This window comes from Oceaniferula flava (assembly GCF_016811075.1).
In the GTDB taxonomy this organism is placed as follows: Bacteria; Verrucomicrobiota; Verrucomicrobiia; order Verrucomicrobiales; family Akkermansiaceae; genus Oceaniferula; species Oceaniferula flava.
On the sequence record NZ_JAFBGL010000003.1, the window covers coordinates 57672 to 173014 of the forward strand.

Annotated in this window: 114 protein-coding genes (2 of these 114 cut by a window edge); 49 read left to right on the top strand and 65 right to left on the bottom strand. The window is 54.7% G+C overall.

Going from position 1 to position 115343, the window contains the following annotated elements; all coding sequences use genetic code 11:
* On the bottom strand, positions 1–547 hold the 5' portion of the coding sequence (locus JO972_RS05475; RefSeq protein ID WP_309489002.1) for a S1C family serine protease. The gene continues 968 nt to the left of window position 1, outside the view; 547 of the gene's 1515 nt are visible here — the first part of the coding sequence; the start codon lies at positions 545–547; its stop codon lies beyond the left edge, outside the window.
* 292 nt (positions 548–839) lie between these two features.
* On the opposite strand from JO972_RS05475, the gene JO972_RS05480 reads away from it, so the two are divergent.
* Positions 840–1751: a glycosyltransferase family 9 protein gene (locus JO972_RS05480; protein ID WP_309489003.1), complete on the top strand. Its 912-nt coding sequence runs from the start codon at positions 840–842 to the stop codon at positions 1749–1751.
* 54 nt (positions 1752–1805) lie between these two features.
* On the opposite strand, the gene metG is transcribed toward JO972_RS05480, so the two are convergent.
* Positions 1806–3389 carry a methionine--tRNA ligase gene (gene metG, locus JO972_RS05485; RefSeq protein ID WP_309489004.1) on the bottom strand — a complete coding sequence of 528 codons (1584 nt, stop codon included), beginning with the start codon at positions 3387–3389 and terminating at the stop codon, positions 1806–1808.
* A gap of 77 nt (positions 3390–3466) precedes the next feature.
* Entirely contained in the window at positions 3467–5176 is a 1710-nt protein-coding gene (locus JO972_RS05490; RefSeq protein ID WP_309489005.1) for a SurA N-terminal domain-containing protein, read from the bottom strand.
* An 899-nt stretch (positions 5177–6075) separates the two neighbouring features.
* Here JO972_RS05490 and purD point away from each other — a divergent pair.
* The gene (purD, locus tag JO972_RS05495; RefSeq protein WP_309489006.1) at positions 6076–7326 is read left to right on the top strand and encodes a phosphoribosylamine--glycine ligase; all 1251 of its coding nucleotides are present in this window, start codon (positions 6076–6078) and stop codon (positions 7324–7326) included.
* A 101-nt stretch (positions 7327–7427) separates the two neighbouring features.
* Here purD and JO972_RS05500 read toward each other — a convergent pair whose 3' ends face one another.
* From JO972_RS05500 to JO972_RS05535, 8 genes are all read right to left on the bottom strand, one after another.
* On the bottom strand, positions 7428–7898 hold the full coding sequence (locus JO972_RS05500) for a superoxide dismutase [Ni] (protein WP_309489007.1): 471 nt from the start codon (positions 7896–7898) through the stop codon (positions 7428–7430).
* Positions 7899–8024: 126 nt separating this feature from the next.
* Positions 8025–9389: an argininosuccinate lyase gene (gene argH / locus JO972_RS05505; RefSeq protein ID WP_309489008.1), complete on the bottom strand. Its 1365-nt coding sequence runs from the start codon at positions 9387–9389 to the stop codon at positions 8025–8027.
* A 64-nt stretch (positions 9390–9453) separates the two neighbouring features.
* The gene (locus JO972_RS05510) at positions 9454–9912 is read right to left on the bottom strand and encodes a hypothetical protein (protein ID WP_309489009.1); all 459 of its coding nucleotides are present in this window, start codon (positions 9910–9912) and stop codon (positions 9454–9456) included.
* 30 nt (positions 9913–9942) lie between these two features.
* Positions 9943–10176: a hypothetical protein gene (locus tag JO972_RS05515; protein WP_309489010.1), complete on the bottom strand. Its 234-nt coding sequence runs from the start codon at positions 10174–10176 to the stop codon at positions 9943–9945.
* 142 nt (positions 10177–10318) lie between these two features.
* Positions 10319–10576 (bottom strand): 30S ribosomal protein S20, encoded by a 258-nt coding sequence (rpsT, locus tag JO972_RS05520; RefSeq protein ID WP_309489011.1) that lies wholly within the window; start codon positions 10574–10576, stop codon positions 10319–10321.
* A 208-nt stretch (positions 10577–10784) separates the two neighbouring features.
* Positions 10785–11468 carry a L,D-transpeptidase family protein gene (locus JO972_RS05525; protein ID WP_309489012.1) on the bottom strand — a complete coding sequence of 228 codons (684 nt, stop codon included), beginning with the start codon at positions 11466–11468 and terminating at the stop codon, positions 10785–10787.
* A gap of 39 nt (positions 11469–11507) precedes the next feature.
* Positions 11508–13019 (bottom strand): cellulose synthase family protein, encoded by a 1512-nt coding sequence (locus tag JO972_RS05530; RefSeq protein ID WP_309489013.1) that lies wholly within the window; start codon positions 13017–13019, stop codon positions 11508–11510.
* Positions 13020–13280: 261 nt separating this feature from the next.
* Entirely contained in the window at positions 13281–13670 is a 390-nt protein-coding gene (locus tag JO972_RS05535) for a hypothetical protein (RefSeq protein ID WP_309489014.1), read from the bottom strand.
* An 82-nt stretch (positions 13671–13752) separates the two neighbouring features.
* Here JO972_RS05535 and JO972_RS05540 point away from each other — a divergent pair, with 82 nt between their 5' ends.
* Together JO972_RS05540 and yaaA are read left to right on the top strand one after the other, a co-directional pair.
* Positions 13753–14256 carry a peptidylprolyl isomerase gene (locus JO972_RS05540; protein ID WP_309489015.1) on the top strand — a complete coding sequence of 168 codons (504 nt, stop codon included), beginning with the start codon at positions 13753–13755 and terminating at the stop codon, positions 14254–14256.
* A gap of 24 nt (positions 14257–14280) precedes the next feature.
* Positions 14281–15051 carry a peroxide stress protein YaaA gene (gene yaaA, locus JO972_RS05545; protein WP_309489016.1) on the top strand — a complete coding sequence of 257 codons (771 nt, stop codon included), beginning with the start codon at positions 14281–14283 and terminating at the stop codon, positions 15049–15051.
* 67 nt (positions 15052–15118) lie between these two features.
* Here the strand turns inward: yaaA and JO972_RS05550 are convergent, their stop codons facing one another.
* Complete coding sequence (locus JO972_RS05550) at positions 15119–15751, bottom strand: PEP-CTERM sorting domain-containing protein (RefSeq protein WP_309489017.1); 633 nt, start codon at positions 15749–15751, stop codon at positions 15119–15121.
* A gap of 371 nt (positions 15752–16122) precedes the next feature.
* On the bottom strand, positions 16123–17454 hold the full coding sequence (locus JO972_RS05555; RefSeq protein WP_309489018.1) for a dipeptidase: 1332 nt from the start codon (positions 17452–17454) through the stop codon (positions 16123–16125).
* A gap of 120 nt (positions 17455–17574) precedes the next feature.
* On the opposite strand from JO972_RS05555, the gene JO972_RS05560 reads away from it, so the two are divergent.
* Together JO972_RS05560 and JO972_RS05565 are read left to right on the top strand one after the other, a co-directional pair.
* Positions 17575–18507: a diacylglycerol/lipid kinase family protein gene (locus tag JO972_RS05560; RefSeq protein WP_309489019.1), complete on the top strand. Its 933-nt coding sequence runs from the start codon at positions 17575–17577 to the stop codon at positions 18505–18507.
* 23 nt (positions 18508–18530) lie between these two features.
* Complete coding sequence (locus JO972_RS05565; protein WP_309489020.1) at positions 18531–19244, top strand: SanA/YdcF family protein; 714 nt, start codon at positions 18531–18533, stop codon at positions 19242–19244.
* A 34-nt stretch (positions 19245–19278) separates the two neighbouring features.
* Here JO972_RS05565 and thiS read toward each other — a convergent pair whose 3' ends face one another.
* Both thiS and thiH read right to left on the bottom strand, forming a co-directional pair.
* On the bottom strand, positions 19279–19479 hold the full coding sequence (gene thiS / locus JO972_RS05570) for a sulfur carrier protein ThiS (protein ID WP_309489021.1): 201 nt from the start codon (positions 19477–19479) through the stop codon (positions 19279–19281).
* 21 nt (positions 19480–19500) lie between these two features.
* Positions 19501–20658, bottom strand: a complete 1158-nt coding sequence (gene thiH, locus JO972_RS05575) for a 2-iminoacetate synthase ThiH (protein WP_309489022.1) — start codon at positions 20656–20658, stop codon at positions 19501–19503.
* A 118-nt stretch (positions 20659–20776) separates the two neighbouring features.
* Between thiH and can the strand changes: the two genes are divergently transcribed.
* From can to JO972_RS05615, 8 genes are all read left to right on the top strand, one after another.
* Positions 20777–21391: a carbonate dehydratase gene (can, locus tag JO972_RS05580; RefSeq protein ID WP_309489023.1), complete on the top strand. Its 615-nt coding sequence runs from the start codon at positions 20777–20779 to the stop codon at positions 21389–21391.
* Positions 21392–21501: 110 nt separating this feature from the next.
* Entirely contained in the window at positions 21502–22551 is a 1050-nt protein-coding gene (locus JO972_RS05585) for a DUF21 domain-containing protein (protein WP_309489024.1), read from the top strand.
* A gap of 66 nt (positions 22552–22617) precedes the next feature.
* A complete protein-coding gene (gene ppnP, locus JO972_RS05590) occupies positions 22618–22932 on the top strand; it encodes a pyrimidine/purine nucleoside phosphorylase (protein ID WP_309489025.1) in 315 nt (104 codons plus the stop codon).
* 82 nt (positions 22933–23014) lie between these two features.
* Positions 23015–23722: a MotA/TolQ/ExbB proton channel family protein gene (locus JO972_RS05595; protein ID WP_309489026.1), complete on the top strand. Its 708-nt coding sequence runs from the start codon at positions 23015–23017 to the stop codon at positions 23720–23722.
* Entirely contained in the window at positions 23719–24141 is a 423-nt protein-coding gene (locus JO972_RS05600; RefSeq protein WP_309489027.1) for a biopolymer transporter ExbD, read from the top strand. The genes JO972_RS05595 and JO972_RS05600 overlap by 4 nt, the downstream gene beginning before the upstream one ends.
* Before the next feature lie 12 nt (positions 24142–24153).
* Positions 24154–24972: a hypothetical protein gene (locus JO972_RS05605; protein ID WP_309489028.1), complete on the top strand. Its 819-nt coding sequence runs from the start codon at positions 24154–24156 to the stop codon at positions 24970–24972.
* Between the two features lie 380 nt (positions 24973–25352).
* Entirely contained in the window at positions 25353–26600 is a 1248-nt protein-coding gene (fabF, locus tag JO972_RS05610) for a beta-ketoacyl-ACP synthase II (protein WP_309489029.1), read from the top strand.
* A 17-nt stretch (positions 26601–26617) separates the two neighbouring features.
* On the top strand, positions 26618–26995 hold the full coding sequence (locus JO972_RS05615; RefSeq protein ID WP_309489030.1) for an acyl-CoA thioesterase: 378 nt from the start codon (positions 26618–26620) through the stop codon (positions 26993–26995).
* A gap of 30 nt (positions 26996–27025) precedes the next feature.
* Here JO972_RS05615 and JO972_RS05620 read toward each other — a convergent pair whose 3' ends face one another.
* The 16 genes from JO972_RS05620 to trpA form a co-directional block, all read right to left on the bottom strand.
* The gene (locus JO972_RS05620) at positions 27026–27487 is read right to left on the bottom strand and encodes a dihydrofolate reductase (protein ID WP_309489031.1); all 462 of its coding nucleotides are present in this window, start codon (positions 27485–27487) and stop codon (positions 27026–27028) included.
* Between the two features lie 101 nt (positions 27488–27588).
* Positions 27589–27969, bottom strand: coding sequence for a GtrA family protein (locus tag JO972_RS05625; protein WP_309489032.1), 381 nt, complete (start codon positions 27967–27969; stop codon positions 27589–27591).
* Positions 27966–29003, bottom strand: coding sequence for a glycosyltransferase family 2 protein (locus JO972_RS05630; RefSeq protein ID WP_309489033.1), 1038 nt, complete (start codon positions 29001–29003; stop codon positions 27966–27968). Before JO972_RS05630 ends, JO972_RS05625 begins: the two co-directional genes overlap by 4 nt.
* Positions 29000–30556, bottom strand: a complete 1557-nt coding sequence (locus JO972_RS05635; protein WP_309489034.1) for an ArnT family glycosyltransferase — start codon at positions 30554–30556, stop codon at positions 29000–29002. The genes JO972_RS05630 and JO972_RS05635 overlap by 4 nt, the downstream gene beginning before the upstream one ends.
* Before the next feature lie 59 nt (positions 30557–30615).
* Entirely contained in the window at positions 30616–32094 is a 1479-nt protein-coding gene (locus JO972_RS05640) for a sensor histidine kinase (RefSeq protein WP_309489035.1), read from the bottom strand.
* Entirely contained in the window at positions 32091–32768 is a 678-nt protein-coding gene (locus JO972_RS05645; protein ID WP_309489036.1) for a response regulator transcription factor, read from the bottom strand. The genes JO972_RS05640 and JO972_RS05645 overlap by 4 nt, the downstream gene beginning before the upstream one ends.
* A 110-nt stretch (positions 32769–32878) precedes the next feature.
* Positions 32879–33688 carry a thymidylate synthase gene (locus JO972_RS05650; protein ID WP_309489037.1) on the bottom strand — a complete coding sequence of 270 codons (810 nt, stop codon included), beginning with the start codon at positions 33686–33688 and terminating at the stop codon, positions 32879–32881.
* A gap of 47 nt (positions 33689–33735) precedes the next feature.
* The gene (locus tag JO972_RS05655; protein ID WP_309489038.1) at positions 33736–34140 is read right to left on the bottom strand and encodes a peptide chain release factor family protein; all 405 of its coding nucleotides are present in this window, start codon (positions 34138–34140) and stop codon (positions 33736–33738) included.
* A gap of 76 nt (positions 34141–34216) precedes the next feature.
* Complete coding sequence (locus JO972_RS05660) at positions 34217–34342, bottom strand: hypothetical protein (protein WP_309489039.1); 126 nt, start codon at positions 34340–34342, stop codon at positions 34217–34219.
* Positions 34343–34381: 39 nt separating this feature from the next.
* Complete coding sequence (locus tag JO972_RS05665) at positions 34382–34918, bottom strand: class I SAM-dependent methyltransferase (RefSeq protein ID WP_309489040.1); 537 nt, start codon at positions 34916–34918, stop codon at positions 34382–34384.
* Positions 34919–34973: 55 nt separating this feature from the next.
* On the bottom strand, positions 34974–35744 hold the full coding sequence (gene panB / locus JO972_RS05670; RefSeq protein WP_309489041.1) for a 3-methyl-2-oxobutanoate hydroxymethyltransferase: 771 nt from the start codon (positions 35742–35744) through the stop codon (positions 34974–34976).
* A 20-nt stretch (positions 35745–35764) separates the two neighbouring features.
* Positions 35765–36274, bottom strand: a complete 510-nt coding sequence (folK, locus tag JO972_RS05675; protein WP_309489042.1) for a 2-amino-4-hydroxy-6-hydroxymethyldihydropteridine diphosphokinase — start codon at positions 36272–36274, stop codon at positions 35765–35767.
* Between the two features lie 25 nt (positions 36275–36299).
* Positions 36300–37037: a 4-hydroxy-tetrahydrodipicolinate reductase gene (gene dapB / locus JO972_RS05680; RefSeq protein WP_309489043.1), complete on the bottom strand. Its 738-nt coding sequence runs from the start codon at positions 37035–37037 to the stop codon at positions 36300–36302.
* A 12-nt stretch (positions 37038–37049) separates the two neighbouring features.
* The gene (gene dapA, locus JO972_RS05685) at positions 37050–37928 is read right to left on the bottom strand and encodes a 4-hydroxy-tetrahydrodipicolinate synthase (protein ID WP_309489044.1); all 879 of its coding nucleotides are present in this window, start codon (positions 37926–37928) and stop codon (positions 37050–37052) included.
* Positions 37929–38002: 74 nt separating this feature from the next.
* The gene (dapF, locus tag JO972_RS05690; protein ID WP_309489045.1) at positions 38003–38815 is read right to left on the bottom strand and encodes a diaminopimelate epimerase; all 813 of its coding nucleotides are present in this window, start codon (positions 38813–38815) and stop codon (positions 38003–38005) included.
* A 5-nt stretch (positions 38816–38820) separates the two neighbouring features.
* The gene (gene trpA, locus JO972_RS05695) at positions 38821–39624 is read right to left on the bottom strand and encodes a tryptophan synthase subunit alpha (protein WP_309489046.1); all 804 of its coding nucleotides are present in this window, start codon (positions 39622–39624) and stop codon (positions 38821–38823) included.
* A 449-nt stretch (positions 39625–40073) separates the two neighbouring features.
* Here trpA and JO972_RS05700 point away from each other — a divergent pair, with 449 nt between their 5' ends.
* From JO972_RS05700 to JO972_RS05785, 18 genes are all read left to right on the top strand, one after another.
* The gene (locus tag JO972_RS05700) at positions 40074–40736 is read left to right on the top strand and encodes an ATP-binding cassette domain-containing protein (RefSeq protein WP_309489047.1); all 663 of its coding nucleotides are present in this window, start codon (positions 40074–40076) and stop codon (positions 40734–40736) included.
* A 2-nt stretch (positions 40737–40738) separates the two neighbouring features.
* Positions 40739–41506 (top strand): hypothetical protein, encoded by a 768-nt coding sequence (locus JO972_RS05705; protein ID WP_309489048.1) that lies wholly within the window; start codon positions 40739–40741, stop codon positions 41504–41506.
* Positions 41507–41538: 32 nt separating this feature from the next.
* Positions 41539–42570 carry a hypothetical protein gene (locus JO972_RS05710; protein ID WP_309489049.1) on the top strand — a complete coding sequence of 344 codons (1032 nt, stop codon included), beginning with the start codon at positions 41539–41541 and terminating at the stop codon, positions 42568–42570.
* Positions 42571–42788: 218 nt separating this feature from the next.
* Positions 42789–44042 (top strand): type IV pilus twitching motility protein PilT, encoded by a 1254-nt coding sequence (locus JO972_RS05715; protein WP_309489050.1) that lies wholly within the window; start codon positions 42789–42791, stop codon positions 44040–44042.
* Positions 44043–44070: 28 nt separating this feature from the next.
* Positions 44071–44577: a type II secretion system protein gene (locus JO972_RS05720; RefSeq protein WP_309489051.1), complete on the top strand. Its 507-nt coding sequence runs from the start codon at positions 44071–44073 to the stop codon at positions 44575–44577.
* Positions 44578–44782: 205 nt separating this feature from the next.
* Positions 44783–46564 carry a hypothetical protein gene (locus JO972_RS05725; RefSeq protein ID WP_309489052.1) on the top strand — a complete coding sequence of 594 codons (1782 nt, stop codon included), beginning with the start codon at positions 44783–44785 and terminating at the stop codon, positions 46562–46564.
* A complete protein-coding gene (locus JO972_RS05730) occupies positions 46564–47103 on the top strand; it encodes a hypothetical protein (protein ID WP_309489053.1) in 540 nt (179 codons plus the stop codon). Before JO972_RS05725 ends, JO972_RS05730 begins: the two co-directional genes overlap by 1 nt.
* Positions 47088–47672, top strand: a complete 585-nt coding sequence (locus JO972_RS05735; RefSeq protein WP_309489054.1) for a hypothetical protein — start codon at positions 47088–47090, stop codon at positions 47670–47672. The genes JO972_RS05730 and JO972_RS05735 overlap by 16 nt, the downstream gene beginning before the upstream one ends.
* A gap of 39 nt (positions 47673–47711) precedes the next feature.
* On the top strand, positions 47712–49517 hold the full coding sequence (locus JO972_RS05740; protein ID WP_309489055.1) for a type II secretion system protein GspD: 1806 nt from the start codon (positions 47712–47714) through the stop codon (positions 49515–49517).
* 20 nt (positions 49518–49537) lie between these two features.
* Complete coding sequence (locus JO972_RS05745; protein ID WP_309489056.1) at positions 49538–50158, top strand: hypothetical protein; 621 nt, start codon at positions 49538–49540, stop codon at positions 50156–50158.
* A 9-nt stretch (positions 50159–50167) separates the two neighbouring features.
* On the top strand, positions 50168–51859 hold the full coding sequence (locus JO972_RS05750; RefSeq protein WP_309489057.1) for a GspE/PulE family protein: 1692 nt from the start codon (positions 50168–50170) through the stop codon (positions 51857–51859).
* Complete coding sequence (locus JO972_RS05755) at positions 51852–53003, top strand: type II secretion system F family protein (RefSeq protein WP_309489058.1); 1152 nt, start codon at positions 51852–51854, stop codon at positions 53001–53003. Before JO972_RS05750 ends, JO972_RS05755 begins: the two co-directional genes overlap by 8 nt.
* Positions 53004–53055: 52 nt before the next feature.
* On the top strand, positions 53056–53478 hold the full coding sequence (locus tag JO972_RS05760; protein ID WP_309489059.1) for a hypothetical protein: 423 nt from the start codon (positions 53056–53058) through the stop codon (positions 53476–53478).
* Between the two features lie 144 nt (positions 53479–53622).
* Positions 53623–53964 carry a hypothetical protein gene (locus JO972_RS05765; RefSeq protein ID WP_309489060.1) on the top strand — a complete coding sequence of 114 codons (342 nt, stop codon included), beginning with the start codon at positions 53623–53625 and terminating at the stop codon, positions 53962–53964.
* Positions 53965–53983: 19 nt separating this feature from the next.
* On the top strand, positions 53984–54481 hold the full coding sequence (locus JO972_RS05770) for a hypothetical protein (RefSeq protein WP_309489061.1): 498 nt from the start codon (positions 53984–53986) through the stop codon (positions 54479–54481).
* Between the two features lie 10 nt (positions 54482–54491).
* Positions 54492–55325: a hypothetical protein gene (locus JO972_RS05775; RefSeq protein ID WP_309489062.1), complete on the top strand. Its 834-nt coding sequence runs from the start codon at positions 54492–54494 to the stop codon at positions 55323–55325.
* A gap of 144 nt (positions 55326–55469) precedes the next feature.
* On the top strand, positions 55470–56006 hold the full coding sequence (locus JO972_RS05780; protein WP_309489063.1) for a hypothetical protein: 537 nt from the start codon (positions 55470–55472) through the stop codon (positions 56004–56006).
* Positions 56003–56518 (top strand): hypothetical protein, encoded by a 516-nt coding sequence (locus JO972_RS05785; protein WP_309489064.1) that lies wholly within the window; start codon positions 56003–56005, stop codon positions 56516–56518. Before JO972_RS05780 ends, JO972_RS05785 begins: the two co-directional genes overlap by 4 nt.
* Positions 56519–56683: 165 nt before the next feature.
* Here JO972_RS05785 and JO972_RS05790 read toward each other — a convergent pair whose 3' ends face one another.
* From JO972_RS05790 to JO972_RS05815, 6 genes are all read right to left on the bottom strand, one after another.
* On the bottom strand, positions 56684–57946 hold the full coding sequence (locus JO972_RS05790) for a hypothetical protein (protein WP_309489065.1): 1263 nt from the start codon (positions 57944–57946) through the stop codon (positions 56684–56686).
* A 73-nt stretch (positions 57947–58019) separates the two neighbouring features.
* Positions 58020–58715, bottom strand: a complete 696-nt coding sequence (locus tag JO972_RS05795; RefSeq protein ID WP_309489066.1) for a hypothetical protein — start codon at positions 58713–58715, stop codon at positions 58020–58022.
* Positions 58716–59471: 756 nt separating this feature from the next.
* Positions 59472–60050, bottom strand: a complete 579-nt coding sequence (locus JO972_RS05800) for a hypothetical protein (protein ID WP_309489067.1) — start codon at positions 60048–60050, stop codon at positions 59472–59474.
* 42 nt (positions 60051–60092) lie between these two features.
* Positions 60093–62132 carry a hypothetical protein gene (locus tag JO972_RS05805; protein ID WP_309489068.1) on the bottom strand — a complete coding sequence of 680 codons (2040 nt, stop codon included), beginning with the start codon at positions 62130–62132 and terminating at the stop codon, positions 60093–60095.
* The gene (locus JO972_RS05810; RefSeq protein ID WP_309489069.1) at positions 62129–62674 is read right to left on the bottom strand and encodes a PulJ/GspJ family protein; all 546 of its coding nucleotides are present in this window, start codon (positions 62672–62674) and stop codon (positions 62129–62131) included. The genes JO972_RS05805 and JO972_RS05810 overlap by 4 nt, the downstream gene beginning before the upstream one ends.
* A gap of 4 nt (positions 62675–62678) precedes the next feature.
* Positions 62679–63119: a hypothetical protein gene (locus JO972_RS05815; RefSeq protein WP_309489070.1), complete on the bottom strand. Its 441-nt coding sequence runs from the start codon at positions 63117–63119 to the stop codon at positions 62679–62681.
* 87 nt (positions 63120–63206) lie between these two features.
* On the opposite strand from JO972_RS05815, the gene JO972_RS05820 reads away from it, so the two are divergent.
* Positions 63207–63815, top strand: a complete 609-nt coding sequence (locus tag JO972_RS05820; protein ID WP_309489071.1) for a hypothetical protein — start codon at positions 63207–63209, stop codon at positions 63813–63815.
* Between the two features lie 15 nt (positions 63816–63830).
* On the opposite strand, the gene JO972_RS05825 is transcribed toward JO972_RS05820, so the two are convergent.
* The 3 genes from JO972_RS05825 to ychF form a co-directional block, all read right to left on the bottom strand.
* Complete coding sequence (locus tag JO972_RS05825; protein ID WP_309489072.1) at positions 63831–64697, bottom strand: hypothetical protein; 867 nt, start codon at positions 64695–64697, stop codon at positions 63831–63833.
* 345 nt (positions 64698–65042) lie between these two features.
* Positions 65043–65336: a hypothetical protein gene (locus JO972_RS05830; protein ID WP_309489073.1), complete on the bottom strand. Its 294-nt coding sequence runs from the start codon at positions 65334–65336 to the stop codon at positions 65043–65045.
* A gap of 444 nt (positions 65337–65780) precedes the next feature.
* A complete protein-coding gene (gene ychF / locus JO972_RS05835) occupies positions 65781–66896 on the bottom strand; it encodes a redox-regulated ATPase YchF (protein ID WP_309489074.1) in 1116 nt (371 codons plus the stop codon).
* 44 nt (positions 66897–66940) lie between these two features.
* Between ychF and JO972_RS05840 the strand changes: the two genes are divergently transcribed.
* From JO972_RS05840 to folD, 6 genes are all read left to right on the top strand, one after another.
* Positions 66941–67330 (top strand): aspartate 1-decarboxylase, encoded by a 390-nt coding sequence (locus tag JO972_RS05840; RefSeq protein WP_309489075.1) that lies wholly within the window; start codon positions 66941–66943, stop codon positions 67328–67330.
* 109 nt (positions 67331–67439) lie between these two features.
* Positions 67440–67931, top strand: a complete 492-nt coding sequence (gene secG / locus JO972_RS05845; protein ID WP_309489076.1) for a preprotein translocase subunit SecG — start codon at positions 67440–67442, stop codon at positions 67929–67931.
* A gap of 6 nt (positions 67932–67937) precedes the next feature.
* Positions 67938–69182: a rhomboid family intramembrane serine protease gene (locus JO972_RS05850; RefSeq protein ID WP_309489077.1), complete on the top strand. Its 1245-nt coding sequence runs from the start codon at positions 67938–67940 to the stop codon at positions 69180–69182.
* Positions 69183–69300: 118 nt separating this feature from the next.
* Entirely contained in the window at positions 69301–70800 is a 1500-nt protein-coding gene (xylB, locus tag JO972_RS05855; protein WP_309489078.1) for a xylulokinase, read from the top strand.
* A gap of 21 nt (positions 70801–70821) precedes the next feature.
* Entirely contained in the window at positions 70822–71493 is a 672-nt protein-coding gene (locus JO972_RS05860) for a lysophospholipid acyltransferase family protein (RefSeq protein WP_309489079.1), read from the top strand.
* 84 nt (positions 71494–71577) lie between these two features.
* Positions 71578–72456: a bifunctional methylenetetrahydrofolate dehydrogenase/methenyltetrahydrofolate cyclohydrolase FolD gene (folD, locus tag JO972_RS05865; protein WP_309489080.1), complete on the top strand. Its 879-nt coding sequence runs from the start codon at positions 71578–71580 to the stop codon at positions 72454–72456.
* Positions 72457–72591: 135 nt separating this feature from the next.
* Here the strand turns inward: folD and JO972_RS05870 are convergent, their stop codons facing one another.
* On the bottom strand, positions 72592–73848 hold the full coding sequence (locus tag JO972_RS05870) for an OmpA family protein (protein WP_309489081.1): 1257 nt from the start codon (positions 73846–73848) through the stop codon (positions 72592–72594).
* 96 nt (positions 73849–73944) lie between these two features.
* Positions 73945–74973, bottom strand: coding sequence for a tRNA (adenosine(37)-N6)-threonylcarbamoyltransferase complex transferase subunit TsaD (gene tsaD, locus JO972_RS05875; protein ID WP_309489082.1), 1029 nt, complete (start codon positions 74971–74973; stop codon positions 73945–73947).
* Between the two features lie 112 nt (positions 74974–75085).
* On the opposite strand from tsaD, the gene JO972_RS05880 reads away from it, so the two are divergent.
* Both JO972_RS05880 and JO972_RS05885 read left to right on the top strand, forming a co-directional pair.
* Positions 75086–77749, top strand: coding sequence for a valine--tRNA ligase (locus tag JO972_RS05880; protein ID WP_309489083.1), 2664 nt, complete (start codon positions 75086–75088; stop codon positions 77747–77749).
* Positions 77750–77829: 80 nt separating this feature from the next.
* Positions 77830–78927: a hypothetical protein gene (locus tag JO972_RS05885; protein WP_309489084.1), complete on the top strand. Its 1098-nt coding sequence runs from the start codon at positions 77830–77832 to the stop codon at positions 78925–78927.
* Positions 78928–78931: 4 nt separating this feature from the next.
* Here JO972_RS05885 and dtd read toward each other — a convergent pair whose 3' ends face one another.
* The 10 genes from dtd to JO972_RS05935 all read right to left on the bottom strand — a co-directional run bounded on the left by dtd (position 78932) and on the right by JO972_RS05935 (position 88071).
* A complete protein-coding gene (dtd, locus tag JO972_RS05890) occupies positions 78932–79384 on the bottom strand; it encodes a D-aminoacyl-tRNA deacylase (protein ID WP_309489085.1) in 453 nt (150 codons plus the stop codon).
* Complete coding sequence (gene tilS, locus JO972_RS05895; protein WP_309489086.1) at positions 79375–80349, bottom strand: tRNA lysidine(34) synthetase TilS; 975 nt, start codon at positions 80347–80349, stop codon at positions 79375–79377. Before tilS ends, dtd begins: the two co-directional genes overlap by 10 nt.
* Before the next feature lie 46 nt (positions 80350–80395).
* Positions 80396–81292 (bottom strand): oxygen-dependent tRNA uridine(34) hydroxylase TrhO, encoded by an 897-nt coding sequence (gene trhO / locus JO972_RS05900; RefSeq protein WP_309489087.1) that lies wholly within the window; start codon positions 81290–81292, stop codon positions 80396–80398.
* A 133-nt stretch (positions 81293–81425) separates the two neighbouring features.
* Positions 81426–81983, bottom strand: a complete 558-nt coding sequence (locus tag JO972_RS05905) for a hypothetical protein (RefSeq protein ID WP_309489324.1) — start codon at positions 81981–81983, stop codon at positions 81426–81428.
* A gap of 259 nt (positions 81984–82242) precedes the next feature.
* The gene (locus tag JO972_RS05910) at positions 82243–83205 is read right to left on the bottom strand and encodes a TlpA family protein disulfide reductase (protein WP_309489088.1); all 963 of its coding nucleotides are present in this window, start codon (positions 83203–83205) and stop codon (positions 82243–82245) included.
* Between the two features lie 103 nt (positions 83206–83308).
* Positions 83309–83764 carry a LysM peptidoglycan-binding domain-containing protein gene (locus tag JO972_RS05915; RefSeq protein ID WP_309489089.1) on the bottom strand — a complete coding sequence of 152 codons (456 nt, stop codon included), beginning with the start codon at positions 83762–83764 and terminating at the stop codon, positions 83309–83311.
* Positions 83765–83914: 150 nt separating this feature from the next.
* Complete coding sequence (locus JO972_RS05920) at positions 83915–84721, bottom strand: TatD family hydrolase (protein WP_309489090.1); 807 nt, start codon at positions 84719–84721, stop codon at positions 83915–83917.
* Positions 84722–84727: 6 nt separating this feature from the next.
* The gene (locus JO972_RS05925) at positions 84728–86509 is read right to left on the bottom strand and encodes a POT family MFS transporter (protein WP_309489091.1); all 1782 of its coding nucleotides are present in this window, start codon (positions 86507–86509) and stop codon (positions 84728–84730) included.
* A gap of 13 nt (positions 86510–86522) precedes the next feature.
* Positions 86523–87215 carry an HAD family hydrolase gene (locus tag JO972_RS05930; protein ID WP_309489092.1) on the bottom strand — a complete coding sequence of 231 codons (693 nt, stop codon included), beginning with the start codon at positions 87213–87215 and terminating at the stop codon, positions 86523–86525.
* Between the two features lie 31 nt (positions 87216–87246).
* Positions 87247–88071: a mechanosensitive ion channel family protein gene (locus tag JO972_RS05935; protein WP_309489093.1), complete on the bottom strand. Its 825-nt coding sequence runs from the start codon at positions 88069–88071 to the stop codon at positions 87247–87249.
* A gap of 107 nt (positions 88072–88178) precedes the next feature.
* Here JO972_RS05935 and JO972_RS05940 point away from each other — a divergent pair, with 107 nt between their 5' ends.
* From JO972_RS05940 to rnhC, 3 genes are read left to right on the top strand one after another with little or no spacing between them, the layout of a single operon-like run.
* Positions 88179–89498, top strand: coding sequence for an aspartate aminotransferase family protein (locus JO972_RS05940; RefSeq protein WP_309489094.1), 1320 nt, complete (start codon positions 88179–88181; stop codon positions 89496–89498).
* A gap of 4 nt (positions 89499–89502) precedes the next feature.
* Positions 89503–90351, top strand: coding sequence for an aminotransferase class IV (locus JO972_RS05945; RefSeq protein WP_309489095.1), 849 nt, complete (start codon positions 89503–89505; stop codon positions 90349–90351).
* Positions 90348–91253: a ribonuclease HIII gene (rnhC, locus tag JO972_RS05950; protein WP_309489096.1), complete on the top strand. Its 906-nt coding sequence runs from the start codon at positions 90348–90350 to the stop codon at positions 91251–91253. Before JO972_RS05945 ends, rnhC begins: the two co-directional genes overlap by 4 nt.
* A gap of 86 nt (positions 91254–91339) precedes the next feature.
* Here the strand turns inward: rnhC and JO972_RS05955 are convergent, their stop codons facing one another.
* Both JO972_RS05955 and JO972_RS05960 read right to left on the bottom strand, forming a co-directional pair.
* Positions 91340–92497 (bottom strand): 3-dehydroquinate synthase, encoded by a 1158-nt coding sequence (locus JO972_RS05955; RefSeq protein ID WP_309489097.1) that lies wholly within the window; start codon positions 92495–92497, stop codon positions 91340–91342.
* 146 nt (positions 92498–92643) lie between these two features.
* Positions 92644–92886 (bottom strand): YMGG-like glycine zipper-containing protein, encoded by a 243-nt coding sequence (locus tag JO972_RS05960; protein WP_309489098.1) that lies wholly within the window; start codon positions 92884–92886, stop codon positions 92644–92646.
* A 207-nt stretch (positions 92887–93093) separates the two neighbouring features.
* Between JO972_RS05960 and JO972_RS05965 the strand changes: the two genes are divergently transcribed.
* Positions 93094–93420 carry a putative quorum-sensing-regulated virulence factor gene (locus tag JO972_RS05965; RefSeq protein WP_309489099.1) on the top strand — a complete coding sequence of 109 codons (327 nt, stop codon included), beginning with the start codon at positions 93094–93096 and terminating at the stop codon, positions 93418–93420.
* Between the two features lie 57 nt (positions 93421–93477).
* On the opposite strand, the gene JO972_RS05970 is transcribed toward JO972_RS05965, so the two are convergent.
* Positions 93478–94653: a redoxin domain-containing protein gene (locus JO972_RS05970; protein WP_309489100.1), complete on the bottom strand. Its 1176-nt coding sequence runs from the start codon at positions 94651–94653 to the stop codon at positions 93478–93480.
* Positions 94654–94738: 85 nt separating this feature from the next.
* On the opposite strand from JO972_RS05970, the gene JO972_RS05975 reads away from it, so the two are divergent.
* The gene (locus JO972_RS05975) at positions 94739–97216 is read left to right on the top strand and encodes a c-type cytochrome (RefSeq protein WP_309489101.1); all 2478 of its coding nucleotides are present in this window, start codon (positions 94739–94741) and stop codon (positions 97214–97216) included.
* A 431-nt stretch (positions 97217–97647) separates the two neighbouring features.
* Here the strand turns inward: JO972_RS05975 and JO972_RS05980 are convergent, their stop codons facing one another.
* The 3 genes from JO972_RS05980 to purB form a co-directional block, all read right to left on the bottom strand.
* Positions 97648–98541 (bottom strand): TIM barrel protein, encoded by an 894-nt coding sequence (locus JO972_RS05980; RefSeq protein ID WP_309489102.1) that lies wholly within the window; start codon positions 98539–98541, stop codon positions 97648–97650.
* A gap of 20 nt (positions 98542–98561) precedes the next feature.
* The gene (locus tag JO972_RS05985; protein ID WP_309489103.1) at positions 98562–99779 is read right to left on the bottom strand and encodes an ATP-dependent Clp protease proteolytic subunit; all 1218 of its coding nucleotides are present in this window, start codon (positions 99777–99779) and stop codon (positions 98562–98564) included.
* Positions 99780–100278: 499 nt separating this feature from the next.
* Positions 100279–101697 carry an adenylosuccinate lyase gene (purB, locus tag JO972_RS05990; protein WP_309489104.1) on the bottom strand — a complete coding sequence of 473 codons (1419 nt, stop codon included), beginning with the start codon at positions 101695–101697 and terminating at the stop codon, positions 100279–100281.
* 157 nt (positions 101698–101854) lie between these two features.
* Here purB and JO972_RS05995 point away from each other — a divergent pair, with 157 nt between their 5' ends.
* Positions 101855–102448, top strand: coding sequence for a hypothetical protein (locus JO972_RS05995; protein WP_309489105.1), 594 nt, complete (start codon positions 101855–101857; stop codon positions 102446–102448).
* Entirely contained in the window at positions 102405–103295 is an 891-nt protein-coding gene (locus JO972_RS06000; protein ID WP_309489106.1) for a nitrilase-related carbon-nitrogen hydrolase, read from the top strand. Before JO972_RS05995 ends, JO972_RS06000 begins: the two co-directional genes overlap by 44 nt.
* Here JO972_RS06000 and JO972_RS06005 read toward each other — a convergent pair.
* The 3 genes from JO972_RS06005 to JO972_RS06015 form a co-directional block, all read right to left on the bottom strand.
* Positions 103228–103947 carry a hypothetical protein gene (locus tag JO972_RS06005; protein WP_309489107.1) on the bottom strand — a complete coding sequence of 240 codons (720 nt, stop codon included), beginning with the start codon at positions 103945–103947 and terminating at the stop codon, positions 103228–103230. The two genes, JO972_RS06000 and JO972_RS06005, sit on opposite strands and share 68 nt — an antisense overlap.
* Positions 103948–103972: 25 nt before the next feature.
* Positions 103973–107650: a hypothetical protein gene (locus tag JO972_RS06010; protein ID WP_309489108.1), complete on the bottom strand. Its 3678-nt coding sequence runs from the start codon at positions 107648–107650 to the stop codon at positions 103973–103975.
* A 146-nt stretch (positions 107651–107796) separates the two neighbouring features.
* Positions 107797–108864, bottom strand: a complete 1068-nt coding sequence (locus tag JO972_RS06015) for a substrate-binding domain-containing protein (protein ID WP_309489109.1) — start codon at positions 108862–108864, stop codon at positions 107797–107799.
* A gap of 150 nt (positions 108865–109014) precedes the next feature.
* Here JO972_RS06015 and JO972_RS06020 point away from each other — a divergent pair, with 150 nt between their 5' ends.
* Positions 109015–109788 carry a PEP-CTERM sorting domain-containing protein gene (locus JO972_RS06020; RefSeq protein WP_309489110.1) on the top strand — a complete coding sequence of 258 codons (774 nt, stop codon included), beginning with the start codon at positions 109015–109017 and terminating at the stop codon, positions 109786–109788.
* A 93-nt stretch (positions 109789–109881) separates the two neighbouring features.
* On the opposite strand, the gene JO972_RS06025 is transcribed toward JO972_RS06020, so the two are convergent.
* The 4 genes from JO972_RS06025 to mutS form a co-directional block, all read right to left on the bottom strand.
* The gene (locus tag JO972_RS06025) at positions 109882–110661 is read right to left on the bottom strand and encodes an NYN domain-containing protein (protein WP_309489111.1); all 780 of its coding nucleotides are present in this window, start codon (positions 110659–110661) and stop codon (positions 109882–109884) included.
* Positions 110662–110862: 201 nt separating this feature from the next.
* Positions 110863–112347: a sulfatase gene (locus tag JO972_RS06030; RefSeq protein WP_309489112.1), complete on the bottom strand. Its 1485-nt coding sequence runs from the start codon at positions 112345–112347 to the stop codon at positions 110863–110865.
* Between the two features lie 30 nt (positions 112348–112377).
* Complete coding sequence (gene murI / locus JO972_RS06035) at positions 112378–113169, bottom strand: glutamate racemase (protein ID WP_309489113.1); 792 nt, start codon at positions 113167–113169, stop codon at positions 112378–112380.
* A gap of 23 nt (positions 113170–113192) precedes the next feature.
* A protein-coding gene (gene mutS / locus JO972_RS06040) for a DNA mismatch repair protein MutS (RefSeq protein WP_309489114.1) crosses the window boundary here: on the bottom strand, positions 113193–115343 show its 3' portion. 363 nt of this gene lie beyond the right edge of the window; 2151 of the gene's 2514 nt are visible here — the last part of the coding sequence; its start codon lies beyond the right edge, outside the window; it ends in the stop codon at positions 113193–113195.

The following is a 115343-nucleotide window of genomic DNA, read 5'->3' on the forward strand; positions in this document are numbered from 1 at the left end:
GGGTGTGACTGTAGGAGCTGAAGTCGATGCGGGAAACCACACCGCGGGTGACCGAAATGCGGTTGCCGCCCACCGGGTAGCCGATCACTCGCACCTGGCTTTCCAGCTTTGGCACCAGACCAATTTCCAAGAACTCCATGCCCTTGAATGGGGTGAAGTCTTCGACCTCTAACAATGCCAGGTCACAATCGTGAGCGATGTGGACGATGCGTGCCGGGTGCTTCTGGGGTGACCCGTGCACGGTGATGAGCAGGCGGCGGGCATTGGAGACCACGTGGGCGTTGGTAAGGAATTTGTTAGGACCGATCAAGAAGCCGGTGCCGATGCCACCACTGAAATTCCCCGCTTTCCACGGTTCGCGGTAGTTCGGCACCTGGGTGGCAGCTTCGATGCGGACGATGGAGCTATAGATGCCGTTCACCGGAGGAGCGACCTTGTCTGGCAGCGGGGCCAGTGGCGCGAGGGGGTGGCTTTGCTGTGCCGATGCGGTGCCAAAACTGAACGCCGAGGCGATGGCCAGTCCGATGGCAAGTGACTTGTTTCTCATGACTGGAAACTAAGGCGAAATCGCCGTATGAAAAGCGGTAAAACAAGGAGGCGGGAGAAAATTATCGTCGCTGGGGCGATCGATCTTGCAACTATGGAGTGGCCATTTGAAATCGCTCTCGTTAGGCTGGGTTATGTCCTCAAGCTTGCCGGATGCCGCGCCGATCCCAGACCAACCACCATTGCATCTCAAAGGTGGCTATTTGTGTATCGCTTCCCCTGTGGAGCTGAGAGAAGCGTGTTTTGCTGTGCCGGCGGTGCGGTCGTTGCGTCATTTCAGACCGCAGTCCACCATGGCTGTGCTTTGCCCGGAATCGCAGGCGCCGCTGTGGCAATCGATGGAGGAGTTAGACCGGGTGATCATCTACCCGGATAAAAGTTCAGCGCGTCAGATTGCCAAACTACTGCAGGCACAGGACTTGGAGTTTGAGTCGTCGATCAGCTGGGAGGCCAACGAGGCTGCCAAGGCATTCCAGCGGGTATCCATTTTACAACGACTCGGCTATCCGGCGAAAGGCTTGGAAAAAACGCTGACCGATCCGGTGTCGGTGGTGGTGGAGCCGGGGCCGATCGAACACCGGGTGCGTCACTACCTGCTACTGGTGGAAGAGCTGGGCGGGAATCCCTTTGTGAAAGCGACGTTCCAGACACCCGAGCTACCCGCTGCACCGAAGAAGTCGAAAATTGCGCTCGCGCCGGCGTCCGATTTTGGAGCCAGTCATCAATGGCCGGTCGAGCGCTTCAAGGAGCTGGTCGAGAGCTTCGAGGCTGAGCACGGGAAGGATGGCATCGAGTGGTTGATCCTCGGTTCAAGCCAGTCGGGCGATATCGGAACCACGGAAAGCGATCTCGCAACGCTGCTCGACGGTCGGGCCAAAAATCATGCGGCTGAGTGGGGTATGGAAGAAAACCTCACGGCATTGGCGAGCTGCACGGCGCTACTCAGCAGCGATAACAGTCTGGCACACTTGGCCGCGCATCTCGGCTTGCCGGCGGTGGTGGTCTTTGGTCCAAACGAACCCAGCTGGAAGCGCCCACTGGGAAAACAGAGCCAAGCGCTACGTGAGCATGTGGCTTGTAGTCCTTGTTTTCTACCTAAGTGTCCTCTCGACATGCGCTGCCAAGATGCGGTGAGCGTGGAAATGGTGAGCGAGGCCCTGCTCGACGCCATGAATGATCGAGCCGGTGAGTCACAGACCAACTAAATCAGCCCCCACGTGTTGCAGGGGAGATTGCTTAGCGAGCCTTTTTGGGCGATCCTACTCTTCGAGCTGGATTCTGGGGAAGACAGGCTTGGGTTTGGCCACTTCCTGGCCGATGTCCAAGATGCCCCATTTCAAATCCTCAAGCGAAAGCTCAGCGAGGTGATCGGCCTTGAGCTGGGTTTGAATCCGCTCACAGGCGTTGGGAATGATGGGTTTCAGCAGCACACTGGCCAGCGCGACGGCTTCAACCATGTGGGCGAGCACAGCATTGAGCTCATCGACTTTGGACTCGTCCTTGGCAATTTCCCATGGTTTGTGTTGCTCGGCAAAGACATTGGTTCCGGTGATGAACTCCACCACGGCTTCAAGCGCGTAGGAGATCTCGTATTGATCCATGTGTTTGCGGTATTTTTCCAATACCACGTCGAGCGATGCGCGCAGCTTGGCGCAGGAGTCGTCGTCAAACTCGGAGGCCACGGTGACTCCGCCGCTGTAGCGCTTGGTCATGTTGAGCGCTCGGTTGCAGAGGTTGCCGAGGTTGTTGGCGAGCTCGGTGTTGAAGAGCATTACCAGGCGCTCGATGTCGTAGTCGGAATCGCGGCCGGTGTGGATATCGCGCACCAGATAGTAGCGCACGGCATCTTGACCGAAGGTTTCGACCAGAGCCACGGGGTCGACCACGTTGCCGAGCGACTTGGACATTTTCTCCGAGCCTTCAGCACCGTCGTCGGCCTTCTTCTTAATGTTCCACCATCCGTGAACTAACAGGGAGGGGATTTGCTCGTCGGTAAATCCGATGGCGTGCAGCATGCAGGTCCAGTAAATCGAGTGGGACGGCACGAGGATGTCCTTGCCGATGATGTGGAGCTGTGCGGGCCAAAGCTTGTCGAAGTCCGGAAGATCAGAGCCTTCCGGCTTGTTGTATCCTGCGAAGGAGATGTAGTTGATCAGGGCGTCGAACCAAACGAAGGTGACAAAATCGGTGTCGAATGGCAGCTCAATGCCCCAGCGGAGGCGCTCCTTGGGGCGGGAGATGCAGAGATCGGTTCCCTCGGTGCGTTCGATGGCGTTGAGCACATCGGCCTTGCGGAATTGGGGGATGACAAAGTCCTCGTGGGTTTCCACGAACTGACGCAGCCAAGCCACCTGGTCGCTGAGTTTGAAGTAGTAGTTTTCCTCGTCGCGCTCTTCCACCTGTCCCCACTCTTCGCCAAACTCGCCGTTTTCGTCGCGTTCTTTGTCGGTGAGGAATTGCTCTTGGCGGATCGAGTAGAAGCCGGTGTAGCGCTTCTTGTAAATCAGCCCTTCGTCAGACAGACGCTGCAGGATGCCTTGCACACATTCCTTGTGCAGGGGATTGGTGGTTTCTGCCCAGCCGTCGTATTGCAGCCCGAGTTTGTCCCAGGCATGGGTGAAGCCCTTGGTCACTCGCTTGACGTAAGTGGCGGGGTTGACGCCATCTTTTTCAGCGGTCTGCTGAACTTTCTGGCCGTGCTGATCGACTCCGGTCAGGTAGTAGACGTCGTCGCCACGGAGGCGACGGTAGCGGGCGATGACATCGGCGAGAACTTTTTCGTAAGCGTGGCCGATGTGCGGTGCGCCATTGGTGTAATCAATCGCGGTGGTGAGATAAAACATAGCAGTAGCGTGATCAGTGGGAGGTGATCAGTAAGAGTTCAAACGGGCAGGCCTTGCCGCCGCGGGGAGGGGGCTGGTTAGACAGCGGGTGCCTTGACCTCGGCTTTCTGATACTGGTGGTTGATCCAGTTCAGGAAGGTGCGGATCATCAGGTCCATTTCTGCACCTTGCACGGCATTGTCCACGCGCAGTTTGTTTTCCTCGGTGTCTTCAAGTTCACGTTTTTCGACGAGGAAGAAGAGCGAGCGGTCGGCTTCGTTGATGACTTCGGAAACCTCGCCGGGGTTGAGGCCGGCGGCGATGCCGTGAAGCTGCTGAGCGCTGGGCTCGTCTTGCGGCGGAGTGCTGCTGGCGAACGGGCCAACCTGCACAGGTGTCAGGCCTTTTTCACGCACAGCGGTGTCGAAGTCCTTGCCGGCCTTCATCAGCTCGAGCACTGCACTGCGGGCTTCTTCGGCGGCGAGTTTCACCTTCTCAGTGGCATTCTCTCCGATGAGTTGTGCACGAGCTTTGGCGCGGGCCGCATCGTAGTCGAGCAGTTCAGGTTCGACGACTTCCTCGAGCACAAACACAACCCAGCCGTGCTCACCAACGGGGAGGGGCGCGGAGACGTTGTTGTAGGCGTTGTCGGATTTCTTCATTTTGAAGATGTCCTCGGAAAGTGGGCGGTTCTGATTGCTGGAGCCACGGAGGGTCAGGCCTTGCAGCTCAGCGGGGAGCTTGGCACGGGTGAAGAGCTCGCTCTCGGTGACTTGGTGGTCGTGTTTTTCAACGATGGCTTTGAAATCGAGCGGGAGCTTTTCGTTTTCGCTCTCGATGATGCTGTCGTAAAGTTCCTGAATCTGGCGTGTCAGGGCCTTGGCGGCGGTGGCACGAAGTTCACGTTTCTGAGTTTCCTCAGCGGCTTTGGCCTGTGCTTTGGCCTTGGCTTCCTCTTCATTCTTCGGCTCGGCCTCTGCTTTGTCGTCCTCCGTGGCGGCTTCATCAGCGTCTTCCGGGAGGGTCAGGAGGAGGTAGGAAATGCGGCGTTGCTCATCGGTCTTGTAAGCATCTTGGTGGGCTTCCCAGTAGGCTTTGACTTCCTCTTCGCTGGGGTTTTCTCTTTCCACGAAATCATCGCGCTGGAAGGTGACTTTGGCCAAGGTGACCGTCTGCATCTGGGCTTCGAGCATGTCTTGCGTGGCGCTGCGTGATGGAGCGAGTCCGCCACCGACGATGTTAACCAGCTTGTTCAGGCAGAGGTTTTCACGGACGAGGTCGCGCAGGTGACGCTCGGTCATGCCCATCCGGCCGAGGCGTTTCTCGGCGAAGAGGGTGTAGGCAGCCTCGCTGTATTTGCCACCGCTGGAGAAGGTGGGGAGAGATTTGATGGCTTCGGTCACCTCGTCCTCGCTGGCGTAGAGGCCCATCTCGGTGATGGCGCGCTTGAGAATGATGCGGTTGGCAACAAAGCGGTTGAGCTCCACTGCGGTCAAGTTGTTGCGCATCATGGTGAAGTAGTTGTAGCCGAAACGACCAAGCTGCAGCGCCTGCTGCATCTGCTGAGCGTCAGGGGCCATGAGGAAGTTGATGTAGTTGTGCAAACCGGCCTCGGAACAAAGCTGAAGTGTCTGCTCGCCCATGCGGCTGTAGGACTGCTGGTCGATCGATTGACCGTGAACTTCCAGCACGGTGGGACCGCTGCCTCCACTGACGCCGGATCCGGTGCCGATGTCGTTCATGGTGAATAGGAAGCCTGCGCCAAGCAGGACGAAAACGACGACCATCAGGCCGGTGTATTTGCGCATGTTTTCAATCATTGCAGAAAAGGATGTATTTACTGGGTGTCCGGACTGCCGGACAGGCGCGGGAACTTAGGGGCAGAACAGGGGTGTAGCAATACTAAACAGCAGCAAAGCCGCTGAAATCCTGCCATTTACGGCGTCGGCGCGGAAACTTGGTGCCGGCAGCTAAAAAATAGGCCCCGAGGGTGACAGGATTCCCTCGGAGCCTATGGAGAACCATCGAGTCGCCAGAGCATGAAATCCGGCCTTTCTCGAGGGGGTTTCTCGTGCAGCGGCTATGAACCCGCCGCACATGAACTATGAAAATGCATGTGAATACCTCCGAGCGACAGAATACCGCCTTAGCCCAAGAGAGAACTCACGCTTTCTATGACTGCATTCGAATGAGAACGTTCAAATTTGAGAGGAAAAAAGATCATTTTTCAGTATCGACTCTCGGGGGGGGGATTTTGGGGCAGCAAAGAGCCGCAGGAGTTGGAGGCTCCTGCGGCTTGAATGATTCAACTTTCCGTATTTGGGGTGGTGACACTGACATATCACGGCCGGAGAGCTGACAACTGCTGTTGGTTCACCCGAAAGCGCCACACAACTGGCGTCTTTCATTAAGATAGACATCCAAGGTTTCCTTATGTTCAAAATTAGGGGCTTTTTTTCTCAATAAAGTGCGAAGGCCTTGTGGTAGAAGCGTTGGGAGCCGCGAAATACGCTGATTACGCGAAAGTTGACAGATCCTGTGAAGCATAGCTGGTCCCTCTTGTTGTCAGGCATTGAGAGCTACCCTTGGATAGTTATCTCGAGTAAAATCAGTTGGATTCGTCTGATTCGCGGTGAAAGCGAGAAAATTAGAGTCATTTGCAGGGAAACTCTTGCTTCGAACCGTCTCCTTCGCTTGAGTCCCTGCGATGAAAATTCTTGTTGTAGGCAAAGGAGGACGTGAACACGCCCTGATCACCGCATTGGTAGAATCTCCGACTGAGACGGAGCTCTATTGTTTCCCCGGCAGCGATGCCATTGAGCCACTGGCAAAAAGTGTCAAGGTGGACGGTCTGCACGAGCTGATCCGCTGGATGAGTGAGAATCAGATCGATCTCTGCATCGCTGGTGAGGAAAGTTATCTGGTCAAGGATGAGGGCCTGGCGAACCTTTGTGAGGAGGCGGGTATCCCATGTTGGGGGCCACACAAGCAGTCGGCCCAGCTCGAAGCCAGCAAGGAGTTTGCCAAGGAGTTCATGCTGCGGCACAACATCCCCACTGGCGCGGCCACCGGCTGCGCTGACATCGATGAAGCCCGCGCGGCGATCAATGGTCAGTATCCCACCGTCTTGAAGTTCGATGGTCTGGCTGCCGGTAAGGGCGTGGCCGTCTGTCCCGATGAAGCGAGTGCCGAGGAGTTTTTGAATGAGGTCATGGTCGAAAGGAAATTCGGTCCCGGCCGGTTGTTGGTCGAGGAATGTTTGGTGGGACCGGAAGTTTCCATCTTCGCCGCCGTCTGCGATGATCAGTATTTGATCTTCACCCCGGCTCGCGATTACAAACGTGCGCTTGATGGCGACGAGGGTCCGAACACCGGTGGCATGGGGGCGGTGGCCAGTCGACAACTGATCGACAAAGACATGCTCGACGAGATTGAACAAAAAATCGTCCGTCCGACCGTTGACGGTCTGGTGAAAGATGGTCTGCCATACCGTGGTTATCTCTATTTCGGCCTGATGCTGACTCCCGATGGTCCCAAGATCATCGAATACAACTGCCGCTTCGGCGATCCGGAATGCCAGGCGGTCATGCCGCTGGTGCAGGGCGACATTGCCAGCTTCTGCCACTCGGCAGCCCAGGGAGAGATGAAGCCTGAGCTGCTTAGCTTTGACGAAGGTTGGAGTGTCTGTCTGATTCTGGCCAGCGCCGGTTATCCGGTGACTTCGCGCAGTGGCGATGTGATTTCAGGCCTCATGGATATGGAATATGCCCGTGTGTATCACGCTGGGACCAAGCTCAATGAGGACATGCAGTGGGAGACCAATGGCGGCCGTGTGCTGGCTGTGGTGGCTGGTGGCGAAGACCGACTGACAGCCGTCGATGCCGCCTATGCCGAGCTGGAAAAAATCAGCTTCGATGGTGCCCAGAAGCGCACCGACATCGGACGCTGTAATTTTTAAGCAAGAGGACGAATCCTTTTAAAAACAAAACCCCTTGGCTGGATATCCGGCCAAGGGGTTTTTAAATGTTAGGTGGCTTGCCTCACTATGCCCAGTGGGAATTAATGACTGTGACCGCTTTTTCCTGTGTAGGCTGCGGTGAAGTCATCGATCGCCTTGTGCAGAGCGGTGGCGTTGGCCACGTCGGTGCTCTGCTTGCACTTCATCGCCAGCACGATGATCTGGTGGCTAAGTGTGAGTTTTTTCAGATAGGATTCTTTGTCCGATTCCATTTCGTCGAGCTTCAGGCGCTGGGCGAGGAAGTATTCGGAAATGGTGGTCTGGATCTTGGTGGCGTGTTCCTCCTTGTTCATGATCCAGCGCGTCAGTTGGTTGGCATTTTTACCGGGGTCTTTGGACAGGGTGTTGATTTCCTCCATCGCCTTTTGAATGGTCGATTGGTGGGTGTGGAGATCTTTTAGCACGGTGTCGTCCGTGTAAATGCCGCAAGGAACTTGGCAGTGAGCGGAAATGTTGGGGACGGCGGAAAATGAGAGGACTGCTGCGGTAGCGATGGTTAGATATGTTTTCATAACGGAAGTAGGCTAAGCACGGATATGGAGTGCTGCACGTAATTTTTTAGAGTGAATCGCGAGGGAGGTCTGGAAGTTAGGACTCAAACTGCCAACCTCTGCCAAGGTGTGCGAGCGATGAGGTGTTTACTTGCAGCTATCGAGGGATGTTTGCCAGCGAGCGACTTCGGATTTCACGTTCTCGATGCTGGGTGCGCCTGGATTGGTGCGGGCGGCGAGAGCGGTTTGAAGGTCGAAGACGTCCTTCGCATCGGCGCCGTAGTGTTCCGAGAGGCTGGTGAGGTCCAGCTGATCGAGAGGGTTTTGTGTTTTCACCGATTCAGCAACGGCCAGGCCTACCAGTTCGTGGGCTTGGCGGAAGGGGACGCCGTTCTTGACCAGGTAGTCGGCCAAGTCGGTAGCGAGCAGCAGGGGGTCGGACGCTGCGGCTTCGCAGACATCGACGTTGATTTCCATATCGGCAATCATCTCGGTGTTCACGGCGAGCGCGATTTTGAGGGTGTCGATGGAGTCGAAAAGTGGTTCCTTGTCCTCCTGGAGGTCACGGTTGTAGGTCAGTGGCAAGCCTTTGGCGGCGGTGAGAAGTGCCACCAAGTTGCCGTAAAGTCGACCGGTCTTGCCGCGGGTGATTTCACAGACGTCCGGGTTCTTCTTCTGAGGCATCAGGGAGGATCCGGTGGTGTGGGCATCGCTCAGGGTGGCGAAGCCAAACTCGGAACTGCACCAGAGGATGAGGTCTTCGGAAAGGCGAGAGAGGTGGGTGCCTACCAGAGCCATGGCAAAAAGAAACTCGGCGATGTAATCGCGATCCGAGATGGCGTCCATGGAGTTGGTGGTGACCCGATCGAAACCTAACTCATCGGCGATCTGTTGGCGGTCGAGATTGATGGTGGAGCCGGCGAGGGCGCCGGAGCCGAGTGGCGAGACGTTGACGCGCTTGCGGCAGTCGGCGAGACGTGCTTTGTCGCGATCCAACATTTCCACATAAGCTAACAGGTGATGGCCGATGGTGACCGGCTGACCGCGTTGAAGGTGGGTGTAGCCTGGTAGCACGGAGGCGGCGTGTTTTGCGGATTGGGCAAGCAGGGCCGACTGCAATTCGCTGAGCTGACCGGTCAGGGCGTCGATTTCCTCGCGGCAATACAAGCGGGTATCGGTGGCGACTTGGTCGTTGCGCGAGCGTGCGGTGTGCAGCTTCGCTCCGGCGGCACCGATCTTCTTGGTCAGCGCGCTTTCGATGTTCATGTGGATGTCCTCGAGTTCGATGGAGAACGCAAAGTTGCCGCCCTCGATCTCGGCTTCGACTTCGCGCAGGCCTTTTTCGATACTGGAAAACTCCTCCTCGGTGAGTAGTCCGGCTTTCACCTGCGCGCGGGCGTGGGCGATGGAGCCATTGACGTCATGTTTGTACAGTCGCCAGTCATAGGAGATGGACTCTCCGTATTGTTGTACGAGATCGGCGGTAGCTTTGGCGAATCTTCCTTTCCACATGCGCGCTGTCTTAACCGCAGATGGCGACTTTGCAAACCATGGAATACAACGAAAATGCGGAAAATCAGCTGATCTCCAGAATCATCATGCCGGAGTCGTCCAAGATGTCTCCGGTGGAGCGCTCAAGCAGGTTCTGATAGAGGGGAGCTTCGGGCGACAGGGTGGTCAGTTCGCCGAGTTCGTAATCGATGCTGATGCCGCCGGCGCAGGGGGTGAGCAGGTAGTAGCTGATTTCGCCATCGAGCTCGGTTTCCACCAAGGCGCCCGGTCCGATGGGGTCTCCGGGCGAAAAGTCATCGAGCTCCAAGTTCTCGAATACGTGTAAGGAGTGGGCGAGCGCCTTACTTTGTTCGGCCTGGGCGCCAGCCAAGTAGCTGGCCTCGAGCGCGCGGGTATCGTATTTCCCCTCGGCCTTGCCTTCATCGCCAGTGGACGCCTCGGTGGACGCCTTCGCGGCCTCGTTCATGGTGTGAAGCTGCTGCTTCAGGCGTGCGGTAATCTGCCGAACGAGCTTCTGTTTCATGAAGCGTGGAATCAATGGGTATTCCGGCGATCAGTGGAGATCTTCGGAGGTGACGGATGTCTGCTCGCGGCAACCGAGCCAGACTGCCTGATCGACAACACGGGAAGCTCCCGCATCATAGCGGTAGCCGTGGCAGTTGGGGCAAATGATGGTGTTTGAGCCTACGATGGAATCGCAGCCTTCGCAGACCTTGTATTGGCTAGGATTGTTGGCAATTTCCTTGGCCTTGTCCAATCGAGTTTGCTGTTGTGATGCAGAGGTCATCTCAAGGGGAATGTTGTATTGGGATGTGGGCTTGTCTAGAAAAAAGCGCACACGGGCGTTTGTCTGGAAATTTCGAGACCAATAAAAAAGCGGCACCGGATACCGGAGCCGCTTTGGAAAAGTAATTAACCGAATCGGCTCATTAGCCAACAAGGTGCTTCTGAGTTTTGCTCTTCAGGTTAGCTGCCTTGTTTTTGTGGATGATGTTGTTCTTAGCGCACTTATCAACGGCGGAAGCGAACTCGGAGAATGTTTTCTGAGCGGCGTCTTTGTCGCCAGCTTCGGCTGATGCAAGAGTCTTCTTACGAAGAGTCTTCATGCGAGTAGAGAGGGACTTGTTGCGGGCGGCGCGGGTCTCGTTCTGACGGACGCGCTTGAGTGCTGATGCTGAGTTGGCCATGATGGGACTTGTTGAGAATTAAGAAATTGCTTGGTTGATCGCGTGGTGGATCTTGCTTCGGGGGGCAGAAACTAGCGGGATATCACGGGCTGTCAAGCTTGATGGAGAGGAAAATGCGATGTTTTTCCAATCCGGCGGTGCTGTGGGTGATCGATCCCTTGCAGGAGCGTGGATCCATCTAGTTTCTGTGGAGGCGGGAGTTGCTTGCTTAGCTGCCTGCGGCAGGGAGGTATTTGGTCTGGCTGGCGAAGTAGTCCTTGCCGGCGTGGGTGTTGACCAGTGGTCCCTTGATGACATGGACTTCCGATCCTACGCCGAGTTTTTTGTAGAGGTCGATGACATCGTTTGATTTCATCCGGATGCAGCCGTAGCTGCGCGGCTGACCGATGGTGTATTCCTCGGGGGTGCCGTGGATGTAGATGTATCGACTGAAGGCATTGCGGGTGCTGTCCTGCTTGCCGCGCAGCCAGAGGATACGGCTGACAATGGGGTCGCGGCCCGGGGCGTTCGGAGGAAGGATTTCGCCAGTGCGCTGTCTGCTTTTGAAGACGGCACCGGATGGAGCACCGTTGCCAATTTTCTTGGCCACCTCCATGCGCCCGATTGGGGTGCAGTTACTGCCTCGGCGATCACCTAGGCCGAATTTCGAGGTGGAGACCGGGTAGCTTTTCACCGGGCGGCCTTCCTTGATGAGCAGCATGCGCTGATCTTTGACGCTGATGACCACTCCGTTGTCCGGATTGGCATCGCTGCAGCTATTGAGAGCGAAGCCCATGCACGCTGCCGCCAAAACGGGCAAAGCCGCCTTCATGGAGAGGGCGGCTGAGGCAAGTCGCCGGCAGTAGTTTGCTCCGGCGAGGGCTGTTTGAGTAAGATCGGGTGAACCAAACATGAGGCGGATTTTAACAAACTCCGCTAAGTATTCAAGGGACTATTTTTTACTCACCTTTTCCGTGGCACGGGAAGCAAACACGCTGGGGAGCTGCTGAGCCAGGGAACTGATGGATGTGTAGAAGAATCCGGCAGGGAAAGGCAGTAGAAGAACGGCTGCAACATAGTTGGCGTTCAAGACATTATCCACCACTACGACGGTAAAGAATATGCCGAAAGCGAGTTCCACGAAGGGCGTGAGGGATTTGATCGCCTTGTAACGGCTTTTCTTGAAAGCGGCTTTTTCTTGTTTCTCGCTGCCGTTGATCCCGTGTTTGGGAGTGCGCACGAAGCTGGTCTCATGATTGAAGAGGGCTTCCATGACGGCCTTGGCGTTGTTCACGGACATGCCGATGCCGAGGGCGAGCAGCAGGGGGAGATAGAGGATGTCTTTCAGCCAGGTGCCGGGGCGGAGTGCCTTTTGGCTCATGATGTAGAACATGGCGACCGATACGGAACCGAAGAAGAAGATCGGGAAGTTGAGCAGGTGCTCGGAAATGCCGTTCTCTGCGAGCCAGCCGATTTCAGAGTGTTGTTTCGGGTAGATCAGGAAGCAAAGCAGGAAAAGCAGCAGGTAGGCGAAGTTGGAAGTAAGGTGCGCGGTGGCTTCCATTTTGCAGAAAATGGGAGCTTTGCTTTTCCAGATATCGAGAAGGATCTTTTTGCAGACCTGGATGGAGCCTTTGGTCCAGCGGTGTTGCTGGCTCTTGAAGCCTTCCATATCGACCGGTAATTCGGCCGGGGTGGTGACGTTGTTGAGGAAGATGAACTTCCAGCCTTTCAGCTGGGCGCGGTAGCTGAGGTCCATGTCCTCGGTGAGGGTGTCGTGTTCCCAGCCACCTGCATCGGCGATGCAGGACTTGCGCCAGATACCGGCGGTGCCGTTGAAGGTGAAGAAGCGGCCGCTGCGGTTACGGGCGGTTTGTTCCAGCTCGAGGTGACCGTCGAGGAACATGGCCTGAACGCGGGTCAGGGCGTTGAACGTGCGGTTGATGTGCTCCCAGCGAGTCTGGATCATGCCGATTTTTTCATCGGTGAAGTAGTGGATGGTCTTTTTCAGAACATCAGCGTTAGGAACGAAATCGGCGTCGAGAATGAAGAGATACTCGCCCTTGGCGGACTCGGTGCCGTTTTCGAGGGCTCCGGCTTTGTAGCCTGTGCGATCGGTGCGGTGCACGTGCATGGCGTCAAAACCGCGGTCGATGAGTTTGGCCACTTCGGCTTTGCAAATGGCGGTGGTCTCATCGGTGGAGTCGTCCAGCACCTGGATCTGAAGTTTGTCCTTCGGGTAATCCATCGCCGAGACGGAGTCGAGCAGGCGCTCCATCACGTGCATCTCGTTGAAGCACGGAAGCTGCACGGTAACGAGGGGAAGCTCGTCAAATTTACGAAGTGGCTCCGGCTGGTTGCGGGAGTGCTTCAAGTACAAGGTCAGGATCATCAGCCGGTGAAAGCCGTAACCTGAAAGTCCGATGAGTACGAGGAAATAAGAAGTATACCAGAGCCAGTCCATGATGTTAGTGGGGGTCGTTAAGTGATGGGGGAGAAAGCGGAATCTGCGGTGGCTAGTCGGTAAGGTCTGTCCTCGGCAGCGGCGCGGAGTTATCGGAAATGGTGGACGGTGTCAAGAAGTGATCACGCCATGGTGGGTGTTCTGATCTTGGTTAGAGGTCGCTATGGATGTCTTCTAAGTAGCAGGAAATGAGCCATGTAACTCTTAAGTTGGAGTGTTTCTCGGTGGCTGGGTTCAGCCGTGGGTGGTGCCATTCCAAGCTTAGCGTAGGTAAATACGTCCTTGTTTCTGTGAGCTGATTTCAAGATAGACACCACGGGAGTCTTCTTTTGTTTTCTCTAAAAACCATCCGTATGCCGGGTGATACTGCATCAGGTAATGTTTGATCACCCTCGAAGGGTGGCTGGCGCTATTTGGGGCGAAGACACTGACACGGAGGACGTTTTCTTGAATGAAACCGTCTTTCCCCATGTGCTTCCCGGGAGTCATTCTAATGACCTGATAGAAACTGGCTTTGATTTCCTCGTGGGTGGCAATGATCGAAGTGGCTTCTTGTTCGCTTGGGAAATCGTCATTTGCTTGAGCTTGGAAGCAGGTCAATAAAAGGACGCTAGCTAGCCAGGCGAGTGATCGGGCGTTAAGGATAGTCATATAAGTGAAACGCCTTCGGAGGGATAATTATTCATTAAAAAATCCGTGCAATCATCATAATCCGTGGTTTTCTACCCGCGACATGAGCGAAATTACCGACATCAACATTACTATGAAAACCAGCAAGGGTCCCATCAACATCCGCATGTTTGCGGGGGATGCCCAGGTGACCTGCGCCAGCTTTCTCAACCTCGCCAGCCGCGGATTCTATGACGGACTGGTATTCCACCGCGTGATCCCCAACTTCATGATCCAAGGTGGCGATCCAACCGGTAGCGGCATGGGTGGCCCTGGCTACAAGTTCGAATGCGAGTGCAAACCTCACCTCAAGCACGACAAAGCCGGTATCCTGTCCATGGCCAATGCCGGACCCAACACCAACGGATCCCAGTTTTTCATCACCCACGGCCCAACGCCTCACCTCAATGGCAAGCACACTGTCTTTGGTGAAGTGACCGAGGGGCAGGATGTGGTCGATTCCATCGCTCAAGGCGACAAAATCGAGTCGATCGAAATCAAAGACAGCACCGATGCTCTCTTCGCGGCACAAGCTGATCGCATCAAGGATTGGAACAGCGCTGCCTAAACCTTTTTTCCCAGACAACTGATCATGATTTACCTGCTCTCTCCTGCGAAAACTCTCGATTATGAGTCCGAGGTGCCATCACTGCGCGCCACGAAACCTCGCTTTTTAGACGACTCGGCAGAGCTGGCAGCGATCATGAAAAAAATGAAGCCAGCGGATCTGGAAAAGCTCATGGGCATTTCCAGCAAGCTGGCGGATTTGACTGCGCAGCGTTTTGACGACTGGCGCACGGACTTCAGTAAACCTGAGGCTCGCGAGGCGATTTTGGCCTTCAAAGGTGACGTCTACCAAGGCCTTGCGGTGGAGGACTGGGGCAAGGAGGACTTTGCCCGGGCGCAGAAGTCCATCCGTATTCTCTCCGGTCTTTATGGTATCCTGCGGCCGCTCGATCTGATGCTGCCGTATCGTTTGGAGATGGGGAAAAAAGTCACCACCGATCGTGGCACCAATCTCTATCACTTCTGGGGTAGTCAGCTCACCGAGAGTCTCAACAAGGAGCTCAAGGGCGATCAGGACGCGGTGATCAATCTCGCCTCCAACGAATATTTTTCAGCGATCAAACCGAAAGAGCTCAAGGCTCCGGTGATCACTCCCGTTTTCAAGGATTGGAAAAACGACAAGTACAAGGTGATTTCCTTCTACGCGAAAAAGGCACGCGGCGAGATGGCAGCCTGGGCGGTGAGAAATGAAATCGAAAAACCCGCCGCCTTGAAGAAGTTCAAGGGCAGCGGGTATGCTTACGATCCATCGCTGAGCGATGATTCAAATTGGGTGTTTACCCGAAAAGAAGCTTGAGGCTTGCGGTCAGGTGCACGTTCGCCTTCGGTCAATCAAAGGCGAACCTGAACCGTCATCAAGCGGACTACTTTCTGTTTCTGCGAAGCAGCAACAGGCCAGCGCCCAAGGTGATGCAGAGCGTGGATGATGGCTCTGGCACGGTGGTGATGTTGAGCACGGAATTGCCGTAAGTGACAACTTGCTGAATCGCCGGGCTTTCATCCACCAGTTTGAATCTGAACCCGATGGCGGTGTCTCCGTTAGCGATGGCGGCATTGTAAATGTCGGTGACGTCAAAGCTGATTCCTGTGTCTCCGCGTTCGTAATCCGTTGAGGAAAAAGTGGCGACCGTTCCGGTGGATGGGCTCGAGTAGTCTGCAATCACATCAATGGCTCCGTTGGCTTGGTAGGCCTCGATAATGATATCGAACGATCCACCAAGCAAAATGCCAGTTTGGTCAAATTCCAAGGATGCTGAAGTAGTCGTGGGTTGACCGGTGATGATGAATTCAGTCACACCACGTTGATCGGTGGCGCCGTCTCCGTCTTCGTCGCCGATTCTCATGCTGCCGATGCCGGCTCGAGCTCCCACGCCGGTGTTATTACCGGTCGAGAAAAGTTCACGCTCAAACGAGTTCGCTATGGTGACAGCTTCTGCAGAAGAAGCCATGGCGACGAGGCTGAGGAGGGCGGTCGATTTGATAATGTGTGGTATCATAGTGTTCATTTGGTTCTCTGGTTAAGAGGATCAGCCAGTAAGTTGGGGAGCAAAATAGGTTCCTCCCCGCTGGCGCGCGGGAAGATGTCGATGCGGCCATGCAGTGTCGAGCTCAATACCGAGTTTTATGTCGTGGTATGATTCATCGAAATGATGAGTCGTCTTCGCGCCTTGGTTGGCTGGCCGATGACGGTGCCATTTTCCAGAGGATCGCGGAATGAGGCGATCCTTTTCAGTTCGCTTCGTGCCGTGAAGACTGCGGAAAAAAGGGCAGAACTATGATGTCGACCTGCACGATGAGGCCCCCGACCACCATGCATCGGCCCTCGCAAAATGAGGGCATGCACGGTGGGCGTCATGAGGAGGGGCGCTTACTTCGCCAGCTCTTTCAGCAGGGCCTTGTTCAGGCGGATTCCGCCTTCGAAGTTTTCCACGTAGAAGTTTTCGTTCGGGGCGTGGATTTGGCAGTTAGGCAGTGCCAGTCCGAGCATCAGGCTCTCGACGCCGAGGATTTCCTTCATGTCCTGAATGATGGGAATTGAGCCGCCTTCGCGGATGAGCACAGGGGCTTTGCCGAAGGCTTGCTCGAGTGCTACCTGGCCGGCTTTGCCATTTTCTGAGTGTGGATCGCAGATGTAGGGTTTGCCATCGTGGCCGGCGTGCACTTCCACGGTGACTCCGGCGGGGGCGTGCTTTTCAAGGTGGGTTTTCACCTTGGCGGCGATGTCTTGCGGGTCTTGATCAGGCACCAAGCGGAAGGAGAACTTGGCCATGGCCTCGGCCGGGAGCACGGTCTTGGACCCTTCTCCCTGATAGCCGCCGCCGATGCCATTGACCTCGGCGGTAGGGCGTGCCCAGAGGCGCTCGGCGGAACTGTAATCCGGCTCGCCGAAGATGGCGGGGGATCCGGTGATGTTCAAAATGTCCGCTTCTGTCATGCCGGGAACCTTCGCCCACATTTCGCGCTCCCAAACTTCGAGCGGACGGACGTCATCATAGAATCCTTCGATGGCGATTTTACCATTGTCATCGTGCAGCGAGGCCACCAGCTTCGCCACCGCAGTAGCGGGGTTGGCGACGCAACCACCGTAAACTCCCGAGTGCAGATCGCCCTTGGGGCCTTTCACCGTGATCTCGCAGCAGGTGATGCCGCGCAGGCCGTAGCCCATGGTGGGCACACCCTCCGCCACCATACCGGTGTCGGACACAGCAATGACATCGCATTTCAGCGCTTCCTTATGTTTTTCCAAAAATGGCACCAGGTTCGGGCTGCCGATTTCCTCCTCGCCTTCGAACAGGAAGATCAAATTCACAGGGAGCTCGCCCTCTTCCTTGAGCATTTCTTCCACGCCTAACACGTGAGCCATCATTTGCCCTTTGTTATCGGTGGAGCCACGACCCCAGATCCGACCGTCGCGGATTTCAGGTTCGAACGGTGGGGAGTCCCAGAGCTCGACGGGATCGACCGGTTGCACATCGTAGTGCCCGTAGATCAGGCAGGTTTTCTTGCCTGCGTGGTGTTCGTTCCGGGCGATAACGATCGGGTGTTTCGGCGTCTCGTGGAGCTCGGTGTTCAGCCCCATGCTGTTGAGTTTTTCAATCAACCAGTTGGCGCAGGCGCGGACGTCGCCGGCGTGGTTGGAGTCGGTGGAGATGCTGGGAAAACGGAGGAAGGCAAAAAGATCTTCTAGCTGCTTGGTCATGCAGTTGTTCTGGCGACGAGTTTCCGACGGCGCAAGCCTCAAATCTTGAGGGTGAAAAATTACACTGATATTGCGTTTCGTAGTTTGAAATTGGTGGCAGACAGTACAAGATACCATCAGATGGCAAACCGATACCCTCTCATTTTTAATCCAAGTGCACGCAGTCAGCGCGGGCGAAGAACCTTGCGATTCTTGATGACGCACGCCCAGCGCTTTGCTCTCTACGCCAGTCAGAGCGCCGAGGATGCGGTAGATTTGGCCCGTTCGTTTGCGGAGCGTGGGGAACCCATTGTGGTGGCTGCTGGAGGCGATGGCACGCTCAATGCGGTGGTGCAAGGATTGGCCGGAAGTTCCACGGCCTTGGGGGTATTGCCCGCTGGCACGATGAATGTTTTTGCCCGTGAGCTAGGGCTGCCACACGCTAGCTTGCGTCGCTCGCTGGATGTGCTGGACGCCGGATATGTCAAAGAGGTCGACCTTTACGAAGCCAATGGCCACGCCTTTGTCCAGATGGCTGGGGTCGGGCTGGATGCTCAAGTGATCGAGGAGACTGACTCGGAGGCAAAAAAAATGTTTGGTCCCATGGCCTACCTCACCGCCGCGGTGCGGGTGCTGGGGGAACGTCCTCCCAAAATGCGCGTGATCTGCGATGATGGTCGGGTGGAGGAAGGGGTCTGTGTCTTGGCCGGTAATGGCTCGCTTTATGGCGGTCAGCTGAAACTTTTCCGCAAGGCCGATAACATGGACGAGATGCTGGATGCTCTGGTGTTTACCGAAGCGGGTTACAAGCTGGTGTTGGACTCAGTCCGTGGCCTGGCCACCGGCGCCATTGATGCCGGCAATTCCTCGGTCAACTACCTGCAGGCACGCAGTTTTAAAATCGAATGTGAAAGCTCCGTGCCGATGGAGGTGGATGGTGAGTTTCTCGGCAGGGTTTCTGAGGTCAGAATTGACCCGGCAGAACGCAAGTTGAGAGTGATTGCCCCGGAAAATCCGAAGGAGGGAATCTTTGCTTCGGTGTTGCAAACTTTGATCAATTTACCTCGTAAATAGCACCAGATATGGGGGCACGGGCGATGGCTGCGAATACCAACAGTGTGGAGCTGAAGAGGTCCGCGACGAAGCAGGTGAAGGCGCACTGGTTGGTGCGTTGGTTCAAGCGTAGTCTGGTGGCTCTGTTTTTGCTCTTTGCCGGGTTTTTCTTTTTCATCTGGTATGCCAACCACGCTGCTACCCGCGCAGGAAAGGGGATTCTCTACGACGACGTGGCGGATGTGCCACATCGCCAGGCAGGCTTGGTGTTTGGCTGTTCCGAGAAATTGGGCAGTCGCGATAACTTATATTTCAAATACCGCATCGAAGCCGCTGCCGAGCTCTGGCACGCAGGAAAGGTGGACTTCCTGATCGTCTCCGGTGACAACCGTGAGAAATACTACAACGAACCGGTGGCCATGCGCAAAGCCTTGGTCGAGGCCGGTGTGCCATTCAAAAAGATCGTTTGCGACTACGCCGGATTGCGGACCCTCGATTCCGTGGTGCGGGCGAAGAAAGTTTTCGGGCTGAACGAGGTGATCTTTGTCAGTCAGAAATTTCAGAATGAGCGGGCGGCCTACATCGCCAAGGCCAATGGGATGGATGTGTTAGGCTACAATGCTCAGGACGTGGAAGGCTACGCTGCGCGAAAAACGGAAGACCGTGAAGTGCTCGCCAGGGTGAAGATGTGGCTCGATGTCAATATCACCGATGAGCAGCCACGCCATCTCGGCGACCCGGAACCAGTGCCGGAATAACGAAGTCAGGTCAAGTTCTGGCAGCCCGTTTAAACTAGCCTCCAGCAGCGATGGTGATGACCTCTAACTGATCGCCGTTTTCTAAGATCGTGGTTGCGAATTCGCGGGGGAAAAGTGCTTCTCTGTTCCGCTCCACCACCACGGGTTTATCACCAAGTCCGATAGCGTCTAACAGTCCAGTGACACTGGTGTTTTCCTCCAGAGAATGCTCCGTGCCGTTGAGTTGAATCGTCATAGGTTGATGCTGGGGTGGAAATTAGCAAGGGCTGCCCGAGTGGTCGAGGATGGCGGCGTCCCAGTCTTTCCAGACAGGATCGTAACCCTGGCTGCGAAGTAGATCCGCGATCTCTGCCGGGGAGCGTTTGTCATCGATGGTGAATTGCTCGGTGGCGCGGCTGCAGGAATTTTGCGGTTGGTCCTCGCCCAGTTCCACGCGCTTTCCTTTGACCGTGAGGTGGAGGTCGTCGGTGCCGGCGCCAGTGTAGCCACCGGGGTCGGTCTGCGAGCCGGCAGACATGTGGGTGATGCCCAGTGGCACCAAGGAGTCACGCAGCTTGGCTGGTTCGCGCGTGCTGAGCACGATGCCGACCTGTGGGAAACAGATGCGGAACGCGCAGGCGAGTTGGACGAACTGACGGTCGTTGAGGAAGAGGTTCGGGTCGGGCGTGTATTGATAATTCCCAGCGTAGGGGCGCATTCTGGGGAAGGCGATGTTGAAGCTGGCTTTCCAACAATGTTTGTAAAGGTATTCCAAGTGCGCGGCCAGGGCGATGGCTTCCTTGCGCCAGTCGGCCAGGCCAAAGAGGGCACCGATGCCGATCCGGCGAAAGCCTCCGGCGTAGGCACGCTCCGGGCAGTCGAGCCGCCAGTCAAAATTCTTTTTCGGCCCTGCTGTGTGGAGTTTTTCGTAGGTCTCACGCTGATAGCTTTCCTGATAGACGATCAAACCTTCCGCACCGTGGCTGACCAGCTCGCCATACTGGTGGTCTTTCATCGGGCCGACTTCGATGGCAATGGTCGGGATGAAGCCCTTGATGGCATCGATGCATTCTTGCAAATAGCCCTCGGAGACAAATTTAGGGTGCTCGCCGGCGACCAGCAGGATGTTCCGGAACCCCAGGCTGTGCAGGTGTTGGGCTTCGGCGACCACTTGAGGGATGGTCAGCGTGGTGCGCAGGATGGCATTATCACGCGAGAAGCCGCAGTAAGAGCAGTTATTGACGCATTCATTGGAAACATACAAGGGCGCGAACAGACGCATCGTTTTTCCGAAGTGATGTCGTGTGAGCTGCTGGCTCTTGAGGGCCATCGATTCCAACGTCGCAGCATCGGCAGGTTCAATCAGGGAGGTGAACTTCCGAAGCTGGGGGGACGGATGATCGATGAGGGATTGAAATTGTTCTGAAAAACTCACTGCCGCAGTGGTCTAGTTTGTAGAGGCATTTGTCAAAGGGAATTCGCGATGGAAAAGTGAACGATTCTTCGAGCTGCACTTGCACATTGTACGATATGCTGGTTAAACTACCCCGGAAATGAAGAGTCTATCTGACCTGTTTGACAACAATCGCCGCTGGGCTGCCGGCAAAGTAGCGCGAGATCCTGAGTTTTTCGAGCGGCTGGCGAACCAGCAGTCGCCGAAGTATCTTTGGATTGGCTGCGCCGATAGTCGTGTGCCCGCCAACCAAATCACCGGCCTGGATCCAGGAGAGGTATTTGTGCACCGGAATGTTGCCAATGTGGTGGTGCAGACTGATTTCAACATGCTCTCAGTGGTGCAATATGCGGTGGAGGTTCTGAAAGTGGAACATGTCATCGTCTGCGGCCACTACAGCTGTGGCGGTGTCGCTGCCGCTCTCGGGAAACAGCGCAACGGGCTGATCGACAACTGGCTGCGGCATATCCAAACGGTGGCTCGCGAGCACACGGATGAGCTGCGCTCCCTAGAGCAGCCGGCGCAGATCGATCGCCTCTGCGAACTCAACGTGGAAGCCCAAGCCAAGAACATCAGCCACACCACCATCCTGCAAGATGCCTGGGACCGTGGACAGAAGGTGGATGTGCATAGCTGGATCTACCGCTTGAACACAGGCCATCTCAGTAGTCTCAAAGATCCGATCACATTGGATAATTTTTCGTCGGATTCTTAATAATTGGGATATTTTCAACTATTAAGCAGACATGCTGCGATAGGCATGCTACATGCTCGCCGTATCTGAGTGAACTCCGGATTTGGAGATGCCTTTGCGCACATAATTAAATGGATACGTACATATGGATAGCCATCGTCCTCTGCCTTAGTCAGTCGGCGATGTTCTCTGGCGCCAATTTGGCGTATTTCTCGCTGGGCCGTATGAGGCTCGAGGCCGAGGTTGAGAAAGGCAACAAGCCAGCCGGCAAAATCTTGGCGCTGAGGAAAGACTCGAACCTGCTTCTCTGCACTATCTTGTGGGGAAATGTCAGTGTGAACGTATTACTGGCCTTGCTCAGTGACTCGGTGTTCCTCGGATTCGGCGCCTTTATTTTCTCTACCGTAGGTATCACCTTCTTCGGTGAGATTCTGCCGCAGGCTTATTTTTCGCGGAATGCCATGAAAATTGGCGCCTTGCTTTCGCCGGTGATCCGCTTTTATCAGATCCTCCTCTACATCGTAGCCAAACCCTGCGCCATCATTCTTGACGGCTGGATTGGCCCGGAGGGTCCCACGTTCTACCGCGAGCGCGATATTGAGATCATTCTGGAAAAGCACATCCGCGAGATCGATTCCGAGATCAGCGCCAATGAGGGGCGGGGAGCCCTGAACTTCCTCGCCTTGGACGATAGGCATATCGCCCAGGAGGGTAGTGCTCTGGCACCCGAGACGATTTACACGTTCCCGGTAAATCTCGACCTTCCTACCATTCCAGCGATGGATACCGAGGAGGGGAAGCAGTGGATTCAGTCGTTGAAAAAGCATCCACGCAAGTGGGCGGTGATCGTTGGTGAGCACGGCGTGCCCCAGCTGGTGTTGAAAACCACCGAGTTCCTCAGTGCGTTGTATGCCAAAGGGGCGGCGGCGAGTGTTTACGATTACTGCCACCGACCGATCGTTGTCGATGATGCCCAGAGCACCCTTGATGACGTCTTGGGCGAGTTCGTCGTGGAAGCGGATGGCGTCGATGACCACGTGGTCGATCGCGATGTGGTGCTCTACTGGACCGACGCCCGCAAGCGCATCATCACGGGGGCTGATATCTTTGGTCGATTGCTCCTGGGGATCGCCCGGCGTGAGACCACGCCGCCTGCGAAGATTGCTGAATCCGTCGCCTGATCCGGTGCGGTTCAGAAAGTCACTATTGTCGGTTGCTGCCTAGTCGGATGCGTGAAAGGCTGCGGCATGGATTATAAAAACGTTACCGCACACGCCAAAGCCAACGTCTATTTTGATGGGAAAGTGGTCTCCCACGGAATCACCATGGAGGATGGCGAGAAGAAGAGCTTCGGAGTGATTTTTCCCGGTTCTTACCACTTTGGAACCGAGGCCGCCGAGCGCATGGATGTGATCGATGGCAGCTGCACTGTGGTCCTTGACGGCAGCGATGAAAAAGCATCGTATCGTGCCGGCGAGCACTTCAATATTGCGGCCAATTCCGGATTCACCATCGAGGTGGCCGAGGGCATCTGCCAGTATGTTTGCAATTACATCGACTAATCGGTGCCGTCACTGATAGGGCGGGTGTTTTTGATCATTTGGAAATTGGAATTTATTCGGCTTTCGTGTAGTTTTCGGCGAGATGTTACAATTGGTAGAACAAGGAGGGCCGTTTGTCTGGGTGCTGGGAGCACTGGCCTTTGTCAGCATGCTGCTCATCTTGGAGCGGATTTTCTTTTTCCAAAAAGTCAGAATCAACGTTGGGGACCTGCTTTTAGGTCTGGCCAATCATGTGCGCAAAGGGGCATTTGCCGAAGCGATGCATGAGGCGGCCCGGGCGCCGGGACCTACCGCACGCGTGGCTCACGCAGTGCTGATGCGGAAGAATTTGCCACGCCGCGATCTTCGTGATGTGGCTCAGGAGGCCGGTCAGCTCGAGGTGCCTCGCATGGAGCGCAACCTGCGCGCGCTTTACGGCATTGCTCTGATTGCTCCTCTGGTGGGCATGTTGGGGACAGTGAATGGTCTGGTGGCCACCTTCATGGCGATGAGTCAAGATCGTGCCTTTTCCTCCCCAGCGGCGATGTCCGGCGGTGTCTATGAAAGTTTAATCACCACAGGTTTGGGACTTGCCGTCGCCATTCCGGTGTATCTTTTCTACCTGTTCTTTTATGGTCGGGTGAAACGCATGGTGCATCGCATCGAGCGCACCGGCATCGAGATGGTGAACATCGTTTGCGATGCCCGCGATCAGGCCGATATCGTCTCCCTCCGGGATGAGATCGATGAAAGAGCCGGCCACAAAAGCGATCTTGCTGTCTCTCCGAAGGCGCAGAAGAGTAAAAAATGAAGCTGCAGCTGACATTGCCCTCCAAGCCGGGTTTTCTCCATACCCTCGCGGGGCTGGATATCATCGCGCTGATCCTTGTATTTCCTTTGCTCGGGCCCTCTTTTGTCCAGCAAACCGGGATCGAGGTCACCGTGCATGAGTCGCCTTGGCGGCTTGCTCAGATGGATAACCCGATCGTGATCACCCTAGGTGCCGGACGGAAGACACCGGTGTGGGTGAATAAAAAGCTTATCCCTATCGAGCAGCTGGAGGAAGAAATTCGCCGTCTGCGCAACGAGGAGGGAGGGGAGTCCATAACCTCTGCGGTGATCCGCTCTGATGTGGATGTTTCCAGCGGCAAGGAGAAGGAAATCATCAACCGAGTGCTGAAGGAGGGGCTCAACTGTGGGTTGGTCGGGAGGCCGATCGGGCGCGACTAACATTCACACGTCATGTTTTTCCTGAGCAAAAGAAGGCAGCGGCGCGACCGGGAAGCTGGTCTGATCTTCCGCTGGCGAGGTGCTAAAAAACATCACGCAGGAAAACTGGTCGCTCTGATGATCACGGTCGGTTTTTTTGCCTTCTCGATGTATGCCATCCGAGTGAGTGGCGTCGAAGCACCGCTGGCCTCCAAGCGCACAGCAAGTGTCTTCATGATCAATGAGGACGACCCCAATTGCCTCAATCTTTTGGCCCAAGTGGAGGAGCGGTCTCCATTTCCCCGACGCTGGGATCCGGCATTTGATGAGGAAACGATGTCGCGTATTCAGCAGGGGACGCAGCAGCTGGCTGGCCGTGCCTGGAGCTATGAGCCAGAGCTTGCACCCTTGCCCACGATAGAGAGTGACGATCGTTTACCTTCCATTGTCGAACCCAATGCCAGCTTGCTGGGCAATCTTGTCCAGAGCTGGGAAGTCGCACCGCGTGAGGGCGCTCATGCTGAACAAGGGGAACTCTTTGTGCGTGCCAAGATCACGGCGGATGCATCGATCCAAAAACGTCTGCCGACCACCAGTCCGGCGCTGCCCCAAGAGCTGGTGGCTGAGGAGTGGTTTGGCCAGTCGTTCCGCTTTTTAATGGGCATCGATGCCGATGGAGTAGTTCGCGGATGTGTCGCGCTTTCGGCGGAGACGTTGGAAGCTGTGAAGCCCTCAGATAAGCAAAAACTACTCGCCGCCTGGCTTCGTGTGCAACGATTTCTGCCAGACGACTCGAAATCCCCGGCCACAATCGGAGTTCTGGAACTTGAAATAGAAGCCCTGCAAGAATGATCGAGCTGACACTGGAAGATTTCATCCTCTGGGCGATTGGCGTCCCATTGGTGGGGATTGCCGTCTACACGGTGTTTGTTGGTCTCAGTCGGAGATCGCATATCCGCGCAGCTAAGAATCAAGTGATCACGTGCCGTGTCTGTGGACACATTTATCAAGATCGGAGTCGGGAAAAATCGCCTCCTTGTCCTCAGTGTGGGCGGGCCAACGACCGTGGCCGCTCGCGTCGGCTGGGTTAAAAACGGATTGATTTGGCAGGTGTGGCAGCCTGTGTTTGGCGGGGCAAACGGGTGTCGAGAATGCACCTTGGTTGGTGCTTGCACTTGCTGGGTTCAGGTGAATAATGCCGAGAGCCGAACGGCGGATACATTTCTTAATTTATGAACGATCGCAGAGTTGTCATTACTGGTATTGGGGCCATCAGCCCTCTTGGAAACGATTTACAGAGCACCTGGGACGGGCTCAAAGCAGGTAAAAGCGGCATTGGTCCGGTGACCCTGACTGATCCGGATCCTTATCCGTGCAAAATTGCCGGTGAGGTGAAAGGCTTTGATGCCGCCCCTTGGTTCAACAACCCCAAAGACGCCCGCCGCTGCGATCGCTACGCCCAGTTCGCTGTGGCTGCCTCGAAGATGGCGATCAATGACGCCAACCTCGACTCTGAGGGCATCAACCGCGAACGCGTGGGTGTCATGGTGGGCTCTGGAATCGGTGGTCTCGGCACGCTGGAAAATGAGCACGAAAAGCTGCTCAAGCGCGGCGCCTCACGGGTTTCTCCCTTCGTGATCCCGATGATGATTTCCAACATCGGTAGCGGCATCCTTTCCATGGAATACGGCTTTGGCGGACCCAACATGGTCATCGTCACCGCCTGTGCCACATCGAACCACAACATTGGTGAAGCCTGGCGCATGATCAAGTTTGGCGATGCCGATGCCTTTGTCTGCGGTGGTGCCGAAGCCACGATCTTGCCGATGGGGCTTTCCGGTTTCTCCAACATGAAGGCCCTCAGCACCCGCAACGATGAACCTGAGCGTGCCTCGCGTCCCTTCGACACCGGCCGTGACGGCTTTGTCATGGGTGAAGGTGCAGGCGTGGTGGTGATCGAGGAATATGAGCACGCCAAAAAGCGTGGTGCTCAAATCTACGCAGAACTCGTTGGCTACGGTGTCAGCGGTGATGCCTACCACATGACTTCGCCGCATCCGGAAGGTCACGGTGCCGCCCGCTGCATGGACATGGCCCTGAAGCACGCCAAAATGAACCCGGAGGAGGTGACCTACGTGAATGCTCACGGCACGTCCACTCCGCTCGGTGATATTTGCGAAACCAAGGCGATCAAGAAAACCTTCGGCAACCACGCCAAGGATAATCTCATCGTGAGTTCCACCAAGTCCATGACCGGTCACCTGCTGGGTGCCGCGGGTGGCGTGGAACTGGCCGCCTGTTTGATGTCGATCAAAGACAACATCATTGCGCCGACCATCAACCTTGAAGACCAAGACCCCGAGTGTGATCTGGACTACACCCCCAACGTCGCCCGCGAGGTGGAAGTGAAGAGTGCCTTGAGCAACTCCTTCGGCTTCGGCGGTCACAACGCCTCGGTGCTGGTTCGCGAGATCGACTAGTCCGGCAATACTTTAGCATGGAATTTCATCACCAACGCCGCGTTGCATTCGCCGATACGGATGCAGCCGGCGTGGTGCATTTTTCCCGAATTCTCTGCTATGTCGAAGAGGCGGAACACGCCTGTCTGGCTGAGCTGGGTATTCCTTTGTTAGGCGACGGTGGCTGGCCTCGGGTGCAGCTTGACTGCAACTACACCGCACCGCTGCGTCCGGAAGACACTGCAGACATTGTCATTTCTCCACTGAAAATTGGAGGCAGTTCGATTGTCTGGAAATTTGAAGTCCACTGCGGTGAGACTCTCTGCGCCAGGGGTAGCATGAAAACTGTTAGGGTGAATGCCGAAGGTAAACCGGTGCCACTGGAGGACAGTTGGCGGGCCCAGCTAATCGCTTAAGGAGCCTTGCGCGCGACCGACTCGTGTCGCTTATTTGGAATAGCGACGGAGTTCGAAGGTATCGTATTTTTCCTCGACGGTGACCACGGGGAAATACGGCTCGAATTCGGGCAGTTTGGTGTCGCCCGGGTGTTTCTCATAGACGTAAGAAAGGAGGATCTCATCTAACTGGTCCATGAAGAGTTCATAGACCTGAGCTCCACCAATGATGTAAACCTCGGGGTCCATGAGCTCGAGATTCGCTAGGTCGGCGGGGGTGTGAATGACTTCGGCGCCTTCGGCCGACCACTCGCTGTCGCGCGTGAGCACGATGCTTTGACGCTTCGGCAGCGGGAAGCCAATCGAGTCCCAAGTTTTGCGCCCCATCACAATCGGGTGGCCGGTGGTGTATTTCTTAAAGACCTTGAGATCCTCCGGTAGGTGCCAGGGAAGCCCCCCGTCTTTGCCAATGATCCGTTCGGATGTCATGGCTACGATTGCAGTCAGTTTCATAGTAGTATAAGCTTCCAGCTTGTAATAGTCGTGCACGCCTCTGGCTTGCACTGCGGCAAGCTAGAAGCTAGCCGACACAATCACAAGCTTGGAAGCGTGTGCTACACCTGGAAGGCCCAGAATTTACTCAGTAAAAAGGTGATGCCAGCGACAAAACCGAGGACTAAAACCAGTGCCAGCTGATAGGGCAGGGTGGTCCACTGCAGCAGGCCGGCGAAGAGCAGCTCGTTGAGTAGGAAGCTACCGACAGCGACCGCAAAAAAACGCAGCATCGATTTTCCGCGTGAACCGCAGATGTCCGCAAAACTCCAGCTGGAGTGCCCCCAGAAACTCACCTGAAAAGCCGCAAGAAAGGCAAACACATTAGCCACCAACGGCTGCACCTCAAGATTGACAAATACGATCACAAGCAGGAAATGCACCGCCATGGCGCAAAGACCCACCACGAGAAACCTGGAGGCATGTCGCAGTAACAAAATCATGGCTGCGTTGTGTGAGGTGAGTCGAGGTAGCTAAATTCCTCGGCGACAATATGGCTGGGCCTGGATTTTACTTCGGAAAAAATACGCGCAAGGTATTCGCCTAACACACCGATCGACAGGATCTGGACACCTCCGAGGAAAAAGACAGCCACCGTGATGGTGGTCCAGCCGGGCACATCCGACCCCCAGATCATGGTGCGTGCAGTGATCCAGCTAGCATACAGAATGGAAGCGAAGGAAATACAGCAGCCGATGCCTACCCACACCCGCAGAGGAAAGTCCGAGAACGAAGTCAAGCCGGTGAATGCCAGCGCGAGCAAACGTCGGTAGTTGAACTTGGATGCGCCGCCGTGGCGTTTTTCGATCACCACCGAGACTTCCTTGGTCTTGAACCCGACCCAGCTGAACAAGCCCTTCATGAATCGATTGCGCTCCGGCAGAGCACGCAGGGCATCCACCACCTTGCGGTCCATCAGGCGGAAATCACGTGCGTGCGGAGGGATCGGCACAGTGGTCATTTGATTGAGCAGCCAGTAGAACGCATTGGAACCCCATGTCTTAAGCCACGATTCATCATCACGGTGCGCTCTAACGGCATAGACCATCTGGAAACCTTGGTCCCAGTGTTCGAGGAATATTTTCAGGTAGGAAATAGGTTCTTGCATGTCGGCATCAATGACGATCACGGCATCACCGAGCGCTTTGGCCAGACCAGCGGTGATGGCGCTTTCTTTGCCGAAGTTACGCGAGAGGCAAAGGACTCTAACCGGGTGTTGCAGGGCATAGGCCTTGGCTACTTCCACCGTGTTGTCTGAGCTGCCATCGTCCACTACGATCAGTTCGAAGCTGCGTCCTAGCGAGCGCATCTCTTTGCTAATGGTCTTGATGGCTACTCCGATGTTCTCGCCCTCGTTATAGGCAGGCACCACGAGTGACACCTCGGGGGTGTTAGAACAAGCTGGGACATCTGGATCATGGACACTGATCGGCTTGGACTCCTTCATAAGCGTGGAGTATATAGGTTGTAAGATCATGGTTGCTGGGTGATGGATTTGAGGATCGGGCGTTCTTGCAGAAGAGTCATTTTTCCAATGGTTCCACGATTCTTGAACCGACCTAGGCAGTCGGCAGGTAAACTCTCGAGCGATGAGCTTCGCACCGCGAGGAAGTCCTGTTCGCCGTTGTTCAGGATGGCGTGTAGTTCGGCATCGGTTTCTAACTTCTTCGCCCGGCCTTGGGTGTAAAACTCAGCCGAATAGAAACGTTTCCTCCAGTAGTAGAGGTTGCCTGGAGGTTCGGTCGATTGCTCCCTGAGCTGTTGGGTTTTGGCCACCAGCGAGACCTGCGACCGTTTGGCGATCAAATCCGGATTCACCGTGAAGATGGCAAAGGCGGTGGCGCAGATGGCAAAAAAGGCCACGGTGCTGGTCGCGAAGAAGCGTTTGGAATAGGCTGATGGTCGAGCATGAGCTGTATCCGTCATGCACCATAATTCGACGCTTAGGAATGCCATGGCGGGGATGCCGGTGATGACATAGGTCGGCAGGATGTTGCTGGCCATCGTGAAGAAGACCATGGGGGAGGCGGCCCAGCAGAGAAGATAGCTCGACCACTCGCGGTCGTCGTTTCGAAAAGCTGCGATGATTTTTTTGAAGCGAAGCAAGGGCACCAGCAGGAACGGAGTCCAAGGGAGAAAGGTCACCAAGGCGTAGATCCAGATCGTGCCACGGGGGTGAGCATGGCCGTTGCCATAGAGATCGCCCTTCCAGCCGCTGTCGAGGAAGCGGTGCCAGTGTTCGCCCAGGATGAAGTATTCCAGAAATCCGGGAGTTTTTCGCTCGGCGAACACATACCAAGGGAGGGTGAGGGCCAGCATTAGCAGTGTGCCGGAAATCCATGGCAGATTTTTCCACGTCTCCAGCCACTTGTTTTTCCATAGCACCCAGCCACCGATTGGGATGGCAGCGAGTACAAAGGCCGCCGGCCCCTTGGCTAACAGACCGATGGCTAAGCCGATAAAAAACAGGTAGCCGCTGCGGTGTTTGTTCGCCGGATGATGCACGCTATCCCAGAACGCGATCATGCAGAGGCTTGTTCCGGAGAGCATGATGAAATCGGTCATCACAGTAGCGGCAGCGAGGAAATAGAGACCACTGGATACCATGATCAGGGTGCCTGTTAGCGCGTAGGCCTGGCCTTTTTCCCGCTTTAGCCAGCGATAGAGGCTGAGGCTGAGCGTGATGGCTGCTAGCAGGATGAAGGCTCGCGCTCCAAACTGATTGGCACCAAAAAGCTTGATGCCTGCCGCGGAGATCCAGGTGTGCAGTGGCGGTTTACCCCAGAAGGGCACGCCGTAGTCAAACTGGGGCGTAATCCAATCGCCCGTCTCGACCATCTTCCGTGCGATCTCCGCGTAGCGGGACTCGGTGGTATCGGTGAATGGCACCGCGATGGCGATCCAGATTCGAAGAGCCAGCATCACGCCAAGCAGGACAACAATGCATCTCTTCTGGCCCGGCGTGATACTGAAATTTACGGCGTCAGGCTTGTCCTGATCTCTCGCCGCGGTGGTTGGTGTGTGTGACAAAGGGTTCGGCATAACAGCAGTAATTCTGCGCGTAGCCTAACCAGTGAATGATGATAGAATTATGAGATCGCATGTTTTTCTGAATCAACCAGTGCGGTGAAGCAAACGGTGATGGTGAAGGTGTTATTTTCTTCATCGAGATCGGCCGTGATGCTTGCCCGCATCGCGCGGGTAATCTCCTGACAGAGTGCCAGTCCGATACCGCTGTGGTGTTCATTGACATCACGCGCTTCGTCCTTGCGATAGAAGGGTTCGAATAGGCGGCGCATGTTTTCTTTGTTGAGTCCCTTGGATTGGTTGGAAATGGATAGAGCTAGTCCACTGCTCTGCGCGGTGGTCTGGATAGTGATGGAGCTGTTAGGTTCAGCGTAGGCGACCGCATTGTTCATCAGGTTGCTGATCAGGATTCCTAACAAGTGCTGGTCGGCACGGATCACGGCGGCTTTATCCGTGAGATCCCAGTCGATCGATAAACCTCGGCTGTCGGCTCGATTGGTGTGTTGTAGCCAGACGTTTTTGAGCAGCTCGTGCAGTGCTACTTTTTCAAAATGCATGCTGAAGGTATCATTCTGCAATCTTGAGAAATACAGCAGCCGCTCGGTCATGCCATGCATTGATTGGCTGATTTTCAACGTCTCGGCAAGGCACTCCTGGTAGTAGTCCGTGTCCCGGTTGCGATGCAGTGCCTGTTCCAAGGTAAGGATAATCCCGGCCAGTGGAGTGCGCAGCTCATGTGCCGCGTGGGCGGAAAAGTCCCGTTCACGCACCCTGACCCGGTGGATGTTCTTGAACAGCCGGTTATACTGAGTAACCAAGCCTTTGAGCTCCTCGGGAAAGTCTGGTGTGACGAGGAACTCTTTATCCAGTTCGTTGACATTATGTTGCGCCACCTGATCGCTGAGGTCGTTGATGGGGAAGAGGCAACTGCGGATGATGTTTCGGCTGATCAGCACGCTGGCAATGACCACAGCGATGATGGTCAGCAGTAGAATCCATCTGAGTCTTGCGAGTTGTTTTTCAATCTTTTCGACATCGTTGGCGATGACCAGAATGTGCGGTGGTGCATTGGCCTCGGTGTAAGGGCCGTGGGGTTCTGTCGCGTTTTCCTCGGTCTCCTCCGGGTCTATTTTGGGAAGGATTTCAATGCCGATGGCACGACCAGAGTGACCGTTCGGGAGGGTGATGTCGCGGAAGGAAGATTGGCCGCTGGGGGCGCTGAACTTGGGCAAATCTTCGCCCTTGAGTGCGGGGGACCGCAGGCTGCTGCCATCGCTGAGGTTCCAGCTTTGAATCAGGTCTTTCTTGCTGCGAATTGGGTCGTTGCGAACGTCATCCAGCCATTCATGGACCAGTTGGCCATTTTCGAGCTCGATTTCAGTGGCCAGCAGGGTGGCTACTTTTCCCAGGTCGAGATCGATCTGTTGGAAATAGGCTTTGCGAAACGAAAAGTATAAGGCGGTGGAGCCCACGGTGAGAACGGTGGTCATGAAGAAGACCATGCCGAAGAGAAGTTTGTTCTGGATGGATGTCTTTTTCATTCGCCCGGGGCACTCAAGTAATAGCCCACCCCTCGTCGGGTTTGAATCAGATTCGCGGAGTCTCCGATGTTCAGCTTCTTGCGGAGATAGCCGACGTAGACATCCACCGCATTGCTGGTGCTGTCCTCATATTCATCGTACACGTGGTTCCATATTTCCATCCTGCTGACCACCTCACCAGCGCGGTAGGCGAGGTATTCCAGGATGCTGTATTCGCGTTTCGTCAGGCTGATTTCAACATCACCTCGGTAAACTCTCTTGGCCCTGAATTCTAGGGTGAGGTCTGCGAGTGTGAAGGTGGTGTTTTTTTGATCGTAACTCTTGCGAATCTGCGAGCGGATCCGGGCCATCAACTCATCGAGCGAAAAGGGTTTGACCAAATAATCGTCGGCCCCCATGTCGAGTCCTTCGATCCTGCAGTTCACCGCATCTCGGGCACTCATGATGATAATGGGCACCAGTTGCTCTTTCGCTCGGAGGGTGCGTAATATCGTCAGACCGTCCACTTCTGGCAGCATGATGTCTAACAGTATTACGTCATACTGATGGTTCTCGGCATACCAGAGGCCTTCGTCACCGGTCGCAGAGCTGTCCACGGTGTAGCCATCTTCGGTGAGACGTTCGACGATGCTTTTCCGGATGGGAGCGTAATCTTCGATGACGAGTATGCGCATGATAGATAGAAAATGGAGAGGTCCATCTATATATCGGCAGAAAGATGAGAGAACGATGATAAAGAAAATATCGATCGCAAACTTAACGAGGTAAGCTGGTGAAGCGTCTGCTAGACACTCACCTTGGCCTTGATGTGGGGATCCGGGTGGTAGTCACGGAGTTCGAAATCGTCACCGGTGAAACCGTGGATGTCGGTGACTTCCGGGTTGATCCACATGGTGGGCAGATCTTTGGGCGTGCGTTCGAGCTGGAGTTTCGCCTGATCGAAGTGGTTCTGGTAGAGGTGCAGATCTCCGAAGGTGTGGACAAATTCGCGCGCCTCGTAGCCGCAGACTTGGGCGACCATCATGGTCAGCAGGGCGTAGGAGGCGATGTTGAAAGGCACGCCTAAAAAGAGATCGGCGCTGCGCTGATAGAGCTGGCAGGAAAGGCCGGGTTTTTCCGAGTCGATATCATGCACGTAGAACTGAAACAGCATGTGGCAGGGCGGCAGCGCCATCTTGTCGACCTTGCCGACGTTCCAGGCCGAGACCAGGTGACGGCGCGAGTGTGGGGTGTTTTTCAGGCCGTCGATGAGTCGTTCGATCTGATCGATCACCTCGCCATCGTCGCCTTCCCACGCACGCCATTGCTGGCCATAGACCGGCCCGAGCTCGCCATGTTCATCGGCCCACTCGTCCCAGATACGGACGCCGTTTTCCTTGAGGTAGGCGATGTTGGTATCACCTTTGAGGAACCAGAGTAACTCGTGGATGATCGAGCGCAGGTGCAACTTCTTGGTGGTCAGACAGGGGAATCCCTCGCGTAAATCAAAGCGGGCCTGCCTGCCGAAAACCGAGAGTGTTCCGGTGCCGGTGCGGTCGGTTCGGGCTTCACCATTGTCGAGAACATCGGTGAGGAGATCGAGATACTGCTGCATAGAAGGAGATTGGAGTTGAGGGAGGGAAATGGAAAGGTGAAATGACTCTAATCGTTGGGACCCGGGCCTTTGCGCATGTTCTTTTTATTCGCGTGCTTGCTTTTGTCATCGAGCATGCGGTTCTTGGCGCGGCGGGAGCGGCGGCGCTTTTGTCGGCGGATTTTTTCCATCTTCTGCTGGCGGGCGGACTTTTTGCCGTCGCGTTTCTCTTCCAAGCGCTCGCACAGTTCGCGGCGGGCAATGTAGCGATTCAACTCGCGCGACCGCTGCTGCTGGCATTTCACCTCAATCCCGCTCGGCTCGTGCTTCAGGTAGACGCAGGAGGCGGTTTTGTTGATTTTCTGGCCACCGCTGCCGCTGCCCTGGATGAATTTCTCCGTCAGGGTTTCATCGGTGATGCCGAGACCGGCCATGCGGGCTTCGAGGGCGGCGATTTTTTCAGGAGAGGGCATTGGGATGAACCGCGGGTGGCTGGTGCGCCTATCTTTGCACGGGCGGGAGGGGATTTCCAGAGGATTGCGGAGAAGTTCAATTGTCGGGTGTTAGCAGGGCGATGCGCAGGCCGGACGAGAGTGAGGCGAGTGACCATGATCGGACGTATTTCCAACCTGCCTGACGAGCTTCCTCGGTAAATTGGGGAACCGTGAGGATCACGCGGGTGCAGGGTTTTCCGGTACGCTTGCGTTTCCACTGTTAGAGACGTTGTTTGATCGAGTTTGCATCGATGAAGGTGGTGATCAGCTGGCCTTTGCAAACACGTCTGAGCTCGCTGAGGATAGCGATGCGATCGGCTCGATCTGGAAAATGGTGCAGTAAGCGGATGCTCGCGGCGAGGTCTACCGAGGAGTCGGCTAGGGTGTTGGCTTTGATATCGCCGACGGTGGTTCCGAGCAGGCTGTCGGCCATGCCGTGATCGCTTAAGGTCTGTGCGGCGAGCTCAACCATGTGCGGTGAGTGATCTCCGGCATAGTAGCCCGCGGTGCGACTGGCCAGCAGAGTGGCAAAGCGGCCTGCTCCACAGGGGTAATCGAGGATCGTGAGATCCTTGGTTTTCTGGCCGGCGAGGCGACCTGCCGCGCGTAGAGCTTTGGCCACGAGCAGTTTCTCTCGGGCACTGCTCACACGGCTGCTGAGTGAGCGGCTGAATTTTTTCTGGTAATACTGCGCGGCTTTTTTGTCGTGATAGGTCGACGAGTAGCCAGCGTGTTTGTTCTGAGTAGGAGCAATCATTTCACCTCTCATATAGCTCAATGAGCATGAGAAAATAATGAGAGCTCCGTTGAACCTAAATGGCGCTGATGTATTCCCTCACGGCGCGAGTGATCTCGCCGGCGACATCGGCACGCGGGGTGGCGAAGGGGGGAACAAACCATGGATAGGAGCCCACGACATCGGTGATCACGGCGACTTCGCCATCGCAGGTTTGTTGGTCGTCCTTGGCCTTGCAGCCGATTCCGATGGTGGGGATCTCCAGCGCGGCGGTGATTCGTTCCGCCACGGCAGGGATGACGCTTTCTAACACGATGGCGCTGCAGCCGGCTTCTTGCAGGGCCAAGGCTCCTTCGAGAATGGCGTCTGCTTCGGCTTCGGTTTTTCCTTTTTTCTTATAACCACCTTCTTCGATCACCCGCTGGGGGAGCATGCCGTGGTGGCCAATCACTGGAATGCCGGCACCGACGATACAGCGGACTTTTTCAACCTGATTGACTCCGCCCTCAAGCTTCACGGCATCGGCGCCGGCTCCTATCAAGGCGCTGGCAGTGATCAGAGCCTGCTTGGGCGTGTCGTAACTATGGATGGGCATATCACCGATGACGAGGGCATTGGTTACACCGCGCGCCACGGCGGAGGTATGATGGAGCATCATATCGAGGGTGACGTGGGTGGTGTCAGGAAAACCTAACATGACCATGCCTAATGAGTCGCCCACGAGGATGGCATCGGCACCTGCTTCGTCTAACAATCGCCCGGTCGGGTAATCGTAGGCAGTGAGCATGGAGATGGTCCGCTCGCCCTTCAGGGCGCGGATGGCTTCGGCTTTTTGTAGTGAGTTCACGGAGATCTGAGTGGGTGGGATTACCAATCGGACTGCACCAAGCTTAGGGGTGGTTCCTCGGAGTCCAGGTGCTGCAGGTGTTCGGCAATGGTGGCCGTGTCGCCTGGAAGCACCAGCTGCGGGCGGATGTCGGCCAGTGGCTGGAGCACAAAACGGCGGCTGGTCAGCTGCTGGTGGGGGATGTTAAGAATGCTTTCCTTCACCACCTCATCGCCAAAGTAGAGGATGTCGAGATCGATGATGCGCGGAGCATTGCGCTGGTGCACGATGCCCCGGCCGAAGTGGAACTCGATGCCCTGGGTGTGCTCCAGCAGCTCAAAGGGCGTGCCGATGTAATCGATTTCAATAACGGTGTTGAAGAAATCGGGCGACTCCGCTGGGCAATCGACGGGTTCCGACTGATAAATGGGAGCTTGCAGGTAGACGGTGTCCTCAGGCACCAGCTTGCGCAGCATGTCTCTGGCCACTTGCAAGTGGGTCAGACGATTGCCAAGGTTCGACCCCAGAGCGATGCCTACGCGGTTAGCCATTGTGGGAATTGAGGAGTGTGGCGGTCTACTTTAGGCCGAGCACGTCTTGCATGTCGTAGAGGCCGGCAGGTTGGTCCTGGAGCCAAACGGCAGCGCGGACGGCACCGGAAGCGAAGGTCATGCGGCTGGATGCCTTGTGCGTGAGTTCCACTCGTTCGCCATCGGCGGCAAACATGACGGTGTGATCACCAACGACGTCACCGCCGCGCAGGGTGTGCATGCCGATTTCCTTGCTGGGACGTGCGCCAATGTTGCCAACGCGACCGTGGGCGATGTCATCCTTGTAACTGGTGCCTGTTTCCTCATTAAGGATTTCCAGCAAACGGCGAGCCGTGCCGGATGGGGCGTCGATCTTGTGGCGGTGATGCATTTCCGTGACTTCGATGTCAAAACGATCGTTGCCAAGAATCTGCGCCGCTTTGCGTGTGAGATAGAACAAGGTGTTGACGCCGACCGAGTAGTTCGGGGCGAAGACGATGGGCAGTGATTTCGAGGCTTCGACAATCGCTTCACGTTCTTCGTCTGTGTGGCCGGTGGTTCCGATCACCAGAGGGGTGTTCGATGCCATGGCGGCATCCAGCACGGCGCCGGTGAAGTGGTGCACAGTGAAGTCGATCGCGGCATTGACATCTTGGAATGCGGCGGTCAGGTCATCGCCGGAATCGTGGGTGCTGGTGACCTCGGTGTCCGGGTTTTCATTGCCTGCCTCGATGAGGGTCTGGCCCATGCGACCGCTGCGGCCTGTGATGAGAAGTTTGGTCATGACTGAGCAGTGTTAGATGAGATCGAAATCCGCGAGGGTCTTTTTCAGAATCGCTTCGTTTTTTTCGCTGAGGTTGACCAGTGGGAGGCGGAGCTCGTTGCTGCAGTGACCTTGGAGGGCGACGGCGGACTTGATCGGCACAGGATTGGTATCCAGTGACATCAGTGTCTGGAACAGGGGCTCGTATTTCTCTTGGATCGCTTCCGCATCGGCTACCCGACCTTCGCTCATCGCGCGGACCAAGCTGGTCATGACATCAGGGATGAGGTTGGTGGCTACGGAGACAAGGCCCACAGCACCACGCTTCATGAACTCGATGGTGAGAGGATCGTCACCGGAGAGAAGTTGGAAATCGTCAGGCAGCGCTTCCCGGATCTGGGTGATACGTTCCGGGTCACCGCCGGCTTCCTTGTTGGCGATGATGGTTGGGCAATCGGCGGCGAGGCGTTTGATGGTGTCCACCTCGATGGCAATGACGGAACGGCCGGGAATGCTGTAGAGCATCACGGGGAGATCCGAGCACTCAGCAATGGCTTTATAGTGCTGATACAGACCTTCTTGTGATGGTTTGTTGTAGTAAGGGCAAACCTGGAGGGTGCCATCGACTCCCATGGCGGCAGCTTGTGTGGTCAGCGCGATGGCTTCATCGGTGGCGTTGGCCCCGGTTCCGGCGATGACTTTGATGCGGCCTGCTGCGTATTCAACGGCAAGTTCGATGACGCGCAGGTGCTCTTTGCGACCCAGGGTGGGGGATTCTCCGGTCGTGCCGCAGGGGACAATGCCATCGACGCCGGCGGCGACTTGGCGGTCGATCAGGGCGCGGAAGGCGTCGGTATCGATTTCGCCATTGCGGAAGGGTGTGATGAGGGCTGTGTGGGTTCCTTGGAACATGGTAGAGTTGTTATCGGTTAATTGTTGGTAAAAAACGGGGTTTGGTGCGCCGGTGAGGCTGCGGGACAAGTGGACTAAATGGTGATTTCGCCTGCGAAGACGAAATCGGCTGGACCGGTGAGGGTGACGCCGGTGAATGGCTTATCGGATTCTGGAATGAAGCCAATTTCTAAGGTTTCGCCACCTTCCACGTCCACACTGACTGGGGACGCAGCATCGTTGAGCAAGTGGTGAATCAGAGCGCAGGCGGTCATGCCGGTGCCACAGGCCAGCGTTTCACCCTCGACGCCACGCTCGTAGGTGCGGATGGCGATGTGCTGTGCATCGAGAACCTGGGTGAAGTTGACGTTGGTGCCGGCGGGGGCGAAATGTTCGTGATAGCGCAGGGCGGCACCGTATTTCAGGACGTCGGTATTTTTCAAATCATCCACGAAGACCACGACGTGAGGCACACCGGTGTTGATCACGTGCACTTCGGCATCTAGGCCATCGACCTTGATGTCCGTGTGCAGGGCGAGATCGAAGGGCTCGGACATGGCGATGCAGACATTGTCACCAATGATCTGTGCGCTCAGTGTGCCGGCGATGGTTTCGAAGGTCACCAGGGAGGTTCCTTCTCCGAGCAGGGCGGCGGTGTATTTGCCAAAGCAGCGCGCGCCATTGCCGCACATCTCTGCTTCGCCACCGTCGGCATTGTAATAACGGAATTTGAAATCGGCTCCCTTTTCGGCAGGCTCCACGGCTAACAGTCCGTCAGCGCCTACGCCGCGTTGGCGATCGCAGAGCAGTGCGATCTGTTCTTTGCTGAGCTGGAACTTGAGGTCTCGGTTATCGATGACGACGAAGTCGTTGCCCGCGCCGTTCATTTTTTGAAATGGAATTTGCATGTCGATTAGTGAGTTTGAGTGGCTTGGATGAGAGGAGTGACAAACTGGCGGATGACCTCGCCGAGCTTGGGGTCGGATCCGTGTTCGGCCACTTGATTGACAATGGCTGAACCGACCACGACTCCGTCGGACTTGGACGCAACCAGTTCGACCTGATCAGGGGTGTTGATTCCGAAACCGATGCAGACGGGGGTGTCGGTGTGTTCTTTGATGGAGTTCACCAGCTCGCCAATGCTGGCGGATGGAGCAGCTTGGGCACCGGTGACTCCCATGCGTGATAGGGCGTAGATAAATCCCTCGGACTGCTTGGCTAACATTTTCAGTCGCTCAGGTGGAGTGGAGGGTGAGATCAGGGTGATGTGTTTCAGTCCTTCCGATTGAGCCAGCTCCTTGTTGTAGGCGGTTTCATCAGGTGGCAGATCTAACAGTAAGATTCCATCCGCACCGGCCGCGGCGGCATCGGTGTGGAATTTTTCATAGCCGTAGGTGTAGACCGGATTGAGATAGGTGAAGAGAACCAGCGGTGTGTCGTGTGTGCTGCGGAAGTCGCGGATCATCTGCATCAGTTTTGGCACTGACATACCACTCGCGAGCGCACGCTCTGCGGCAAGCTGGTTCACGATGCCATCTGCTTGGGGGTCGGAAAAGGGGACGCCCAGCTCAATGATATCGGCGCCGGAGTCGGCAATGGACCGGATGACGTCCAGCGAAGAATCGTAATTCGGGTCGCCAGCGCAAACGTAGGCCACGAAGCCAGCTCTGCCGTTTTTCCTGAGGTTTTGGAAGGTGTTGTCGATGCGGTTGCTCATGATGCTTGTGCAGGGGAGAGATAGTCGGCTTTTCTAAAAAAGCAAACCTTGAAAAAGTAAGCTTCACTAACATGAGGGAGGGATGGTGATCGCGACTCAGGATTGCTGATTGGCTAATCCAATTTTTCAATAAGCTCTAATGGTTAATGGTAGTTAAATATTAATCACGTGTTTTGGGTGGCGAGCTCTGGAGTTGGAGCGAGCCGTTAGAAATGAAGCATGGTGAAATGCATGATTCTGTTAGGGTGTGGTTTGTGCAGTGCACGCAGTTTTATCTAACTCAAGCAATATCAATTGCTACGGGTTTGAGGTTTTGTTGGGTCGGTATTTAACTGGCGCGACCAAATTAATTAAGATCTCTTAAATATCTGTAGAGGTTGAATGTCTTTTTTACTTGCTAATAAGTTAAAAAAAACATAAAAGCTGAGTAAGTTTCAAAGCAACCTTACATGCAATCAAATCTTAAAGAGCCGAAAATTGCGATCCACGACGACCTTAGCATTGGCTACAGGGAGAGTTTGGCATCGACGAGTGGCGAGATCGAGTTGGGTAGTGGAACACACTACTTGTTGGCGCGTAATGGGAGAGGGAAGACTACCTTGTTGCGCACATTGGCTGGTGTATTGAAGCCGTTAGGCGGTAAATTTTCCTGCGACGGAAGGTGTCAGCTACTTAGTGAAGATTTGACCTTCGATCGCGAGCTTTCACCCAAGGTGATCTTCAAAAGCATGCTTCCCAAAGCTGGGTGTCGTGAGGCCCTGGAGTTGGCTGACCGGTTGGAATTGGATGTCGATAAATCTTATGGAAAGCTCTCCACAGGTAATAAGCGCAAGGTGGCGCTGCTTCTTGCCGAGTTCTCTGTGCTGGAGGGGCGTTCGGATATTCTGCTGCTGGATGAGCCTTTTACCGGGTTGGACGCATTTGCACGTGAAATTTTTCAAGACCTGTGGGCACGCCGTAGTGACGGTGTGCTTCGCTTAGTGAGCTGTCACCCCGACTTTGATAGTATGGAGATGAGTAGCTCGATCCTGATTAGCGATGGTCGGATTTCCCATCTTAGTGGGGGTGAAACTCCCAAGTGCTGGGGCGATTTGAAAACTCAACTGAACTAAAAATGCAACTGTATCGATTAACGTTAGCGACTATTTTTCAGCGTAAAGTATGGATTGTCGCACTTTTGAGTGTGCTGCTGTTACCTGTAATCTTGCCGTATTTGACTCCTTACGAAAGTAATCCGACGCTGGTCCAGCCCGCACGGGCTCAGGCTGCTTGGGTGACATTGTGGGTGGTCGCGGTAGCGTGGGTCTTTTTCCAGGCGTCACGCTTTGGCGATGATACGGCTCGCTCCGGTATGGGGTCGTATTTTCTCAGCACGGGAATGTCACGTGTTAGCCAGATGCTGCAAATTTGGGCTGCATGCATGAGCTATTTAATCCCTCTGGTGGGCGCTGCGTTGGCAGTCTGCTTTGTCGGAGCGATGCCTTCTGGCTCGGAAGAGCGGGGTATGTGGATTGTGACCAATTTCCAGTATGCCGCGTTATTTCTGCTAGTAATCGCACCTTTGACGATGTTGGCTATCTCGGTAGGTAGCCGTTTCGGTAGCACTATTGGCTATGTGATTCCTCTCTGCCTCAGCGTCTACGGACTGTTTGGGGTCGGTTATTTGGCCATGATGATCAATGTGAGGGAAAATATTTTCTTGGATTGGCTCTATGTTCTTTCACCGCACTACCACTTGGCCGACTTAACCCCTCGCTTGGTGTTTAAGCAGGGTAGTATGGTGGGTTCTGAGTTCTTGCAATTGGTGGCGTATTTCTTGGGCCTCAAACTCGTGCTTTCCATGATCTCGACCGTCTGTTTCCAGACGAAGCCTGCGACATAGGCAGAGTATTTTTTACCCACATTATTTTTGATATGAAAAAATCCATGCAACACCTTACTCTTTCCTGCACGACGCTGTTAGGTTTAACGTTGTGGGGTGGTCTGGCATCTCAGTTTGAAGCCGAAGACAAGCTGACTTTCGAGCCCAACCCTGGTTGCGTGAAGGGGAGTCCTTATGGGAAAGTGCTTGCTCTCGCAATGCAGGGGCCAATTGATTTTTATTGGCATCAAGGCCAGACCCACGAACATATCCATATCCTCAATGCGGATGACCACCATGATGATGGTTGCGCGAATTGTGGTCCTGAATGTGAGTCCAAGACGTCTGGTGACTCTCACGTCGCGCATTCCCATTCGGATCACGATCATAGTCACGGTCATGATCATGACCATGAACAAGCTGATAGTTGTGGCTGTTGTCCTGAAGAGCCCGCACCGCAGATGGTCACCGCCGAGACTCGTAAGCCTCTGCATACCTTGGCAAAAGAGAGAATCGAGAAAATGGAGGCCGTCGCGCATCGGAAGACGAATGGCAAGCCGCTTTCTCCTGCGCATCAAAAGTATTTGCAGTCGGTTACCGAAGATAAACTTCGTCTCGCCTATGAATTGGATCCTACGAACTATACGAACTACGGGAACCTTCACTTATTCATCGCGACCACTAATTTTGGCAAAGGTGAAGCTGATGATAGCAAAGCCGTGGCATTAGCTCGGGAGACATTAAGTTTTTGCCAGCATGAGGAAGTAGATCCCTCTACATGGCTGACCGCCGCGAGCGCTGCCTATAATATTATTTATCATATAGGCCGCTATCATGATCAATTCTCCGTGGAAGAAGCGAAGGCCAGTTTAGTTGATTTCGATCAATGCATGGAGACTTTCGAGAATCTCTTAATTAAAGCCGTTGAGGAAGGTCGTATAGTCTCAGAAGCTCGATTTAATGAGCTCAATACTCGAGCCAAATACTTGAAAAAACTGCGCACGGCACAAGGCGTATACATGAAGCGTATGATGTCGACGAAAGTGGCGGAGCACACCAGCTCTCATCCTCTATCAGTAAAATGATTAGCCCCCAGTCAAATAATCCGGCTCCTAGGCCGATCCAACAGATGCCTCCGCAGCCGATCAGGCCGCAGCTGGTTGATGATGGTATGCCTCAGATGGCACCTCCACCGATGGCGCCAACTCAGCCTACGCCGGGTCAGCAGCCTCAATCATTGCCGCCTCAGCATAGCCAGGCAGCTCAGACATTTTCCCATAACCCTCTGCCTCCGACTCAACCAGTGACCGTACAAGCTGCGGATGCCACAGCTACAGCCCCTACCTCGTTCCGCCAGGGGATGACAGGTGCAGGTTTGTTAGGAGTTATTTTTCAAGTCTGTGATTCCATGGGGGTATCAGACATCCAAATCCGCTCGGAGCTGCCGGTCTACATCGAAACTCACAAAGGGATGGAATGCTTGGCCCACCTCGGCGTCTTGAGTTCCGACGATGTTTACAAAATTTATCGCGAACTGCTCAACAACCGCGAGTCCGCCAGTCATGGATTTGGCGAAACTGAACCCGCCGCTGATCGCGCGGAGCGCAAAATTGAAGAGGCCTTGGGGTCATTCAAGGAAACCCGCGTGGACGACTTTTCATGCAACGGTATTTTTGTTGTTGCGACAGGTAAGACTTCCGGGCGTCTTCGGATTCAAGTTCACCTCAGTGCCAATGGACTTGGTGTGACTTGCCGTATTTTGAACGACAGTATTCCTGAGTTAAGCTCCTTGGGTATCGATCAAGATACCGCCGAAATGTTGCGGCTTGCTGTGCAGCGTCGTGCTGGACTCTGTTTGGTCACCGGGCCCACAGGTTCCGGAAAATCGACCACCTTGGCTGCCATTATCGATTGGCTGCGCCGAAACCATCCTAAACATATCGTGACGGTCGAAGATCCTGTGGAATATCAGTATCCGAAGGATATGGATGATCCTCACGTGCCCGGGCAGAAGATCATGGCTCCTAGTATCGTCACTCAGCAGGAAGTAGGTCGAGACCTGGCATCCTATCGACAGGGGCTTAAGGATGTTCTGCGGAAAGCGCCTCACGTCATTCTACTCGGGGAAATTCGCGATCGTGAAGCGATGGAAACCTGCATGGAGGCAGCCCAGACCGGCCACTTGGTGCTTTCCACCCTGCACACTACAGGAGCGGTTAAAACCATGGGGCGTATTTTGGAAATGTATCCCCGCGAGAATCACCCGGCAGTCCTGAATCGCTTGAGTGAGATTTTAATTTTCATTCACTCTCAAGGTCTCCTTAGCGGGATCAATGGGCGAGTGCTGACCTACGAATTTTTACAGAATAACGAAGACGCCGTTTCCAGCGCCATTGGCAGTTACGATCGGGGTGCTCGCGCCCTGGAGGATGTGATTAAACGCGCCGGAAACATTGCCTGGGATGAGAAACTCACCAGTCTTTATGAGGAGGGTAAAATCTCCAAAGAAACATTTGAGAACGCCAGAATGCACCGAGAGGACGTCAACTACGTCTGATCAGCGCACGATGGTGTCTTAACACACCGTGGTCTTTAACCACAACAACACAACAAAACAAAAAACAATGAAACTGACAAAAACTGCTAACACCAAGCTTAAGCCTGGAATGACCCTGATCGAAATCACTGTTGTGATTCTCGTTCTCCTCACCCTGATCTCCGTGCTCTTCATCGGCGCGAACATCTACAAGAAAGGTGCCGACCGCGCTGCTTGTATCCTCAATATTCGTAACGTTCACCAAGCTGTGCGTGCTAACCAGAACCTCAAAGGTATCAACACTGGCACCACATTGACCATGTCTGATGAAATCTATAGCGTTTCTGGTACTGAGCGTTACCTTTCTGAGCCTACATGCCCAACTGCTGGTGGTGCATACACTCCTGAGACAACTTATCCAGAAGTCGGCACAGCTGCTGTGCGTTGTGCTGAATTCGGTGCTGTCACCGAAGAGGAGCAAACTGCTATTGACGCCGGATCTCAAGATGCAAGAGACTTAACCGATCACGTGCCTGAAAACACAAACGGTTGGTAATCACTAATTAGTTTTTAACTAAAGATCAACCTGTCGCCGGCCTTGTTCGAAGGTCGGCGACAGAAATCCTCCTCAGGAGAAAATTTAAGGCCAGATAATATCAGGCCTCTAAAATGTCAGTATCGTTAAACGTAACTGTCGTTTGAGATTACGGTATGGAAAACCTACGGGTGTAACATCCCTTTCTTTCCCACCCTTACCCGAGATGCCAGAAGAAAAACATCCTTCAGAACTCAACCCACTGCAGCTGTATGGGCGTGCCGTGAAGTTGGCGACCAGCACCACACGTTTGAAAAATGGCGATTGGTACAACGACGCTCTGGATCTGGACGTGCAAGTGCACTGTTACATGAAAGACGAAGGAGGCGTGGATAACTTCCTCCACGTTAAGTCTCGTAATTACTACGAAAAAATCGAGAGCTTAAACTCTCATCAGTTAGAACAATACGAGGAACTCGAAAAATTTGTTCAAACCACACTTTCCCACGAAGCAGCTAAAGGAGCAAAGTCTCTTGGCATAGTCTTCTATCTGGCCGATGAATTGTCCATCGCCAGTCTTGGTCCAGAGCACCAAAACCCAGGTGAACTGCAGGACTTGAATTCTAAAATGGTCGAGTCACCCAAGGAGGTTCTCGAGGATAAAACCGTTTCCACTGAGTTTCACGCATGGCGGTTATTCCCGTATCCTGGCGCAGCTGCAGGTAATGAATTCGCAACCGCCGTCGCTGTTTCTAGAAAACGAGAAGACACATTAAGCGCTCTGCGTGATATCGGAGAGTCTCTTAATCTACCGATCCGCACCGCTGCCCTCAGCGCTCCACTTTGTGCTATCCATGCTCTTCCTTGGTTCTCCAATGCCGACCCTAAGGGGACAGTTTCAGTATTCAACTATCAAAAATTCACCCTCCTAGCTTTTTTCAACGAGCATTTTGACTTGATGCTGTTCCGCTACATGCCGCATCCGAATGGTGCCACTGTACCAGCAAATATAGGGCCCGCAGTATTAGCTACAGCCACAGCTTTTGAGTTAGAAAACCCAAAAATTCAAATCCTTCCCTTAAGCGGGGCTGATGTTGATCCAGCCATTATTAGTCTGCAGAGCTCAATGATGGGATCAGAGATTGTTTTGATCGATCTTACCCAAGTTGTTCGATCGAGACAACTACCTGATTACTTGCCGGTTGAGATTTTAGCCACGACGCAAGAATTGGATGAAGAATTAAGTCCGTTGGCTGCAAACGAAACATTTAGATCATGTATTGAGGAGGGCTGGCACACACAGGATTTCTTGATGCCAAGACCTGAAGAGCTGGAGCTCAGTCCCAGTGAGGCAGATATGAAGCTGTTGAAGCTGGGCCGTAGGCTGAGAACTGTGGCCGCGATGATCCTTGGTGGAGTGGTGCTCTATACCGGCTTCAACATTTGGACTAAAATCCGCAGTGATGCTTGGATGTATAAAACCAAAAATACAGCGGCAACCACTGCAGCTCTGGGTCAACAGCTGAAGCAGTATAATCACTGGGAGAATTTACTTAAAGATCGTTCTAAAGGATGGGTGAGTATGGAGTTGATTTCTCGAATCGCGCCTGCTGATGGCTCCGTTGCTTTGAGTGGTGTCATCCATCAGGTAAACCTGAAACCTGAACCAGGCGCGGCTCAATATGGATTTCAGAAGTCTTGGACGATTGATGGCTATATGAATGCCAAAGGCATGGAACATCTCTCAAATATTGGCACACGTGAAGGAGTCAAACAGCTCTTTACCGAAGTTGCTGAATTCACTGGTAACGAGGCTTACCTACCCGATGCAGGAAAACGCGATGTTACAGTAACGTTCAAGCGATTGAATAACCCCAAGTTCCACCCTGCAAACCCTACAAAACCCGAACAGCGTTACCCGCACGCTTTTAAGATGACTATCACACAGAGCTTCGGCAGTGACGATAATATGTCAGTAGCCGATGTCGTGACCTCCGATCAAAAGTAATGAGTTCCTACTATAAAAATCCAGTTGCCGTATTTGGCTTGATGCTTCCGCTGCTAGGCTTTGCTGTCTTGGCAGCTGGTGCATTTTACGGTTCATCGACTATCAACAAGAAATTCAAGAAAAAGAAGCGAGTTTACGATCGAGCTCAGGTTGCCGAGAGGGCAATGCTTCAGCTACAAGCCAAGGTAGGGCAAAATGGCCCAGCCTTAAAACGCTGGGAAGAACTCATGTCGACAGAAACTCGCAGCACATTTGTTGACCATTGGAAAGAAGCCGAAGGCAAGCTTAAGGGGACCGAATTCACAAGGGCCCAGCACAACTGGATCAACTATAGCGAAGGTCTTGGTAAAGGAGTGGCTCAGCCAGCTAGCCAGGTAGAAATGAATTTCGCAGCCACTTACCGGGCAATGCAAATAGCACTACTCGAAATTGAATCCGAATTGCCTCAATTACAACTCGACTCTCTCACGATGAGCCCTGGAGCGACAGGGGGGAAACTGAACTTCAAAACTACTTTCACCGTATGGACACAAAAGTAATCATCGCCGCCGTTATCATTGGATCCAGTGCGATGCAGGCTTCTGCGAATGCGACAGGAGAAACTAAGTCTGAAGAAAAGAGCCAGTTTAATGCTGTTGACGCTAAATTCATGGATCGCGAGGCTCGGACTAAATGGTTGGCCAAGATGCGTGTGTCTTTGCCCATGGCCAGCCGTGCTTTTGGACCCTTTGGCTATAGTCAGACACCCGGTGCTATTGTCAAGCGAGTGCAATCCGCACCTAAGCGATCAGACGCTTTTGCGAATGCTATTAAAGCGATCAAAGTGACAGCTGTCATGCCAGGGCAAGACAAGTTCGTTATTGGTTCTCAGGAGTTTCGAGAAGGGGAGTTACTTCCAGTGATCTTCCAAGGTAAGACGCTAAATGTGAATATTGTCTCCGTTAGAATGGATTACATTCTATTCAAGGATATGTCCTCTGGAGAGCACGCGAAGCTCCAAATGAATCAACTCCCATCGGGAATGACCAAAGCGAGTGAAATGACGACTGTTCCGGGCATCACTCCCGTGAACCGCGGCAAGCGCGAACCCTTGGTGATATCTCAATAAATTTCCTCCGCAAACTACGAACCCACACCCTTACACACTATGAAATTGACCACAGCCTTAATGTTAGGAGGAATGATTTTTTCTTCCACCGCCATGGCCCAAGATGCACCGGGCTCTAACGTGCGAGTCTCCAAACCTGCATTCACTCCCGGGGGCTTCGGCGCTGACGGACCAGCCGACTTACCTGGGAATAAGGGGCCTGCTAATCCAAATGATGCCCCAGACGATGCCGGGCCAGGACGCCCCGCAGCCCCTGTGTCTCCTGACGCTCCCGGAGATGCCCCAACAGAAAATTTACCTGGCGAAGCTCCAGTTGATCCCGATGCGCCGGCAAATCCGGATGTCCCAGTTAATGCCGATCAAGCCCCTGCTCAGGAAGCCCAATCGATTGAAACTGAAAATGGTGGCTTCCTAATCAAAGAGGCTAACATTAACGATATCTTCCAGCTTTTGGCTCGACGCGCTGGGAAGCAGTATTTCCATAACAATGCTTTAAATACCGATACCTACAAGGTTACCGGTCACCTCAATGGTGACGGCGGTGCGCTGAAACAAATGGAAGAATTGGCCTTCATGTATGGTCTTCGGATGTATGTGAAAGGGAATACGGTTTACGCAATGATGAGTGATCAGTTAGAGCGCCTTCCAGCAAAACAATGGACGTACAGCCTAAAGTATCTTCGCCCAACTGATATTGAACAGATCAAAGCATTGATTCAGCCGCTTCTCACCGCAGGACGTGGTGTTGTCAATTATGAGCCGAAGACAAACACGATTGTTGTGATCGATACGCTGCATCACGTGGAAATGGTTGAAGAGCTTCTTAATAAGGTTGATCGGCCTAAAGGGCAGATTGTCATCGAAGTCAAAATCCTTCGTGTAAACAGCACCGCTGGTCATAAGTCGGGTGTTGATTGGAGCTCCTCATTAGGCTCAGATGGCGTGTCAGTGGATGTGATCCGTAGTCTGAATAGCGTCTTCGGATTTGGCACCGAGTTTACTGGAAGCGCGATTTCAGGTGGTGCAGCAGCAGGATCCACCGAAACCGTCGCTGCTGATACTAGTAATATTATTCTGACTCCATTCCAGCTCAGCGGTGTGCTGCGTGCCCTTAATGAAGGAAGTTTGGTCACGCAAAAATCCAACCCAGTGGTCATCACCGAAGACAATGAAAAGGCAATTATTTCACTCATTGATCGTGTGCCGATTATTACGTCTACGGTGAATAACACTGGTGACGGAGCAAGTGTTACGACGGATGAGGTGCGTTATAAAATCGATGAAAGTGACTCCACAGATCCCGATAAAACACGTGAGATTGGTGTGACGATTTCGATTACCCCAAGTGTCCTTCCTGATGGAACGATCCGTATGAACATGCGCCCGCGCAATGCTCAGATTGTCGAAGAAATTACAGGGCCTTCCGGTAATACTTATCCTCGCGTCAGTGAGGCGACCATTGAGAGTATCGCCAGAATTCCCAACGGCAACTCACTGATCGTCGGTGGTTTCTATGGTGAGAGTAAAGGTAACGATAAGAACAAGGTGCCGCTGCTCGGAGATATCCCAGTGCTGAACTTCTTCTTTAAATCGAAGCAAACGAGTCGTGAACAATCAAGTTTGGTGTTTGTGGTTACCCCGACATCTTATGACCCTGCTTGTGTGACAAGTAACAATCGCACAACTGACAGGCTGCGTCACAGCACCGCGGTTCCTAGTGATCATCAATCCATCAATCCGAAAAATCCAGGTGCTGCGCATGATCCAAACCTTCGTCGCACTATTAATGGTGCGCGCTCATTAACCACTCCAGATGATTATCCGCAAGGATACCCTCAACGCTAACAGACTGTTACCCCTCAATCGTGAATACCCAACCGCAATTCCAAGCGGCGCCTGAAGAGATCCCCGTATCTGATTTAAGCCCGCGCGCATCCTTGAAGTCCGTGACTCATGAAGTCCCTATCATTCTCGAGCATGCGTTGATCAGGAACCTGGCAATGCTTCAGCAGCACAACCTAGCTTCGGCTGAGGACTGCAGCCAGGTGGCCGCTCAGGTCAGACGTAGTTGGGAAAACGGTAGAGGGGCCGATCCTATTGACGGATTGGCGCGGCTACGATCTGGGAATGGTGAGATGCTGGATGCAAGTGTTGAAGTCATTTCATCAAAAATGGCGAAATCACTGCCTTTCGCTCCCACCCGTGTGCCGTTTGCAGCGCGCTTAATTCCTCCAACTGCATTCTACGAGAAGTTTCCACAGATCGAACAGCTTTGCCGATTGATGCTAGTTCCTGTGGCTTTCACCGAGGACTTGGACGTCATTGGTATTGCATCGGTGAATCCGTTTTTTGCCGATACCCTGGCTGTCGCAATCGCGGATGAACTTAAAAAAACAAGCCCCGTTAAACCTATTATCAGCTCTGTCCGACTAGATTACGTCGGGTGGAAAAAAATGTGTGAAAAGCATTTTCGAGAATCATATTAATTACGGATCATGATCGAATTTGAAGGAGTCAGATATAATGCCCTCATCAGCCGCCGCTTGCGACAGGCTCTTGAGGAACATGACCCCTCGCTAGCCGAGGTGGACTCGGGTCAATTAGAGGCCAAAATCACCAAGAGTGTGTTCATGGCCGCAGTGGCTAAGGTTAATAACATGGCCTTCTTCCCCAAGGTTGCTGACTTCTGTGATGCATCTTTGTTAGAAAAGTGCGATCCCTCAGTTTTGACACGTGGTGGCTTCTCACCCCTCTGTCTCGATGACAAAAAGATCATTGTCGCTATTTCCAATCCATGGAGTCCTGCTGCAGATGAGTATGTTTCGCTGCGGTTCCCCGAGTTTGAGCTCGTTAAAATTGTTACCCTAACATCAGAAATTAGTCGTGCGATTGAGTCTGTTTCTGGAAATACAGGACCGAGTCAGGATGAACTCGAAGCAATTGAAGTCGAGGACACTGACGATAAAATCAAGGACTTCGACGTCACCAAAGATTACGACGAGCCAATGGCTCAACTCATCGCTACCGTGATGGCCAGTGCTGTCAAACAGCGAGCCTCTGACATTCACTTTAAGGTGGAGAAGGAAAGTTTTTATTATGCGTTCCGAGTCGATGGAGACATCGGTAAGAAGACAGAGATCCCGATTAAGTTGAAGGACCGTCTTGATGCTTATCTGCTGAACTTGATGAAATTGCCTGCGGAAATCCGGAATACTGTTCCCGGTATTTCAGGTCGTTTCACGATTTCCTACTTCCGCCGTCCCATCGATATTCGTTACGAACGTCACCGAACGTATCGGGGATACCACTTGACAATGCGTTTGTTAGATAAAGGTCACTTAAATGTCACCTTGGGTAAAGGATCGCTTGCTTTTGATGATCAGACTCTACTCGCGCTGGATAAGGTGATGAAAATCCCTGCAGGGATCATTGTGATGAGTGGTCCGACTGGTTCAGGGAAGTCAACGACCCTGAACGCCATTCTTCGTGAGATGAACACACCCGATGTGAATATTCTGACGCTGGAAAACCCTGTGGAGGATGAAATCCCTGGGGTCACCCACTGTGACCTTAAAAACCCTGGTGAGTTTAAACCCATGATTGCCAGTTTCATGCGAAGTGATCCGGATATTATCCTGATGGGGGAGGTCCGTGATATTGAATCAGCGGAACTCGCCATTGAAGCGGCTGTGACCGGGCACAAGGTTCTCACTACGATTCACACCCCTCGAGCATCACAAATCATTGAACGTTTCGAACAGCTTGGGATTGAACGTTGGAAAATTGCCCAGACGCTGAAAGCTGCCTGTGCCCAGCGTTTGATCAAAATGCTCTGCCCATACTGCAAGACTGAACAGCAGGGGATTAATGAAAAAGATCGGGCCATTTACGGTCTCGATGAATCTTGGGCTACGCGCACCGTGTATTCGCATTTGCCCGACGGTTGCCAAGAATGTCACGGCTCAGGTTACGCTGGGCGGACGGCGATTCTGGAGATCATTCCGATCACACCAAAAGTATCTGATATGTTATCTAAGGGGGAGATCACGCCCTACGAACTTGAATTGAAAATCCAGGAGGAGGGCAAACTGCCGAACCTCCGAAATAATGGTCTGAAATTGTTGATGGAGGGAAAAACCGACATCGCTGCAATTGGTAAGATGATCGACATGAGTACCGATGAGTAACGCACAAACATCAGCCAGTGGCGGTCTTCGGCGCGTCAATCGCCCCACCGCTGTTCAGACTCCCGCTAAGCCGAAGCCTCAATCGACGCTTTTTGCTCAGAAAATCAGGCCTTTCAAAAAGAAGGAGTTGGTTCAAATGTTCCGTTCTCTTGCGTCAATGCTGAGGGCTCAGATTAATACAGCAGATGCTTTAAAATATTACGCTTATGGGCACCCTAACAAGGAGCTTGTGGCTGCCCTGAATAAGATTCACGAGGAAGTGAATAAAGGGGTTCCCATTCACGATGCGTTCAGGGCATCCGAGCGATTCGATGAGATGACCATTGGTCTCATCCAGGCGGGGGGAGATGCTGGTCAACTAGACACAGCCTTTGCCGAACTCGGTAAACGAATTAGAAGTGAGCTCTTTTTTGGGAAGAAAATTCGAAAGCTGATCATGATGCCCTGTATTGTGATCCCCATCTTGATTGGCGCTTTCATTGCCTCTCAAGTGAAAATTGTTCCTCAAGTGGAGAAGATGATGTCTGGGATGGAGCCCAAAGGCTTTGTGGCTTTGTCTTTTAAAATAAGTCATGTCGTCCAAGATATTTGGGTGCCCGTAGTGCTTACTCTTATTGGGATTGCGATTATTATCTGGAAATCCGATAAAGTGCGAAATGGCATCACCAATCTAGCCATGGCCCGTGTCAGGGTGGTCCGTATGATGATTATGAGTCTTCGCCAGATGACGTTGCTCTCCACTATTAAGTTGCTGTATTCCAACGGGATAAACCTTGCCAAATCCCTGCGTGTTGCTGCTAACAGTGTGAGAAAAACGCCTTTTTACGCAGAGCTCATCAAAGCCTCGGAGATGTATGAAAAGTCCGGCGTGCCGGTTTCTTCTGCTTTTGCAAAATACACTTCAGTGGATCCCCAAGTGGTCCACATGCTCGCCATCGGTGAGAAGTCCGCATCGCTAGATGTTCAGCTTAGTATGCTCTCTGAGATGTTCGAGGAGGACGCTGAGCAATTAATGGATGACTTCAGCCAATTCGTAAGTTTCGTTGTGATGATTATTGCTGTCTTGTTGATTGCAGCAGTTTTCCTCGGCACGTTTATGCCGATCTTCATGATGGGGCCTCAGATGATGCAGGAGGCAATGTAAGTTTCCTTCTCATCCCTCATTTCTTAACGTTTTCCTAACCCTTTGACTCAACATGCAGCTTACTAAATTTGATCGTTGGCTTAAGGAGAACTTTATTTATGAAACACATATTTTCATTCTGAGACGCCCAGAGTTTAAACTGCCTTCAGGCGTGAAAATCAGTGAGTTGGATCAAGGTGCTTCAGGAGATTACCGCTTTCGATTACGGATTAAAAATAACAAAAAGGCAGACCAAACCTTGGCGTTACTCAAAGAACACCAGCTAATGTGCGCCACCCACGTGGTGGAAGGGCGGCATTGGTATAATAAGCGAATAGCTCCAGAGGGGAAGAGTTTCACATATCAATGGATTCTACGCGGGATCACCAGCGTGCTGATCCTGTGTGCTGCTTATGGTGTGTATGTATTATTCCAAAACCCGCAGCTCATTTCTACGATCCAAGACACTCTGAATGAACTGAAAGCAGGCATGTAGCAGGCTTATTATTTAACTTTTTTTTATGTTCAAGAATCGTTTATATGATAATCTTGCAGCGTGAAGTTGAAGTTAGACAGTCGAGCGCGGCGTAGGGCTAGAAGCCTGTCCGGGCTGACCCTTATCGAAATCACCGTGGTAATCGTGATTCTAATCACTTTGATTGGCCTGTCGGTATTCGCAATTGGCGGTTACAATAACTGGCAGCTTGCCGCGGAGGCGTCACAAAAGCTGAAAAAGGTCTACAATGCTCAGCGCACCTATCTAAGTGAGCACCCTACACAAAGCGTGTCTACGGTCACTGCTGCCCAAATCATTCCTTACCTTTCCGATAAGTCTGATGAGCTACCTACGGTCGAGGGCGAAGATGGTAGCCAGTATAGTATCAAAGTCGACGTTTCCCCGCCTGTGATCGTCACATCTTCTGGTGCGGTCTATGATCCGTCAGGTTCCCCTGATGACGGTCTATGGGATGTAGGTTCCTAACCAAGCCCCAGATAATTTTATGTGTGTAGCTCGTCCATCCCTCGTCATCGCCCTGAGCTCGATCGCTTCGGTGCTCTTGGCCGCATGGGCCTCCGCCGCGGAGGGGAGCGACCGTCCCGATAAGCTGGCCGAAAGCTACCGACTCATAGGGCATTATCAGTTAGTTTCCAAGCTGAGGGTAGAAAATAGCCAAGCTGAGGCTGTGGTGATTTCTCCTCTGCGGTATCGGGTTTACAGTGATGGCATGGAAATTCGTGTCTATGTCCGGTCCTCGGACGAAGATAGTTACACGGCCTATAACATTTACCGGGCAGATGGAATCGGCGTAGCCAAGTCGAGTGGTGAACTTGAGATGGTAGCTGGGGTGCAGGCATTCAATACCGAAGGAAAGATGCTCCGTCAAATTAGTGTCACCCGGAATAGCCTTACTATGGTAAAAACTCCGCCGCGTTCCCACCGTGTGATTATAACCCGAGCCAAAGCCATTCCTGTTTCGGACAACACAACTGGTCAATAAACAGCTACCTATGAATTCTTCTCTCGAACCGATCCCCACCAAACCAGCTGTGGTCATTGACGCTACGCAGTCGTCAATCCGAGCAAATGGTGGGCACAAAGCGATGAATCAGTATAAAACACCGGAGTCCGGAGGTCTGGTGAAAGCTTATCCTTGGTTGCTAGCCACGAGTGTTTGCCTTTCCGGCGTGCTATGTTGGCTCTATGTCACTAAGCCAGTAATGGCACCACTTCATGCCACGCCTGGACGTGACGCAGATGTCATTAACATCGCTGAAAACCAAGTATCTCAACCGACCGACAACACTGCTGCCTTACTCCCTTCGGATACGAGTCTTCCTGGAACGGAACCTGGTGATCAAACCTCACAGGATCGCAATTCTGATGCCCCACTGAGCATCGACCCCCGAGCTTTAGCAGAGATGGGTGGCGAGGATTCAGACAAGGGCTGGGAGAGCACCAATTTAAAAGTGCAACATATCCTCAGTGCTGATTCCGGGAGCGGACAGCTGGAAAAAATTATTCTCGATGTCCCAGTGCGATACCAAACACGCACCATGCGTTGGACGTCTCACGATATCGAACAAGCAAGAAACGTACTAGGGCGGCTGATGATCTATGAACGAGACCTGCATAACTTGCGCAAGCAGGGCCAGACCATCCTCAAGGATTGGAATACTCTCTTGGAGCATACCGTGCCGGCTGCAGCGTTGCGGGCTGATAGCCCATCCATACCCTACAATCATGCTGAACGCCATGATCGAGGCGGACTGCCTGACAGTTCTGCTGTGATCAAAGTAGATAACGCGCCCGTTGAGCCTCAGCAAACGCCCTCTCAGAATTAACCACTTATTTGTTCTTACCTCATGTCAAAACACTCACATCTTTTGCTGTTGCCTATGTTGGCAGGGGCTTTGCATGCGCAGACATTTAACGAAGCACCTCCATCTACGGTGGATCCTTCTGTGTTGTTAGAGCTGCCTCCGGCCGTGGTCATTGATGAAGACGGGAAAACAGATCCCGTCCTGGTCACTCCGAAAGTCAAAATTCCAGCAGAAAAGACAGTGAGTGAAGGCGGCACAACCACGGCGAAGTCCACTGACGGGGGGATTGAAATTCAGATTGAAAAAACCAACGCCAAAGCTGGAGCCCAACAGGGTGGGGGGAATGTGAAAGTCTACTCTCCCTATCCGGCAAAACCCATTTCAAATCCTCCATTAGGTTGGAAATACGCACCCGCCCCGAAAGGGACTGCTCCATTCCGCACCCAGGTCGTTCTTGCGAGTGGGCATTCAGTGGATTTGGCCATCACTCCCTACGTGCTGATCCCCCAAGCTGACGGGCGGAACATCATCAAAATATCTGAGCCCGGCTACGACGCAGCCAAATCATATAACCAGCAAGATACCGTGGGGGCGATGCTGGAAAACTCGACAGCCGAAATTGAAAACCATGAAAAGCAAGCAGCGGCCGCAATCAGTCGGCTCCAGCAATTGCTCTCATCCTTACCTCGATCGCAAAAATGAAAAATACATTACCTATCTTATCAACGATGGCTCTCGGCGTAATTGCTGGAGTGACGGGGACTCATTTTCAGCAAGTTTCTAGCATGGTGGCCAATGGCTCTTTGCCTTCTCCTGCCTTAGAAAACATACCAGATTCTCCTCATTCAGGTGAGGGCATTCCACGTGAGATTTTGGCATCGCTGACTTCGTCTCCAAGGGTAAGTGATAAACAGATGCAGAGTGAGCCCGCTGCAGCGAGTTCTCTAACGGTGGACGAAAGAAGTTCTCTCGAGCAAACCTTGCTGACCATTAACGGTAACCTGCAAAGGGTGATGAAGGAAAATAGTCACCTGCGGAAACAGCTCTCGGATACCAACCGCGATATGGATGAGCTTACTTTCCGACTTGATTCTCAGAGTGCCAGTTTCCGCCCTTTAAGCACCCAGCAAGACCGGCCACGTGGTCTGATCACATCACCCTCAACTGGCCTTCCTGCTGCGGATCAGCAGGAACTCCTGCCAGCAAAGAACTAAACACAGCGCATGCTGTGTAAGGGGTGAATCCACCTGTAGGGGGTATGTCTTAGCAGACAGTCGGAGGTTTTCAGGTTTTCCCCAAGGGGGACAAAAAAAACCGGCTATCCCTGATCAAAGAGAAGCCGGTTGTTTGATGTTCCGCTCGAGAGCGGCTGATCAGAGTTACTCTGAGGTGTTGAGGTTACCGATGACGCGTAGACCGCTCTTTTTCACCAGACCTGATACTTGTCCAAGAATATCGATGCCAAATGGCGTCTCATGGAGTAGTTCCAAGGTGTAGCTGCCAGGTTCGGTAATGAAGGTATCGAGCTCAGTGATCACGTAGTCACGATCAATGGGAACCAAACCATCGAGCACAATGTAGCTTGAGTTGATGATGATCGGGTTTGATGGATTACTCGTAGGATTTCCCTTGTAAGCACGCACATAGGTGGAACTGGAAGGGTAGAGGTCCTGGAGGTCTATCTTGATATCAGGCAGTTTTGTATAGTGTTGCCCAGGCGTAAATCCTGACATTTCGCCCGAAGCGATAGGCCAAACTTGCACTTTTGCGGTGGCAAGCATTGCTGCGTCCTCACCGTCTTCTGGCAGTGCCAAGATCGTAAATTCTTCTTCTCCTGCAGCTTTGGTGAGGTCATCGGCTTGGAGCGATGTATATTGACTCACTGTGGTAGTGCCATTTTTGGTGAGAGACTCACTCGGCATGGCGACTACGACTAGAGGTGTGAAGTTGTAATCAATTCCACTGAAGGGGGACCAGCCAAAGCCGCCGTCACCGAATCCTTCATAATCACCGAATAGTCCGTCCAAGATATCGCCGACCAGTCCTAAGAGGCCGCCTGTGTCATCATCGTCTTTCTCTTCCTCTTCCTCCTCGTCGTCATCATCATCATCGTCCTTCTTTTTTAGCAGGCCCAATCCTTTGCCGAGGCCGTAGCTGTAGGATTGGTTGCTGTCGATGTTGAGAAAGGCGGAGCTGTCATCATTGATGTTGTCGTAAGTGACGGCCAAATGAGTTAAAGTCGCGCTTTTGGCAGCAGCAGGGGCTTCGTCGTCAGTTACGAGGCCTTCCATGGTGTAACTGACCTTGAATGGCTGGTCCACGCGTGTGCGAGGGACGCCTGTGTATGGATCGTTCGTGGTAATCGCAATTTCAGCCGTAGGATGGTAGGCTGAGACGATTTTTTCATCGAGCAAATACTCAGCTCCTGTGTCGCGGTTAATCGTCCAGAGCTGGAAAGTCGAGCTTGTCTCCACGCCCTTTAGCGCTGTCGCGCTACCAGAGGGAGCCAGATCATCCATTTTGTGGGTAGTCTGATAAGTGTCGTTCTGGATTTGAATGACAAAGTTCAGATAGTCCTCGCTTTCGTTATCTGCCTGGAGGGCCAGGGACGAGAGGATTAATGCGGATAGCATATATTTCATGATGGCGCTTCAGGTTAAGGGTGAATGATGAGGTAGAGGATATTAGCAGTTGCTGATAGTTCAGCAATCTTTTTTACTCAGCTACCTTTTCGAAGCGAACGAGGGTGATAACATCCTGCATGTCATAGCCACTTTCGTTTTTCTGATACTGGCTGTGGGTAAGTTCAGAAACGTAGATGACGTCCATTGGCCCAAGAGCGATTTTACCATCTTGGATGTAGGGGCGGAGGTATTCAGCAACAGAAGTCTGGTCAGAGTAACCGGCTGCAACGCTAGGAGGCGTGTCACCATTTTTCAGAACGGTGATGTTGGATGAATCATTGTAGTAGTAATCGTAGCCGGTCCAGTTCAATTTGGCTGCGAACTCGAAGGTTGTGCCGGCCTTGACGACGGTGTCAATCAGATCGACATCTGGCTTCACCTGGGAAGATGTGCCGGAGAAAATGTTGTCCCAAGATTTGTTACCGAGCTTCATGTAGACTTTAGCAGGATACTGAGTGCCGTATTGGTCAGTCAGTCCAACGCCGATCATGCTCACACGGACGCGGAGTTTGGTTTTGGGGATGATCTCATCGTCTTCGTTGATATCCACCACGTCGGTCACCTGGGCGGGGTATTCGATGTTCCAGCTGAAAGTAGGAGCAACACCTTGGCGCACCATCAGCTCACTTACGTCAAGGCTGCCTGTTGGGATGGCAGGTGCTTGATCTGAGAACACTGGAGCGGACATAGCGAGTGAACCGGCAATGAGTAGTGTTTGGAATTTCATGGTAAGGATGAGTTGAGGTTGGTGGCGGTTAGATGAAAAACGTAATTTCGTTTGCTTCGACGACCGGATAATAACAAAAACTGTAATCGTGTAAAGTTTTTAGTAATCAAAAATACAAAAAAATTAACAATAAGGTGATTTATTATAATCTAGGAGGAAATCCTTGCTGTGTATGGGGTTTTCACATCTGATTACTTTATTTTGTAATCTAAATGTAAACAGTGTGATGTGAGGTCGGTGTTTTTTTTCTTTGTCGAAGGTCAAAAATCTGAACGAAAAATCCATTTATTGTAAACTTGTGCATAGATCTGAAAATCCTAGATCATTTACTTAAGTTGATGTCATGCAAACCATCTCGATAGCTCATCTATCTAAGAAGTTCACCAATTATGCAGAATGTTTTCTTTTTGAAACGAATCGCTTGAGATGGAAAAAATGAAATATACGTTTGAATGTCAAAACGCAGAAGATTCTCAGATTTGTCTGCTTCCAACAGCGGGCAAGATGCTTCCTGATCTCAAAAGGGCTCTGCAAGGCCGTAAAAGGGTGGAGTAGGGTGGAGTAGGGCTTATGGGTCTGGGGGGGCTTCGCGGGCCGGTCTCCTTAAAGTGTGCTGAGGAGGCAGTGGTTCTATGGCTTTGGCGTAGGCACAAAAAAATCCCCGCTGCTGAGAGAGCAGCGGGGATATGGAATTGGGATAGATCTACCTGATCGGGAATGTTGGTGACGGTGTCTTCGTTACGCCGTGGGCCGGGTTTATCGAGGCCCGCTGGGAGTAGATTGACCAGTCGCAGCGGCTTTGGCCTTGAGTTCGGCAGTCTCTTCTTCCGTTAGCAAGGAAATGGGGGCCACTGAGATAGGGCCGCCTGCGCAGGTGGCGACGACGACTTTGCCCATTGATTGGTAGGCTTTCATGACATCATCGGCGAGTTTGTCCTTACCCTGTGCTTGGGTCATGGTGACAGGATGGACGTGGATCCATCCGTGGTTTGCGATGAGGAATTTTTTCCATTCAATGAGGGTTCCTGTCGGTTTGCTGACAAGTTTGCCTTTATGTCTCTCAGGAATGTAAATCACAGCACCTTTGGGAATCAGCGTCCAGTGACCGTTGTTGGCTAATAAAGTGGACGAGCCTATGAGGGTTTTGCGTTTTGCCTTGGCGATTGGTTTCGCAGGTTCTGCAGGAGGAGCTGCCTTGTCTTGTGCTGCCTTCAGTTTTACCAGGTCAGCATGAGTTGGTGGCTTCTTGGGTGTTGCCAGAGATTGCGTGGGGGCGGCTGTGGCGATGGTAGCGGTAGAAAGTAAAGCGAGGGTGATGATACGTGGATATTTCATAACGAGACGTGTGTGGATGAGTTTGGCGAGCGCCCGAGGGGGTTATGGCGTGTAAGTAGGGTGGATTTCACGAATGAGGACCATCCAGTTCATGATATTAATAGGGGGCAATGCTGCTGGGTGAGTGATCGCCTTGAGGTCTGCCGAAATATTGGCCGGAACGACCTCATCTGAGCTGCCGGATTTGAAATCGCCAATGTGCGTTGGCGTATCGTTATCTTTGGCGAGCGAGCCAAGTTGGCCGTCCACTTCGATCTGCATGGGCTCCAAGCTGTCGCCATATCGTTTTTCCGGCGCAAACAGTGATAGAGGAGGGTAGAAGAGCTCGCCGGATGCCAAGGTCATGTCTGAGGGGGCCGTGGTGGGGGTGGTATTAACATCATCGGCAATGATGAGTCGCAGATTGGTCACGAGGGAAAAACCTGCTGTGTACGTGGTGAGATCTTGTGCATCCATGAGTAGCAAGGCCAGTTTGTCATTGGAGCTGGGGAAGGTAGGCCGGGAGATTTTGGCGTTATTCACGTAATCGGGGTTGATCGAGATGGAGTTGTTTGTTTCCGGGTAATCAGCACCACGTGCAGCGAGAAAAGGTTGAATTCTCTCAATGTAAACGGAGAGGCAGGGGTAGCCGGCCGCGGAGGTTTCCACGTGGAAGGGGAACTCTGTGCCGTCTTCTGTCCCAATGTCGGGCCAATTGGAGCCTTTTGTGAAGGTTTCCTGCGCCAGAGAGTTGCCCGATTTCTTGTCGGCATAGGTGAAGCGGATAGATGTGGGGGTTTGGTCCAAGCTTGATTCGACATCGATGATATCAAGGCGCATGACACATTGTTGTGAGCCGAGACTATAATAATCCCATGACGTTTGAGAGACTGCATTGGTTCCGTCCGGGGAGTTGCCGTTACCGAGATCGCGATCGTCGCCCATGAAGCGGTCATAAAAGTCCAAGCCGCGGTTGATGGGGATAAACGCTACTCGGCCACCATTGGCTGCGGAGGAAATAGGGAAGGTTTCGCCTTTGGTTTCGCTCAGCTCGCGAGCTGTGCTGGCGAAGGGGTCGCTTCCAGTGGCGCTCCCGGTGATACCATTAACTGAGGTGTCACCGGATAGCTCGACGCTTTTTCTGCTGGAGATGGCTTCTGTGGAAAAACTGCCTTCGGTCTTAACCCGTTCTGCAAAGATGCCGCCTGATATATTGAAATTCGACCAGTCGCTGCCATCGGTATGTTGGCCGAGGGCGGTGTAGGAGGCTCCGTTGATAGGGAGTTGAGAGGGGATCTCGTAAAGCGAGATCAGGTATTTTTTCTTCCGGCTGGCAAGTTTGGTCTGAGCGCTATCTTCGTCAGCAAATGAGAGCTCGAACCCCCACCAATTATGTTTGGCAATCATTGTTGAGCCCGAGCGGTAGTTGAAGTGGTGCGCAGGGGAATCGACTAGATTGTATTGAGGGTAATCATCCACATCGGCTCCCACCCAGCCGGTGGCGGAGTCCCCATAGGTTTTTTTATGGGAAACAAGGGGGTATCGGCCATCCCAGCGGTTGTTTCTATTTGAGCATGTCAGTGGTGGTGGGTATTCGCTGGAAGCGCTCACATTCGTTCCCGTGGTGACTTCCTCCCATGTTGAGCTTTCTCCGTCTAAATTCTTGATGGTGGCGCTGTAGCTGAATGTGCTGTTGGCGATGTTTGCATTACGGGCACTGGGCAGACCGAGGTCATCGGATTTTGAGCTGTCAAGTGGCGCATTCGCATTGGATAGCACCATGGCTTCATCGAATATGGTGCTCCAGTCCAGGTTTTTACGGGTGCTCCAATTACGAGAGTCATTTTGCATGCAGAGCATGGCTTTGTTCGGAATAATGTTCGTGAGAGCGCGTAGAAATGCTTCTTCCCGCTGCTGATAATCAGCTCGAAGTGCATGATCTTTCTGGGTGTTTTGAGATTCCACCGTGTCCCTGTACATGGAGATGAGGATCAGCAGCAGGCCGATGCCTACGGAGATGACCGTCAGCAGGGATGCAAAACCAGGTTGTGGCGCGCAGGGTCGACGTGGCGGCGTCGGTCTGTGTGGGTGGGTAAGATTCATCGTAGTGTGGTGGTGGAGTAAATAATTTCAGCGCCGTTGGCGCCGGTGAGCTTGAAGCGCAGGACGCCGTTCTGAACAAAGAAGTTTGCATCGCTGACCTGTGAGGAGATTGACCATTCCGGAGTGGCGACAGCGAGCTCAGCCATCGAGGCGAGATGGTAGTAATTGAGTTTATTCTCATCGCTGTCGAAGGCGATGACGCCGAAGCTATCCGCTGCCTGCGCAATGCCGGAAAATTGCAGAGCGATCACCTGAGCATCGGTAATGGTGGCATTGGTCCCCGCTTCGGCATCTTCGAGAGTGGGGTAAAGGCGAAAGAAGTTCGCCCGGCTGGTGATACGGTTCAAACTATTCTCGATCTGAGGTGCTTCATGGATGAGAAAGTTTTGAGTGTTGATGATGCGATAGGTCGCCAGTTGATTATTGAATAGCACCAAGGACATGATGGCGATCATGCTGCCAACGAGGATAACAATGGTCATCTCCATCAGAGTGAACCCGCCTTGCCTTGCCGCTGGCGATGATGTTGTGCAAGTAATCATAGTTTTATTGTGTTCTCACGGTGCTGCGTGATTTGACGTAAGTTTCATCGCCAATTTGATACGTCATGTGGCTTTCCACTCGCCAAGTTTCCATTTCCGCAGGGTTGGTGTCGGTTGTGCCGCTTCCTCCTGCTGACGAGAGGTTGTTGGGGTCTGGGATGCGTGTCCGAACGACTGTGGCCATGATGGGAATGGCTCCCGGGAGCTTGCCGATTTCTACTGTGGAGCTTGTTTTCGATGGGTAGATCGGCCAAGGAGAGCTGTTACTGGTTAGCACCTCGAAGCTAACACGCTCTGCGTAGGCTGATTCGTAACTCAAGTAGGCATCTGATACATTCTGGTGTAAGATCGACTGCCGAGGAGCGATGAGGTCGATGGTGCTTTTGAAGACGACCATGCCAATGGTTGTTAGTAAGACCATGGCGACGGTCATTTCAACCAGCATGCTGCCGGGGCGAAGGAGTTTGCGAGTGGTGGCGCGCTGCTGGTCGGTCTTTAGAAACTTGCCTTGCGACTGATCGACGCTATTCTCATGATCGATATGTTTCAGCTGGCTGTTTTCAGAAATAAGATGATGTGCATGGTTCCGCTGTGGCTGATCGCTTTGAGCCTGCTGGGGATAGCTAATATCAGAGCTCAGGCGATTCTGGCCCCGCCCTTTGGGATGCAGTGGGGTGACAAGCCGGACAAGGTGCTCGATTGGGCGCAGGCGAAAAAGTTGGATGCGGTGATCAAGATTCCCGGGGCGCACCCGGAGCTCAGAGAGATCCGCGTCTCGGCGGTCAGTGGGCCACTGCCGGGGACGAAGGCTTATGCGTTGGAGGCTCGTTATCATTGGGGCGCGTTATTTGAAGTGACCGTGCATTACGGCGCTCCGGGGATGAAACCGAAGGCGGTGAAGTCGGACTTTATGAAGTTGCAGTTGCTGCTGGCTGCCAAACACGGCACGTTTGTGGCGAATCATAAGCAGGATAAAAGGGAAGATGGTCTGCTGCGGCGATCCTTGTCGTATCACGTGGAGCCAGTGGCAGGTTTGTTATTGTTGATGGCTTATTCTGAAGTGGAGGACACGCTGAGGAGCAAGGAATCGGCGAGGTATTCGCTGTTGTATCGCAATGAAAACATAATTCCTAAGGAGTGATAGAGTGAGTGAACGTTAGTTGAGCCATGGTCCAGTGGGGACATTTTGATCTTCGACGAATTTCCACGCGACCCGGTATCCGCTGCGAATGCCGAGAAAGTCACGAACGGCTGGGCTGATATCGATGCCGGCATTGCCGTTGGGGTTGGGTTTTGGCGCGTGGCCTTGGAATACATACTGCCAATCGTCTGTGCTGAACGGGCCGCAGTCTTCCCACTGGGCGTAGCAGACTTTGCCGCGGTAGTGGATGGCCACCCATTTCCCTTTGCACACCGAGGTCCAATTGCCTCGGTATGAACGCCAGAACCAAGGAATCACTTTTGATGCCTCCGGCTGATGGCCTCCGCCTGGAGCGATGTCATTGTAGGGCAAGGCGATGTAAAATGGGTTCAACTTGGGGGTAAACGCTGCGGGCGTGTACCCATTTCGTTGTGCAGGGTGATCCACACCACCATAATTTTTCTCCCAGTTGGGGTCCCATGAGCTGGCGTTGTTCGGGGTGGGATTACGTTCACTCGCTTTTTCACCAACCCAGAAAACGGTGGCGGTGATGCCTCGGCGCCATGAAAGTTGCGGGAGCTGCCAAGGTTCCGGCTCTTCGTCATGAATTACCATCGCCTTGGGTGGTGTTTGAAAGGGGTTGAGAATGTTGGGGATGGCATTGCGCCTGGCTGCAAGGTAGCGCAGGTGTAGATGAGTGCTCTGTTGATCGATGCCGAATTCCTGATCAAGAGGGATATACTGAGCTTGGGCGAAGCTTGTGAAACCTAGGAAAAAAGCAGTCTTCAGCATCAGCGCAACGACGGATCGGACCGTGGTGCGAGACCGCTGAGAATGGATGGTTGGTATCATCGAGACCTGGTTGGGGACGTGCTTATTCATGAAAGCCCTTCGGCAGGGCTTGGGTAAGGGTGGTGGCATTGGCTGCCGTTGCCTAACGTTTGCAGGTTTCTAAGTATCAGCGTCAACTTGCGAGAAAGTAAGCTATGTTACATACTGTCAGACACTTGATTGTCTCTAATAGTCATGAAAACTCAAGCAAATTTTAATAAAATTCATGATGGTTTTGAAAGGTTTTTGCCTGAAAATGAGGGTCTTTACAAAAAAACCTCTAAAACCGATACGGTGAGTTAACTGTACAGCAAAAACCCTCCGCCCAAGGGTGAAAGGGGGAGGGTTCAGGGTGGTGCAGATGCAAAAGCATAACACCTGAAATGTTGTGTGGCTCTAGCGAACGCGTTTTGGGGGTGAGCTGTCGTCTGTGAGCTGGCTCAGTCGCGTGGGGGCTGAGGAGTTTTTGAGTAGCTGAATCTGCTGCTCTTCGGACTCGTCCACGAGGATGTTGTCGGCATTCACTGGTGGGGTGGACTCTGGAACGGTTGAGTTCTGCTTGAAAGAGTTTGGTTCGAAGTTAAACGAATGAGACTCAGATCCTGGAATGCCATTGGCAAAAAGAATAGGCACAGAAAGAATCAGGCTCAATAAAGTGGCTTGTGCGAATGTACTGTCGAGGATCTTCATGGGCGGGAAGTGGTGCGAGGTGAAGTTTGTATTTACTGATAAACTTGGTTAACGGCTTGTTTCGCTTCGATGTAAGCAATAATAACTGTAAAATAATGCGTATCAATACAATAATTGTTATTTTTTATAAAAAACTATGCTTATGTTGATTGTTTAGCTTGTGTGGTTTTGTGTGGCACGTAAGCCGCTTACTGTCAGCCTGCATTCTGTTGCTGTAGCATGCAGGCCAGGGTTCTCTGGGTACACTGATTTAGCCATCTTGGATGGATTTCCAAGAGTGGTGTATGTGGCAGGTCCTGAATTTACACACACGGTAGCTCTGAGCTGTCGCTGTTACGTGACAATGGTGCTACAGAGGAGCGTGCGTTCAGAGGTAGGGGTGCAGACGGGCACCGGGCACTCGGAGTCCGAGTGCTGAACAAATGGGGGCGAACGAGGGGTGGTTTAGACGTTGAAACGGAACTCGATGATGTCTCCGTCTTTCACCACGTATTCCTTACCTTCAATTCTTAATTTGCCGGCTTCCTTGGCGGCATTTTTGGAGCCCGCGGCTACCAGGTCTTCATAGGCGCAGACTTCGGCGGCGATGAAGCCACGTTCAAAGTCACCATGAATGACGCCGGCTGCGGCAGGTGCCTTGTCGCCTTCGCGAATGGTCCAGGCGCGAGTTTCTTTTTCGCCACTGGTAATATAAGTGCGCAGGCCGAGCAGGTGGTAGACTCCTCGAATCAAGGTGGAGACGCCCGAGTCCTCAATGCCCATGTCAGCGAGGAATTCCTTCACTTCTTCGGCGTCGAGTTCGACCAGTTCTTCTTCGATACGTGCGGAAATCACGATGGCTTCGGCGTTGTGTGAGGCGGCGGCGTATTCTCTGACCTTGGCGACCATGTCGTGGCCGTCCGGGTTCTTTTGGGTTTCTGCCAGCTCGTCTTCGGTGACGTTGCAGGCGAAAATGGTGCGTTTCGAGCTCAGCAGGAAGAAATCGCGCAGGGTGATCTGCTCGTCATCGCTGAGTTCCAGGGTGAGCGCAGGTTTGCCGGCATCGAGGTGAGGGAGCAGTTTGTCGATGAGTTCGACCTCTTTTTTTGACTCTTTGTCACCGCTCTTGGCTTTCTTAGCGCGGGATTCTTTGCGTTTCTGCAAGGCGGCGATGTCGGCGAGGATGAGTTCCGAGTTGATGATTTCGATGTCGCGAATTGGATCAACACTGCCGAGTTCGTGAATGATGTCGTCATTATTAAAGCAGCGCACTACCTGGACGATGGCGTCGACTTCGCGGATGTTGGCGAGGAACTTGTTGCCAAGTCCGGCACCTTCAGAGGCTCCTTCCACCAGTCCGGCGATATCGACAAATTCGATCGCGGCGGGGATGATCTTCTGGGTCTTGCTGATCTCGGCCATGACGTTCAAGCGTTCGTCCGGCACGGTGACCACGCCGACGTTGGGGTCGATGGTGCAAAATGGATAGTTGGCCGCCTCCGCATTGCGGGTGCGGGTGACTGCATTAAAGAGTGTCGATTTTCCGACGTTGGGTAGACCTACGATTCCTGCCTTGAGCATGCGCGGGGAGTAGTGGGGTTTGACGATAATTGCAATTTGTAAATTTGAAATTTGACCTTCGCACGGATCGCGGCTTGTTTCCGCACATGCAGCACGTGCTATTAAAATCAAAAATCCACCGCGCCTGTGTCACAGTTGCGGATGTTGAGTATGAAGGAAGTATCGAAATCCCATCCGATCTCATGGAGGCGGCCGGTCTTTGGGAGGGGGAGCGCGTGCTGGTAACGTCTGCCTCGAAAGGTGGTCGACTGGAAACTTACGCCCAAGCTGGCGAGCCCGGAACTGGGAAAATCATCATGAACGGCGGCGCGGCTCACATCATTAAAGCCGGTGAGCGCATCACCATCATGGCATTTGCCATCTCCGAGAACCCGATTCTTCCGAAGAAGGTGGTCTGCGACGAGAACAACGTCATCATTCGCCATATTAAATAGCACTCGCATCGTTGCTTGCGCGAATCGGGCCTGAAAACGCTGAAAAAGCGTCAAATGCCCAAAATCGCGTCTTTACAAGCAGGAACCACTTCACCATATTCCCGCGCCCATGACTCCTGTAATTGCTGCCAACTGGCTCAACATCTCTATTAATCTGCTTTTGGTGATCCACGTGATCGTCTGTCTTCTGCTCGCACTGGTGGTGCTGATGCAGCGGCCTAAACAAGAAGGTCTCGGCGCGGCATTTGGTTCGGGTCTGACCGATCAAGCCTTTGGTGCCCGCACCACGGATGTTCTCCAGAAAGGCACGGTTTATCTCGGCACACTGTTTTTCGTGATCACCTTGGTGCTAGCCATCCTGATTGGTAAGCGTCAGAACGTGGATCACAACATGGCGGATGACTCCACGGATCCTACCGAGGAAGTGTTGCCCAATGTGCCTGCCGTCGATGATGAGGAAGCTCCTGTCACCATGCCTACCGATGGTGTGGATGTGCCAGCAGCTCCTGTGACTCCTCCGGCTGCACCGGCTCCTTCCGAGGAAGAGCCAGCCACGCCACCCGCCGCTCCCGCTGAGTCGGAAGCTGGTGGTGATCAATAATTTATCGTGGCGGAACCATCCAAGCCGGATGTTCTGAAGCCGGACGAAGTTCCGGCCTGGGCACGCGATGATGCGTTCCCTCTGAAACCCGATACCGCCGAGTATGGCGTCATCGATGCCAAGGGCGCAGTGCATCACGCCGCTGACGCCCGTGACTTGGCCGAAAAAGTAGGCGGTCTGAGGTCGGGAGTCGACTTGGTTTGGACCCCCGAGCATCCACGATTGGTGGTGCCTGAGGCCGTTCCTGCGCTACGCCAGGTGCTGCGCCAGCGCCAGGCAAAATTTGCCGACCAGGATGCCAGCGACGGCCAGCGCATGAGTCTTGTGTTTGGCGCGGCGGTGCTCTGGACCGGTTATGCGGCCTGGAGTAATTATGGGCGGAACTGGCACGCGCTGTATTCCAGCCAGCTCACGGGTCTGGCCGCGCTCTTGCTGCTGATGTTTGGGCTGCTGCCGCTTTACGAAAGTTGGAAAACCAGGCGAAAGCTGGCGAAAACCGAGCCATCCGACCTTGCCGAGGAAATCCCTGAAGCTCAATTCGATGCCTGGCTGCAGCGGAGGAAAGTTCCGGTGACTTACTTCCTGTTGGCTTGTTTGATCGCGGTGGGCTTGGCGCAGTTGTTCATCGACTGGGGTTCCACGGGGATGAAACCTTCCATCCTTCGCGCCGGATTGTTAAAAATGAAAGCGCTGAGCTACCCGGAGGTGGCTGATGCGGCCGCTCAGTGGCGACTGTTCACAGCGCCCTTGCTGCACGGCAATATCGTGCACCTGCTGATGAATGCGGGTGGGATTCTCTACCTTGGGCGACGCACCGAGACGCTGGCTCGCTGGCCGCATTTGCTCATTGTCATTGCCATGGCCTCGTGGATCGGTGGTTTGGCGTCGTTCTACTGGCTGCCTAAGTCGCCTGCCGTGGGCTCGTCCGGTGGCCTGATGGGCTTGCTTGGCTTCATGCTCGTTTTTGAAAAGATGCACATGCGTTTGGTGCCTCGTCCCGCTCAGCGGCGCTTGTTGGCTGGGATTTTCCTGATGGTGGTGATCGGTTTTCTGGGGATGAGCTTCATTGACAATGCGGCACATGCCGGTGGTCTGTTAGCTGGGATGGCATATGCCGCTATCGTCTTTCCGCGTTCCTCATCCTTCCATCGCCCGAATGCGATGACACGCGATAAATGGGTGGGGGCTCTTGTTGGGGTTTTGATTCTTGGCACCACCAGCTTTGCGATCTATCATGTGCTGCTTGGCTAGCGTTTGTTAGGAAAGGTGAAGCGTGTGAGAAAGTTGACACGCGGACTTGTCAAACGGCTGGCGACTGGCAATGAATACAGGTGCTGGCACACCGCCGGAACCATCGACGGAATCACTTATGTACGTAATCGGGATTGATACTGGCACCCAGGGGACAAAGGCCCTTGTTTTTGACCTCGAGAAGGCGGTTGTAGTGGCTCAGTCGTCTCAATCTTACGGTATGGTCGAGGGGCTGCCCGAGGGACACCGCGAGCAGGATCCGGCGCTGTGGATCAAGGCGGTGGATGCCACCGTGCGCGATTGTGTCAAGCAGCTCGGTTCGGAGGTTGCCCGCGTCGCCGCGATCGGTGTCAGTGGCCAGCAGCATGGATTGGTAGTGCTCGACGATGCCAACCGCATCATCCGCCCGGCCAAGCTGTGGTGTGACACCTCCACCACCGAGCAGTGCGATGAAATTTCCCGCGCTTTCGGTGGATCGCCCGGTCTGATCGAGCTAGCAGGCAACCCCATGCAGCCAGGCTACACCGCGTCCAAGATCCTGTGGCTGAAACAAAATGAGCCACAGAACTTCGGCAGGATCGAAACTGTCTTGCTGCCTCACGATTTTATCAATTACTGGCTAACCGGCGTTAAACGCATGGAGCCGGGCGATGCCTCGGGCACTGGCTTGTTCGATGTGCGCAACCGTTGCTGGAGCAAGGAAATGATCGATTTCATCGACCCGGTGTTGCATCGTGTGTTGCCGGAAATCGGTTCCTCCCGTGACGTGCTCGGGCCGATTCGTCCGGAGCTGGCCAAAGCCTGGGGGCTGGGCACCCACGTGCTTGTGAGTGCGGGCGGGGGAGATAACATGATGGGCGCCATCGGCACAGGCAATGTGAACCCGGGCCAAGTCACCGTGTCTCTCGGCACCAGCGGCACGGTCTACGGTGTCAGCGACAAGCCATTGATCGATCCCCAGGGCGAGGTCGCCGCATTCTGCGATTCCACCGATCAGTGGTTGCCGTTGGTCTGCTCGATGAATGCCACCGTTGTGACCGAGCTTGTTAGAAAACACTACGGGTGGGATCACGAGCAGATGGAGAAAGAGGTTGCCTCAGCTCCGATGGGGGCGGAGGGAATGATGATGCTGCCCTACCTGCAGGGCGAGCGCACACCGAGTTTGCCGGAAGGCTGCGGCGTGCTCCACGGCATGAATCTCACCAATTTCACCCCGGCCAATGTCATGCGCGCTGCGATGGAGGGTGTCAGTCTCAGCCTCGGCTACGGCATGCTACGGATGACCGAACTCGGTTTTGAGCCGACCTCAGTGCGACTCACCGGTGGCGGCGCGAAGAGTGCCACGTGGCGTCAGATTTTAGCCGATGTTTTCGGTCTCCCGGTGGTCGCCCTGAAAACAGATGAGGGTGCTGCGCTCGGTGCGGCACTGCAGGCGGCGGTCGGGTTTTTCGAGCACAGCGGTGAGTCCCTGAGCTACGATGAGATCATTAGCTACGCGGTGGTCCCCGATGAGGCAACCCAATGCGAGCCGGACGAGGAGCGGCATGAGTTCTATCAAAACCTGCTGGCCCAACAGCAGTATCTGGTAGAGACCCTGCATATTCCCGGTTTCCTCTAAGCCCCATTTTTTTAAGCAACGGTGAGTAAAGGATCGGATATCAGAGGCACTTGGAAACAGCGACTGGCTGGCAAGGTGGTCACGGTGTTGATTAAGCTGTTAGGCCTGACTTTGCGCTGCAAGTTGGAAGACCCGCATGGCGTCCGTGCGCTGGCCCAGCCAGGGGTGCCGGTCATCTGGGTGTTCTGGCATAATTGTCTGATTGCAGCGCCACTGAACAAAACCAAATTCAGCGGCAGCGCGCCAGCCAGTGCTCTCGCCAGCGCCAGCAAGGACGGCGCGGTGATCGAGTCGGTAGTGAGCAGCTTTGGAGTGAAAACCGTGCGCGGCTCAAGCTCCCGTCGCGGCGTCGCGGCCTTGATTGCTTTGAAAAAAGCGCTGAAAGCAGGCGAACAGCTCTTTGTCACTCCGGATGGTCCGCGTGGCCCGCGCTACCACTTGCAGCCGGGGATTGTGAAGCTGGCTCAGTCGTCCGGCGCTCCGGTGCTGCCGGTGAGATTCACCCATAGCTCCAGCTGGCGGGTGAAAAGTTGGGACCGTTTTCACATTCCCAAACCCTTCAGTCGTATCACCATTCACCTGGAAAAGCCGATCCAGGTTTCGGCGCGCATGGACGGAGAGGCATTTGAGCAATGTCGCAAGGGGATTGAGACAGCCCTGCGCCAAGGCGTGGATGATTTGCCGGAACTCTAACCGTCGGTGGTGGTGGGCATGGAAATGCGATACTTTTCTCAGTTTATTCTTTGCTGATAGGTCCCAATAGTTTTCCCTGATGACGTGAGCACAATCATCGATGGTAAAGCGGTAGCCGAAAAAGTCCTGGCCGAATGCGGTCAGCAAATTGAGGAGTTACAAACACGCGGCGTGGTTCCCGGCCTCGCCGTGGTTCTGGTCGGTGATGACCCTGCTTCAAAAGTTTACGTGGGCTCGAAAGTGCGCAAGTGCGCCGAGCTCGGCCTGCACTCCCGCAAGATTGAACTGCCTGCCGATGCCACCCATCAGCAGGTGCTGGATGTGGTGCATGAGCTGAATGCCGATCCCCAAATCCACGGTATCCTGGTGCAGTCGCCACCTCCGCCGCAGATCGATGAAGACGCCATTGTTAGGGCGATCGATCCCGCCAAGGACGTCGATGGATTTCATCCTGAAAATGTTGCGAAACTCGCACTGGAAGACAGCAGCGGCTATGTGCCCTGCACTCCGGCCGGCTGCATGCGCCTGCTCAAGGAGGCTGGTGTGGAAACTTCCGGCGCCGAGGCCGTGGTGATTGGTCGCAGCATGATTGTGGGCAAGCCCATGGCGCTGCTGCTGATGAGCAAGGAGGGCAATGCCACCGTCACCGTGGCGCACTCACGGACCAAGGACCTCGTCGAGGTGTGCCGTCGTGCGGATATTATTGTGGCAGCAATTGGTCGACCCGAATTCGTCACCGCCGACATGGTGAAAGACGGAGCCGTGGTGATCGATGTGGGTATCAACCGAGTCGAAGATGCTTCCGCCAAGCGCGGCTATCGTCTGGTCGGTGATGTTGCTTATGACGAGGTGGCACCGAAGTGCTCAGCCATCACTCCTGTTCCTGGCGGCGTGGGTCCAATGACCATCGCCATGCTGATTTCCAACACGATCAAAGCGGCGTGTCAGAGTCAGCGGGCTTAATTGCTATTGTCTAGAGGGGATGGGGCGCAAAGAGGAAATCTCGAAAAGTCTCTTTGCTGATCGCCCTAAACGGAACCCTCTCGACGAAGGGCTCAAGCCCTCCGTCATGAAGTGAATCTCTTGGTAGCTTAGCGGCTACTTGACAATCTCCCAGACCTCACAGATCTGGTTTTGGGTGTGATCCTCGGTGGAAAAACGGCTGGTCTGACCGAGGTAGACAGCCTTCACCTGCTGGCCGCTCTCTTTCATGGTGTTCACCACGGAGGCCACCGTGGTGGCGCGCTTGGCTGAGAGCTCGCGGTTGCTTTTTGCATCACCCGTTTTCGAGGCGTAACCGACCACCAAGAAAAAGGTGTCGGGGTCTTTCTTCGTGCTCAATGCCTGACGGATCAGAGCCTCGCGATCGAAGGTGATCTGCGATGAGCCGGTGGCAAATTCCTGACGCAGCACGATGCGGGCGTTCAGGGTGGTTCCGATGTTTTGGTAGGCTGCAGCCAGCTGTTGAGGGTTGGTGTTTTCCAATGTGCGCAGGCGCTCGAAAAGTGCGGCGGCCTCTGCTGGGAGATCCTTGTAGGATTCGATGAACAGTCGAGTGCGATCAAGCTGGGCACGGAGGCGTTGGATTTCATAACGCTGTTGATTGACCCTTGGGCGGAGCTGCTCGAGCTCGGCCACGACATCGCTGTATTTCTTCCGCTCTACGCTGTTCTTGGCATCTTCTCTGAGTGCGTTCACTTGCTGCTGGAGTTGTTTTTCCTTGGCAATGCTGACGTCGAGCATCTTGTTCAGGCTGGCGAGCTGTTCGTTGGTGGGACGTGACTGAAATTCGGTCAGTTGCTTGCGCAGCATGGCGGCCTGGTTTTCGGCGATTTTCAGATCGTTCTGCAAGCGAGTTACTTCAGCGCTAGCATTGCCGGCTTGAGCAAGCTCCTTCTGCAGGGTCGCGATTTGTGCATAGAGTTGCTGTGAGTTCTGAGAGTGGGCATTGAGTTCACTCTCGAGTTTGCGCATGGCGGCGTCTTTTTGTGCCAGCTCTTTTTCCCACTGACTGGTCAGGGCTGCGAGTGATACGGCATCGCGCTGGAGGCGATCGGCCATGCTGCGTGCGCTGTGTGCGCTTTCAGGCAGAGGTGCTTCACCGCGGCTCTGGCGGATGGCATTGGTGTCAGCGCGGAGTTGAGCATTACGGGCTTTAAGCTCCGTGAGGTCAGAAGAATCCTTTTTGCTGAACGGGCTCTGACCGTTCATGGAGAACATCAGCATGATAAACAGCAGAACCACGACGAGAATAATCAGCCCAGTTGTGAGGGCTGGGTTGGCTGCAGGTTTCGTCGCGACGACAGGGGCTGCTTGTTCGGGTGTGCTTGAGGTGGTTGATTCTTGGTTTTCCATGGTGGGAGGAAGTTGGTTCGAGAGGTGTGTGCTGGGGTTTAGCGTGTTTTGAGGGCGAGTGCAAGGTCGCTGTTTTTGGGGGCAATCGCGGCTTGTTTAAGCGTGGGCGAGCTTGAGGTTGGGGTTGATATCCTCATGTAAACTGGATTTTTTACCCCGCAGATGACTGTGTAAGGCGACGAAGCCAATCATCGCGGCGTTGTCGGTGGAGAGGGCGGGGGGCGCGATCAGCAGTTCGAGCCCATTTTGGTCGCAGGCCTCTTGCATCGCGTTGCGCAAGGTCTTGTTGCAAGAAACGCCGCCGGAAAGGGTGATGAGTTTTTCTCCGCATTGCGCAGCGGCGCGCAAGGTTTTGGTTACCAGCACATCAATGACCGCTTGTTGAAACGAGGCACAGAGGTCGGGGATCGCGTCCTTGGGAGCACGGCCCTGTTCGGGGTCGAGCTTTTCCAGCTGATAGAGCACCGCCGTTTTTAATCCTGAAAAGGAGAAGTCCAGGCCTTCCTTCATCATGGCGCGCGGAAAGTCGAAGGCGGTCGCTGATCCCTGATGAGCCTGTTTTTCGATCTCAGGGCCGCCAGGGTAGGGCAGGCCGAGCATTTTTCCTACCTTGTCGTAAGCCTCGCCCGCGGCATCGTCGCGGGTGCTTCCTAACAGCTTGTAATCGCCGAAGTCGCGCATGTGGATCAGCAGGGTGTGGCCGCCGGAGACGATCAGGGCGAGGTTCGACTTCAGTTCGGGAGCTTCCAGGAATGGCGACAGCAAATGTCCTTCCATGTGGTTGACTGAAATGAACGGTTTGCCGGTGGCCACGGAGAGTGACTTGGCGGTGGTATTGCCCACCAGTAGGGAGGAGGCCAAGCCGGGGCCGGCGGTGGCACCGAAGGCATCAATGTCGTGGATTTTCAACCCGGCATTGGCCAGCGCCAGTTCGATGAGGGGGCGCAGGTGCAGCGAGTGGTTTCTGCTGGCCAGCTCAGGCACCACACCGCCGAACTCGCGGTGGATGTCAATCTGGGAGGAAATCTCAGAGGCCAGGATCTCCAGCTGACCCGGCTCGTGGCGTAGGATCGCCACAGCGGTTTCGTCGCAGCTGGATTCGATGGCGAGGATCGTCGTCGGCATGGGGATTTTTTAAACAGGAAATCCGCAATGCACAGGATAATTTTGACCACAGGATGAGTTTAGCCGCGAAGCGGTCTTTACAAAAGCAGGCGGCTTTGGCAGAAACCGCGCCATGTCCGAGCTTCCCAAAGCCTATGAACCGCAAGCGGTTGAAAAAAACTGGTATGCCGCCTGGTTGGAAAACCAATGTTTCAGTGCCGACCCCTCATCGGAGAAGGAAGGTTACTCCATTGTCATCCCGCCCCCGAACGTCACCGGCATTCTGCACCTTGGACACGTTCTTAATAACACCATTCAAGACATTCTCTGCCGCCGCGCGCGTCAGCAGGGGAAAGAGGTGATGTGGCTGCCTGGCACCGATCACGCAGGGATTGCCACCCAGACGAAGGTGGAGCGACAGCTGCGCGACGAGGAAGGAAAGACCCGCCGCGACGTCGGACGTGAGGCATTTCTCGAACGCGTCTGGGACTGGAAGGACAAACACGGCGGCATCATCATTCAGCAGCTGAAACGTCTCGGTTGCTCCTGCGATTGGGAACGCGAGCGCTTCACCATGGACGAGGACTACTCGAGCCAAGTCTCCGAGGTGTTCACCAAGCTCTTCAACGACGGCCTGATCTACCGCGGCAAACGCATGGTCAACTGGTGTCCGGTTTCCCTGACCGCACTCTCTGACGAGGAGGTGATCTCCAAGCCTCAGAAATCCAAACTTTACTTCATGAAATACGAACTCGTCGATGCCCCCGGCGAGTTCCTGGAAATCTCCACCACCCGACCCGAAACCCTGATGGGCGATGTCGCTGTGGCGGTGAACCCGAAAGACGAACGCTACACCGATCTGATCGGGAAGAAAGTGCGCCGTCCGTTCCCTGCGGCTGAAATCCCCATCATCGCAGATGATCACGTGGATGTGGAGTTCGGCACCGGTGCCCTGAAAATCACTCCTGCCCACGACAAGGCGGACTTTGACATTGGTATGCGCCATGATCTGGAAATCATCGATACCTTGAATGCCGATGGCACGGTGAACTGCCCCGAGTGCCCGGACCTCGATGGTCTGGATCGCTTTGTCGCCCGTAAAAAAGCCGCGCAGAAGCTCGAGGAACTCGGCCTGCTGATCAAGGTGGAGGAGCACGACAACAACGTCGGCTACTCCGAGCGCGCTGATGTGCCGATCGAGCCGCGCATTTCCATGCAGTGGTTCCTGAAATACCCGGCCACGGAAGAAACCGCCGAGGCTGTGGCCAAGGGGGACATTCAATATCGTCCTGCCCGCTGGGCCAAAACTCACGCCAACTGGATGGACAACATTCAGGACTGGTGCATCAGCCGCCAGCTCTGGTGGGGGCACCAGATTCCGGTGTGGTATCGGAAGGAAAAATCCGAGGCCCTGCTCGCCGCCGAGTCGCTCGACGTGGCTGATCTCGAAGCTGGCGATATCTACGTCGGTGCCGAGCCACCGTCCGACCCGGAAAACTGGGTGCGCGATGAAGACGTGATGGACACCTGGTTCAGCTCATGGCTGTGGCCTTTTGCTACCATGTCGGAGGACGAGCAGAAGAAATTCTACCCCACCAGCGATCTGGTCACCGGTCCGGACATCATCTTCTTCTGGGTAGCCCGCATGATCATGGCCGGCTTCTACTTCAAGGATGAGATTCCGTTCAAAAACGTGTTCTTCACCTCCATCATCCGCGATATCAAAGGGCGGAAGATGAGCAAATCCTTGGGCAACTCACCGGATCCCATCGACCTGATGGACCAGTATGGTGCCGATGGCCTCCGTTTCGGATTGCTGCGCACCGCTCCTGTGGGGGCGGACGTTCGCTTTGACGAATCCTTGGTTGCCGAAGGTCGGAACTTTGCGAACAAGCTCTACAACGCCTGCCGCTTCCGCCAGATGCTGGACAGTGGTGCCAGCGAGATTCATGCTCAGCTCACCGAGGTCAGCGGACTGCGTCCGTATCACATCGATATCGCCCGCAAGCTCGACCAGCTCACGGCGGATCAGGAGAAGGCATACGGCGATTACAAGTTCAACGAAATTGGCCAGCAGCTCTATGACTTCCTCTGGAGTGAGTTCTGCGATAAATTCCTGGAGGCCGTGAAAGGTGACCTGCGCGAGTCTGCCAGCGAAGCGGCGCGGAACACCACCTTGGCCGTTTTCGATGCAGTGATGAGTCGCTACCTGCAATTGCTCCACCCCTACATGCCGCACATCACCGAAGAGCTGTCTGCCCGGATGGGATACGTTTCCGAAGGTGAGTTCCTGATGCAGAAAGAGCTCCCATCCACTCGTCTGATCGAGGGGCAGGAAGACGCTGCCAGCCGCGCCGATGCCGTCTACACCACGGCCGGTCGGATGCGCAACCTGAAGGCCGAATACAATGTGGCCGCCCGCAAGGATGTGAAATTCATCATCATCAAAGCCGAGCCATGGCTCGCGGATGAGTCGGATGTGCTGGGCCTGCTGGCTGGTGGTGAAATTGAAATTTGCGATAGCTACGATGCCCCCAAAGGAACTCCAGCCGCCGTCACCGATGTCGGTGAGGTCTACATGCCGCTGGAAGGCCTGATCGATGTGGAAGCTGAGAAAGCCCGACTCGACAAGGAGATCTCCAAGGTCGAAATCGAGGTGAAGAAATGCGACGGCAAACTTGGCAATGCCGCCTTTGTCGATAAAGCACCGGCGGCACTTGTCGATCGGGAAAAAGCACGCCGCGAGGAGTGGAGCCAGAAACTCAGTCAGCTGCAGGAAATGCGCAACGCCCTCTAACATAGACGACTGCAAACCGGGGGCACATCTTGCTTGTCACCCGGTATCAGTCAGCTAGCCTGCGAGCAGAATTCACGTTGATGCCCAAAATCGAGGACATACCCGCACTCCCCAGTGATGCTGCAGAGCTCTTGGAAGCCGTAGGCTATCTGGATGTGGCGGATCTTGCCGGTGCGGATCTGCATCAGCTCCATGCCGAGCTGGTCAAGGCGAATGAGAAGCTGCAGATTGCCGAGACCACACCTAGCGTAGCCGATCTCAAAAGTTGGCGTGGCGAACTCGGGGACGAAGCGGCCGCGGAAGAGAACTTTGCCGATGATGATGCGGACGAAGCTGAGACTTCGGAATCCGAAGCCAGCGAAGCAGCGCCCAAGCCTAGCGATCATCAAGGTGACCTTCATGTCATTGAGATGGAGGAGGGGGTGACCAACTTTGAAAACGAGCAGGAGGTCATCGACATGCTGCAAATGTCTCCCACCGCCGAGCCCTTGCCGGCAGCGTTGATCAAGGAGAACCGCTTAGCCGTTTCCGACATCCCCGAGGGCATTCTGCTCACCGCGTGGGAAGGCGAACTCGAGGTCAATGTCATGAACGCCAGCAAGCCGACTGAGGCTGAAAAGCGTGAAGCCGATGCCAAACGCACCGGACTGATGACCTCACGCATTCGAGGTTTTGACCAGGCCGACGCTCCTGACCATGTGGTGAAACCACTCGACCGAGGGAAGCCGAAAGATGTGGTTTCTGTCAGTAAGGACCTGAATTCCGGCATCGACCCCTCATCACGGCGTTTTGTCCGCGGTGTGCTGCACCCGAGTCCGGGGAACGTGAAAACTTCTGCCTTTTTCACCGCCGTGGTGCAAATTCTGTTGGTCGCCAACTTGATTGGAATCCCGTGGATGCTGATCCACGAATATCGCAGTGGCGTGGAAATGATGGGCTGGGTGATCGGTCTGTTTTCAGGGCTTGTGGTCGCTGCGCTCTGCTATCTTTTCTGGGGGCTGAGTGCACGTTGCCGCATCTGCAGTCAGCGCCAGTTTACTCCTAAAAAGTGCCTTAAGAATAAGAAAGCCCATCACATTCCTCTGATCGGCTACATCTTTCCCACCGCCTTGCACGCCTTATTCTACAAGTGGTTTTACTGCATTTACTGCGGCACGGCGATTCGCTTGAAAAAGTAGCAAACTACTCCCTTGCGTGAGAGTCCATGGTGATGGTCACCGGGCCATCGTTGACCAGGGAGACCTGCATATCGGCACCGAATTCTCCCCGGGCACAGGCTTTACCCAGCTCCTTTTCCGCTGTGGCGAGGAATTGCTCGTAAAGGGGGATCGCCACTTCGGGGCGGGCTGCTTTGATGAATGAGGGGCGGTTGCCTTTTTTCGTGCCTGCATGCAGAGTGAACTGACTGACAACTAACAACTCGCCATCAACATCCGTCAGACAGCGGTTCATTTTCCCTTCGTCGTCTGGAAAAATACGCATCTTGGTGATCTTGCCGACCAACCAGTCGATGTCCGTCTGACTGTCCTCGGGAACGATTCCTAACAAAATAAGAAAGCCGTGACCAATCTTGCCGGCAACTCGACCTTCGATGCTGACACTTGCTTCGGATACGCGTTGAATAACTACTCGCATGATGGATGGGATGGTGATGAATCGATAAACAGTCGCTTCTCTTTGCGTCTGAAATAACGATCTTGGGGAAGGTTGACTTTGGCGATGCTGCTGTCTTCGATCAATGACAGGCAGCGCGTGATGAGGTCGGAGCTGATCTCGGCCACCTGATGCTTTTGCAGATAATCGTGCACGGCCATCTGGCGCAGGGCGGGGGAGAGGGAGGCGAGGGTGGGCAAATAGAGTCGACCCTGCGGGTCTTCCAGCTCGTAGCCCTGCAAGACCTCTTGCAGCGATTGCTGGGTCGATTGCGCAATGGCGGCGGCGCGCACCAGTGCCGGTTTCACGTTTCTGCCCATGATGTCTTCTAACAAGGGTAGCGCCTCGTTACGCAAGCGGTTCCGCGTTGCCACCGCCTGGGCATTGCTGTGATCCTCGCGGTAGCTGATGTGCTGCTGCTGGATATATGCATCGATGTCACTGCGGGTGGTCTGCAACAGGGGCCGCAAGAATTGCAGGGAGACGCCATCGATTTCATGCTGTGATGCATGGTCCATGCCCTTCAGTCCGCCCGAGCCGCGCAGGAGGTTGAACAAAATGGTCTCCGCCTGGTCATCGGCATGATGCGCCAGCAAGACGCAGTGGCAATGGTGCTGCACGGCGCAGCGACTGAAAAACTGGTGCCGGGTATTGCGCGCCGCTAGCTCTATCGACTGCTGACGGCTTTCTGCCACTGAGGCCACATCCACGGAGGTCAGCTCGCAGGGGAGGTCGAACCTTTTTGCCAGGTCCTCGACCCATGCGGCGTCTTGCTCCGAGTCCGCCGCGCGCAGCCGATGGTTCACATGGCAAAGCACCAGCTTGTCATAGCCATGCTCGAGCAGGCTGTGCAACAAGGCGACGGAGTCCCGACCACCGGAAATGGCGAGCAGGAAGGTATCGCCTTTCGAGTGCGTGAGGAACTCGGGATGAAGAGGGAGCTTCACGTGCGATACGATAGAAAAGTCTCAATCACTTGTCGAGACGGAGCGATTAAGACGCGGCGGCAGCGGCTGCATCGCGGCATTTCTCGCAGCAGTAACGGCCGGATGCAGGTTCACATTTCTCGCAGCAGAAGTGTTGATCGTTGCAGGGTGGGTAGGCGCAGTTGACGTAGCGAGAGCTTTCCTCGCCACAGTGGATGCAGTGGCTGACGGTGCTCGGGTTGACGTGGTTGACGGGAACTCCCACGCGCTGGTCGAAGACGTAGCATTCGCCATCGTAATTCTCGCCGCGCGCTTCCGGGTCTTTGCCGTATTCGACGATGCCTCCCAAGAGCTGATTGACGTCCTCAAAACCTTCCTTCACCAGAAAACCACTGAACTTTTCACAGCGAATTCCACCGGTGCAGTAGGTTAGGATTTTTTTGCCATCGAGTTCCTCGCGGTGCTCTTTGATCCACTCGGGCAGCTCCTTGAAGTTGCCGATGTCCGGGCGGATGGCTCCTTTGAAATGCCCGAGATCGTATTCGTAATCATTGCGGGCATCGAGGATGACGGCCTCGGGGTTTTCCATTTCCTCTTTCCATTCCTTCGGCGTGAGGTGCTTGCCGGTGTATTCGTTCGGGGAAATATCCTCGTCGCCCAGGCCGAGGGTGACGATTTCATCGCGTGCCTTGACCGAGAGCTTGGGAAAGACGTGATCCTGCTCTTCATCGATCTTGAAGGTCATGGCTGCCGTGCGGGGATCGGCGTGCATGGCTTCGATGTAGGCCTCACAGGCGGACCTAGGGCCAGAGAGCGTGCCGTTGATGCCTTCCTTGGCGACGATGATGCGTCCGAAAAGTCCCAGCTCCTCGCATAAGGCACGCTGTTGATCACGATACAGTTCGGGATCCTCGATATCGGTGTAGAGATAATAAAGAAGAACAAGAAATGGTGGCTGCTCCATGGCTGTTGCTTAAGTCAAAATGAAACAGGGTGCAAGTATTTGAATTTATGCACGCTGAGGCGTCGAAGGCGACACAAAAAGGGACGCCGCATGTTCGTGCGGCGTCCCTGAATAATGAAAATGGATGGGCGGACTACTTTTTCTTTTTAGTCGCTTTTTTGGCCGTCTTCTTGGCGACCTTCTTCGTGGTTGTTTTCTTCTTAGCAACCTTCTTTTTGGACGCCTTTTTCGCTACCTTTTTCTTGGCGGCTTTTTTGGCTTTTTTCGCAGTTTTCTTGGTGGCTTTCTTAGCCGTCTTTTTCTTACCTGCTTTTTTTGCCTTCTTAGCGGCCTTCTTCGCTACCTTTTTCTTGGCGGCTTTCTTGGCTGATTTCTTTTTAGCGACCTTTTTCTTGGCTGCTTTTTTTGACTTTTTGGCGGCCTTCTTCGCAGACTTTTTCTTAGTCGCTTTTTTCGCAGATTTCTTTTTGGTGGCCTTCTTGGCTTTCTTAGCTGCCTTTTTCGCTACCTTTTTGCTGGCGGTTTTTTTCTTCACCGCAGCTTTGCGAGCCACTTTTTTCTTACTCACTTTTTTAGCGACCTTCTTACGGGTTACTTTTTTAGTCGTGGACTTCGTGGCGCGTTTGGCAGCGGCTTTTTTCGCCTTGCGTGGTGCAGCTTTCTTTTTAGCGGACTTTTTTTTGGCAGCCATATTCGTGTTTGTTAGGGTATGTTCGTTGTGTGGTCATCGCTTCCGCTTCCCTGTGATGACGATGTCGTCGTGGAGAAGTGTGTCGATTGTTAGAGTGGGGGCTTTTGATGATGCGCTGTTCCTGTTAGGGGGTGGCGCAAATAAATAACACTCTTTTCACTTAACAGAATGCCCTAACCGTTTTGATTGGTCAAGGAGGGAATTTGGCGTCGGGTGATGTAAGGCCTTGAGCATGTGTTGAAAACCTCGGGGGCGTGTCTCAGTCGTCCGCATGTTTATGTTCGGTATTGTTAGGCCGATGCAATTCAGGGGCTAGTTTTTTCAGTTCCTGCCAGAACGTTTCTTGTGACGGGTGACCGTTAAAGAGGATTTTCCCATCGGGTGATACCAGCACCATCGTGGGCACATCGACGATGCGAAGTTGGGTAGCGAGTGAGTTTTTGTTAGATCCTGCAATCCATGCACACTTGGCCGTATCTTGAACTTCTTTACGGATTTCATCAGCGTCTTTCTTGATCTCCGGTCGATGCCCGATGAGCACTGATGCGACTGCGATACCGTGTTCTTGGCACTCGGCAGATGTGGCGGCGAAGTCCGGCATGTTGATCTGCACTTCCTGACTCATGGGTGACCAGAAGTGGAGCAGTAGCGCTTTTTTATGCTTCATCAGGGAGCCGAGGGTGATTGGCTTGCTGCCGTCTTGAGGCTGCAAGACGAAGTCTGGCTTTAAGGTGACTTTTGCCATGGCCTTTTGCAGTCTTAATCGCTCAATCGGTGGTGCGTAAATCTGCGCGTGTTTGGGGCTCAGCCAGAATGCTTCGGTGATGTGTTTTTTGAATTCAGCTTGTTGATTATTCTCCAGGGCGGCCAGCGCTTGGGTGTAGTGAACCACGGACAGCCAATCTTCTTTGACGCCAAAAATTTCCGAGGCGTCGGGATCGAACTTTTCACGCCATGGCAGGAGTTCGGCTGAGAACTTGGCAAGGGCTTGATTGTCGCCCTGATCCACAAGGTGTAGAAACCGAGCTTCGAGAATCACCTGCGGGTGCACGTTGGTCTCGATGGCCTTGGCGATGGCTTTTTCAAATTCTTGATTGCTGAGGCTGGAAAAGATTGTGTCTAACAGTTCCTGTTTGGCTTTTTCCGTTGAGGCTGCAGCGGGGGGATTTTCCTGCGCCAAACAGAAAGAGCTCATAACGAGGGCAAGGAGGAGATGTTTCATAGCTGAAAGGTCGAGCTTCTGCTGCGAAATACCAAGCCAAAAAAAGGGCAGGCTACACGCCTGCCCTTGCAAAGGATGATGGGATAACGAACGAGTGCTCCGTTTATTGACCGGGGATGATCAGAGTTTGGCCGGTGCGGATGTTGGTATCGGTGAGGTTATTGGCCGCTTGAATGGCTTCGATGGAAGTGCCGTATTTTCTAGCAAGGCCCCAAAGGCTGTCGCCGGAAACCACTTCATGGCTACCGTTTGAAACTGAAGGCGCGATGGCGGCTACTGGGTTGGGCGAATTAGCCGGGAGGTTGACATTGGGAACCGGCTGGTAAGGGGCTGCGCTGCCACCTGCGGGGGTGTAGGTGCCTGCTTCGCCAGCTGTTTGTGGCACACCGTAAGGATTAGCTGCTGCAGCTGGGGCACCGTATGGATTGGTGACTTGAGCCTGTTGGGATTCTTTCCACGCCTTGTAATCAGGGTCCATCAGTCCGCAGGAGGAAAGAGAGAGGGTGGCGACTGCGGCCAGGGCGGTGATGGCGATTGGGGAGATGGTGTTGTATTTCATAGCTTTGTTGATTGGGGAGGGGGTTGGTGGGGCCTCGCATAAGCGATTGCTGTTTATTTAGCATTTATTAACCATTTGTAAAATGGAAGTTTTAAAAAGGGCCGTCAGTTATCAAGGTAACGGCATCAGCAGGCCCGATCTTTCGGGGGATCAGCTAGGGAATTTGAAAAAGGAAGCAGCCGTGGCCTCTGTGTGTGCTGCCAGTTCTTCCAGGGTTTCGCCACGGGCATTAGCGATCGCTTGGGCGGTGTGGCGGGTGAATGCCGGTTCGTTGCGTTGGCCTCGATGAGGAACGGGTGCGAGGTAGGGGGAATCCGTTTCCACCATGAACGCTCCGGTAGGACAGGCTTTTGCCGCAGCAAGCACCTGCGCGGCATTTTTGAAGGTGGCGATGCCGGTGAAGGAGATCAGCCCGCCGAGGTCGAGGATCGGCTGCGCCTGCTCCAGCGAGTAGGGCCAGCAGTGAAACACGGCGCGGACGCGGTCGGCAAAGCGGCGGTAAATCGTGATGGCATCCAGCAACGAGGCCTCACCGGATTTGTCTCGGGTGTGGATAACGATGTTTTTTCCCAAGCGGGCGGTGAGTTCGAAGTGCTGGCTTAGCAAATCGCGCTGGCGTTGATGATAGGCTTCATCCGTCCAGCCCTCGGGCGCAGGGTGGAAGTAGTCCAGCCCGGTCTCACCGATGGCGACGCAGCGTTCGTCCTGCGCCAGGGGCTCTAACGACTCGAGATAGTCATCGGGCGTTTCATGCACGTCGCAGGGGTGGATGCCGATGCAGGCGAAAACCTCCGGGTGCTGCTGTGCGAGCTGCAAGTTCGTTTCGGCATCATCCAGACTGGTGGCCAGGGTCACCATGCGGGTGACGCCCAGCTCTTTCGCGCGCGCGATGACGGCCGGTATTTCCTCGGTGGGAAATTGATGCGATGCGAGGTGGCAGTGAGAGTCGGTTAGCATGGGGTGTTACTCTTGCAGGTAGCTTTTGGGTTGGTAGAGAATGGAGAAAGGAATGAACAAGATGGCGGTCACCAGCATCAGCTTGGTGAAGAACCAGAAGTAGTCGGCGCCTTCCAGACTGGTTTGGCCACCGGCGTAGTAGCTCACCTTGACTGGATCGCTGACTGCGTTGTTCGCCGTGCTTTCTTCGATCATGTTGAGTTTTCTTTTCTCTTTCTGCAGCCAGGTGCCTTCTTCTTTTTCGGTGGCCTTATCCACCTGAATCATGATTCCGAGGTCCCACTGGGTCTTGGCCGTCTTATCGGGGCCATCGGATGAGAGTCTGGCTTTGTTGGAGCTGATCTGGGTGTAGCGCAGTGGGTTGCCCCATGGATCGATCACGCTGCTGAAGGCCTCATTGCCTGAAATCGTCGTCGGTAACGCTTGGGTGGTCCGGTAGATGCTTTTGATGGTGGCGGCAGATTCCTTGAGTAGGGAGGTCACTGGCGAAGTGATCTTGCCATCGACCAGTTCGAGGTCGTCGTCGCTGCCGAGTTTGCCGTCGTAACCGGCGTGGGCTGTTTCTTCCACCAGTGCCACTTCGGGGATCTGGATGTAGATGTTGATGGCTCCGGTGATCAGGTTTCCGACGGTGACGGAGACCAGGAAGATGGCCATGACGAAGGACTTCATGCGTCGGGGCGCCTGGGTGTAGGCGAACTCCAGGCAGACGATGGAGATCATGATCTCGGCCGAAGTGAAAATCAGGTAGGCGAGCAGCTGCCACCAGACGGTTGGGGTTTCGCCGCGGTCGATAGCTTCCTGGGCGATGGAGATGATGGCAAAGGAGATCGCCATGATGAACAGGCCGGCTCCCACTTTGCGCAGTGGCGTGAGAGGGATGACCTTATTGACCGCTGGGTAAATCCCCCAAGTGAACAGGGGAATGAGCACCAGGATGAGGAAGGGGTTGGCGGCCTGGATCTGTGAGGGCAGCACCTCGATGCCAAAGACATTCAGGTCCATTTTCTCAGCCTGAAACACCAGCGTGGATGCTGTTTGGTCAAACAGACACCAGAACACGGCGACAAATAAGAACAGGGGGATCAGCTTGCCAATGGCCACCAATCCTTCGCGGCTGGTGAGCTCTTTCAGGAAAGAGGATCCGTGCGCCGGAATGTGGATGAACTTATTCCGCCCCATCCAGAACGCGATGGTGGCCAGCACCATCAAGATGCCGGGCAAACCGAAGGCGAGGTGAGGGCCATGCCACTTGAGCACCCAGGGGATGGCGAGGTTGGAAATCACGGCGCCAAAGTTGATCGAGAGGTAGAAGATGTTGAAAATCTTGGTCAGCAGATGCTGGTTTTTCAGACCAAATTGATCGCCCACGTGGGACGAGACGCAGGGTTTGATGCCGCCGGCACCCAGCGAGATCAGTCCCAAGCCAGCCAACAGCCAGACCTGAACCGAGCCGGCGATCCCCATGAAGGCGAGGCAGAGGTGGCCCAGGCAGTAGACGATGGAGAGGGTGATGATGGTGCGGTATTTGCCCAAAAAGATATCGGCAATCAGCGCTCCTAACAGAGGTGTGAGGTAGACGGCGGAGTTGAAAAACGACACGTAAGCCGTGGCGCTGGCCTCGTTCATGGACTCGCCGCCTAGCACGCCGAGGTAGTTGGCGAGGAAGATGGCGAGAGCCGCCTTCATGCCATAAAACGAAAACCGTTCGGCGGCTTCGTTGGATATGATGTAGGGGATGCCGCCGGGCATCCGCTCTGATTCTTCCGGGTGGGATCTGTAGGACATGGGTGTGTGTGTGTTAGGTGGCTGGGTCGATGAGGGGAAGGAGCTCGGCAATGTGATCGATGCTGAACGGTGGCTTCTCCGCGGCGAGAGCCGGTGCATCGTGATAGCCCCAGGTGGCGGCGATCGGGATCATGCCGGCATGGCGCGCGGTTTGCAGATCGATGGTGGAGTCGCCCAAGAATGCAATCTCCGCGGGAGGGATCTTGAGGAGCTCGGCGATGTCGAGCGCTCCGGCCGGGTCAGGTTTCGCGGCGAAGCCGTCGCGGTGACCGATCACGGCGGAAAAGGTGATACCGGGAAACAGGATATCGGTGATCTGCTGGCAGAAGACGTGCACCTTGTTGGAAAAAATCGCGATCGCCGTGCCTTGATCTTTCAACGCTTCCAGCACCTCAACGACTCCCGGATAGGGCGCGGTGCCGTCTTTCCACGACTGCGCGTAGTCCTGCTTCATGCCGTCCACCATGGCGTCCAGTTCCTGCTCGGACACCTCGCGGTTCACGGCCCGCTCGACCAGCACACTCATGCCGTCACCGATGAATGTGCGAACCACCGACTCGGGATGCTGGGGCATGCCGAATTTCTCCAGCACACGGTTCAACGAAGCTGCAATGCCGGGGAGCGAATGAATTAGAGTTCCATCGAGGTCGAAAATAACGGCGCGTATCACGCGGCGGAGCATCAGGTGGATGCTCCGCAAGATCAAGACTTACCCATGCAAAAGTGGCAACTGAGAACTATGAATTCACCTTGTGGAGGTGCACGTCGCTTTGTGGGTAGGGGAAGGAAATACCTTCTTTGTCGAATTCCTTCTTCACCTTCTCGGTGAGGTCAAAGGTGATTCCCCAGAAGTCGCCTGTGGCGCCCCAGACACGCAGCACGATATCGACGGAGCTGGCCCCCAAGTTTTTCACTGCAAGGAAGGGCTCCGGTTCTTTGTGAATGCGCTCGTCGGCTTGCACAATGCGGAGGATGACTTCCTTGGCGTGATCGATATCGTCATCGTAGCCGATGCCAAAGATGAGCTCTACGCGGCGGGTGCTTTCGGCGGAGTAATTGATCACCGTGTTGGTGGCGACTGGGCCATTCGGCAGAATCACGCGTTTGTTGTCGGCGGTGTTGACGATGGTGTTGAAAATTTGGATGGAGGTCACTTTGCCGATTTCACCTTGGCTTTCAATGACATCACCCACCTTGAATGGCTTGAGGATGAGCAGCAGCACGCCACCGGCGAAGTTCTGCAGCGTTCCGGAAAGTGCCATACCCACGGCCAAGCCAGCGGCACCGAGGATGGCGACGAAGGAGGTTGTGGGGAAGCCGGCGATGCCAATACTGGTCACGACTAACAGCACCTTGAGCCCCATGCCCACTAGGCTGAGGATAAACGACTCCAGCGCCTCGTCATAATCGACTTTGTCAAACCACTTGCGCAGGCCTCCGGTGATCATGTTACAGACTTTCCAGCCGATCCATAAGGTGACCAGTGCGAGTAAAAACTTCAGCCCGTGAGTGGTGGCGAGCTCGGTGATTTGTTGGAGAATTTCTGAGAAGTCGATGTCCATGGCTCCTTGTTATGCGCTGTCTGCCGATCGTGCAACTGGAAACCTGTTACCGCGTGTTCATCGACACCCGTTCTCGACAGTATCAGCCAGCAGGTTAGAATGAGATCATGCTTCCCAAGCTCACCACACATATCCCCGGGCCACGGTCTCTGGCGCTGAGTCAGGACCTGAAAAAATATGAATGCCGGAATGTGACCTACACCGCCGATGATTGGCCGGTGTTCTGGCAGCGGGCCGAGGGGGTGAATGTTTGGGATGCGGACGGGAATCGCTTTCTCGATGTCACGGCCGCCTTTGGGGTTGCTGGGCTGGGCCACGGATGGTCGGCCGAGTTCATGCGGGAGCAGTCCGGCCAGATGATTCACGGCATGGGTGACGTGCACCCCACGGCCTTGAAGGTGGATGTCTGCCGCAAGCTTTCTGCCATGACCTTCGAACGCTGGGGGCACGGGATCGGGAAAACCATCCTTAGCAACTCCGGGTCCGAGGCGGTGGAGTCGGCCTTGAAAACCGCCCTGATGGCCACGGGGAAAAGTGGTGTGGTTAGTTTTAAGAACAGTTACCACGGACTGGGTTACGGTGCTTTGTTAGGAAGTGGTTTTGATAAATTTCGCAAGCCCTTTGAGAGTCAACTGGCGCCGCTCAGAAAGGTGCTGGATTTTCCCGCCGATGCGGAAGACGGTTTGATTCGCCTCGCCATGCAGCTCAAGGAACTGAACCCCGAGGAAATTGGCGCACTGATCGTTGAGCCGATCCAAGGACGGGCCGGCAAGCTGGTGCCTCCACTGGGTTTGTTAGGGATGCTGCGATCGTGGTGTGATGTTTCCAATGTCGTGCTGATCTTCGATGAGATCTTCACCGGCTTCAACCGCAGTGGAAAACTTTTTGCCTGTGAGTGGGAGAGCATTGTTCCGGATATCATCTGCGTCGGGAAATCGATGAGCGGTGGCTATCCGATCTCTGCCTGTGTCGGAAAAAGTGATGTCATGGACGCGTGGCCGGAGTCCACCGGCGAGGCTCTGCACACCAGCACCTTTCTTGGTAACCCGGTGGGTTGTGCCATGGCCTCGGCATCGTTAGACGCCCATGCCGAGGATCACGTTGCTGAGAAGGTCCAGGCGACCGGTGACAAGTTGATCGCTGAGCTGAACAAAATCGATCACCCGCTGATCCATGAGATCCGGGGGCGCGGACTGATGATCGGGGTCGAGCTTCGGCACGACGATGGCACGCCCGCCGGAGATGTGGCTGGTGCTGTGCTGTCGGATATGTTACGTCGTGGAGTCATTATGCTGGCCGATGGTGAGGCTGGAAATGTGTTGGCCTTCACGCCTCCCTTCGACCTCAGCGATGAGGAGATCGAATTTCTTGCTCACCAGCTTTGGAATGCCATCAGCTCCGCAATCTATCAACTAGCAGGGAAATAAGATTATGAACGAAGAACGAATTGTATGGTTTAACGGCATGCTGATGCCGGATGATGAAGTCGCCCTATCACCCTTTGACCTCGGCGTGGCCAATGGCTTGGGAGTCTTTGAAACCTTGATGGCCTATGAGGGGAGCACGCCGACCTTTGACCGTCATTACGAGCGACTGAAAACCTCGGCGGCAGTGATGGATTTGGCGGTGCCTGTGGCGGCGGAGCTGGCCGATGCCATTCAGGGGGTGATCAAGGCGAACGAACTCGAGGGTGAAAGAGCTCGGGTGCGCATTACGCTCGGCACTGGCAGTCGTCCGATGCAGTCCAGCGATGATTCTTGTGACATTCAGGACTACATTTTCATTACCGCCGTGCCCCAACCTGAGCGGACGGATATCGCCGAACTGATCTTGGTGCCAATGCGGTGCAACGAGCGCAGTGCGACGTCAGGGTTGAAATCCACTTCCTACGCAAATTATCTGTTAGCATATCGTCATGCTCGGAAAGAAGGTGCCGATGAGGCTGTGATGATGAATACCATGGGGCAGCTCTGTGAGTGTTCGATGGCGAATCTGTTTGTGGTCAAAGACGGCTGCGTTTTCACTCCTCCCTTGAGTAGCGGCTGCCTGCCGGGGGTGACCCGTGGCTTGGTGATGGAACTGTGCCAGCGCGAGGGGATTCCGGTGGAGGAAGTCGAGCTCACCGAGGATGTTTTGTTCATTTCCGAGGAAATCTTTATCACCAGCTCGGGCAGGGAAGTGCAGGCAGCTAAAATGGTCGATACTAGTCTAACAGGTCCTGGCCCGATCACTCAACGGCTCGCCGACGCCTATCGCGACATCATCACGCAGTCCGCATGAGTTTGCACAGTTATACCAGTCCGATCCAAGTCGGCGATGTGGAAAAGATCCGTCGGCTGCTGGACGACGCCGGTTTCGAGTTCAGCAGCAAGCCCTACGCGCATTTTTCAGCGAAGAAGGGCAAGCTCAATGTGACGGTCTATGAAAAAGGCCCGAAGGTTTTGGTGCAGGGAAAGGAGACGGAGGATTTCGTGAAATTCACGCTCGAGCCTGAGGTGTTAGGTGAGGCGAAGCTGGGATACGAGGAGGTGAACCAACCGGAAATGTTTGAGCCGCACTTTGGCATTGATGAGAGTGGCAAGGGCGACTTTTTCGGTCCCTTGGTCATTGCCGGAGCCTACACTGATGCCGCATCCACCCGCGCCTTGATGGATGCCGGCGTGATGGATAGTAAACGCATCACCAGTGCGGCCAAGATTGCCAAGCTGGCGACCATGATCCGTCAGACACGCGGGGTGAAGTATGATGTGGTGAGTATCGGACCGGAAAGTTACAACCGGCTCTACGGGTCGTTCAAAAACCTCAACCGCCTCTTGGCCTGGGGGCACTCGAAGGTGATTGCCAATCTCGCCGAAATGGTTCCCGACTGTCCACGCGCCTTGAGCGATCAGTTTGCTCGCAAGGAGGTGTTAGAAAGAGAATTGGCAAAACACGGAGTCAACCTCGAGCTGCAACAACGGACCAAAGGGGAGAGTGACGTGGCCGTGGCCGCAGCTTCGATTTTAGCGCGCGAGCGTTTTGTGCAGTGGATGGACCAGTCGAGTGAGAAATCCGGAGTGAAGATTCCCTTGGGTGCCGGACCGCATGTCTTGGAGGCCGCCCGCGCGTTGATTGCCGCCCACGGTGAGGAGATCCTACCGAAGGTGGCCAAGATGCACTTCAAGACGGCACAAGAAGTCTGAGGAATAGGGGCATTGAGCTGCACTCCTCTGATCTCGAGCGTCGTCGCTGAGGCCTTGGACATCGCCAGTCCAAGGCTCAAAACTAGCTACGATTTCAGCGCGCCGCTGTAAACTTCCAGCCATTCGATACATTCGGCTAACAGCTCGGTATCCATGGTGTGCACATCCTCGCCTTTGCCGAGATCCTTCAGCAGCAGCACGGTCAGTTCACCACCGAGGTGCTCGCGGAATTCCTCCAGTCCCAAGAACACCGAGCGTTGTCCGTCGGCATTGGTTTGGGTTAGTGCCGGGTGCCAGATATCCAGCTTGAGCGTGATGAGAACTTTCAGCACCCGCATGGCTGATTCTTCGTCGAGACGTCCTGTTTTCCAGGAGTAGACGGTATCGAGCGCCACACCCACACCTACGGCATCGGCATGACTGAGGGCGAAATCGGTGAGCTGCTCCATCTTGTGGGCCGCCCAGTGACCGTAGTCGAGTGGGCGACTGTTCCCCGTTTCAAAGGGATCACCACCGTAGGCGATGTGCGAGGCGTGCAAGAGGGCGGAGCGTTCTACCACCTCCTCAAGAGCGTGTGGTTTGAGCTCGGAAAGCTGTTCGGCATTGTCTTCGATCCAGTGGAAAAATGAGGCGTCTTTGACCAGAGCCACTTTCACCGCTTCCACCAGTCCGGCCCGGCGTTCGGTTTCCGGTTGACCGTGGAGGAAGGTGAAATCGTTGACCACGGCGTAGGGGACCGCGAAGCTGCCGAGGAAATTCTTTTTGCCATAGGCATTGATGCCATTTTTCACCCCGACACCGCTATCGTCCTGAGATAGGCAGGTGGTGGGGAAGCGCACCAGGCGGATGCCGCGGTGGGCGGTGGCTGCGGCGAGACCGATGACATCGAGGTAGGCGCCGCCGCCGATGCAGAGAATGTAGGAATGGCGATCGATACCCGCCTTTTCAATGGCGTCCCATGCGGCTTGCAGGGTGTTGGCATCGCGCTTGCAGAATTCGCCACCAGTCTGGACGATGGTGCCGCGCGAGACAAAGCCGGGCATGCGGTCGAGGTAGTCGTTGACCTGTTGTTGCAATTCAGGAAATGCCTCGGCCACACCGTTGTCGATAAATGCCAGAACTTTCGCATGGCCGTTGGTTTCCAAAAGATCGATCAGCACCCGGCTGTCCGCGGCGAAGGTATCGCTGGTGAAGCGGATGCGATGTTTGTTGCTGATTCTGATGTCAAAGTCTTTGCCGTGCATGATCGTGATACGCGGATGCGTTCGGCAATATTAGCCAGAAAATTAGAAAAAGCTAGACCGATTGATTTCTGATAGCGTCATCAAAGGGGCAAAAAAAAGAGACGCCACCGAAGTGCCGTCTCTTGAGTGATTCTCTAGGTCTGGGTTTAGTAACCAGCGGCGTTCTCTTTCGAACGACCGACCGCGTAGCCGGTGCCGCCGCCCACAGCTGCGCCGATCAGGGCACCTTCAGCGGCATGGCCGGATTGGTTGCCAATGATGGCTCCACCCAGAGCACCGATGCCGGCGCCGACAGCTGCGTCTTGATGCGCTGGACGCGTATTTGGGCCGCAGCTGGAGAGTGAAATGGCGGAAGCCGCAACAGCGGTCAGAGTCAGTAGTTTTTTCATAATGGTAGGTCTGTTTCTATTGGATTGGGGTGAAGGAGTTAGTTAGATGATGAACTCATTCTTTCATAACCCTACTAATGAGACGAAAAGGCTCAAGAAGTATTCAGGAATAATTGATTAATCGATGGAACGCTTTGGTCACAGAAACTTTGGAAAAGTGATGGCAACGATTGCTTCCCGGACGCCAACGCCTTAGGTTGCGGGTTTATGGATATCACCGAAATCGACCGCGAAGACTTTCGCAACTTGCTCAATGACATTGGCAATACCTTCATGCCCTTCGGGCGGTTCGGGCCCAAGGATTTTCCACCTTCGGGGATGCCGATCTATGATTTGCCCCCGGAATACCTCGCCTGGTTTCAGGAACGAGGGTTTCCGAAAGGTCGCCTAGGCGAGCTGATGGAGGCCGTGCACCACATCAAGGATGTCGGCATGGACAGTGTTTTCAATCCGATCCGCGAAGCTTGCGGAGGACGGAGAAGTGTGAGGAAACGTCGCAACCGAAGAGGCGACTCCGAAGACTTTGGGGTGTAATGCGGCGAGTTGCCGACCCGAGCCATGGAGTCGCTTATGGGATTCTTAGCGGGAGTTTCAGTCTTTTGTTTGGCTCTCGAAGTAGGTGATGATCTGGCGGCGTAGTTCGATGGGGTCGAACTTGCCGTTGTGGCGCCATACTACCTTGCCGCCGGGTGCGATGATTACAGTGTGGGGGAGGGCTCCGTTCCACTCGGCATCGATGGCTTCGGCGAGATGGTCGACGTTTTCACCGCTGTAGATGTAGTTGTTACTCGGGCGGCCTTCTTTTTTCAGGGTCTTGGCCACACGTGGGGAAGCCGCGGCTTCCTTGTCTTCGAGAAACTTGACGACCTTGGCGCGGTCGCTCATTGGATCGGTGCTGATGGTGATGACTTCCATCGGGCGCATGTCGTAGCGGCGGGCGATGTTCACCAGATCGGGGAACTCAGCCACGCAGGGGCCACAGGTGGTGGACCAGAAGTTGATCACGCGCAGTTTGTCGCTTTTGTTTGCGGCGAGGGACTTGGCCGCATCGGCATCGAGATCGGCGAGGGTGACTGGCAAGTTGCTCCAGCGCTCGTTGTCCTTGGCGACGGATTCACGTTTCCAGGACCACTTGGTCGAGCAGCCGTGCGCCCGGGTGACTGGGGTTTTCACTTCTTCGCCAGCGAGCACGGCATCCAGAGCTTCACGCACGTAGGGGGTGCCGATGTTTTTGCGGCTGCGGCGGGCGTCGTCGAAACGTCCGTGGTAGCGCAGTTTGCGCTCGGCATCAAAAATGAACACATGGGGAGTGGCCACGGCTCCGTAGGCGAGTGTGGTCTTCTGCGTTTCGCCATCGTAGAGGTAGGGGAATTGGTAACCTTCTTCTTTAGCCACTGTTTTCATGTCTTCGAAGCTATCTTCGTAAACGGAGAAGCTGAATTCTGCGAGGCGCAGGGCGGTGTTGTCATTGCCGGAAATGGCGACCACAGCAGCTCCCTTGTCTTGATAATCCTTGTGCAGAGCGATCATCTTGCCACGGGCGGCGCGGGCGTCCGGGCAGTGGTTGCAGGTGAAAATAAGCACCAGAGCTTTGGCGCCGGAGAAGTCCTTGAGGCTGTGATTTTTCCCGTCGACTCCGGGCAGGGTGAAATCGGGTGCAGAGGCCCCGAGCTCGAGTGTTTTCACAGGAACTGGCTTGGCAGTCACGGAGGTGAGGGCCCCGACGGCGAGCAGCAGCGGGGCAATGAAGAGTGGTCTCAAATGCATGGGTCAAAATATGGCACCTGTTGAGATGCATTCAAGAAAAGAAGGCTGTGAATTGGCCGTATAATTGCTAATCAAACCACATCATATGAAGTTCTTACGAATATTAACTATTGTAGCATCCGCGCATCTGCCGCTCGTGCCTTTGCAGGCTGAGGAGCTGGAGATGACCCTGCCAGACGGGTTCAAAGTCGAAAAACTCTACCAAGTTCCCAAGAAGGAACAGGGGTCATGGGTATCCATGGCTTGGGACCCACAAGGTCGACTGATCACATCCGATCAATACGGCGGTCTGTTCCGCGTCACCCTGAAGCCATTCAAGGTGGAGCCACTGAAGGTGAAAATGGGCGGAGCCCAAGGCCTGCTTTGGTTCAAAGATGCACTCTACGTGTCCGTGGCGTCCAACGCCGTGGTGGAATGTGGTGTGTATAAACTCACCGATAGCACGGGCGACGGCGAGCTCGATAAGGTGGAGCTGTTCACCAAGCTCAGACAGGGTGGGGAACACGGACCACACGCACTGGTGCCTTCTCCCGACGGTAAGTGGATTTACCTCGCTTGTGGTAACCACAGCCCACTGCCTAAACAGGTCGACTTTTTCTATGGAACGGACAGCTGGGGTGAAGATCACCTGCTGCCTCGTCAGCCGGACGCCCGCGGTCACGCCCGCACGATGAAGGCCCCCGGTGGTTGGATTGTGCGTTTCACTCCCGATGGTAAAAAGTGGGAGCTGGTCAGCAATGGCTACCGCAATGCTTACGATATGGCATTCAACGAACACGGCGAGCTGATCGCTTACGATTCGGACATGGAGTGGGACTTCGGCACACCGTGGTATCGCCCTACCCGCATCGCTCATGTGACCAGCGGCTCTGAGTTCGGCTGGCGCAATGGCACCGGCAAATGGCCTGACTACTACCTCGACAGCGTTCCTGGCATCGTGGATATCGGTCCGGGTTCTCCCACCGGTGTGGTGGCTGGCCTTGGAACCAAGTTCCCAGCACGCTACCAGCGGGCGATTTTCGCCATGGACTGGACCTTCGCCACCATTTACGCGATTCACATGAAGCCTGACGGGGCGACCTACAAGGCAGAGAAGGAAGAATTCCTCACCAGCACAGGTCTGCCACTCACCGATGCGGTGGTGGGACCCGACGGCGCCATTTACTTCATGGCCGGCGGCCGTCGCGTGGATTCCGCGCTTTACCGTATCACTTACGAAGGAAACGAGGACGTTTCCCCGATCAAACCCACTCCTGTGCCGGAAGACTTCGCGCTGCGTCACAAGCTGGAGAAAATGCACGCTGGCTCAGGCGATCTGGCCGTGATCTGGCCGAACTTGGGTCACGACGATCGCGCCATCCGCTACGCCGCCCGCATCGCTCTGGAGCACCTGCCTTATGCCGATTGGTTCGGTAAAGTGGCTGCAGAAAAAGACACCCGCACTCTTTGCCAGCTGGCAGTCGCCGTTGCGCGTCACGGCAGCAAAGAAGATGCTCATGCGGTTCTGGCCCAACTGGCCACCGTTGATTTCAGCAAGCTGTCCACCGACGTCAAGCTGGAGCTGCTTCGCGCCGAGGCGCTGATCATGGCCCGTCACGAGAAGGGCAGTGTCGATCTCGTGGCTCAGCTCGATGCCCATTACCCGGACAGCGACGACAACGTCAACCGTGAGCTCTGCCGCGTGCTTTCCTACCTTCAGTCGCCTACCGTGGTGGGAAAAACGCTGAAGATGATGGCTGTGGAGAAAAAACAAACTCCTCCCGACTGGGCACTGCTCGCTAGCCGCAACCCGAAATACGGCACCGATGTCATCGGCATGCTCAACAACCTGCCATCGCTGCAAGACATGCACTACGCCTACTGCCTGCGTGTGGTGAAAACTCCGTGGACCAAAGAACAGCGTAAGCAGTATTTCACCTGGTTCAGCCAAGCTGCGAAGAAGAGCGGTGGCCAGAGCTACAAGGGCTTCATCAAAAACATCCGCAAGAGCGCATTGGAAAATGCCACCGAGGAAGAGCGTAAGATGATTGCCTCTTGGAAACTGGGTGAGGTGAACAATCCATTCGCCGACCTGCCACCTGTGAAAGGTCCAGGCAGAAACTGGAGAGTTCCAGCGGTGAGCAACCTCAAAGGCCTCGACAAGGCTGACATCGTCAACGGTGAGCGCATGTTCCGCGCTTCCCTCTGCGCAGCCTGCCACAGTGTCAAAGGTCAAGGCGGCGGAGCTGGTCCTGACCTCAGCCACGCGGCGGGTCGCTTCAAGCTGGCCGATTTTGCAGAAGCGATTGTAGAGCCTCACAAGGTGATCTCCGATCAGTATGAATTCAGCCTGATCCGCAAACGCGACGGATCCTTCCTCACCGGGAAGATTCTCGACGAGAAGGATGCCGTGCTGATCGTGGCCAACAATGCCTTCGATTTCAGCAAGACCGTGGAAGTTGCTGAGGTGGATGTGAAGTCCATCACACCGTCACCCGTCTCACCCATGCCTCCAGGCCTGATCAACCGCCTGAATGAGCAGGAGCTGAAGGACCTGATGGCCTACCTGCTGAGCTTGAAATAAGCTTCAAGCAATCAATCACTACCCCTCGTAGCCATGGTGCTGCGAGGGGTTTTTTTGTGTTTGGAAGGGTGGCTGGGGGAGCTTAGCGGCGGATGCTTGAGAGAATGTCTTCAGTCGACTCGTGAGGCTGGTTGGTCGTATTACCGAAGCCAGCTGGCAGGAAAATGGTGGCTGTGCAGGGCAGCGGTGACGCGCCTCAGACCTTGGGGATTTCCCGTAAAGAAGAGTTCGCACTCTTCGGAAGTTAAGGTGTCTGTCAGCTGTGTGTGCACGCATGCAGCCAAGCCTTCGCTACCTCGCAGGCACGAAAAACCCCTCGCAGCGATAGGCCACGAGGGGTGATAAGTTAGGAGTGAAGGTTTTGCTTCCTTCGATGTGAGTGGGTGACCGCGGCGTTCGAGCTCGATAACGGCAATCACGCCAGCCCCATCTTAGGCATCGATCTTGCGATAGGCGGCGATGAGGTTGTTCAGGCCTTCTTCGCCCTTGCCTTTGACGCCGTGTTCCATGCCGATCACGCCGGTGTAGTTCTTCTCACGCAGCCATTTGGCGACGCTGCCGAGGTCGAGTTTACCGGTGCCTGGCTCCTTGCGGCCAGGGCTATCGCCGAACTGCACGTAGGCAACTTCGTCCCAGACTTTCTCGATGATTTCGATAAAGCGGTCGCCGTGTCCGATTTCACCCTCGTGGTAGAAATCTGCGAGCAGTTTGCAGGACTTGCGATTGACGGCTTTGCAGAGCATGTGGCCGTCTTCAAACGAGCGGAGGAGGGGATCTTTCTTACGGATTTGGTGAGAAAGCGGTTCCTGCACCAGGATGATGCCGTGTTCTTCCACGATGTCGCAGCAGTGGTGCATAGTATCGACGGATTTGGCGATCTGCTCCTTGAGGGGCATTTCGTTCCGGCTGCCAGGGAGGAAGGTCATGTGAGTCTGGCCGGTGGCCTTGGCGAGCTCGACGCCCTTTTTCATATCGGCGGCCAGTTTCGCGCGGTCCTCTTTGGTGGCTTTGGAGAAATCGATAGCATAGCCGGCGGTGATCACGGAGACACCGAGGGTGATGCCCTTGTCGTTGCAGAAGCTGCCCACCTTTTCCCAGACCTTGGGCCCGCGGCCTTTTAGCCAGTTGTCTTCCCAGGCGCGGAAGCCGTGGTCGTAGGCGAACTTGAGCTGGTCCACGTAGTCCTTGGGGGCGGTGGGGAGCTGGTTCAGGGTGGGGGCGAACTTGGCCTTGAATGCCGGGTTCTTATCGTTGGCGGATGCCGTGGCAGCAGGGCCTAGCAAGGCACTGGCGAGCGTAAGTTTTGTGAATGTTCTTCGGTTCATGGAATCGTTGATGGTGAGGTTTACTTCATGCGGTAGTAGCCGTCTTGGTTGTAGAGGAAATAGCAGTCCTTGGGGGTGAGGCGTGGCAGGTAGACGCAGGGTTTGCCATTTTCATCAACGGTTTCTTTCAGACCGTTGGCCGAGGCAGTGACGCTGGCAGTTCTCTTCAGGTCGGGGTTTTTCAGTAGGGATGTCTCATGGATGCGCTCGACGATGTGGTCCACCCACTTGAGCTTCTGAGCCTCGGTGCCGAACTCTGTCCAGTCGCCCGAGGTGGTCTTGGCATACATTTGCTGAATGAACTCATCGGTGCTGATGCCCATTTTCTTGGAAATCGGTCCGGCGAGACGTTTCCACCATTTCTGAGACTCCTGATAGAATTCCTTCTGTTGGGTCAGGTTCAGATTGGCAAAGGTGATGGTGGAGCTGATTTGGTGATGCAGGATCACGGAGTTCGGATAGGCGTAAGACTTCTCAGCCAAGGTGCAGATGCTAGCGGCCATTGAAGCGGCGAAGGATTTCACCACCACGTAAACGGGGGCGCTGCTGCCTTCCATGGACTTGAGGATGCGGTATCCGGCCATCACGGAGCCGCCCGGTGAGGCATCGATGACGATGAAGATTGGCTGCTCGGCATTCTTGTTATTGTAGTAGTTGATCCGGGTGGTGATGTGATCGGCCGTGGCCATGGTGACCGGGCCGTTCATGGAGATGCGGCGATCGGAAATCACCAGGGTGCCGTCTTCTTTGAGCGGGTCTTCGAGGTAGACAGGTTTGGCGTTGGCGTAAGCTTCGCGTTTTTTCTGGGCTTCGAGGGCGGCGATTTCACCTTCCAGCTTGGCGGTTTTCATTCCCCACTGAGCTTGCATCATTTTCAGCTCGCTGGTGGCCTGGGTTGATTTCTGTTTGGCGATCTCGGCAGCCTGTGCCAGTTCCTTTTGCTCAATGGCGTATTTGGCGTCGGCTTCTTGGCTGGCGAGTTGTTGTTTCAGCTTGGCCAGGGCCATTTCCTCACTGATGGCTTCTTTTTCCAGCTTCAGCTTGGACACCTTGGCGCGGATCTCGGCGAGTTCCTTTTTCAGCTTTTCGGCCTGCAGCGCATTCTCGGCGGCTAACTTGCTTTGTTCGCTTTCCTCGGTTTTCACCGGAGCTGCTTGGTTTGCTGGAGCGGCATTTTGTGCCATCACGCTACCCCCTAGGGAGGCGAGGCATAGAGTAGAGATAAGTCGATATTTCATAATGTCAGTTACAATGATGCTTGAAACTACGTAGCGAGCGCGGGAAAACAATCAGCTTTTTGCAGAATGGCAGGTCAATAAAGGCGCCCAATGGGTTTGCTGGAGGCCTGTGCTGTCCGAGTGGCTGCGGACAAAGCGTGATCGTGCCGTGGCTCAAGCTCTAAGCCTGAGTGAGGTGGATAAGAAAAACAGCAATCACGCGGGCAAGAAAAAAGCCGCAGGCTGGGGGGGACCCGACCTACGGCTTTTCCGAGATTACAACTTCAACACGCTGATAACATGAATAAAGCTGGCATCTGCAATTCACCCTTACATGAATAAGAACGACGCTTTCACGCTGTTCTCAGTAGATATAGACCACCGAGTTTTGAAAACGTTCAAAGAAAAGTGAGAAAAATGCCAGATTGGCTTTATTGGCTTATTTTTAGAGGGTTAAGTGGGGTAAAAAAATCGCGCTGGCCCGTCGGGACAGCGCGATGGTGGAAAAAATGAAGGGCGATTACAGAATCGCACCCGGAGTGTATTTGGCAGCATCCGGGTAGGCGCTTTCGAGTTTGCCGACTTCAGCGCCAAAGTGATCCACCTGGCTGCGGGCGGTGCCGGTGTTTTCGCGGCCTTCTTCCAGCAGGGCGTAGAGTTGCTCGTAGCTCAGCGGGATGCGGTCGTCTCCAGCGAGACGGTTCAGCAGGTCGTTTTCGCGGATCTCGCCGGTTCTCAGGTCGTTCACCGTGGCCACGGCGTGCTCCTTGATCACCTTGTGGGCGGCCTCGCGACCGACTCCCGCCTTGACCGCTTCCATCATGATGGTGGTGGTCATCAGGAAGGGGAGGTAGTGATTGTTTTCCGCTTCGATCACGGCTGGGTAGGCATCCATCTGGCCGAGCACGGTGAGGAAGGTTTCGAACAGTCCGTCGAGGGCGAAGAAGGCATCCGGCAGCATCAGACGACGCACCACGGAGCAGGAGACATCGCCTTCGTTCCACTGATCGCCAGCAAGTCCGCCAGCCATGGTGACGTGGCCTTTGAGGATGACGTGGAAGCCATTGACGCGCTCGCAAGAGCGGGAGTTCATCTTGTGAGGCATGGCGCTGGAGCCGGTTTGGCCTTTGGCAAAACCTTCACTGGCGGTCTCGTGACCGGCCATCAGGCGCAGGGTGCGGCACAGTGAGGACGGGCCGGATGCGATGTCTGCCAGAATGGAAACCGTGCGCATGTCGAGCGAGCGTGGGTAGACTTGCCCCACATTGGTGTAAACTTCCGGGATGCCGAGGTGACTGCACACCTTGGCTTCGAGCTGGAGTGCCTTGTCGGCATCGCCATCGAAGAGGGAGAGCTGGTCCATCTGGGTGCCGACAGCGCCCTTGAGGCCGCGCACCGGATAGGTATCGATCAGGTGATTGAGCATGCCGAGTGCACCGAGCAGTTCCTCGCCGTTCATAGCGATGCGTTTACCGAAGGTGGTCGGCTGGGCGGCCACGTTGTGGGTGCGGCCGGTGATCACCAGATCGCGCCACTGGGCCGAGCGGGCTTTCATCTGGGCGAGGGTGGCGATGGTTTTATCGCGGATAACCAGAAGCGATCGATACACCTGGAGCTGTTCGACATTTTCCGTCAGGTCACGCGAAGTCATGCCCTTGTGGATGTGCTGGTGGCCGGCGAGATCGCAGAACTCCTCGATACGGGCTTTGACATCGTGGCGGGTGATGCGCTCGCGCTCCATAATGGCCTCGAGGTTCACCTGGTCTTTGACCGCTTCGTAGGCATCTATGGCTTCCTGGGGGATGTCCAGTCCGAGGTCTTTCTGGGCTTTCATCACCGCGATCCAGAACTCGCGTTCCAAGACAATGCGGCCTTCGGCGGACCAGATGGATGAGATGGCAGGAGAGGCGTAGCGTTCGGCGAGGACGTTGGGTATCATGTTAATCAAGAGTCAGAAATTGGGTGTCGGGAGACCTTGGGAATCAATACGGAAACGGCGCGGGTGACAAATGTAAAAAACTGCAGCATCAGTTTCATTAATCATTTCATTGAGATAATAGATTGTTTGGATTCTCACCGTAGTGTTAGTCTGCGCTATGGTTCTGCCCCCGTTGATTCTTCGTTTACTTTTGTCCATCGGCAGTGCGGTGCTGGCGATTTTGGTCTTTCCTCCTATTGGCTGGTCGGCATTTGCCGTGGTTGCGTGGGTGCCGCTGTTGTTTGCCCTGCGTGGAGCCAAACCGGCTCACGGCTTTTATTTTGGTCTGCTGCACGGCGGTATTTTCTATGGCGTCACCATGGCGTGGCTGGCGAAGGTCTTTGTGGGGGCGCAGCAGATGGTGGTGCCGCTGGTGTTGATCATGGCTCTGTTCACCGCCTTTTTTGCCCGCGGTTATGCGGTGGCGCAGCGGCGTTATGGACCGGGCTGGGCGGCGGCTTTGTTCGCTTCCTGCTGGTGGCTGGCGCTGGAGTTCTATCGATCGGAAATTTTCTACCTGAAGTTCCCATGGATGACCCCAGGCGTGGGACTGGGACCCACCTGGATCTCGCCGCTCATCGGGGTCTCGGGTGCTAGCTTTTTACTGATCTTGGCCGCCGCCTTGGGGGGGGCAGAAAAAACGTCACAGCCTGACCGGAGCGGTGCTGATGGCTGTGCTGTTGGGCTCGGCGGTATGGCAATCCACCCGTGACGTGCCACTGGGTTCGGACCCGGTGAAAATCACCGCGGTGCAGAGTGAGGTGGCGGATATCGACAACTACATCGAGCTCTCGAAACTGGCCTCCGGCGAGCAACCGGCGGATATCATCCTGTGGCCGGAATACGCCCTGCCATTCGAGCTCCGGAAAGACGTGCGTGCGAGTCGGAAGTTATTTCAATTTGCCGAAACCATGGGAGCCTACGTGGTGCTGGGGACTCACAGCGCTGCGCCGGACGAGGGCTGGAGAAACACCGCCATGACCGTGGATGCACGCGGCTTTGTGGGGGAGCATTATAAAAACCACACCGTGCATTTCTTCGATGACGGAGTGCCCGGCACGGAGTCGAATGCAGTCGCCACGGCACATGGCAAGGTGGGCACAGCGATTTGTTTCGACTGTGACTACCAAGATGTGATCCGCCGCATGACGGCGGACGGGGCGGAGTTTTTTGCCATCCCCAGCATGGATGCGATCCACTGGGGCGAGCAGGAACACTATCAGCACGCCGAGCTTTTTCGCCATCGGGCCGCTGAGAACGGGCGCTGGCTGGCCGTGGCCGCCACCTCGGGAGTGACCCAGATTCTCGATCCGAATGGCAAGCGGGTGAAATCCATCCCGATCATCGAAGAGGGGGCTCTCAGTGGGGAAATTGGCAGGGTCACCGAGCTCACCCTTTACACCCGCATTGGCTGGTTGTTTCCCTGGGTGGTGATGGTGGCAGGTGCGCTTTGGATGATCGTTCTCTTCCTTCAGGGGCTGGTCGAGCGGTTTACAAAGGGCTCACCGGAAAGGTTACACCGCGGTAGTTCACCCGGCGATAGCGTGGGTCCCAGCTAAAGATGCAGATCTCACGTCGGGTCGCACGCAGCACGATGGTGGACGCACTGAGCATGCGCCATTTTTGTTGAGTCGGGTGGTAGTAGCTGTAGCGCACCGGCACGTTCTCGGATTTGGTCAGGGACGGGGCCTTGTAGGTTTGGTCTTGGCCGGGTTTCAGGGCGATGGTTTTTTTGCCGAGGTTGACCGCAATATTGACGGGCGAAAGATTCATATAGAGGTAGTCGCCCCCTTTGAACGATGCGAGGTCCTTGACGCGGGTATCGAAAATCAACGGAGCTTTCTTCTTGGGAGCGGGCACCAGGATCACCAGTGCTTTGCTCACGCCCTCGGGGATTTTCGCCTGGGCCAATGTTTGATAGAGGGGGGTCTCCGGATCATTCGGATTGGGGATCTCGCGAACCATGCGGACAATGCCATCGGCCGGAATCTTGATCGGGCCACTGGCCATGCGCTTGGAGAGGGTGAGCTCGGTGATTTTTTTTCCGGTCATCAGGCTGACCGGGTTTTTTAAACCTTTGGGGATGTGGGTGCAGACGAAATGGGCGAGTCGCCCCGTCACTTTCTTCGGCTCTGCGGTGGTGGACTCTTGCGCAGCGAGTGGCAGTAGCGAACAAAGCCCTAGCCATGAGCTGATCAGAATGGTTTTCATATATGGGTGGAAGTAGTTTGTTAGGTTAGACTTCGTTGGCGTTCAACCAACGGAAGCTGATGATGTTGAATTGGCGACCGAAGCGGCTGTTGACTTCGCTGAGTTCGGCATTGTCACTGAACTCACCATCTTCATCGAGGATGCGAGCGGGCACATCGGCCTCGTTGGTGGGGTCACAGTATTCAGGGCTCCGCTGCACGATGGCTTCGCACCAGGCTTTGGCTGCGACGTTGCCATTGGCGTCCAGGGCCTCGCCGTAGGCTCGGATGCGGAAGGTGTCATCCCGCACCGCCAAGGTGTTGCTGATGGGCTTTAGCAAGTCCGACTGAATCACGTAGCCGGGGATGCCTGCAAAGCGCGAGCCAGCGGTGGCCTCGGGGGTCTGGAAACGGTGGGAGCCGAGCTCGCTCTGCTGCATCATGTAGTCGGGGCCATTTTTGAAACGGTAATTGATGGATCCGGATTGCGGGCTGGAATCGTCGTAATCGATCGCACTTTGCAGCGCACCCATCAAGCCCAACTCGTCCGTGGATAAGCGGCGGTTGATGAACTCGGAGTAGTTGAGGAAGGGGCCACGTTGCTTGACTTGTTTGACACATTCTTCCGCCAGTTTGAGGATTTGGTCATCGTCCAAGTAGCGCACGCCGGTCCAGCCATTACTGCCATCGGGCAGATTGGCGCCGGTTTCCGGATCGTCCATTTCCTGGTCAGAGATTTCGGTGTTGTAACGTGAGAGGGCGATGCGTTTGCCGCTGGGAACACTCACCGGCTGCAGCGATGAGCCATTGCGGTAAACCAGCTGCCGCTCACGAATGCCGGCGAACAAGGCGGTCCAGGCAGGCACCGAGGTGCTGTTGACGTTGAACATGCCATCGACCATGAGGTGCTTGGCTGCCTTGAGGTAACCTTCCTGAGCCTGGAGCTCAGCCTTGATATCACTGGCGGACTGGCCGGTGACGCGGAAGTGGTAGCGGCTGTTGGCGAGGCTTTCGTTTTCGACTAACTGATCCAAGTTCTCGCTCAGGCTCAGTGCCGAGCTGGCACCGGGGCGTGTTTGGTCTGCCAGCGAGGAAACAAAGTAATCATCCCAGAGGGCGTCGTTCAGGAGGAACACGTGATCCCAATAATCGTTGAAGAGTTTGTTGTCCGTGGTGTTGGTAGTGTATGGGTTCGATCGGTCCACCGGGTCCTGACTCTTGGAGTTGTCAAAGTAGGTGTAAACGCCGTCGCGCGCAATCATCGGGTGGATGAAGGAGTTCCCGATTCCCGGACCGGTGACGCCGCTCTGGTAGGCCAGCGCTTTGGCTTCCGCAGCGTAGAGCGATGCCTTTCCGGAGTTGGAAGCACTGGCGATCCCCACCTGAAGCGAGGAGTTGAGCTTGGTGAGCTCGGCCCAGCCTGGGTTGATTCTCATGTTGGAAAAACTGGCGAGGCTGGAAAGTGGGGCGGTGGGGAGCTCGAGAGAGACCACCGAGGTGACTTGCTCCACAGGATTCGTGCCCGATCCCAAAAAGGCGCGCTCGCCCAGGTGACCGACCACTCGAGGCATCTCCGATTGGGAGGTGGGGCCGAAGTGGAAAATGTAGGGGTCGTCGAGACGTTGGGTATGTGCAATCTGATCGTCCTCCGACATGTAAAGCATGCTGCCATTGTAAAATGGAGGGGAGTGCAGCCAGTTCCGGCCACGCCAGTCTTCTTCCCAATCGATGCTTTCGTAATCCATTTCCGACACCCCCTTGATGGCCAACTGCGAGAAGGCAACAGGGAGAGGTTCGGTGTCGCCGAAGACCCAGCGGGCGATGCCGGCAGGTTCAGGACCTGTGATGGAGGTGTATGTCTGGTCCACCTGCAGCCAGTCGTGATTATAGGTGAGGGGAATGCGGGTGGCGGTGCTGCCCCAGTGCTGCACGTGAACCAGGGAGCCGGGAGTATTGCCAAAGTTGATGTTGCCCCCCCAGACCGAGTGACTGAAATCGATGGATACGCCGGGGTTTTCCGTCGTGGTGTAGCCCGTGGAGCTACCTATAAGTAGTTTCATCCCCCCGATGGCCTGTGGGTCGAAGCCGGGGTAAAGGTTTTCGTTGGTGCTGCCGTTGTTGACTGCGCTCAGCGAGAATAACTTGATTTCACCGGGTTCAAAGGTGATGTCCGAGCTGCCATCCGACGTCAGAAACGACTGCAAGTTTTGGCCAATTTGGAAGACCTCACTGGTGGATGCTGTGTTGTTCAGGAACAGCTGCGCCCGAATGGGTAAGGCTTTGTAAGGCGCTTGGAGCGACCCCAATTGGCGACTCGGTAAAACCAGCGGCGTGTTGTAGGGATTCCAGTAGGTGAGGACGGGAGAGAACACGAGATAGAGCTTGTAGCGCGTGGGGGTGGTGTTCGCCACTTCCTCGGTGAGCAGACTGTAGATGTAGGTCAGTTTGGCTAAGACCGGAAATCTCCAGTAGTTGTTCGATCCGTCCCAGCCGTTCGTGGAGGTGAAGCGGGTGCCCCAAACGATATCGGAGGAGGGTTGGGAACCTGTCCAATCCAAAGAACCTTGGCCTCCGGTATCGGCCACAGTGGCGTCACTGTCGTTGCGATACATGCGGTAGTAATGGCGCATGTTGGTCCATGAGGCGAAGTGGCGGTTAGGCACCGTGGGGTTGTTAGCCAAGAGATCGGCACTCATCGGACGCACCGAGGGTTCTTGGATATCCGAAGATTGAAATTCGTAGGTCTCGGGCAGCGATGAGTTGTCGTTTTCGAACAGGAGGCTGAGGTCTTTTTTCAGGTGCCCGGTGCGCACGCTGGCAATCACGCCCTGACTGTTAGCGGTGAGGTCAAAGAAATGCTCTTGCACCTTAGCTTCATCCACCGCGGCGTTCTGCAGGGTCAGTCGGGTGATCAGGCGCTCGGCGGTGCTTTCGTCATCATCGATGGCATCGAGCCCGTCGATCGCTCCGATACCGACTTCAGCAGTGTCGCCCTGGGACGTTTCCCAAGCATCGCTGCTGAGCGAGCGGGAGCTCTTGGCCAGGTTAACTTTCGCCTTGTGATTCTCAGGCCCGATCCACCAGGCGTGTTTGCCCGATGTTTCCACGGGCACCAGATACGCGCGGGTAACCTGGTCGGGCTGATTACTTGCGCTATCGCCCAGGCTGCCTTCACCCACCATGATCACGGAATTGTCATCATCGAGATTGGCCAGAGTGATGGGGGCATCAACATCTTCTTCCATGCCCTCGGGCAGGGAGAGGAGCCAGCGGCGGAACATTTTCTCACGCTGCGGGGTGTAGGTGTCGGAAATCTCCAGGGTGTCGCCGTTGTCAGGGAGGGTGTAGTCCGAGTTCAGCCAGCTGCCCCACGCATGGTAACTGGCCAGCCAGCGCGACTGATCGACGCCATCGATTTCCTCCGTGTCATGGTTCTGATCAAAAATGGCAGATTCCGCACTGATGCGCATATCAGGCCCCATTTCTTTCTGTAACTCGCCGATGGCTAGCATCAAGGCCATGCGAGCGTTCGCCTGGGCTTCGGACATGGCGGAAGAGTTTTTATTGGTCCGTAACTCGATGGTGCTCAGGGTCAACATGGCGAGAGCGATCATTACGAGGAGGACCATCACGGAGATCGTGGCGATCAGCGCAAAGCCTGCTGGTTGGGGCAAATGCGCGGCAGGGCGGTCTGCGGCCGATGGATTTTGACGATGAATATTCATGATACGTGAGCACATCTTTGTATATGCTATGTATCACACAGTTATTCGTTTTTAGGGGGAGGCGACAAACTTTAATGTTTTGCCATCTGGTTCATTTTTAGGGGTAGTTTGCTTGAGTGGGATTCATGATCACCTGTAGTTATCGTTCATCGGGGCACGGGGCCGACTGTTTCTCCATCGATAAATTCTACGCTCGCTTTACTGTAGTGGGTATCAGTTTTCCCTCGGGCCACGTTATGTGCCCAGCGTAGGACGCGGCGTAACATCGGGTTACTATCAAAGTTGATGTGAGCCACCGAGGGGCGAAAGCCATCGAAATAAACGTCCGGATCTTGGCAGACCAATGAAATATGCTGAGGGGCGAGAATGCCGCGCTGAGCCAGATACTGTTGCGCGGCCATGAATCGGCCTGGCTGCTCAATGATGAGTGCAGTGGGAGGGGTGTACTCGAAGAGGGAATCGAGACACTGGTAAAAGCTGTCTTGATCGTCGGCCCAGTCTGGGATGTTGTAAGATCCCGCTTTGATGCCGTGCTCTTCCAGTTCTTCTAAAAATTTCACAAGAAAGACAGCGGGCTCCGGTTTTCTAACATGCTCGGCGATGAGCAAGACAATCCGCTGGTGGCCGAGACTGACCAGTCGCTTAAGGATGGCGCGGAAGGCCAGATGTTTATCGGTTCCGATGCCAGCCATCGGGAGCTCTTTGCGTCTTCCGAACAAGGCAAAGGCGGGTGTCTCTTGTTGGGCAAACCATTCTAATACATCGTGGGATGCCGCGGTGACAATCCAAGCGTCGGTCTCGGTGCGTTTGACGTAACGGGCGATTTTTGTGACGTCCATGCCGTAGCCGTGTAAGGATTTTTTAGGATCCACGATGACGGTGTGGCCGGCTTCGATCAAGCGGTGTTGGAGCTCGATCATGTAGTGCACGTACAAATCCGACGAATGGTAAAGCAGGATGGTGATCCGCAGGGTCGGGCGGCTGGTTTCTTTAGGCAGAACAATTTGCCTGCTGCGTCTGCGCCCACGATTCACTAACAGTCCGTCTTGCTCCAGTAGTTTTAGAGCCGATTCCACGGTGTTAGAGCAGACTCCTAACTCTGCGACCAGTTTTTGGGAGCCGGGCATGCGCCCCGTCCAGACGCGTTTCATCAAGCATTCGCGTAAATGCGCTGCCACTTGCTCTGCGGATGAGCGGATTCTGAAATCTGACATAATTTCAATCTACTCTATATTTAAGGTAGATTGCGAGAGGAATGTCATCGCCGATGCCCGTGCTGATCATTTAATGATAGATGTCTCTGTTTTAGGCATAACTGCGTTTGCAGTGTGTTGAGAATAGAGAGTCAATACACACGAATAAAAATGAACATAACTAATTATATCAAAACCTATACTGTGGTGGCGGCATTTAGTTTGGGGTCGGCCAATGCTGCCTCCATCTTAATTCAGTCGGATGATTTCGAGAGTTTGCCTGAGGGTGTGGCTCCGGATGCTGCTCAGGTACAAGTTAGAGGCTTGAGTTTGGATCCGAATGGAGCCGGAACCAATGCCAACAACACCTACACGGGCACTTTGGCTGTCCAAGTGAATGCCGCTTCAGGATGGCGCGATGTTTCCAGTAAATACAATGCCGCCTCTGGGGAGACCTACAATGGCAATGCCCGCTGGGATCAGACGGGGAACGGAGGGGGGATCGGCATACGCATTCGTGCCAATACCGGTGCTGCCACCTTGGACAATGCGATGCAGTTGACCACCTTGGGCGCCACTTCTGTGACGATGGCCTATGACATCGATCTGGACGACGACAGTGCCTATTCTCTGGATATCATCTACTCTGCGGATGCGGCATTTACGTCTCCTGTGGTGCTGCAGACCTACACCTCGGACGGCTCTGACAACGGGGGATGGTTCTCTGACAGTGTTACCATTCAAGATGGCGTGGGTGGTGTCGTTTTCTCTGATGATGCGTATTTCATGATTGGCAGAACCAGCACGAGCACAGGATTTTCCAATCCGACCTTTCACGTGCTGGATAACATCGTCATCACGGCTGAGGTTGTACCCGAACCTTCATCGGCGGCATTGTTAGGCCTTGGTGGACTCGGACTGCTGCTGCGTCGTCGTCGCGCATAGTGATCTCAATTAGCTTCACTCAGCCCACCTTGGCCCATGCGTGGTCTCGGTGGGCTTTTTGCTGGCTTGAGGCAAACTTAGGCCGACGGATTATCAGCTGGATTTGCGAGTGGTTTTCTTACTGGCCGGCTTTTTCAATCGCACCCGGTAATGGGTGCGCGATCCGTTGGTGAACTTCTTGATTTCAAACAAATCGATGGCGGCAAACATGTCGCTCAATTTGGAAAACCCGAACGAGCGATGGTTGAAGGGGCTTTGGTTCGCGATGTGACTGCCCACCGGCCCGAAGGCTGCCCAGCCATCGTCATCGGTGGAGGCCTTCACCGCGTTGCGCAGTGTGTTCATTAGCTTGGTGTTCTGTTTCAGCTGGTTCACCGAGTATTCCATCTTCGCCTCGGATGTCTTGTTAGAGCTTTCCTCGTCGAGGTAGAGGAAGCTGGTGCAGGAATTGACGAAGGGTTCTGGGGTGGTTTGTTTGCCGAATCCGATCACTTGCTTGCCGTCGGCCCGCAGGCGGGTGCAGAGCGGGGTGAAATCGCTGTCGGAGGAAACCAGGCAGAAGGTATCGACGTCCTTGGTGTATAAGATATCCATGGCTTCGATCAACAAGGCCATGTCGGTGGCATTCTTGCCTTTGACGATGTCAAAATGCTGGACCGGTTGGATCGCGTGATCATGCAGCACATTTTCCCAGCCGGAGAGGGATCGTTTTTTCCAATTCCCGTAAGCACGGCGAATATTGATCACTCCGTGGGACGCGAGTTCGGAGATGATGAAGTCGATTTTCGAAGCCGGTGCATTATCGGCATCTATCAGCAGAGCAATACTGTTTTCTGAAGTGTGGGTGCTGTTTTTATAAGATGAGATCGGCATAAGAAGACCTAATCTAATCTAAATCGTCTGACTTCAAAGACGAGAATCGGAGTTTTTTGTCAACTTCGATCGGAGCGGTTCACGGCACCCGGCAAGGTGAACTTCCATGGAGTGACGACTCAGACGAAACCACGATGATAAGATGTCCTTCATCATGGTCCGTCTGGAGTCGACGCTGTTTGTGGCAGTCGGAAAAGACGACTACTTCTTCTTATAATTCGGGTTCTCAGCAGGCAGCAGGGCGGTGGTTTCTTTCAGCATCGCTTGCATTTGCTTGGTGAGTTGTTTGACCTTTTCCGGGTTCTTGCTGAACAGGTTGTTGGTCTCTGACTTGTCTTGAGCCAGGTTGTAGAGTTCGTCTTCCTTGTCCGGGCTGTAGAAGTGAATGAGCTTCCAGTTGCCTTGGCGGATGACGGTGCCAGGTGAGCCACCTTGGTTGCCCCAGTGAGGGTAGTGCCAGAAAAGAATGCGGTCCTTGCTCTTCTTGTTAGGCTCTTTCAGGGCGGAGACCAGGCTGGTGCCATCGATGTGCTGTTTAGGCATGCTTTCAAGTCCTGCCATTTCCAGAATGGTAGGGTAGAAATCGGTGGAAATGGTGGGGTAGGAGGAAATGCTGTTGGGCTTGGTGACACCAGGCCACTTGACGATCAGAGGCTCGCGAATGCCGCCTTCGTAGAGCCAGCCTTTGCCTGCGCGCAGTGGCAGGTTGGAGGTTGGCCAGCCTTCGGAGGTGGAGAGGCCGCCGTTGTCGGAGGTGAAAATCACGACGGTGTTGTCTTCCACGCCATTGTCTTTCAGGCCTTGCAGCACTTTACCCACAGCCAAGTCCATGGCTTCGACCATGGCGGCGTAGACTGCGTGTTCTTGCACCAGACGGAGCTTGCGAGGTTCCTCACGGCCCCAGACTTCTTTCTTCGGCAGTGATTTTCTTTTTTCTTCATACTTCTTCACCAGGTCTTCGCGGCCCATCAGTGGAGTGTGCACGGAGTAAAAGGAAAGGTAGGCGAGGAATGGTTTGTCCTTGTTGGCGGCGATGAATTTCACCGTCTCGGAGGCGAGGCGATCTGGTAAGTGCTCACCTTCAGGGCCGTCTTTCAATTTTGGGTTGCCGTAGGGTGAGAAGTATTTTTTGCCGCCGTATGGGCCACCGCGGTGGTAGCCGCCTTTATTCACGTCAAAGCCATGATCTTCCGGGTAGGAGCCTTCGCCACCCAAGTGCCACTTGCCGGCGAAAAAGGTGCTGTATCCTTGTGCCTTGAGTGCTTCTGGCAGTGTGGTGTGGGATTTTGCAAGTTCACCAAGATAGGGGGCTGGCAGCAGTGGGCGGTTTTTATAACGCTTGTTGGCCTTCATTTTGTCCACCGTGCTTTCTTCGGGCAATTTGCCAAAGTGCTGGTTGGGGGCGCCAAAGAAGTCGGTGTTTTTGGTGCGTGCCGGATACTGTCCGGTGAGGACCGACGAGCGGGTGGGGGAGCAGACAGGGCAAGCGGCATAGGCTTGGGTGAACTTGGTTCCGGCCTTGGCCAGGTTGTCCAAATTGGGAGTTTCGTAAAAGGATGACCCGTAGGTGCCCAGGTCCGTCCAGCCGAGGTCATCGGCAATGATGAAGAGAATATTCGGTGGCTTCGCTTCGGCAGCGGCTAGCGGCATAGCCAGCGCGGCGAGTGCAAGGATGGTTCGTTTCATAGGTTGTTGAATAGGAATAACGGGGTGAAATTAAAGATGGGAATGGGAAAAACTGACCTGCTCCAGTGGGATTTCCGGACAGAGAACTGGAAAGAGAGATTTCAGCTGGTCCAGATCCCCGGTGGTGATGATACGGTGCAGGACGTCAGATGTTTCAGTGACTGTTTCTTTCATAAGACGGGCGACATGTCGAGCGACAGCCTCGCCGGTGTCAAGAATTTGGACGTCGGGCCCAGCCACCTGCTCGATCAGTGGTCTGAGAAAGGGGTAGTGGGTGCAGCCTAAGACCAGCACATCTGCCCCGGCTTCCAGCAGCGGCAGAGTTTCTTCTTCCACGATGCCCAGCGCCTTCGTTCCGCTGAGTTCGCCTCGCTCGACCAGCTCGACGAAGTTCGGACAGGGGCGGGTGATGACATTGACGCCGTTGGAGTGGTCGGTGACGAGGCGGTGGAATTTTTCTCCTGCCAGCGAGGCTTCGGTGGCGAGCACGCCGACGGTGCCTGTCTGGGTCATCGCGGCCGCAGGTTTGACCCCGGGCTCCATGCCGACGAAGGGCACCGGATAGGCCGCCCGCAGAGCTTCCACCGCCGCAATGGTCGCCGAGTTGCAGGCGATGATGATGAGCTGGCAGCCTTGCTCCAATAAGAAATCCGTCACCTTAAAAACTCGCCGCTGAATTTCATCCGCCTCCCGAGCACCATAAGGGCACCAGGCGCTGTCGCCAAAGTAGATCACCGATTCATTGGGCATCAGCTTCTGCACTTCATTGAAAACAGAAAGCCCGCCAAGGCCGGAGTCGAGAATGCCGATGGGTGAGTTCATGGGATTTTGTCCAGGTGCTGTGCTTAGCTGAACAAGTCCATCTGGGGCGAGTCGGCCTCAGGGAGGGATTTGTTCTTGGTGTTCTTCGCCTTGGGTTTGCCTTTGGCTTCGGGGCGAGTGGAGTTCATTTCGAGGTGGGAGAGGATATCTTTGGCTCGATCGATGATGGCGGGGGGGAGGCCGGCGAGGCGGGCGACTTGGATGCCGTAGGACTTGTCGGCGGTGCCGGGGAGGATCTTGCGTAGGAAGATGATGTCGTCGTTCCATTCCCTCACCGCGACGTTGTAGTTCTCCACCGCTTCCTTGCTACGCGAGAGATCGGTGAGCTCGTGGTAGTGGGTGGCAAAGAGGGTGCGCGACTGGATGGCGTCGTGCAAATGCTCGGCCACCGACCAGGCGATGGAGAGGCCGTCGAAGGTGGCGGTGCCGCGACCGATTTCATCGAGAATGACCAGTGAGTTCGCGGTCGCGTTGTTGATAATCAGGGATGTTTCATTCATCTCCACCATGAAAGTCGATTGGCCGGATGTGAGATCGTCCGAGGCTCCGACGCGGCAGAAAATGCGATCGACCAGACCGATGCGCGCTTTTTCTGCCGGCACGTAGGCGCCGATCTGGGCCATCAGGGTGATCAGGGCGACCTGGCGGATGTAGGTGGATTTACCCGCCATGTTCGGCCCGGTGATGAGGATGACGCGTGAGCTGTTGGCATCCATCTCGGTGTCGTTGGGGACGAATTTTTCATCGACCAGAGTCTGCTCTAACACCGGGTGGCGACCGTTGGTGATTTCGAGGTCGCGAGATTCATCGAGCTGCGGGCGGGTGTGCTGGTGCAGCTGGGCGAGCTCGGCGAGGCCGATCAGGACGTCGAGGGTGGCGAGGGCGTCGGCGCACTGCTGGAGCTGATCGATCTCATCGGCGACGGCCTGGCGGAGTTTGATGAACTCCTCGTATTCCAGCTGCTTGGCGCGCTCGTCGGCGCCGAGGATTTTGTTCTCCATTTCCTTCAGCTCGGGCGTGATGTAGCGCTCGGCATTGGCCATGGTTTGCTTCCGCTGGTAATCGTCCGGCACCATGTCCACCTTGGCTTTGGTGACTTCGAGGAAATAGCCGAAGACGTTGTTGAACTTGATTTTCAGAGTGTCGATGCCGGTGCGTTTGCGCTCGGATTCCTGCAGCTCGGCGAGCCATTGTTTGCCGGAGCTGGAGGCGGAGCGCAGTTCATCGAGCTCGGCATTGAAGCCATCGCGGATAATGCCGCCGTCGCGGGTGTTGGCCGGTGGTTCATCAGACAGCGCCTTTTTCAACAGCTCGGTGAGTTCTGGGAAGCTGTGGAGTTTGCTCTCTAACTCGGCATGGAAATCGGAGCCGGGGAGGTGCTCGGCGAGGGCCACCAGATGGCTCTGGAGGTCGGGTATTTTCAACAGGGAGGTGAGTAGGGAAAGCAGATCACGGGCGTTGCCGGAGTTCTGCGAGAGGCGCGAGGTGGTGCGCTCGATATCGCGGATTCCCTTGAGCGACTCCCGACATTGGCCGAGGAGAAAGGGCTCGGCAAGGAAGGCGGCGATCACTTCCTGACGGGCATTGAGTGCGGTGAGATCGCGCAGTGGGTGCAGAATCCAATCGCGCAGCTTGCGCGCGCCCATCGGGGTGGCGGTGCGATCGAGGGCTCCTAACAGCGAGTGGGGTCGACCCGTTGGGGAATCGACCAAATCCAGGTTCCGCTGAGATGAGGCATCGATCAGCACATGGCCACCATCTTGTCGCACCGAGAGGGTGCGCAGGTGGTCGCAGGAGCGGCGGAGCTGGAAGGAGAGATAGTGGAGGATGGCGCCGGCGGCGGAAATGGCGGCTGTCAGGTCGTCGCAACCAAAACCGCGCAGCGACTGCACCTTAAAATGATCGCAGAGAGCGTAGCGTGCTTGATCGGTGATGAAGGCGTAGCCGTCGTATGGCAGGCAGCCGGGGAGGTGACCGAAGGTATTGATTTGGTCGTCCGGGATGATCAGCTCCTTGGGCGCGAGGCGCTGGAGGGCATCTTTCAGCGCATCCTTGTTGGGAAACTCGGCCACGGTGAACTCGCCGGTGGAATGGTCCGCGCAGGCGAGGCCGATGGATTTTCCCGCCTGATACACCGCAGCGAGGTAGTTGTGGCGGGTATCGTCTAACAAGCT

Coding starts and splice junctions, on each gene's coding strand:
- JO972_RS05480 (WP_309489003.1), top strand. CDS start 840: ATGGCTGTGCTTTGCCCGGAATCGCAGGCGCCGCTGTGGCAATCGATG.
- metG (WP_309489004.1), bottom strand. CDS start 3,389: ATGTTTTATCTCACCACCGCGATTGATTACACCAATGGCGCACCGCAC.
- JO972_RS05490 (WP_309489005.1), bottom strand. CDS start 5,176: ATGCGCAAATACACCGGCCTGATGGTCGTCGTTTTCGTCCTGCTTGGC.
- purD (WP_309489006.1), top strand. CDS start 6,076: ATGAAAATTCTTGTTGTAGGCAAAGGAGGACGTGAACACGCCCTGATC.
- JO972_RS05500 (WP_309489007.1), bottom strand. CDS start 7,898: ATGAAAACATATCTAACCATCGCTACCGCAGCAGTCCTCTCATTTTCC.
- argH (WP_309489008.1), bottom strand. CDS start 9,389: ATGTGGAAAGGAAGATTCGCCAAAGCTACCGCCGATCTCGTACAACAA.
- JO972_RS05510 (WP_309489009.1), bottom strand. CDS start 9,912: ATGAAACAGAAGCTCGTTCGGCAGATTACCGCACGCCTGAAGCAGCAG.
- JO972_RS05515 (WP_309489010.1), bottom strand. CDS start 10,176: ATGACCTCTGCATCACAACAGCAAACTCGATTGGACAAGGCCAAGGAA.
- rpsT (WP_309489011.1), bottom strand. CDS start 10,576: ATGGCCAACTCAGCATCAGCACTCAAGCGCGTCCGTCAGAACGAGACC.
- JO972_RS05525 (WP_309489012.1), bottom strand. CDS start 11,468: ATGTTTGGTTCACCCGATCTTACTCAAACAGCCCTCGCCGGAGCAAAC.
- JO972_RS05530 (WP_309489013.1), bottom strand. CDS start 13,019: ATGGACTGGCTCTGGTATACTTCTTATTTCCTCGTACTCATCGGACTT.
- JO972_RS05535 (WP_309489014.1), bottom strand. CDS start 13,670: ATGACTATCCTTAACGCCCGATCACTCGCCTGGCTAGCTAGCGTCCTT.
- JO972_RS05540 (WP_309489015.1), top strand. CDS start 13,753: ATGAGCGAAATTACCGACATCAACATTACTATGAAAACCAGCAAGGGT.
- yaaA (WP_309489016.1), top strand. CDS start 14,281: ATGATTTACCTGCTCTCTCCTGCGAAAACTCTCGATTATGAGTCCGAG.
- JO972_RS05550 (WP_309489017.1), bottom strand. CDS start 15,751: ATGATACCACACATTATCAAATCGACCGCCCTCCTCAGCCTCGTCGCC.
- JO972_RS05555 (WP_309489018.1), bottom strand. CDS start 17,454: ATGACCAAGCAGCTAGAAGATCTTTTTGCCTTCCTCCGTTTTCCCAGC.
- JO972_RS05560 (WP_309489019.1), top strand. CDS start 17,575: ATGGCAAACCGATACCCTCTCATTTTTAATCCAAGTGCACGCAGTCAG.
- JO972_RS05565 (WP_309489020.1), top strand. CDS start 18,531: ATGGCTGCGAATACCAACAGTGTGGAGCTGAAGAGGTCCGCGACGAAG.
- thiS (WP_309489021.1), bottom strand. CDS start 19,479: ATGACGATTCAACTCAACGGCACGGAGCATTCTCTGGAGGAAAACACC.
- can (WP_309489023.1), top strand. CDS start 20,777: ATGAAGAGTCTATCTGACCTGTTTGACAACAATCGCCGCTGGGCTGCC.
- JO972_RS05585 (WP_309489024.1), top strand. CDS start 21,502: ATGGATACGTACATATGGATAGCCATCGTCCTCTGCCTTAGTCAGTCG.
- ppnP (WP_309489025.1), top strand. CDS start 22,618: ATGGATTATAAAAACGTTACCGCACACGCCAAAGCCAACGTCTATTTT.
- JO972_RS05595 (WP_309489026.1), top strand. CDS start 23,015: ATGTTACAATTGGTAGAACAAGGAGGGCCGTTTGTCTGGGTGCTGGGA.
- JO972_RS05600 (WP_309489027.1), top strand. CDS start 23,719: ATGAAGCTGCAGCTGACATTGCCCTCCAAGCCGGGTTTTCTCCATACC.
- JO972_RS05605 (WP_309489028.1), top strand. CDS start 24,154: ATGTTTTTCCTGAGCAAAAGAAGGCAGCGGCGCGACCGGGAAGCTGGT.
- fabF (WP_309489029.1), top strand. CDS start 25,353: ATGAACGATCGCAGAGTTGTCATTACTGGTATTGGGGCCATCAGCCCT.
- JO972_RS05615 (WP_309489030.1), top strand. CDS start 26,618: ATGGAATTTCATCACCAACGCCGCGTTGCATTCGCCGATACGGATGCA.
- JO972_RS05620 (WP_309489031.1), bottom strand. CDS start 27,487: ATGAAACTGACTGCAATCGTAGCCATGACATCCGAACGGATCATTGGC.
- JO972_RS05625 (WP_309489032.1), bottom strand. CDS start 27,969: ATGATTTTGTTACTGCGACATGCCTCCAGGTTTCTCGTGGTGGGTCTT.
- JO972_RS05630 (WP_309489033.1), bottom strand. CDS start 29,003: ATGATCTTACAACCTATATACTCCACGCTTATGAAGGAGTCCAAGCCG.
- JO972_RS05640 (WP_309489035.1), bottom strand. CDS start 32,094: ATGAAAAAGACATCCATCCAGAACAAACTTCTCTTCGGCATGGTCTTC.
- JO972_RS05645 (WP_309489036.1), bottom strand. CDS start 32,768: ATGCGCATACTCGTCATCGAAGATTACGCTCCCATCCGGAAAAGCATC.
- JO972_RS05650 (WP_309489037.1), bottom strand. CDS start 33,688: ATGCAGCAGTATCTCGATCTCCTCACCGATGTTCTCGACAATGGTGAA.
- JO972_RS05655 (WP_309489038.1), bottom strand. CDS start 34,140: ATGCCCTCTCCTGAAAAAATCGCCGCCCTCGAAGCCCGCATGGCCGGT.
- JO972_RS05665 (WP_309489040.1), bottom strand. CDS start 34,918: ATGATTGCTCCTACTCAGAACAAACACGCTGGCTACTCGTCGACCTAT.
- folK (WP_309489042.1), bottom strand. CDS start 36,274: ATGGCTAACCGCGTAGGCATCGCTCTGGGGTCGAACCTTGGCAATCGT.
- dapB (WP_309489043.1), bottom strand. CDS start 37,037: ATGACCAAACTTCTCATCACAGGCCGCAGCGGTCGCATGGGCCAGACC.
- dapA (WP_309489044.1), bottom strand. CDS start 37,928: ATGTTCCAAGGAACCCACACAGCCCTCATCACACCCTTCCGCAATGGC.
- dapF (WP_309489045.1), bottom strand. CDS start 38,815: ATGCAAATTCCATTTCAAAAAATGAACGGCGCGGGCAACGACTTCGTC.
- trpA (WP_309489046.1), bottom strand. CDS start 39,624: ATGAGCAACCGCATCGACAACACCTTCCAAAACCTCAGGAAAAACGGC.
- JO972_RS05700 (WP_309489047.1), top strand. CDS start 40,074: ATGCAATCAAATCTTAAAGAGCCGAAAATTGCGATCCACGACGACCTT.
- JO972_RS05705 (WP_309489048.1), top strand. CDS start 40,739: ATGCAACTGTATCGATTAACGTTAGCGACTATTTTTCAGCGTAAAGTA.
- JO972_RS05710 (WP_309489049.1), top strand. CDS start 41,539: ATGAAAAAATCCATGCAACACCTTACTCTTTCCTGCACGACGCTGTTA.
- JO972_RS05725 (WP_309489052.1), top strand. CDS start 44,783: ATGCCAGAAGAAAAACATCCTTCAGAACTCAACCCACTGCAGCTGTAT.
- JO972_RS05730 (WP_309489053.1), top strand. CDS start 46,564: ATGAGTTCCTACTATAAAAATCCAGTTGCCGTATTTGGCTTGATGCTT.
- JO972_RS05735 (WP_309489054.1), top strand. CDS start 47,088: ATGGACACAAAAGTAATCATCGCCGCCGTTATCATTGGATCCAGTGCG.
- JO972_RS05740 (WP_309489055.1), top strand. CDS start 47,712: ATGAAATTGACCACAGCCTTAATGTTAGGAGGAATGATTTTTTCTTCC.
- JO972_RS05750 (WP_309489057.1), top strand. CDS start 50,168: ATGATCGAATTTGAAGGAGTCAGATATAATGCCCTCATCAGCCGCCGC.
- JO972_RS05755 (WP_309489058.1), top strand. CDS start 51,852: ATGAGTAACGCACAAACATCAGCCAGTGGCGGTCTTCGGCGCGTCAAT.
- JO972_RS05760 (WP_309489059.1), top strand. CDS start 53,056: ATGCAGCTTACTAAATTTGATCGTTGGCTTAAGGAGAACTTTATTTAT.
- JO972_RS05770 (WP_309489061.1), top strand. CDS start 53,984: ATGTGTGTAGCTCGTCCATCCCTCGTCATCGCCCTGAGCTCGATCGCT.
- JO972_RS05775 (WP_309489062.1), top strand. CDS start 54,492: ATGAATTCTTCTCTCGAACCGATCCCCACCAAACCAGCTGTGGTCATT.
- JO972_RS05785 (WP_309489064.1), top strand. CDS start 56,003: ATGAAAAATACATTACCTATCTTATCAACGATGGCTCTCGGCGTAATT.
- JO972_RS05790 (WP_309489065.1), bottom strand. CDS start 57,946: ATGAAATATATGCTATCCGCATTAATCCTCTCGTCCCTGGCCCTCCAG.
- JO972_RS05795 (WP_309489066.1), bottom strand. CDS start 58,715: ATGAAATTCCAAACACTACTCATTGCCGGTTCACTCGCTATGTCCGCT.
- JO972_RS05800 (WP_309489067.1), bottom strand. CDS start 60,050: ATGAAATATCCACGTATCATCACCCTCGCTTTACTTTCTACCGCTACC.
- JO972_RS05805 (WP_309489068.1), bottom strand. CDS start 62,132: ATGAATCTTACCCACCCACACAGACCGACGCCGCCACGTCGACCCTGC.
- JO972_RS05810 (WP_309489069.1), bottom strand. CDS start 62,674: ATGATTACTTGCACAACATCATCGCCAGCGGCAAGGCAAGGCGGGTTC.
- JO972_RS05815 (WP_309489070.1), bottom strand. CDS start 63,119: ATGCTGGTTGAAATGACCGTCGCCATGGTCTTACTAACAACCATTGGC.
- JO972_RS05820 (WP_309489071.1), top strand. CDS start 63,207: ATGATCGATATGTTTCAGCTGGCTGTTTTCAGAAATAAGATGATGTGC.
- JO972_RS05825 (WP_309489072.1), bottom strand. CDS start 64,697: ATGAATAAGCACGTCCCCAACCAGGTCTCGATGATACCAACCATCCAT.
- JO972_RS05830 (WP_309489073.1), bottom strand. CDS start 65,336: ATGAAGATCCTCGACAGTACATTCGCACAAGCCACTTTATTGAGCCTG.
- ychF (WP_309489074.1), bottom strand. CDS start 66,896: ATGCTCAAGGCAGGAATCGTAGGTCTACCCAACGTCGGAAAATCGACA.
- secG (WP_309489076.1), top strand. CDS start 67,440: ATGACTCCTGTAATTGCTGCCAACTGGCTCAACATCTCTATTAATCTG.
- xylB (WP_309489078.1), top strand. CDS start 69,301: ATGTACGTAATCGGGATTGATACTGGCACCCAGGGGACAAAGGCCCTT.
- JO972_RS05870 (WP_309489081.1), bottom strand. CDS start 73,848: ATGGAAAACCAAGAATCAACCACCTCAAGCACACCCGAACAAGCAGCC.
- tsaD (WP_309489082.1), bottom strand. CDS start 74,973: ATGCCGACGACGATCCTCGCCATCGAATCCAGCTGCGACGAAACCGCT.
- JO972_RS05880 (WP_309489083.1), top strand. CDS start 75,086: ATGTCCGAGCTTCCCAAAGCCTATGAACCGCAAGCGGTTGAAAAAAAC.
- JO972_RS05885 (WP_309489084.1), top strand. CDS start 77,830: ATGCCCAAAATCGAGGACATACCCGCACTCCCCAGTGATGCTGCAGAG.
- dtd (WP_309489085.1), bottom strand. CDS start 79,384: ATGCGAGTAGTTATTCAACGCGTATCCGAAGCAAGTGTCAGCATCGAA.
- trhO (WP_309489087.1), bottom strand. CDS start 81,292: ATGGAGCAGCCACCATTTCTTGTTCTTCTTTATTATCTCTACACCGAT.
- JO972_RS05905 (WP_309489324.1), bottom strand. CDS start 81,983: ATGGCTGCCAAAAAAAAGTCCGCTAAAAAGAAAGCTGCACCACGCAAG.
- JO972_RS05910 (WP_309489088.1), bottom strand. CDS start 83,205: ATGAAACATCTCCTCCTTGCCCTCGTTATGAGCTCTTTCTGTTTGGCG.
- JO972_RS05915 (WP_309489089.1), bottom strand. CDS start 83,764: ATGAAATACAACACCATCTCCCCAATCGCCATCACCGCCCTGGCCGCA.
- JO972_RS05920 (WP_309489090.1), bottom strand. CDS start 84,721: ATGCTAACCGACTCTCACTGCCACCTCGCATCGCATCAATTTCCCACC.
- JO972_RS05925 (WP_309489091.1), bottom strand. CDS start 86,509: ATGTCCTACAGATCCCACCCGGAAGAATCAGAGCGGATGCCCGGCGGC.
- JO972_RS05935 (WP_309489093.1), bottom strand. CDS start 88,071: ATGGACATCGACTTCTCAGAAATTCTCCAACAAATCACCGAGCTCGCC.
- JO972_RS05940 (WP_309489094.1), top strand. CDS start 88,179: ATGCTTCCCAAGCTCACCACACATATCCCCGGGCCACGGTCTCTGGCG.
- JO972_RS05945 (WP_309489095.1), top strand. CDS start 89,503: ATGAACGAAGAACGAATTGTATGGTTTAACGGCATGCTGATGCCGGAT.
- rnhC (WP_309489096.1), top strand. CDS start 90,348: ATGAGTTTGCACAGTTATACCAGTCCGATCCAAGTCGGCGATGTGGAA.
- JO972_RS05955 (WP_309489097.1), bottom strand. CDS start 92,497: ATGCACGGCAAAGACTTTGACATCAGAATCAGCAACAAACATCGCATC.
- JO972_RS05960 (WP_309489098.1), bottom strand. CDS start 92,886: ATGAAAAAACTACTGACTCTGACCGCTGTTGCGGCTTCCGCCATTTCA.
- JO972_RS05965 (WP_309489099.1), top strand. CDS start 93,094: ATGGATATCACCGAAATCGACCGCGAAGACTTTCGCAACTTGCTCAAT.
- JO972_RS05970 (WP_309489100.1), bottom strand. CDS start 94,653: ATGCATTTGAGACCACTCTTCATTGCCCCGCTGCTGCTCGCCGTCGGG.
- JO972_RS05975 (WP_309489101.1), top strand. CDS start 94,739: ATGAAGTTCTTACGAATATTAACTATTGTAGCATCCGCGCATCTGCCG.
- JO972_RS05980 (WP_309489102.1), bottom strand. CDS start 98,541: ATGAACCGAAGAACATTCACAAAACTTACGCTCGCCAGTGCCTTGCTA.
- JO972_RS05985 (WP_309489103.1), bottom strand. CDS start 99,779: ATGAAATATCGACTTATCTCTACTCTATGCCTCGCCTCCCTAGGGGGT.
- purB (WP_309489104.1), bottom strand. CDS start 101,697: ATGATACCCAACGTCCTCGCCGAACGCTACGCCTCTCCTGCCATCTCA.
- JO972_RS05995 (WP_309489105.1), top strand. CDS start 101,855: ATGGTTCTGCCCCCGTTGATTCTTCGTTTACTTTTGTCCATCGGCAGT.
- JO972_RS06000 (WP_309489106.1), top strand. CDS start 102,405: ATGGCTGTGCTGTTGGGCTCGGCGGTATGGCAATCCACCCGTGACGTG.
- JO972_RS06005 (WP_309489107.1), bottom strand. CDS start 103,947: ATGAAAACCATTCTGATCAGCTCATGGCTAGGGCTTTGTTCGCTACTG.
- JO972_RS06010 (WP_309489108.1), bottom strand. CDS start 107,650: ATGAATATTCATCGTCAAAATCCATCGGCCGCAGACCGCCCTGCCGCG.
- JO972_RS06015 (WP_309489109.1), bottom strand. CDS start 108,864: ATGTCAGATTTCAGAATCCGCTCATCCGCAGAGCAAGTGGCAGCGCAT.
- JO972_RS06020 (WP_309489110.1), top strand. CDS start 109,015: ATGAACATAACTAATTATATCAAAACCTATACTGTGGTGGCGGCATTT.
- JO972_RS06025 (WP_309489111.1), bottom strand. CDS start 110,661: ATGCCGATCTCATCTTATAAAAACAGCACCCACACTTCAGAAAACAGT.
- JO972_RS06030 (WP_309489112.1), bottom strand. CDS start 112,347: ATGAAACGAACCATCCTTGCACTCGCCGCGCTGGCTATGCCGCTAGCC.
- murI (WP_309489113.1), bottom strand. CDS start 113,169: ATGAACTCACCCATCGGCATTCTCGACTCCGGCCTTGGCGGGCTTTCT.